The following is a 115343-nucleotide window of genomic DNA, read 5'->3' as shown; positions in this document are numbered from 1 at the left end:
TGTCATTCCAGTAATTTGCAACCCAAGCTAAATTAGCCAAAAAATTGATGTGTTTTCAATTCATTTAAACGTCAATATTATTACTTTATATAAATTTATACATTAGTATTTTTACGTAATTAAGCTTAACTGCGGGAATTGATATTATGTCCGCTAATACCAATTCTCCAAAATATCGCTACACATAGGCAGCAGAGGGGCAGGGAGCAGGGTGAGAATTATCTGTTGCCTGAATTTAGAGAAACGGTATAAATTAGTTGCAATATGTCATAGCAAGTGGAACTGTGAAAATTCTCAAATCTACTGCGAGTTACAATGGCTTAACGCTGAGTAAAGGTGACATCAATCGCTACCGCTTGCAAGCAGATGTGGGGTTTGATGCAGCCAGGGATTTTCCATGTGTGCGTCCTTCAGAGGTGTTTGGTAAGGCTAAACCCGTTTCAGCAGAGCAGTATTATTTCGGTAGTGGGTTGATTAATGCTGAGGCGACTGTGGCAGAAGTAAAGCGGTAATTCGTAATTCGTAATTCGTAATTTGGAATTTTGGCGAGGCGATCACTTTTAGTTGCTACTTTATTTAATATGGCGATCGCAATTTATAAGTGAAGTGCGATCGCTATATCCTGACAGTGTTTGTCAATAGTCACACCATAAGTGCTGCAAACACTGTAGCGATCGCTCCATGTTTGTTGAATGTTGACAGTGAACGGTCAACGACTATAAACAGAAAAATTGATTTTTTGGTAATGTATTATTACTAAAATCGGATAATTGCGCTAATTTTACCAATTAAATTGGTAAAAATCTATAAATTTAATCAGAAAAATTCTTAATCCTCGCCAATTGGAGGTTTGCAGCCATAGCGCAAAAATTTTTTCCTTTAGCCAGTAAATTGGCAAAAGTTTATGATATTTTTAAATAGAGGGAATCAAAAACGCAAAAACGCACAGGCTACTATACACAAAGATATACTCTGAATCAGAGGCCGCGCTTTTGCTTTGGCAAATACAGTTAAATCCGCGACGGCTTTTTATCACTGAAAAAAAGAAGCCAATGAAGCAGGATAACAACCTCCGCAATAACTTGAAGTCAATCAGAACTCGCCTGGGCATGAGCCAGCAGGATTTAGCTAATATTGCGGGAGTTACCCGTCAAACCATTAGTGGTGTAGAGTCGGGACAATATGCTCCTTCAGTGGCAATTACACTGCGCTTGGCTAAAGCCTTGGGATGTCAAGTTGAGGATCTATTCTGGTTAGAGCAGGATTTACCTGAAATTGAAGCAGTTTTGACAAAAGAAGTCCCTTTAGGTCAGCAATTTAGGCTGAGTTTGGCAAGGGTAGGAGGTCAATGGATAGCTTATCCTTTAGTTGGCAGAGATGCTTTTCGCCAAGATATGATTCCGGCTGATGGTGAGACAGTTGCGGTGGACGGGTTCCCCGGCATAAGCAAACTGTCGTTCCCTGAAGGGGTTCCCGCAGGGTACCCGAAGGGTGAAGGCGTGAGTCAAAAAGCGACAGATAAAGTGAGAGTTCGGTTGTTAGATGATAATATCGCCGCACTTCATAACACTGTCGTGATTGCTGGCTGTTCTCCGGTGATTTCATTATGGGCCAGAGCAACCGAACGTTGGCATCCGCAACTGCGAGTCCAATATAACTTCGCAAATAGTATGGCAGCATTGCACAGCTTATGCCGAGGTGAAGCTCACATTGCGGGAATGCATCTATATGATCCGGAAACTGGGGAGTATAACATTCCCTTTGTGCGTGAAGTATTAGCCGGAAGGGAAGCAGTGATGATTACTCTAGGAGTTTGGGAAGAAGGACTATTAGTGCAGTCTGGGAATCCCAAAGGTATCAAATCAGTTACCAACTTAGTAGAAACCCAAGCAACTATTGTTAACCGTGAACTAGGTTCTGGAAGTCGAATGCTGTTAGAGCAAACACTGCAAAAGGAACAAGTACCATTTGATGCTATTCATGGGTTTGAGCAGATTGTGAGAAGCCACCAGGATGTTGCGGAAGCTGTAGCATCAGGAATGGCTGATGCAGGTATCAGTACGGCATCGGTAGCTACTGCATTTGGTCTAGGATTTGTACCCATGCATCAATCACGCTACGATTTAGTAATTCTCAAAGAATATTTAGAAGAAGCACCAGTACAGCAGTTACTCAATACTTTGGGACATAAGTTTGTGCATTCACAACTAGAAGTTCTCGGTGGTTATGACACCAGCAATATTGGCGCAGTTGTCGCAACTATTGGCAATTGATTGCAAAGTTTGGATTGGGTGTTTTAGGATAACCTCTGCGTAATACCAATTTAATAATTTTAGATTTTGGATTGGGAAATTATCCAAATTGCGATCGCATCACAGGTAGTATTTGCATTCGCAACTATATCAAAAATCAGCCATTAGTCAGGTTGCACCATTAATGACTAGTGGTGAAAGCAAACTTGTCACAACTTGAATATGTTGAGGATTTTAACTGCTTTTGCTGTAGAGCGATCGCCTCCAACGACGTTCTATATCAAATCACTGTTGGCCTTCCACAGTGAACACTCATAAACAAATCGACCCAGTAAGTAAACCATTGCAGGTAATCAATCATGTCAGGTGAAAAAATTAGACAAATAGCTTTCTACGGTAAAGGTGGTATTGGTAAATCTACTACCTCTCAAAATACCCTAGCTGCAATGGCAGAAGTGGGTCAACGGATTCTGATTGTGGGTTGTGATCCTAAAGCTGACTCCACCCGTTTGATTCTACATACCAAAGCTCAAACCACCGTACTACATTTGGCTGCTGAAAGAGGCGCAGTAGAAGACCTAGAACTTGATGAAGTCGTACTTCAAGGCTTCCGAGGCATTAAATGCGTAGAATCTGGTGGCCCAGAACCAGGTGTAGGTTGCGCCGGTCGGGGTATTATTACCGCTATTAACTTCTTGGAAGAAAACGGTGCTTACTCCAACGTAGACTTCGTATCCTATGACGTATTAGGTGACGTTGTGTGCGGTGGTTTTGCAATGCCAATTCGGGAAGGTAAAGCACAAGAAATCTACATTGTGACTTCCGGTGAAATGATGGCGATGTACGCTGCTAACAACATCGCTCGTGGTATTTTAAAATATGCTCACTCTGGTGGTGTACGCTTGGGTGGTTTGATTTGTAACAGCCGCAAAACAGACCGGGAAGATGAATTAATTACCACCCTCGCCAACAGACTCAGCACCCAAATGATTCACTTCGTCCCTCGTGACAACATCGTACAACACGCTGAGTTGCGCCGGATGACAGTCAACGAGTACGCACCTGATAGTAATCAAGCGAATGAATACCGGATATTAGCCGACAAGGTTATCAACAATCAAAATATGGCTATTCCTACACCCATCGAAATGGATGAGCTAGAAGCATTGTTGATTGAATTCGGTATTCTCGAAAGCGACGATGAAAAAGAAAAATTAGTTGGTATCAGCAAAGCTCAAGAAGAAACTACCAAAAAGCAAGAGGATGCTCAAGGTGAAGCACTCGAAGCAGTCAAAAAAGGCAACGTAGAAATCGTTTCCGGTAGAGATAAAAAGTAAGCTTTGTATTGACTCTCAAGAAGTAGATTTTATGTAGCCATGAGGTGGGCTAAAATAGCCCATCTTTTCTTCAAATATTGTTCAGGATGTGGAGGTTAAAAGATTATTGATATTTTACTGTATTAGCACCAAGCTGTTAATGTTTGCACAGCTAAAAATTTACGTTATTTGAGGTTTTGTTTTCTCCTTCTCTGTTGGTTGATTATTTACTCCATAAGGGATGGAATATTATTACCATCCCTTATTTTTTAGAATTGTTATTCATATTCAGCTTTGTCGCTGATGCGTTACGATAGCGTAACGCATCCTACCACATGAAATTTAAAAATAAAATATGAGTCCTATATATTTGAAAAAATATTTTTAATTATGCATACTTTGCCATTGAAAATCTACCCTTCAAAAGAGCAATGAAAACTAGTCAAGAAGAAATCAACGACCAGCCTTATAAATCAGAAGCCGAGCAAAATAATCAGTCTTGTTCACAATTATCTCAGCTTGGAGATAATTGCGATTGTGCCTTTGATGGTGCCATGATTACTCTAGTTCCTATTACTGATGCAGCTCATTTAGTCCACGGGCCAAACGGCTGCATAGGTAACTATTGGGGTGGTCGTGATAATCTCTCCTCTGGTTCTCTGATGTACAAAAATTGCTTTACTTCTGATATGGATGAGAGCGATATCATTTTTGGTGGTGCAAAAAAGCTGTACAGAGCAATTTTAGAATTGCAAAGACGTTACAAACCAGCAGCGATATTTGTCTACTCCACTTGCGTTTCTGCTCTCATTGGTGACGATATTAATGGAGCTTGCAGAGAGGCTGCTGAAATAACGGGAACACCAGTTATTCCTATAGATGCGCCTGGATTTGTGGGTCATCGGAATCAAGGTATTCGGTTAGCGAGTGAAGCTTTGTTAGAATATGTAATTGGTACTGCCGAACCTGATAAAACCACGCTTTATGATATCAATTTGATTGGTGAGTATAACATTGGTGGTGATATTTGGAATATATTACCAATGTTAGAAGAATTAGGTATTAGAGTACTATCAAAAATTACAGGTGATGCGCGTTATCAAGAAATATGTTACGCCCATCGTGCCAAGCTGAATGTTGTTAATAGTTCTGCTAAGGCTATGTTAAAAATGGCAAAGCAGATGGAAGAGCGTTTTCATATTCCTTACATCACAGAATCATTTTATGGTATAGACAATCTCAATCGTTGTCTCAGGAATATTGCAGCTAAGTTAGGTGACACAGAATTACAGGTACGCACAGAGAATTTAATTAATTCAGAAACTACGGCTTTAAATAATCAACTTGATTTTTATCTTCCTAGTCTCCAAGGAAAACGGATTTTAATTGATATTACCAATCTCAATAATTGGGCAATTATTTCAGCTATTCAATATCTGGGAATGGAAGTGCTGCTTTCTAGCACAAACAAGATAACTCAAGATAATCAACGCAAAATTCAAGGTTTATTCGGTGAGAATACTAAAATTTTAGGGATAGAGATTAGTCAGTTAATTACTGAATTTAAACCTGATTTATTAATTGCTAGCAATCACTATCAAGCCACAGCTATGAAAACCAAGATTCCTTTTTTAGACATAAATCAGGAACGCAAAAATGCATATACAGGTTATGCAGGAATTATCAGTGTGGCACAAGAATTGTATACAACTCTCTACAGTCCTGTATGGGAGCAGGTGCGTCGTCCTGCGCCTTGGGAGTAATAAAATTTTAGATTTTAGATTTTAGATTTTAGATTTTGGATTCTGGATTGTGAAAGATTGATTGCCTAAAAGCTTGGTCAATCAATCTTTCACAATCATTTTTCATTACTTCCTCTGTTCTCTCAAAGGTTAAATTATGGCGATTATTAGCATCACAAGTACATCAGTTGCAGTTAATCCTCTGAAGCAAAGCCAACCAGTAGGCGCAACCTTAGCTTTTTTAGGCTTGCAAGGTATGATGCCAATGTTACATGGTTCTCCTGGCTGTAGTGCTTTTACCAAGGTCGTTTTAACCAAGCATCTGGGTAAGGTATTTCCTCTATCTAGTACTGCCATGACAGAGGTTTCTACTATTTTAGGTGGTGAGGAAAATATTGAAAAGGCGATCGCAAAATTAGTGCAGATATCTCAACCCAAAATGATTGGTATATGTACCACTGGATTGACGGAAACCAGAGGGGATGACATGGGACGACTGCTCAAAGATATGCGTCAACGTTATTCGGAACTGTCTCAAGTACCGATTTACTTAGTCTCAACACCAGATTTTAAGGGTACATTACAAGATGGCTTTGCTGCAGCTGTAGAAAGTATCGTCAAGGAAATTCCGCAAACGACTGACAGACAAAATTGTTGTCCCAAGCAAATCACTATTTTGGCTAGTTCTGCTTTTACTCCTGGTGACTTGCAAGAAATTAAAGAAATTGTCTCTGCTTTTGGTTTGCAGCCTATCATTGTCCCTGACATATCTGGGTTACTAAATATTCACGCATTAGATGATCGGCATAGTTTGGTAACATCTGGTGGTACTAGCTTGCCACAATTAAGAGCTATTCCTCATTCTGTATTCACAATCGCATTAGGTGAGAGTATGCGCGGTGCAGCGCGAATCTTATCTCAAAAGTTCTGTACACCTTACGAAGTGTTTGACACAGTTTCAGGTTTAGAAGCTGCTGATAAATTCCTCCAAGCATTAGCAGATATCAGCAGTATCCCTGTACCAGCAAAATATCGTTACCAACGCTTACAGCTACAAGATGCAATGCTAGATGCTCACTTTTACTTTGGTGGTAAACGAGTCTCCTTAGCATTGGAACCAGATTTACTTTGGTCAACAGTTTCTTTTTTACAGTCGATGGGAGCGCAAATTCACGCGGCTGTGACTACAGCACGTTCCCCTCTGCTAGAAAAACTTCCAATCACCAGCGTGACTATCGGCGATTTAGAAGACTTTGAGCAACTAGCAGTTGGCTCAGATTTACTCATTAGTAATTCTCATGCAGTTACCATTTCTCAACGCCTAACAATCCCAATCTATCGTCAGGGAATCCCCATTTACGACCGTTTAGGGCATAATCAGTCCACCAAAGTAGGCTACCGAGGCACTATGCAGTATTTATTTGATATTGGTAATCTACTTTATGAGCAAAACAAGGCGAAAGTTTAGCATTTATATATTTTCTAAAGCAAGAATTCTGTCTATTCGCAAGTTATTTGGCAATATCTATGCTATGATTTATATATAGGGAATCAAAAGAGCAAAAGCAAAAAGATTTTCCATAGGGATTAGGTAGAAACCCAAGTAAAAAACTCTGCTTTTGTGTCAGCAAATCCAATTAATTCCGATGTAGCGTTTTGTAACTAAATATTTGGGATGCGCCTGTATAAACCCAAAACAAGATATTATCATCTTCCCTTGGTATGCAAATAGGGAATATTGATAACTCTTCGGATTTGGGAATGGATTCTGAGGCTAGGTTTGCACCCCAAACAGTCATAGAAAAGTTATCAAATCAGTTACAGTTGGAACAACCTTTGTGAATCACGAACAATTTGTTGGCTAACATTCGTCTGGCTCTGGTAAATAAACAAAATCCCCTTTGTGGGTAAACCAATGATTTGATGAACTGATGATCTAAATCTACAATGTTCTGGAGGTATTGTAGCTTTAATAGATTGGTAGCAGTTCTAGCGTTCTGGGGAGACATAGGTCTGCTTGCAGTTCATCAATCATCTTGGTTTTTTTAGATTATTATTTACTCACAATGCTAACGATTGTCTATTCATCAATTGCATTATTTCTAGCTTTAATCTGTTTAAGCATCACAGCTAAAATAACTAATCATTTTTTGCAAATAATAGCTATATTATTTGCAATGTTTTGGTTTTGTTCCAGCCTATTCTTTTCTTTAGTACCGATGGAGATTATACTGGCGATCGCTCTTTTTTACCTCACACCCAAGTTGCATTTTTGGTATTGCATCAAGTAGCTCTTTTAGTCATAAATCATCCGTTGCAATTTAGACCCCCGACTTCTTGAAGAAGTCGGGGTTCTGAACCATATAAATAACAAAATATCAATAATTTAAATTATTTATTTTTGAAATATATGCATATATTTATGATTATGTATGATGCATTAGCGCCAGCGTAACGCATCTCTTCTCTTCTGAAATTACAACATCTTTCCCAAAAATGTTGATGTGTTACGGCTTACGCCTAACACATCCTACATCATCTTTTCAGTTTTGACAGTCAACAGTTAACAGTCAACAGTCAACAAACTATTCTTCATCATGAGAATATGCGAAGTCATTTTCTTCCTGTAGCAAAGCTTTACGCAAAAGAGGCGGTGCATCCCCATTACAACTTTTAACTAACATATGCAAAATATCAGGAACTCTATCATATTCTTGCGCTCTTACAAGAGTTACACCTTGCTTAGTTAATTTGTTGCCGACTGGCGTACCAATAGCTTTCACATATACAATTTTGCAATCAATAATTGCTTCCATTTTGGGTGTAATCTTATCCTCATGCTCGGCTGCTTCTAGGTCACCCTCAAAAGTTAAAGTCTCAACAAAATTAAACCCATCTTTAGATACTTCATACACATCAATTTCTTTCGCCACTCCAAAATGAGTGTCAATATGTGTTCCGTCACTTGTCGTAAAAGCTACTTTCATTTATGGCTCTCCTTCAGGAAAAGTAATTGTTGTTTTTACACGAAAACGATGTAGATCCCCACAAGTTGGCTTGACCAGGCAAGGATTAAGATAGGAATTAGTACAAGCCGATAGGTGTAAAGCACGGGTTGTTTCTGATTCATACAAAATCCTCTGATATTCTGGTTAATTTCATAATTGATAGTTTTTAGTTCATCAGCTATCTCGCATACAACTGCTACATTTTTCTTGTTAACAGTTAACAGTTAACAGTTCACAGTTAACTATTAACTATTAACAAACCTCATATATCTTTGTGCAATCAATTAAGAGTAATATCCTCAGCTAAATCGCCAATTTTCTGTTCCCAAGGAGCAGGATTTCTTATTTGTTGCCACACAGGACTATACAAAGCTTTATATAATTCTCTTGCCATTTCTACCATGCCATCGTAACCAGCATAGGCATGATGACGTTCATGGTTAATATCTAAGAAAGGAATACGTGCTTTTAGCGCTGTATATTGATTGCTAGCGCCAGCCACTAACATATCAGCTTTTGTATCTTGTAGAACTTGTAATAATGCTTTAGGACTACCTTTAGACAGAACAAGACCATCTTGTCCAAGTAGCTGCTTAATTTTTATTTTTTCATCTTCTGTACTTTTGCGATCGCTCGTAGCAACAACTTCCATTCCTAAATCTTTTGCTGCTAAAATAATCGACCAACTTTTGACACCACCACTATAAAGAACAATACGCTTTCCTTCTAACCGCGAACGGTAAGGAGCTAAAGCAATATCTAAGGCTGCGGTTTTTTTAGTAATCAAGCGTTCTGTGCGCTCTAGAAGATAGCGTGTAGCTGAACTATCGCCAAGCAATTTACCTAATGCTTCGGCAATATTCCGCAAGCAACGGCTCATATTTTCTACACCGTAGAAAGATTCTTCTATATAAGGAATGCCGTACAATTCCTGCATTTTTTGTGCTATTTTGAGCGAAACATTAGAGCAAATCACTACATTTAACTTGGCACGATGAGCATGGCAAATTTCTTCATAGCGAGCATCACCTGTAATTTTAGATAAAACACGAATACCCAAACTCTTGAATAGTGGTAAAACATTCCATATTTCACCAGCAACATTGTAATCACCAATAATATTGATATCAAATGGAGTAGTGAATTCTGGTGATGCAGTACCAACTACGTACTTTAATAAAGCGTCACCACCAATACGATTACCCAAATTCTTACTACCAATAAATCCAGGCGCATTTATATGAATAACAGGAATATCAGTTTCATCTTCAGCAGCTTTACAAATACTATCTATATCATCACCAATTAAAGCAGTCACACAAGTAGCATAAACAAATATAGCTGCCGGATGATAACGTTTAGCAATTTCTAGAATACTTTGATAAAGCTTCTTTTCTCCACCAAAAACAATATCTTGTTCACTCAAATCTGTACTAAAGCCGATTTGATAAAGTTTAGAGCCAGAAGAGAGACTACCACGACTTCCCCAAGGGTTACGAGTACAAGAAACAGGGCCATGTACTAAATGAGCAACATCAGTAATTGGGCCTAGAGCAACCATTGCGCCTTCAAAAGGACAATTACCTTGAGCCGCTCCTGGTTGTGGTGGTTTTTTACAAGTAGGTTTTTTGTTGTTATTAGATGTAACTTGTTTATGTTCGCAAGTTGTATTGTTGAGTAAGTTATTGATTTCTTCTTGAGAGTTTTTCATGTCTTTCCTTATATCAGTTCGGATAGAGTGAAAAAATTAATCAGTAAAATACTTGAGTTAGCTGTCGCGCCATCTTTTTAAGATTTCTGATTGCAGCCTGGTTAAGAAAGATAGAGGAGTGAGCAACTAACAGGATTAACCATAATCAACCTACGATGACGGTGTTATAGATAATATTGACTGCACATCCTCTATCTGTAATCCAACTCGCGGGAAAAGAAACTTTTCCCTGGTCGATGCACCATGTATGAAAACTTTATATTTGGTGAAAAAGCGTCAAGCTAATTCGCTTCATTGTGGTAACCAAAAATTTTCTGACTTACAGATAGCAACTATTAGTAATGTCAGTTGCATTCAAATGTCATGAATTTGCCAGATTACATAATAATTGAAATCTATATCAAGGCTTAACTCTTGATCGGGACATACAATCAATCCATGAAACTTCAAGCCTCAAGTCTATTTTTTACCTTTGACTTTTGACTTCTGGGTACGCGATTAATCATGCCTCTGTGATTTTTGTTTCTAAGCAAGTATGCACAACAGGAAGTTTTTCATGTAGAAGCACTGTTAATACATTTGCTATTCTTATTCCCTCTACTGCAAGAATAGCATACATCTTGCCAAAGTACTTGCCGATTTTTATTTTTATTCCCAAATTATCAGGGTTTCTCGACAAACAGCAATAGCAATTGAATTATGAGGCAAGTTTATATAACATTATGCTAAAATAATTGCGTACAATATATGTTTTGTGTAGATGATCCCTCGTACAGACGCGCTGTGGCGCGTCTATACCTTATCTGGTCTGATGTTAGCACCACAAACTGTCACCTTGTGTCCAACGCTCAACAATGTGACTACAGTTACCACAGGATTTACAACTGGGAAACTAGCGGTCAATTTTCATCAGTGTTCCACCAGACTATGCTTGCTCAGATTCCAGTTGCACTATCTCACCCCATCTGAGTAGGGGCTGGTTGATGCATATCATTATTGTGCAATGAGGATCATTTGTGAAACTTTCTCTATCTGTGCAAATGGTCTGTGTCAATTTTTACTAGGTTACCAACATCAACAAGTAGTTTGCTAACAGTAATATGCCAAGAAAAGAGCAGGGCTGGATTACATTTCAAGCATCAGATGAAGAGCGAAAACTGCTCGATAAATTATCTAAAAAGTTGCGCCGTACTAAAACAGAAATCCTGCGAGAAATGTTACGTGGGCTTGAGCAAAGTTATACGCGATCGCCAAAATCAACAGCAACTCCAAAGCCACAACAAAAAGAGCCGAATAGTCAGTTTATAGAAATTACTAATTCTCAAAAGCATCTCAAAATTAACTCACATAATATACTTCAAGGCATCATCACAGAAGTGTTGCGTACAGAAATAACTAGTCAAATCACTATCAAAGTGATTCAAGAAGTAGAGTTAACTTCAATTATTACCACTGCCTCAGTAGATGAATTAGATTTATCCGAAGGTACAGAAGCTTACGTAGTGATCAACTCTAATAATATAGTGATAGCAAGGGAAGAATCTTCTGTACTGAATGCAGACCGTTGCAACAAGGTATAAGATGTAATTATTTTTTTTAGTTTATCTAAGTAATTTAATTGTAGCTTATTCAATGATTTACTTGATTTTTAGGTTACACAAAATTAAAATTTTTAATTGATTTATTGCGGTAATCAAACATTATATTGTCAGCTAATATTTCTAACAATCAAGTTGATTTCGCCTTGTTTATTTAATTATTACTATCACAAAACATTTAATTGATTTTGAAATATACAGAACTGTCTATCTATTTTCATTCATAGAATAACTTTAAGAATACTTCAAATTTCGTGATTAAAATTACTATTATTAACTAACAAGATTACTATTATTTAAAAAGAGCAGCGATAGACAAAGATTTCTGGTAAGAGAACGGCAGTAAATAAGCTAATGCGCGTCTAAATTACATAACTACTAATCAGGGCTGTTAACTGTTAACGGTCAACTGTCAACAGCCCTCACGATTGATTGTGTAACTTCAAAGCAGAATACCTTAAATCTCTCTTCTTCTGTGGGTATTGCGTCAGGAGCAATTAGATATGCCATTGAAACTATTGAAATGCGACGAAACAATTCCCGAACGGGAAAAGCACGTTTATATCAAAGAAAAAGGCGAAGACACCACCCAATTCTTACCACTATCAAACATTGAAACCATCCCCGGCTCACTCTCAGAAAGAGGCTGTAGCTATTGCGGTGCGAAACTCGTAATTGGTGGTGTACTCAAAGACACCATTCAAATGATTCACGGCCCCATCGGCTGCGCCTACGACACCTGGCACACCAAACGCTATCCCAGCGACAACGGACACTTTCAACTCAAATATGTCTGGTCATCAGACATGAAAGAGCAACACGTCGTCTTTGGTGGAGAAAAACAACTAGCCAAATCCATCAGAGAAGCCTTCAAAGAATTTCCCGACATCAAACGGATGATTGTCTACACCACCTGCGCCACCGCCTTGATTGGTGATGATATTCGCGCCGTCGTTAAAAGCGCACAGCAAGAACTAGGTGATGTAGACATCTTCTGTGTAGAATGTCCTGGATTTGCTGGTGTGAGCCAATCCAAAGGACACCACGTCCTTAACATCGCTTGGATTAACGAAAAAGTTGGGACATTTGAACCAGAAATCACCTCACCCTACACCATCAACGTCATCGGCGACTACAACATCCAAGGTGACACCTTTGTACTGGAGAAGTACATGGAAAAAATGGGCGTACAAATCATCGCCCACTTTACAGGGAACGGTACTTACGACGCGCTCAGAGGAATGCACAGAGCGCAACTCAACGTTACCAACTGTGCCCGGAGTGCCGGTTATATCGCCAACGAACTCAAGAAAAGATACGGCATCCCCCGGATGGACGTAGACACTTGGGGCTTTGACTATTGCCAAGAAGCATTGCGGAAAATCGGTGCTTTCTTTGGTATTGAAGACAGAGCCGAAGCTGTGATTGCTGAAGAAGTTGCTAAATACCAAGACAGGATGAATTGGTATAAAGAACGGCTCAAAGGCAAAAAAGTCTGTATTTGGACAGGTGGCCCCAGATTGTGGCACTGGACAAAAGCATTGGAAGATGACTTAGGAATGCAAGTCGTATCCATGTCTTCCAAGTTTGGACACCAAGAAGACTTTGAAAAAGTCATTGCCAGAGGTCAAGAAGGCACAATCTATATTGATGATGGTAATGAACTAGAATTCTTTGAAGTTCTAGAGATGATCCGTCCTGATGTAGTGTTGACTGGGCCCCGTGTCGGTGCGTTAGTCAAGAAATTGCACTTACCATACATCAATGGTCATGGTTACCACAATGGGCCATACATGGGATTTGAAGGTGCAGTGAATATGGCGCGTGACTTATACAATGCCATTTACTCTCCTTTGATGAACTTGGCTGGTATTGATATCCGCGATGATGAAACCAAGAAGTTTTTATTCTCTGAGGATGTCAAAGCCGAGGAAAGGCCTGTAGTTGAGAAAACAAGCAATATCTCGACTATAGATCAAGTGGTTGTGGAAACACCTGCTCATCAAAGCCTTTGTGTAGATAGAAATAATCTTGTGGCTAACTCTTCATTTCTCCCTACACATGAAGTCAAAGGCTGGAATTTAGAACTCAGAACTCTTGTTAGTGAAGAAAATAGGAGATTTATGGACAGCGAAGTACAATCAGCAAAATCTGTGGATATGACATTTGACGATGCGGGAGCAAGCGATGAAACTTTAATACTGGAAACTCAGACATCGCCAACTAAACTACAATTATCTCAATGGCAGCTAGTTAGCAGAAAAGTTTGGGGAATTTTAAAACAATTACCTCAATACATAGCTAAATTTTCTTCTCAAAACCAGCCATTAATTCTCGGTATCATCTTGATGATTGCTGTACTAATTACGGTGAAGCTAGTTATAGCTTTATTAAATGCAATCAATGAGATTCCATTACTGCCATTCGTTTTTGAGTTGGTTGGTATTAGTTATGTAGGATGGTTTATCTCTCGATATCTACTCAAAGCTTCTGCTCGTCAAGAATTAGTTAACAGAATTCACTCTCTCCAAAAAGAAATTGTTTAGAGAGCAAATTCATTACCAGGACACCAAGAAAGATGGTGCGTTAGCGATAGCGTAACGCACCCTACTAGCGTGGCAAGGCTAAAATGTTGCAATAATTTTTCTTGTGGGGTGGACATCTTGTCCGCCCTGGACGGGTGAGACACCCATCCCACAAGAGTTTTTTTATGCACTATTTTAGGCGTGTCAGTCCACTACAATTTAAGGTGTACTTGCAGAATTGGTATAAGAGCTAAAAGGCTTGAGATTTATAACTATGATAATTTTGGGATGGAAAAGTTAATATTTAATTTGCGTGAAAATTTACGCAAATTAAATATTAGTTTTTATATGTTTCTCAATATGTACATCAAACCATCTCAAGTTTTAGAGAATATATAATTTAAAGACGGAAAAGCGATAAGCAGAAAATATCCAAAATACATAATTAAATCTACTCAATCTTGTTAAGTACATGGACAAATAGACATAATTATGTAATTTAAACCTTAAATACTTATCGCTTTGATCAGCCAAAATGATTACTATTATTAATATCTAATCATCTGATAGATGTCAAAAGACAAGCTGTCACAGACCTTAAATCTCTGAATATGCTATGATTTGCGATATCAAAATAGCCAGATAAATTAAATATCTTCAGTTTTCTGGTTTTTATATTTTCGATTGAACAAGTGGTAAGTGATACAGAAAATCGAACTGAATATTTCTAGGCTAATATTCAGACCCGATTTTCCAAATAGGAATTTATTTCCCAGATATTGAAGTAACGAGAATAATCATTTCTTATTTAGCTTACTTCTTGCTCGTAAATTCTGGAAATAAAGACACATCAAAAATGCCTTGGATGGCAAAATATTTGAGGACAAACTATGAGTTTTTTTGCAGATACAGTGATGCTTTCACGCATCCAATTTGCTGTTACCAGCATCTTCCATATGTTTTGGCCCATCTTAACAATTGGGATGTCTTGGTATTTGGTGGTGATGGAAGTACTATGGCTAAAAACCAAAGATACTAATTTTTATCACCATGCACGTTTTTGGTCAAAACTATACATTCTTAATTTTGGGCTTGGTGTTGCTTCTGGTGTCGCCATTGAATTTGAATTTGGCGCAAATTGGGCACCATTTTCTTTAGCTGTTGGTGACTTTTTAGGTAGTATTCTAGGCTTTGAAGGCACGATGGCATTTATGCTAGAAGCTGCTTTCCTGGGAATTATGATTTATGGTTGGAATCGTGTTCCACCTCTGATGCACTTGCTAGCAACTATATTGGTCGCCATTGGTGCTACACTCTCATCTTTCTGGATTATTGTTGCTAACTCATGGATGCAAACACCATCTGGTGGGGAAATGGTGGATGGGAAATTTTTGGTTCATAGTTACCTAGAAGCAATTTTCAACCCAGCAGCTTTAAGTAGCTGGGTTCACATGGTATTAGCAATTCTCGAAACCGCCTTGTTTGTCATTGGTGGTATCAGTGCTTGGTATATCCTCAACAAGCGCTATGAAGAGTTTTTTAGCAAATCTTTCAAACTTGCGATCGCATTAGCTATTCTTGTCACTCCTCTACAAATTATTGTTGGTCACTTCAGTGGTGAGGAAGTATACCACAACCAACCTGCAAAATTAGCTGCGATCGAAGCTTTATGGGACACCGTACCTGCTGGTGAATCTGCACCTTGGAATGTTTTGGTTGCACCCAATGTTCAAGACAGTAAGAATAACTGGTCACTTAGTGTACCAGGTGGTTTAGGTATGGTTTTATCCATGAAACCTCAACTTGACGAACCTGTATTGGGTTTAAATGAGTGGAAACCAGAAGATCGTCCCCATGCAGTATCTCTGATATTTTATTCTTTCCGCATGATGGTAGGTATTGGCTTCTTTTTTGTGGGCTTAATGGGAGTCAGCCTCGTGCAATGGTTGCGCGGTAAGCTGACTGTAGAAAATATTACTGCCCAAACTTGGTTAATGCGAGCTTGGATATTTGCTGCACCCTTGGGATATCTCGCTGTGGAATCAGGCTGGATGGTGCGAGAAGTTGGGAGACAACCTTGGATTGTTTACGGCAAAATTCGTACTGCTGAGGCTGTATCTCACGTTCCCGCTAGCAATGTCTTAGTCTCACTGATTGCTTATACCAGTATCTATTTAATGTTACTTGGCTGCGCTTTGTATTTTGGTAGTCGGATTGTTCGCCAAGGGCCAAATTTAGGACTTCCAATCCCCAATCCAGATTTACTCAAGAGCAGTAAAGCAGAAAGTTTGACCTAAAGCTTAAAAAGTAAAAAGTAAAAATTATCTTTTTACTTTTGCCTTGTTCGGTCACCATCAATCAAACATTACTGGAGATTTCATGGAAGCCATAAATACGACCTTACCACTACTTTGGTTTGCACTTGTTGCTTTATTCCTCACTTTGTACTTAATTACAGATGGCTTTGATTTAGGTGTGGGAATTTTAACGCTAACTGCTGCTAACGAAGAACGCCGAGGGATTATTATCAATACCTTAAGTACAGTTTGGGATGCTAACGAAACTTGGTTGGTATGTACAGGCGGATTATTGTATGGTGCATTTCCCCTCGCTTACGCTACTATCGTCAATGCTCTTTATATTCCAATCACTTTGATGGTGATCGGGTTTATCTTCCGCGCTGTCTCCTTTGAATTTCGCGAACATTCTCTCAACAAAACTTTTTGGAATATTGGTTTTGGAGGAGGTAGTTTATTAGTAGCTTTGTCTCAAGGATTAATCTTAGGTGGCGTAATTGCGGGAATTAAAGTTGATGAAGCTGGTAACTTTATTGGTGGTACTTGGGATTGGTGGAATTTACCATCAATATTAGTAGCATTAACTGTAGTGCAAGGCTACGTTTTAATCGGTTCTACCTACTTAATTGCCAAGACAGAAGGTGAATTAAAAAGATATCACTACATTACCGCCAAATTTAGCGCTCTCACTACATTTTCTGGTGCATTAGCCTTAACAATTGCCACACCCATGTTCTACGAACAAGTGCGCGATCGCTTATTCCATCAACCAGAAGTTTGGATATTCGCAGCAATTCCCATTTTGGCAACTGGTGCAGTAGGGCTACTAATGAATAGTATTAACCTACGTCAGGAAAGAATGCCTTTTATCTGGTCAATAGTGGTTTTCTTAATCACTATTCTTGCCTTGGCTTTCGTGGTGTTTCCTTACATTATTCCTTTCCAAGTTACTATTTATCAAGCATCCTCTTCCCTTAGCTCCCAAGCCTTCATGATTGCTTTTATTGGCTTTTTTGTCCCACTTTTACTACTTTATAATGTCTATCTTTACCGAGTATTTCAAGGTAAAGTTATCAGCCCCCATTATGGAGAGTAAAAAGCTCAATTTTTGAGGAGTTCAGTTGAGAAAATTGAAAATACTGGGTTAGGTTTTGCTCCAATACTCGTCGGGTAAGGGGAAAAAGGGGAATGGGAAAAGGGAAAGAAAAAACCTTTAACCCTTAACCTTTAACCTTTTCCCCAAAACCAATTTTGTGTTCAAAACGCTTAACTGAACCAGATTTAATCTTCTGTCTTCGTATCACCAGACATCAATACACAAGATAGTAGAGATTTTATGCGGAAGATTGCTATTTATGGCAAAGGGGGAATTGGTAAGTCTACAACCACTCAAAATTTGGTGGCTGGACTCACCGAAATAGGTTGTAAAGTAATGGTTGTGGGATGTGACTCAAAAGCAGATTCTACCAGGTTGCTTTTGGGAGGATTGCATCAAAATATTGTACTCGACACACTGCGTAAGGAAGAAGAAGATTTAAATCTAGCAGACTTCCGCAAGGAGGGATGGGGGAAAACGCTGTGTGTAGAATCTGGTGGGCCGGAACCTGGTGTAGGATGTACAGGGCGAGGTGTTTTGACATCAATTGGTTTACTCGAACAACTTGGTGCTTATGATCAAAAGCTAAATCTTGACTACACTTTCTATGATGGTTTGGGTAATGTAGTATGTGGTGGCTTTGTCATGCCGATACGTGAAGGCAAAGCTCAAGAAATTTACATTGTCACTTCTGGCGAAATTATGGCAATGTATGCAGCTAACAACATTTGCCGAGGAATTCAAAAATATTCTCTGATAGGCGATGTCCGTTTGGGTGGATTAATTTGCAACTCTCGCAATGTTGATCGCGAAGAAGAGTTAATTCAGGCTTTAGCAGAGCAACTGGGTACTCAAATGCTCTACTCTATACCTAGAGATAATATGGTGCAACGAGCAGAGTTTTACAGTAAAACCGTGATTGAGTATGCTCCGGACTGTAAACAGGCGCAACACTATCGTAATTTGGCAAGGGCGATAGATCAGAATCAAAATTTTGTGATGCCAAAACCTTTGTCTAATCAGCAGTTGGAAAAACTGCTCATGACGTTTGGATTATTTGACTAGGACAAGAAGGGTAAAGGGTAAAGGGTAAAGGGTGAAGGGTGAAAATGAGAGATAGATATGTTGTAGGTGGTGTTGCAGATTGAGAATGGTATGTTGATTTCTGCTGTGATGTACTAATGACCGCCTATCATCCTCTCAAAAATTGGCGTGCAATACTTAAGTTTGTTTTCACTAGAAGGAAGAACAATGATGTTAACCGAAGAAATTTTAGTGCAAAAATTTACTACCGTAGCTAAGGAACGCTGTCCAGAAATCAGTAATTTACTTCAGTTCTGTCATATTGAACTTGTCAGTTTCTACTGGGGGGTGAATCCTAAACTTTGTCAATATTTTGTTGTCTACTTCCCCCATCAGCTATTTACCTCAATTATTGACTACAGAGATATTTTTAGAGATATTGCCCAAGATTTGGGGACATCAGAAGCTATCTGCATGAACGCTACACGCATTATCCGCGATCCTGGATCTAACCTGAAACAAACCAACCCTGTTTTGTGGTTGGAACTTCAATGGGTGGCAGCACAACATCTTGAAGGGTAAAATTTACACAACAGGCGTATAATTTCACATAGTTATAGTTAGTGCCACTACCTAGCGATCGCGGTAACGGCTAAAGTGAGCAGAGGTAGATAACCTCTAACTCAGCGCTAGTAGCTCTCAACCGTCCTCTGCATTTGAATTGTTGTGCTGCCTTTTTCTCTAAAATCCTCATAAAAGCTTAAAATTCGTTATTTTAACTTACTGAAAACTTGCTCATTCAAAAATTCCAGAATTTTAGTAGAAGGAACAGCTGCAAAATAAGGCAGTTGACCTTTCTCCTCAAATGAACCTGGTTCAAATAGTTGTTGAGTAACAATTCCTACAACCATGCCCATGCTATTTATAACTGGCCCACCACTGTTACCAGGTGATGTTCTTGCAGAAAATAGAAAGTAGTTGTGATTCCAATAGTTAGTCAAAAAGCAATTAATTTCCCCTTTGTGAACAAGTTGATATCGATCGTTAGCAGTAGGAATAGGGGGATAGCCAACAGTTACGATGTCATCGAGTATTTTAGGATCGGAGAAAAGATGAAATGAAGGTAAATTCACAAATGAATTTAGTATTATTGCTGCCAGATCACTGTTTTCTGAAAGAATAATCTCTTTCCATGTTTCAATTTGACCCTCTTTGTGATGTACTGCCAATTCATTATGATACTTAGCGACATGCTCGTTAGTAATGATAATACTCCATTTTTTTCCCTCAACTGTTTGACAATTAAAAAGAAATCCTGTTCCCAGGCTAGGGTCACCACTATCTGTTGTAACAACTATCTTAAAAACAGAATTTTGGTAATTTTGCACTATATAACTAAAACCGAATATCACATTCTTGAGTAAACCTCTTGAGTATAAGAATTGCGTCAGTTCTTCATTGAGGCTATAAGGCATATTATGTCCAAAGCCTAACAACTGTTGCTCAAATAAAATAAGTTCCTGGCAGAGTTTCTTGAGAATAATTTCTACTATAGAAACTGGAATGCCTTTTTGATTTGTGAAACTACTTTCATAAAAAAGAAAATCATTCACCGATAGATATCCTAGAGTAAGAGATGCCTCGTGATTTGAATTACCAGGTGATGAAAGCGGGTTGTTCTTGCATTTAGCAACAATATCTTGGAATAGTTCAGAATTTGTTGATTTAGAGGTGAAAAAAGCAAGAACTTTATCAACTAATTCCTCTTGATCGGAGATTAAATAATGCCATTCCATAGTATCCTGAGCTACCAAGTATATTGCTGCATAACTATAATTATTAGACGGAAACAAGCGGTTCATCAAGCTGATATTCAAAAAAAGGTAGGTTGTCATACGTTTCGTCATAGTTTTGCTACCCATTTATTACAAAACGGCTATGATATCCGCACGGTGCAGGCATTACTGGGAGACCAAGATGTAAAAACAACGATGAGTTATACCCATGTTCTGAATCGAGGTGGTAAAGCTATTCCTATTACCCTTGATTAATTAGGATTTTCTGTTTAACGGGATTTACGAGTCAGTTAAAATCTTTGAACCACTTTATAAAATATAAAAACTTTCTGTATTTATCTATACATAATTACTATAAAAAAATGAAGATTAAAAGTTTTTTTGGCAATTATTTTGGCGAAATGTATGTTATAGTTGCCTTAAGGGGAAATCAAACAGCAGTAAATCAACTAGCAACAAGTTTAGTTTGTCTACTGCAACAATGAAACCCAGTAAGTATCTTAGCCATATAAGCCATATATTATGATGTATGCAATCATCCGAGAGTATTAACAGGTCTTCCAATAGGAAAGGCATAAACTAGAAGACTTTCTTGCTATTGCCTAGATAAATTAATACCAATTTATGGGAAGAATGATTGCGATAGATGCATTGCCCAAAAGCTTGGTCAATCAATCTTTTACAATCCTCAATCCAAAATTGTATAAGTTTGTCTGCGGTAGCCGTTCTTGCAGGAGGAAGACAGCCTTATGAAGCTGGATGCTAATGTTTGCAACAACCTGAAGTCAATTAGAACTCGCTTAGGCATGAGTCAGCAAGATTTAGCTAATATAGCTGGCGTAACTCGTCAGGCTATTAGTAGTGTGGAATCAGGACAATATGCTCCTTCGGTTGCCATTAGCTTGCGTCTAGCTAAAGCGTTGGGTTGCCAAGTGGAGGAGTTATTTTGGTTAGAGGACGATTTACCAGAAGTTGAGGCAGTTCTTACTAAACCAGTTCCAAGTGAACAGCAATTGCGAGTCAGCCTAGCAAAAATTGGGGGACAATGGATAGCTTATCCCTTAATTGGGAAAGATGCTTTTCGTATGGAAATGATCCCCGCTGACGGTAAAGCACATATCCCAACAACTACAAATAAAGTTCAAGTTCAGCTGCTTGATGATATAGATAAATTGCACAATACAGTTGTTATAGCTGGCTGTACACCTGTAATTTCCTTCTTAGCAAAAGCAACTGAACGTTGGTATCCTCAACTGCGAGTTCATTATCATTTTGCTAATAGCATGGCTGCCTTGCGTAGTCTGGATAGAGGTGAAGTTCACATTGCAGGGATGCATTTATATGATCCTGAAACTGAAGAACATAATATTCCCTTTGTTCGTGAAGCTTTAGCTGATAGGAGTGCAGTTTTAATCACCCTTGGTATTTGGGAAGAAGGATTGATGGTGCAACCAGGTAATCCAATGGAAATCAAAAATTTGGCTGATTTAGTGGAATTAGGAGGAACCATCATCAACCGCGAACCTGGTTCTGGGAGTCGGATGCTTTTAGAACGCCAACTCAACAAAGAAAATATACCATTGGACATAGTCAAAGGATCTGAGCGGATTGTCCATAGCCATCAAGATGTTGCTTTAGCTATAGCATCAGGAATAGCTGATGCAGGTGTGAGTACTTCATCTATAGCTGCGGCCTTTGGTTTGGGATTTGTTCCCTTGCATCAAGCGCGGTATGACTTGGTAATTCTCAAAGAATACCTGGAAGAATCACCTGTACAGCAGTTCCTTGGCATCTTGGGACATCGGCTGGTGCAATCACAACTAAAAGTTCTTGGCGGTTATGACATCAGCAAGATAGGGGAAGTTGTAGCAACTATTTAATGAAAGGGCATGAAAGGGCATTGGGCATTGGGCATCGGGCATTGGGCATTGTGAATAGGAACAACTAGTACAGCACAGTGGAACAAAGTCTGGCTTTAAACCTTTACCTCTGACTGCATTCCGAGAATGTCTGCAAGGATGAGTCTCAAATCCTTGTATAGATTTGGTGACGCTTTTTGCATGAGTTTTGTTTACTCTCACTTAATTGATTGCAACTTTTATGATGAACAACCATGCTATTCAGATTAACGATACAACCCTGCGAGATGGAGAACAAGCCGCAGGTATAGCCTTTACTGTGGAAGAGAAAATTGCGATCGCCACTCTTCTTGATGCCATAGGTGTGCAGGAGCTAGAAGTTGGGATTCCCGCAATGGGGCTTGAAGAGGCAGAATCGATTAAAACCATTGCCAATCTGGGATTAAATACTAAATTGCTTGGCTGGAATCGGGCTAACTTGTCTGATATTCAAGCATCTATAGATTGTGGTCTAGAGCGAGTGCATATTTCTGTACCCGTTTCTGATATTCAAATTAATGCCAAGTTTCAAGGACGGAAACGACTAGTATTAGATCGCCTCAAAGATGCAATCAGTTTTGCACGCGATCGCGGTTTATCTGTATCTGTGGGTGGCGAAGATTCTTCTAGAGCTGATGAATCATTTCTCTTGTCTGTAGCTTATTCTGCTCAAGAATGGGGCGCTTTTCGATTTCGCTTCTGTGACACAGTGGGAATTCTTGATCCCGTCAGCACTTACAACAAAGTGAGTCGTTTAGTCTCTCATCTATCAATTGCGATAGAAATGCACATGCATGATGACTTTGGACTAGCATTAGCAAACACCTTAGCTGGTGTGAGAGCCGGAGCAGTATCAGTCAATACCACCGTCAATGGTATTGGCGAACGTGCAGGAAATGCACCCCTAGAAGAAGTCGTGATGGGACTCAAACATCTCCACGGAATTCAAACGGGTATAGATACCAAACGACTAGTAGAAATGTCGCAGTTAGTAGCCAAAGCCACCAACTATCCCGTACCACCTTGGAAAGCGATCGTCGGTGAAAATACCTTTGCACATGAATCGGGTATTCATGCTCATGGTGTGTTGCAAAATCCTGTCACCTACGAACCTTTTGCACCAGAAGATGTAGGCTGGGAACGCCGTTTAGTTGTAGGTAAACATTCTGGCAGACATTTGTTGCTGAGTGTACTGCAACAACATGGCATCAACCTCGGTCAAACGGAAATTCAATCGGTATTAGATGCTGTGCGACATCAATCTGTGCAAACAAAACGCAGTCTCACAGTTGAAGAATTACTCAGCCTAGTTCCCCAGAAGTAAGGGAGTAGAAGGAGAATTATCAGCATCTCAATATATGGGAAATGCGATAAAGCCGCTAAATTTGTAGCATTTAACGGCAAAATTAATCTTGTTATTAATACCTCCTGAGTTAGTAAAAATACTCAGATTTTTATCATTTTTATCATTTTTAATTATAAAAAATAAATTTTAAAATAATCTTAGATTATAAATCATCTAGTCTTTGTAAAAAATATTTGCCCTATGTATGATAAACTTGCGAAATAGTGAAATATTCCTAGTTTCTATAACCACATCAAATCCTCAATCCTTTGCTATTGCTTTGGTAAGTCAAGTTTTTCCCTGTGGCTTTTTCTAACGGAGAGATACAGCCTGATGAAAATGGATGTGAGTCTGTGTAACAATCTCAGATCAATGAGAACTCGCTTAGATTTAAGCCAGCAAGACTTGGCTAACATAGTTGGTGTCACTCGTCAGACCATTGGGAGTCTAGAAGCGGGACAATATGCTCCTTCTATAGCTATGTGCTTGCGTTTAGCCAAAGCACTTGATTGCAAAGTTGAAGACTTGTTCTGGCTAGATGGCGATCGCCTGGAAATTGAGGCAATAATTGCTGAGACGGACTCTGACGAACAGCCATCACAAGTTACTCTGGCGAAGGTTGGAGAGCAATGGATAGCTTATCCTCTAGTTGGCAACGATGCTTTTCGCATGGAAATGATTCCATCTGATGGTGAGACATTGGCAGAAAAAAAGTTCCCCAACATCACTCAACTAGCATTATCTCAGGATATTGTAAAAAGTAACAAAAGTTACTTGCAGAATGAGAAAAATAAAGTTGTAGTTCGATTGGTGGACGATGTTGATAAATTGCAAAATACGGTTGTGATTGCTGGTTGCACACCTGTGCTTTCTCTATTAGCAAAGGCAACGGAACGTTGGTATCCAAAACTGCGAGTTAATTATCGTTTTGCCCACAGCATGAAAGCGTTGCGTAGTCTGTGCCAGGGTGAAGTTCACATTGCGGGAATGCATTTATATGATCCCCAAACAGGGGAACATAACGTTCCTTTTGTGCGAGCAGCGTTAGCTGGTAGGAAGGCAATGATCATCTCCCTTGGAGTTTGGCAAGAAGGATTGTTAGTGCCAGCAGGAAACCCAATGGGCGTTAAGACAGTTGCCGACTTAGTAGAATTTGACGCGACTATTATTACTCAGGAACCGGGTTCTGCGGGGCGGATGCTTTTAGAACGAAAACTCCAAGAACAAAGAGTACCACTCCAAAGCGTGAAAAAGTTTGACTGCATCGCCCACAACCATCAAGATGTTGCCTTGTCTGTAGCTTCCGGTATGGTTGATGCAGGTATCAGTACAGCATCGATAGCTGCTACCTTTGGGTTGGGATTTATCCCTTTACATCAAGCGCGCTACGACTTGGTGATTCTGAAAGAATATTTGGAACAATCACCAGTACAGCAATTTATCAATATCTTGGGACATCAGGTAGTGCGATCGCATTTACAGGTTCTCGGTGGCTATGACATCAGCAATATTGGGGAAGTAATCGCAAATGTGTAAACTCTTCCAAGGCTGGGGTTAGACTGTCGGCAAATTGATATTCAAGATATGGGCGGTGCTTTTGCACGGTCTAATTTGTCTTCCATCATAAAATTTATCACTCAATCGATTTCATAAGTAAGTCGGTAGAAATGAATCAATTCAAAATTCAAAATATGATGTGTTTAGCAAACAGTTGGCAAAATTTTCTAGACAAAAAAATCCTACAATCGCTAACTTTATCACTCTACTCTATCAAACTTGGAATAATAGAATGAAAGACAGAAAAATCTGTATATGCTTATACATTAATTGAAAATATATCAGGTGTAAAAAGTCGATTTTTGCAAGGTATTTTTGCATGATGTATGCTATACTTGCGTTAAGTTAGAAGAAAAAAGATGTATTTATATTCTCCCGATATTAGGGAAGATAATATTCCTCTTTCGCGAGCCGACTTTGTGACGATCAAAGAACACTTGAAAATAGCACCAATACAGCAATTATGTAAGTATTTTGTGACTTGCATTAGTGCGATCGCAATTAGATTTTCTTGACGGTAAAATTAACCGTGCGATCAATACTTGCTGAATTAATAAAAACCAGATTCTCAGAATAAATATCCCGCTCATCTCCTTTCTCAAAAATCCGAAAATTAAACCAAATTATCGTTTGGCTAAATAATTGGGCATCATCCGTGTAAATCCTCAGAGGTTCTATGATTAAAAGAAGGTTTATCATTATAGGCTTGGCCTGTTGCTTGTCGGTTATGAGTGCTGGTGCTGGTAATTTACTAGTCCGACAACAACCAGCAAATGCACAATCAGCAACTAAGAAAAATGTCATAGTTGCTATGACAACCAGCATAGAAGATAGTGGACTTTTAGATGATTTAGTTCCAGCTTTTGAAAAGAGAACGGGATATATACTCAAAAAGGTTGCAGTTGGAACTGGACAGGCTTTAGCTTTAGCTGAAAAAGGCGAAGTTGACGCGCTATTTGTTAATTCACCGAAAGCTGAACGCAAAGTTTTGCAAGGTGGTGCTGTAACCAATCGCCGCTTAGTTATGCACAATGACTTTGTGATTGTGGGGCCATCTGCTGATAAAGCCAAGATTAAAGGAAACAAAAATGCTGTGCAAGCCTTTAACTTGATTGCCAAAAACCAAGCGTTATTCATCTCCAGGGGTGATGACTCAGGTACTAATAAACTTGAGAAAGATTTATGGCAACAGGCGAAAGTCACGCCTGCTGGTGATTGGTATCAGCAAACAGGTTCAGGGATGGGGAAAACTTTGCAAGTAGCTAACCAAAAATTAGGATATACCTTAGTAGACCGAGCAACATATATATTTCAACAGAAAAATATTTCAGCTTTGCAGGTATTAGTAGAAGGAGACAGAAAATTATTAAATCTCTACCATGTAATGCAAGTAAATCCGCAAAAGTTCCCCAAAGTTAATAGTGCGGGATCTAAAGCGTTTATTGATTTTGTTTTATCTTCTGAAGGACAGAAAATAATTGCAGATCACGCGAGAAAAGAGTTTGGACAGCCACTGTTTATTGTTGATGGAGGTAAGACGGAGAAAGATTACGGTTTTTAGATAACCTTAAATATCAAAGAATAGCCCGCTTTTGTCACTCTCCGGAAGGCTAATCGCTAGAAGCCTCATCAGGCAATCAATACAAGCTATCCTATTAGGAAAAAATGGGTGTTGTATTTGTTATTAGAAAAAAATCGTGTTAACGGGTGAGCGAAAAAAGGTGTGGGAGGTGTGGGGAGTGTGGGGAGTGTGGAGAGTCATTTTTTGGATACTTAGCCAGAAATCCCACACAAAATTTCGTTCACCCCGTGTTAACCCTTGGTAGATAAAAGCTCGCATAATTCAGAAATGGCAAATGTTTTCGGAGAGTGACAGAACAGGGATAGTATCAATCATTCATTCTTTTCTATACTAGGAGTAAATTCATGACAATCGAACAAAAGCCCAAAAGTGATCCACACAATCACACAGCAAAAATCAAAGGGAAGTTGAACGATCTAATCGCACACTTGCGTGAAGATATTACCAAAATCGAAGATCCAAAGGCTCAGGCCCTTTTTGAGACTACAGCTGAAGTTCTCAAGGGTCTAGTGAATGCTTACAATGATTACGAGCAGCACTCAGAAGAAGCCTGGAAATAAATTACTCTAGTGGGTTACCAAAATTGAGCTGTGGATACAATCATTGAAGGAGCAATCAGAGCTATTGAGTTATTAACAAGGGGCGATCGCGACGTTCTCCAGGTCATGATGATGACTTTGCTAGTATCTGGAACAGCGACGGCTATTAGTGTTGTGCTGGGTGTACCCTTGGGATTGTGGTTAGCTTTAACAGAGTTTTTCGGGAAACAGATATTAAATAGCTTGGTTAACTTTGGCATGGGATTACCACCAGTCGTAGTTGGCTTAGTCGTTAGCTTGTTTTTGTGGCGGTCTGGCCCTTTGGGCGATTTAGAACTGATGTATACACCCGCAGCAATGATCGTTGCCCAAGCATTGATTGCTTTCCCCATTGTCGCTGGCTTTAGTTTTGCAGCCATTCTCAGTATTAATCCTAAACTTCGCTGGCAACTGCTATCAATGGGGGCAACACCTTGGCAAGCTAATTTATTGCTGATCAAGGAAGCAAAGTTAGGATTAATAGCCGCAGTAATTGCAGGTTTTGGTCGTGTCATCTCCGAAGTTGGGGCCTCGATGATGGTAGGCGGGAATATCAAAGGACAGACAAGAGTTTTAACTACAGCGATTGTCACCGAAGTCGAAAAAGGTAATTTCGATGTGGCAATGGCGATCGCATATATTCTCCTGATCGTTACCTACAGCATTGTTGTATTGCTGACTATCTTGCAGCACGAAAAGAAAGTTTTATGATCAAAATTACTGGTTTCAAGTCCTTTGTCGCCTCTGCTGTAGGACGACAGAAAAATTTGGGGGGTGTAAACGAGTATGTCCTGAATATGCATCAGGTAAAAGTCGATAGCAAAACCCGCAAAAATATCCTGACAATTGATGATTTCGCTGTCCGTCCTGGGGAACTAGTCGCTGTGCTTGGCCCTAATGGTGCTGGCAAAAGCACCATGTTAAGAACAATCAATATGTTGCAGCCTTATCGCGGTCAAATACAATTGTTTGGTCAAGATGCCAGTTATGCCAATCAAACAAACTTGCGTCGTCGTTCGGCTCTGGTTTTTCAAGAGACATTACTATTAGATGACACAGTTTTTAATAATGTTGCCAGAGTCTTACAGTTTCGCGGAGTTCCAAAACACCAAATTAAACAAAGGGTATACACTGCACTAGAGACTTTTGGTTGCGAACACTTAGCAAATCGGTCGGCTCGTTCTTTATCTGGTGGCGAAGGTAAACGAGTTTGTATAGCCTCTGGTTTAGTAGCTGATTCCGAATTACTGCTATTAGATGAGCCTTCAGCCTCCTTAGATGTGGCAATCCGTCCGCAAATTATCGAAAAAATTAGACAATGGGCGCAAGACAGAGGATCGGCTGTGATATTAGTTAGCCACAACTTTACTGATATCTTGAATTTTGCCGATCGCGCGATCGCACTATTTGATGGTTGTATTATTCAGGATGATAAATTAGAAAACCTGATCCGCCGACCAGCTAATCAGCAAATTGCCAGACTCGTGGGCATGGATAATATCATTCCCTGTAAGATTAAGCCAGGCGATCGCGGTTATTTAATTAAGCTGGCAAACAGTCTAGAGTTTTTCTACCCTGGTGAACTTAAAACACCCATCACAGCCTGTTGTTTATCGAGTGATGCTTTCTATCTTGATCATACAAATTCTTCAATTCCCTACCAGCCAGGAGTCGTGAGACTAGAAGGACGAGTAGAGAGAATTTTACGTGGGATAGGCACTGATACTATTCGCTTTCAACTGGGAGAACAAATTTTGACTGCCAAATTACGCCGGGGTTATACATCCGAAAATATCTATCGTCATGGAAAAATTAAGCTGGCATTCAGCCCTACAGATGTACATTTTGTTTAGCGGCTAAACACTTAAATTAACTTCTGAATATTGACTATCTAGGGTGACAAATGAAATTTAGCAAATTACCAATTTTATCAAACTTTTCTATTTATTTTGACATCGGCACATGGCTATTACTAACAGCAGGTCTGTTATGTTTAATAATTTTATTATGGATTGGCATCATCATCATCGGCAATATTCTGTTAATCGGAAATGTCTTTAATCCCCACCAATCAACAATGCAAGTAAAGCTATTTTATAGCCTTGCATCTGTATTTTTAGGATTATTCCTAGCTATTTTTATGATTAATATTGCCGAACTTTCGGATAAAAGGTTATCAAAATCAGCAACCAAAATTACAGACAAATGGAAATCTCATTTATCATAACAGCCAGTAGGGTGCGTTAGCCTTTGGCGTAACACACCGTCCTCTACATATTAGTTAGTAGAGATAGCAAAATAATCTAAAATTTGACACATAAAAGTGTTTATTTTGCTAAAATCATCATCCCTTGCCAGCATTTCCTCAGCTTTTTGAATATATTTACCTGACACCAATTCAGCAGCACAATTTTCAATAATTTGGCTAACACTTTCCTTTGTTGATTCCAGGTGAAATTGTAACCCTAATACTTGATCACCATAGATAAAAGCTTGATTTGCACAGACTTCACTATAAGCTATTCGCACTGCACCTGGAGGTAAATCAAAAGTATCCCCATGCCAATGAAACACATTAAAAGACTGGGGAAATGATGCAAAGACAGAATAGTTATGGGCTTCTGGAGTCAGAGTAATGGGATACCAACCTATTTCCTTCTCTCGACCTTGATATACTTTAGAACCTAAAACATCAGCGATTAACTGCGAACCTAGACAAATACCAATGACTACTTTATTTTTCTGAATTGCTGCTTCAATAAAATCTTTTTCTGTCTTCAACCAAGGGTATTGATCATACTCATAAATATTCATCGGCCCACCCATGACTATTAACCAATCTAGGTCATCAACAGATGGTAAATTATCACCGTTATAAAACTGAGTTGCAGAAATAATGTGACCCTGCTGTGTCGCCCACTGTGCAATACTAGCAAGTCCTTCAAATGGCACATGTTGTAAGCAATGAATTCGCATAGATTTACCCCAATTTCACAGCCTTTTTGTATGATAAACCTGATGCGATTACCATTTTTCAAGATTTTGATGTTGTCTGAATTAGCATTACCGCCGCCTTTTTCGCCTGAGATGCAGTTGACCAACTTCCTTCCATTAAAGCAACTACGATCGCACCTTGTACGAGCAACAGCAGTTGTCTAGCTAATTGTTCTGGTAATGTAACTTCTGCTGCTTGAGCAAGTTGGAGAATATATTGGTATATCGATTGTTGATGTTCTAAAGCAACTCGATAGCCAGGATGGTCAGGATTAGCTAATTCTATTGAGGCATTCATAAAAGCACAACCCCGAAAATCTGGCCCTTCAAACCATTCTCGTAAAGCATCAAATATAGCTAGCAAGCGTTTAGTGGGATCGGTAGTTTGTTGTTCAACGGTGGTTTTCAGCCATTGACACCATTGTTCATGCTCTTGGCGTAACCATGCTTCAATCAAAGCATCTTTAGACTTGAAATGATTGTACAGCGACATCTTCGCCACGCCAGATTCCGCAATGATTCTGTCAATTCCAACATTGCGAATCCCCTCCCGATAAAACAAATCTGACGCTGTGTGCAAAATGCGATCGTAAACAGATTTACGCTTTGTTTTCAGTTTATTCATTGAGTCACATCCTTGGGAATCATGCTAAATCTTCAATTCATCCGTACTGCTGTCATGCAAACAGTTCCATATAACTGGGCTTTGGTGAAAAATTTGCTTTCACCAGAAGCTAGCTTAGAACTAACTGCAAGTTTTCCCCACCGAGAGTTTCAATTGTCAACAGGAGAAGGATATGGCTATTACTGGGGAAAGATACTCGCCTCTAGCCAAGATATTCCTTTGATGCTCAAATTTAACCCTCTTTTGTCACTCTAGGCAGAGGAAAAGTAGAAATCAGGGTGAATCAGGGATATAAAAATTGAACTGGTGAGGCTATAAATAATAGATTGAAGTTTAAAAAAACCCAAAGCTAATTGAGGAATAGGAAAAACCGTTAACCAGGGATATATCAGATTAAATAAAGTAAAAGGTTGAATAATCAAACGAAGATTGTTAAGAATGTTCTTCCAGCCATTTCCATTATCCCACCAAGGATGTGAAACAAATTTTGACTCTCGTTGTGATGGAGACTGAAACAGTTGCTCCGAATGCAGACTAACCATTAAATAAGCACTGCAAATAATTTCCCACCATCGCTCAATATCTGGGTAGTGAGTCAGGCGAAAATCTGACCAACCTAATTCATTCTTACTTTGTTTTAACCCGTACTCGACCCAAGTTCTTAAACCGTAAAAATTTCCAACTTCTCTTGGCGTAATGTCTGGATATTTACTCATCACATACCAAGTAGTGTTATCAGGCAAATTTTCTGGATCTGTAGTAATTTGCCAATATCTAAGTTCTCCACGTTTTCCCGGAATAATTTCTCTAATAAATCGATTTTCCCGACTCAAGTCAGAGAATACCCTTTGAAACTTCTGCCACTTTAAATATTGAATATGTTGTCGTGGAAGTATTTCTACATAATGATTTGACCGAATCGCTACTATATAGTTCAAGTTTAGTTCATCTAATACAGATATGAAATTCTTACCACTCTCTCCATATAAGCTATCTGCAAGTACTAAGTTGAATTTAAAACCCATTGATTGTAGCTTTTTTATCAGTATTGCTGCTATTTCTGGTTTAGTGCGGTACTTATCTCCTGCCTGTAATCTTTCCCTGGGTTTATACACTTCAAACAGTAATGGAAATGTCATCCCACAGAAAACACCATATACTGTCACTGCCACAATTCCATTATCTGTTTTTCCCAAATTTCCTATATACTGCCGTTTCACATAATCTGTCTTGCTCCCTTTCTTTTTATCCCCTGTCTCATCAATAATTAAAATGATTGGTCTACCTTTTAGCACTTGTAAAATTAACTCTAACCTTAAGGTTCTTAACTTTTCTATATCCCAAGGTGATGTAGTTAGAAAATGATGCAACCCTTGCTGGTTATCTAATCCTACGATTTTTGCTATTTCTGGCAATGTTTTACGTTTTAGATCAGAAATGCAGCCTACATGGAGATATTTAAAAGCCTCGAAACTCCTAACATCTGGAAACAGACTTTTATACCACTGGCAATATTCGTCCACAAATTTGACTGTTGGTGCGGCTGGACGGGGCTGTACCATGCTCTGTGTCTTGGTTCTAGCATTTTTACCTTATTATACTACTGCCAGAGTGACAAAACAGGGTTAAGGACGATCGCTGGCGACAGCGTCTAGCACAAGGACGACTTACCAGTGATTTGAGACATCTGAATCATGTCTGGCGACAGTTAATACAAGGACTCTGGACTGATACTTACCGCACCGCCTTAGCAGAAATGTCAGGGTTAGACCTCAAAGACTGTGTGATGGATATTGGATTTCGGCAATATAAGTCAGGACACCAACATTTTCCCCACACAGACGAACCGAATAAAGTCTTAACTCATCTGCTATTTTTCAATCAACAATGGTCTAGAGATTGGGGCGGCTGTTTGCGAATTCTCAAAAATTCCAGACCAGAATCAGCCTTTAAAGATATTTTACCTCTAAGTCATTCGTCTGTGGTCATTGTGCGCTCAGAAAATTCTTGGCACATGGTAACGCCACTAAATACTCCTGCATCTGAGAGTCGATTAGCTTTACGAGTTGCTTTCTTTCGGAATGTTGAGTGATTTTTTTGTTTAACGCAAAGGAACGCGAAGGTACAAGCAGCGAAAAGTTCCTCGTTCGCGCAAGCGTTCCGAAGGAAAGCCGGGTTTCCCGGCGTAGGAAACTTTTCAAGACAGAGGTACGCTGAGAATTTTTGATTGAGTGCTGCTTTGATGGAGTTTTTTGCAATCTCGAAATATTTGGAGTTTTAACTATGACTAATCCGATAGAAATACTGCGATCGCGCTACGGTGAAATTCCCTTCGATGACAATATTCCCTGGAATGACTCTGTAGGGACAATCTTATCTCATCGTTCAGTCCGGTCTTATTTACCCGATTCCATACCACCGGGAATCCTAGAGTTGCTAGTAGCTGCGGCTCAATCTGCGCCGACTTCCGCCAATCTGCAAAGCTGGAGTGTGGTAGCGGTGGAAGATGAACAGCGCAAAGATGAATTATACAGACTGTCTAATAATCAAGCCCAAGTCAAACAAGCGCCTGTATTCTTAGTTTGGTTAGCAGATTTAGGTCGTTTGGCTCATATTGCTGACAGTCGCGGATTAGATAATGTGGCGCTGGAATATGTAGAACTATTGGTAAAAGCCATCGTTGATGCTTCCGTAGCAGCGCAAAATGTAACTGTAGTTGCAGAATCCTTGGGTTTGGGAACAGTATATATTGGCGCAATTCGCAATAATACCCAAGAAGTCGCCACATTATTGAATTTACCACCTTTTGTGTTTCCTGTATTTGGGCAGTGTCTAGGTTATCCTAATCCGGAAGTCCAACCAGCAGTGAAGCCGCGTTTACCACAGTCGGCGGTTTTCCATCGAGAAACCTATAAATTAGCAGAACAAGAAGATGCGATCGCTCATTACAACGATATTATGAAACAGTTCTACACCGAACAAAACATGAATGTTGTTGGTGATTGGTCAGAACATTCTGCCCTGAGAATCGCCACTTTAGACTATCTCAAGGGATGCAAAAACTTACGAGAGACTCTCAATAACTTCGGCTTCAAGCTATTTTAAAAAATCTGGTCAGAACAGTCCGCCCTGAGAATTCCCACCTCAGACTATCTCAAAGGATGCAAGAACTGGCGTGGGGGATATGCAGATGCGATCGCAATTTATGAGTGAAGTGCGATCGCCTCACAAAAATTCCAAACTATCGCTTTACTTGAGCCACAGCCGCCTCAGCATTAATCAACCCACTACCGAAATAATACTGCTCTGCCGACACAGGTTTAGCCTTACCAAACACCCCAGAAGGACGCACATATGGAAAATCTCCGGCTGCACCAAACCCCACATCTGCTTGCAAGCGGTAGCGATTGATGTCACCTTTACTCAGTGTTACAGCAATTTTCAAGTAAATAGACCACAGTGATTGAACCAACCGAAGGCATCATCCTCAGTAATATAATTTACAGCCTCAGCCATTGCTTGGTCGAGTGATTCAAGGGTACGGGCCTCAGAGGAACGGAGAAATTGCTTTAGTTTAGACCAACAAAGCTCTATCGGAGATAAGTCAGGAGAATAGGGTGGTAAAAATTTGACCTTTGCACCGACTGACTCGATAGCATCTCTGACACGCTGGGCGTGATGAACCTTAAGATTATCCATGACAACAATTGCCCCTTTCCACAACTGAGGTACTAATATCTGAGTCACATAGGTCAGAAATACCTCAGTATTTGTACTTCCAGGCACAGTCATTGAAGCGACTAGCCCATCAAGGTTCAAAGCACCAATCAGAGAAACGTTTCCACCTTTACTTCCAGGAACACTGCCAACTGCTCGTGCTCCGTCTACTGCTCTGGCAAACAAGCGCGACATTGACAAATTCAGTCCAGCTTCATCGACAAATACCAGATTTCGCACGTCAATTTTATCTAACCACCGACGATAGTCATGTCGTAATTCCTGTACTCGTGGAGTATCCTGCTCACTTGCGTAAAGACTTTTTTTTACAACGTAAGCCCAATTTTTCTACAGCGCGGTGCATTGTGGGAATGCTGACCCTGACTCCTGTACTTTCTGCAAAGCGATGCCTGCGGCGGGCTACGCCTACGCATAATTCTCTTAGTAGCAAGTCATTTTTTTCTTCCACCCAAGACTGAATCAGGATGAGATGTTCGTTTTGAATCGTTGGCTTTTGGTGTCCCCCACGTTGTTTCGCTTCAATTTCTCCATTTTGACGATAATGACGCAGTAGGTTTCGTACAAATGACAAGCTTACCTTGAATCGTTGAGCTAAGTGGCGTTGAGAGCCTTCCTTTGCTTCCCACCCTGCAATCACACGACGGCGCAAATCCCCTGAGTAAGATACTGGCATCGAATCAAACAATCACTTCATATCTACTTTACCGATTTTGTGGTTCAATTACCTGAAAATTGCTGTAATTCGCCGCAAAGCGTTGCTCACAAGCAAACCTTTGCCAGCCCCAGGAATACCAATAATTAAATGGTTAGAAATCCGTTGTGACATCTTCTCAATCACATCAAGTGTTTGCGGTATTTGGGGACTGTATTCATCAATGTGCGTGTTAGTGTCTGAAGTTGGTGAGTAAGAAATACCAAGCCGTAAATCAGTTGTTGGTGCAGCTAAAGGTAAGTGAGCAATAGGTGGAGGTGGTAAGTTGATTTGGGGAGCCTCTAATTGTGGTGGGCGTATTTGTTGAATAGCTTGAACGTGGTGGTAGTTAACTCTAGGGTCAACTGAAACTTTGGCAAGATGCTGATTGAGTTGGTCAAATGTGGGGAAAACACCACGAAAATTAACAAAGCAATCAAGCAAATATCGGTAAGCGTAAAAGCGTTTCCCAGGTTCCACAATATTAATAAACTCAGTTAAGGTATGGGTGTGCTGTCTGAGCATGGCAAATTCATAACGCTCGCAGGGTTCTAAATGATGCATCAAGTCAACAAATTCGTTTTGATTTGAGAACCATTCTTCTCTGGCTTGACTATCACCCATCGCTGATAAAAACTCAAAGAAGTTACCTCTAATGAAGGGTATGGGGGCAAACTGATGGGAAGCATTCATGTCAGTTGCAACCGCCCAAACATACCCAGCACTGGCAATCAACGCACCGATGGGTGCCAAAGGACTGGTAGCATAACATACCGCTCCAATTGCCCCACCTGCAAGAGTGATGAGTTTCGAGAGATTCATCCCGGCTCGCTCATCTTTGGCTCTAATTAATAGCTGATCAGTGCGTTCAACTAACCAAGCAGCAACATTTCCCGCTTCCAGGTGTTCAATTGAAGGATAATCTTCTCTGAGCCGGGCAGTTTCTAGCGTAGTTAAAGATGGTACTCGGTTTTCCTGATTAGCCTGGTTGTGATTAGATGCAGGGTCTGGTTGATAATTGAGAAAATCCATAGATTTCACCAATACTGATTATCAAAATAGAATTCAGGAGTCAGGAGTCAGAATTCAGTATGAATTCTGTACGACTGGCGGATAGCGTAGCGTAAAGCCTTCTCTTCTCCCAAGGGGAGACGCTACGCGAACGAGAGGCTTGTCTGCGACACGCTACGCGAACGCCAACGGCATAGCTTCTCCTGTCGGAGAGGCTGCGCCCTAAGCGAAGCTATGCCGTAGGCTTTACGCTTAGAGCGAGTCCTCGTTCGCGCAGCGTCTCGTAGAGAGCGTCTGAATAAGTGGGTTTAAGACCCCCGCTAAATTTTTAATTTAGCGGTCTACAACTTAGTGGCGGGTCTGAATTCCCCACTATCTGAATCCCCCACTAATTGCATTCTGACTCCTGACTTCTGACTCCTGACTTCTGACTCCTGACTTCTGACTCCTGACTTGTGACTTCTGGATTCTTCTTCATTTGGTTAATTTCCAGATGGTGTAGCCAATTTCGCCAGCCATCATTGAGCCTAAGTTGTAGACAAGGCAGGCAAGAATAGTACTGGGGTTGGTGAAGGCGAAAGGGTTGCGTCCAACGAAGGTGGTTGTCAGGTCAAAAATCCAAAAGAACAAAGCAACTGCACCGCCTGTGTGTCGTTCTTTCATCCCTGCGACCTTATAATCCCGCCACAATGCCTGTGTTAGGTCAATGCTGCCACTGGGTTTGCCACCTAATGTAAACTGCTTGGAATATTCAAACTCAGTTTTCGCTTCTTCTGGGCGTTTACCACGCAATGTTCGAGCTTGATCAACTTTACTGTGATGAAGTTGACTGGGACTACTAACATCTTGGAAATGTAACCATTCTTTGATTAAATCAAGCGGGTAGTTTAATAATTTACGAATTTGTTTTACCCGTAAATCTTGAGGATGTATTGCAGATGTTACAGTAGTTTGCTTTGGATTTGATTGTGGTGGTACAGGTTGAACATAATCGACTGAATCTGAAGTTGGAGTTAACTGAGATTGAACATCACGAATAATTGTTGCCCAATCAGCGTTAGGATTCCATTCTCGGCGAATGCGAGTTTTAGTTATAGCGTCATAAAGATTGCAGAACACTGAATTTTCATCACCAGGAGTAGCAACAATGATTAAAGGCTGAGTAAAATCTTTAACAACAGATGCAGCTAATAAGAATGATTTTGCAAAGTTGGTTTCAATGCCACTGCGGACGATATAGATTTCATCGGCTTGCACAACAATATCTAATTTTAAATTGTCCTTGCCTTTGAAATCCTTATCTGTTAGTCTTAGCTCCAAAACATAACCTGTTAATGCTCTTTGGCTCACAGGAATCTTTTTATCTTGTTCAATTTCACAGTTATACCAAGCATAAATCCTACCATCAACCTCCAATTTCTTCACGTACATGTAAATTGGCTGTGGTGGATTACCTAATCCGAGTTTTATTTCAGCCATAATTAGAAATCATCCAGTTCAGTTTGGCTAGAATTCAGAAGTCAGGAGCCAGGAGTCAGAATGGAATTAGCATAACTTGTCAATTTTCATCTTATTGAAATTGATTCAGCGCTGTTCGTTGATTTAAACCCAAACTTTTTTAATAAGAATAATTCAGAAATCAGGAGCCAGAATTGAGAATCGAATTCTGTGCGACTGGCGGATGAATATTGGTTTAAAAGCGAGTGGAATTGTGGGCGAAAAGAATTAAAATATTCTGACTAATTAAAACTCCATCCCTACCCTACGGGAACACTTCGTGAACATGGGTGGAGTATTCTGACTCCTGTATTCTGACTTCTGACTCCTATTTATGATTAACTCTTTTGAATGAATCTAATAGGACTTCTCACGTCCGACTTATTGTGATGATATGGAGGTGGTGGGCGGATTGTGCCCACCATATTCTCTCTTAAACTACGCGATTAACACCATACTCTCTGGAAGTGGCCTGTACTCCATCAGCCGCTTCCATTCCTCAGTTGTCAGTTGATCAAACGGCTGATCCAACAATTCCTCGCAAGACCTAGTTTCAAGACTAGGCAATACTTCGACCATCGACAACGACCACACGGCATCGAATGCAGAATCACAGGGTACTTGCTGCTGATGGTCTGATGATGCTCTTCTCACCCACCAGCGACCGTCAGTACATCCTGCCGAGCCTAGCTTTTTGTCGTTGTTGTAAATGCCATCGTCGAGAAGTTCAAAGCCAAACTTTTCGCACTCAACAGCAATTTGTGCCATGACTTCGTTACCAGTGGCCCAATAAGCAAGGGAGCAGGGGAGCAGAGGCGCAGGGGAGAAAGATTCTTGCCCCTCCGCTCCTCTGCACCTCTGCCCCTGTGCTTCTTTTTGTTGCACAGGCAGTGTGCCTTGCTTGTAGTGCCAGGCGATGTGGCTATGGCACTTGGCCCAGCTGTTTGCACGGTGTACTTCGGTTGAGTTCACCAAGACTACCCAGCGTTGGGTTATAAATTCGTCGTGGTCGTAGGTGATGCTAGCTATTAGTTTGTCGCTAACGTAGATTTCGTAGTCGTAGCAGGTGATTTCGACAACTCTAAATTCTTCAGGTGCTAAAACTTCACCCTGTTGTGTGATGTGCTGCTCTAGTTGGGCTTGAGCTAGAGCTTGTTCGTCAACAGCAAAAGAAGCAAAAATTGCTTGCTGTGCAGGTGTTGTATGGGTCATAATGAAAATCTCCGTAATAGGAAAAAGGCGATCGCAAAGTTTCTCAGGCTAGAGCGATCGCCTTTGTTTTTGATGTTGTACAAAAGAGCGCTGTACAAATGAAACGCTCTCACAACAGAATCAGCGAAGCTGTACAAATCTTTGAATTACGGGTGTATATTCGATAAATAACCAATTTTTCAGACTTAGTTAGGTCATCGGAATCATCTCCGGTGGCTTGAGCATTACAAGTTTGGCTTCCGGCTGCTAATCCCGGTGGCATTGGGTTTTGTGGGTACCTAAACAGAATTCAGGAGTCAGGAGTCAGGAGCCAGAATTCTCTTGCTTGTATTCTGTGCGACTGGTTCGGCAGTCTGGTTCTCCCACTTAAAGGAACCGCCGTTAGCACAGCGTAAAGCCTTCTGGTGCGTCGGCTGCGCCCTAAGCGAAGCTATGCCGTAGGCTTTACGCTTAGAGCGACGCAAGAGCGTCACCCTTAGAGCGAAACAGCGTTTTTGCACCCCCATCAAATTGAAAATTTGGTGCTCTTCTCCCTCATAGAGACGCACTTGCGTTCAATCAGTCGCAGGTTTGAATCCCCAACTGATTGATTCTGACTCCTGACTCCTTCTTGCTCTCCCTAACAATATAGTGCAACCTTTAGTTGCATTTGTCAACCCCTAATTGCACAATTTTGGTTTCTTTCAAACACAGTAATTCAGCCAAGGTACAGCCAAATACTTTACATAAGCCAGTAACGAGTTCTGGGGAAGCACTTTTGACCTCTGTGAAGGTTTCCATCCGGTTCAAATATTGCCGAGACATATCTACGTCATATTCAGCAAGCTTTTTAGATAAAGTTACTAATGGCATATCACCACGCAATGAGCGCATTTTCTGCCCGCGCTCCTTTGTCCATCTAATAGATACCACTTCAGTTAGTGGTAACATTACAACCTCTTTTATCTGTTCTTGGCTGGACATATTATGCAATCTTTAGTTGACAAAAACAAGAGTTAAGTGCAACTATTAGTATCGAAGAAAAAGCGGAAATTACCACTAATTGCAAGCTCGTTAAGTGTAACCCCTGAGCATTAGGCTCAAGAGGTGTGGGAAAGGAAAAAGAAAAGAATTTTTTAACGCTAACTTATTCCTAGTTCAGCCAATGCATAAACCTGCAAATAACTATGCGTTAACTAGCCAGACTTCGTAATCAAGAATTCAGCATAATACATACAACTGAAGGAAAACAGTCTTAATCGCAATTTTCTACTGAAAAATCAACTTACATTAATAGCAAAGGAAAGTTAATTATGGCCTGGACCAATTGGTACAATTTAGGCGGGGTCTGCTCATCTGCACCTGCCGCTGTTTCCTGGGGAGAGAACCGCATTGATGCATTTGTAATTGATACTGGCAATACAATCTCTCACATTGCCTGGGATGGTTACAACTGGAGTGCCTGGGACAGTCTCAGTGGCGACTGTCGGTACGGGGTGGCTGCTGCCTCCTGGGCATCTAATCGCTTAGATATTTTCACGATCGCAACAGATGGATCTCTATACCATAAGGCATGGAATGGTGCGTGGAGCGACTGGGAGACGTTAGGGGGTCGCTTCATTTCTGCACCCTCTGCTGTTTCCTGGGGAGAGAACCGCATTGATGTGTTTGCGATCGGGACTGATAATGCAACCTATCACATCGCCTGGGATGGCTCCGCTTGGAGTGGCTGGGAAAATCTTGGTGGCGACAGTCGGTATGGGGTGGCTGCTGCCTCTTGGGCATCTAATCGCTTAGATATTTTCACGATCGGAACGGACGGATCTCTATACCATAAGGCATGGGATGGCGCGTGGAGCGACTGGGAAACGTTAGGGGGTAACTTTATTTCTGCACCTGCTGCTGTTTCCTGGGCAGGCAATCGCATCGATGCATTTGGGATTGGGACTGATAATGCAACCTATCACATCGCCTGGGATTCAGGCTGGAGTGGCTGGGAAAATCTCGGTGGCGACTGTCGATACGGGGTTGGTGCTGCTTCTTGGGCACCAGGTCGCTTAGATGTGTTTACGAGCGATACAGCCGGATCGCTGAACCATAAGGCGTGGGATGGTACTGCCATTTCAGTTGAACCAGGAGCAGCGAACGCTTTCGCCCAAGAAATTTTGGCTGCTCACAATCGCTACCGCGCCGAAGTGGGAGTTCCATCTCTGCAATGGTCAGACTCCTTAGCGGCGGATGCTCAACCTTGGGCTGATTACCTTGCTTCTCTGGGAGGACTCAACCTAATCCACAGCGAGGGTACCGGTCAAGGAGAATCTTTGTTTGGAGGTAGCCCCCCAGGTGCATTTAGCTTAACCCGCATGGTTGACGATTGGGGCAGTGAGAAGAAATCCTTTGTGCCTGGAGCATTTACGGGCGTGGGTTTTGATGGAGGTGTAATTGGACACTATACGCAAATGATTTGGCGCTCTACCACCCATGTGGGATGCGCGATCGCTAATAACGGTCAGGACGAGTTTCTAGTCTGCCGCTACAGCCCTCAAGGGAACGTTATTGGGCAATATGTCCCCTAGCGACTGCTGTCAAGAAACACCCAGTTTAACAGGCCGTTTGGTGTAAGGTCTGACCCCAAACTGGGCATCTAATCCTGTGCCATCAACTGGCGCTATCCCATCCCTTAGAAATTGATTAATTTAAGTTATTGAAAGGAAAAATTATGGCTAGAAAACAGGGAAATCCTCCAACAACCCATACCGTAGAAGCTGGAGACACATTATTTGACATCGCTCAAGCATACTATGGTGATGGGAATCAGTGGCCAAAAATCTCTGCTGCTAACGGTAATATTCAGCCTCAAAGTTTACAAATTGGTCAACAACTGCAAATTCTGGCAGTTGATTCTCCTTCGCCAAATACTGGCAACGTAGTCGTCTACGATGACTCTCAATATCGCGGAGCTAGCCAAGCTCTAGGTATAGGAAAATATGACTGGGGGCAGATTAAAAACGATAGTATCAGTTCGTTGAAGATTCCTGTAGGAATGAAGGTAACACTTTACAGTGATACTCACTTTAGTGGCACAAACAAGACGTTTACGGCTGATACGCCTTATGTGGGTGACGACTTCAACGATCGGACTTCCTCAATCATCATCGAATCTGGGACTCTCCCTCCTCCTACTGGCAGTGCTTTTGCGGGTATTGTGTCGCGCCAAACCTTCGAGGCTCTGTTCCCAAATCGGGACGGTTTTTACTCCTACGGCGGACTGGTGGCAGCCACACAGAAATATCCCAGCTTCTGCAATGAAGGATCAGACGAACAACGTAAACGGGAGGCAGCCGCTTTCCTGGCTAATATTGCCCACGAAACTGGGGATTTACGATACATAGAAGAACAGAACACAGCCAATTGGCCGCATTACTGTCAGGTAGGTACTTATCCCTGTGCGCCAGGTAAAACCTATCACGGTCGCGGCCCAATCCAGTTGTCGTGGAACTACAACTATGGTGCGTGCGGGGCAGCCCTCGGCATCGATCTGCTCAACAACCCCGATTTGGTTGCCAGGGATAGCTCCATTTCCTTTGCAACCGCCTTGTGGTTCTGGATGACTCCCCAACCACCAAAATCATCGTGCCACGACGCTATACGCAATTCCGGCTTCGGTATGACTATCAACATCATCAATGGCGGTCTTGAATGTGGCAAAGGGCAGGTGACTCCACAGGCTCAGAGTAGAATCCAACGCTATGAGCAATATACCCGGCAGCTTGGTGTAACCCCAGGCGGGAACCTATCTTGCTAAAGCATCGCTTTCCTCTTATGACAACTTGCTTTTCACGGTAGATTGCTCAGGTATCGAAATTCCAACAACATCCAGAGGCATCTAAAGCTAATGGATGTTGGGTTTCCCTGAGGTAAGCAGACTACAAGCTGCAAACAAACTTACTATATTTGCGATCGCCTAATCAGCTGCACACGTTGAGAATTCCAGATGATGGTAACGTCTATCCTCTTCCCTCCAGGACTTCAGTCCGGCATTTGAAAGCACTTAAGTGCTGACTACGAATTCATCAAAACTTTTGCGGCGACAAAGCATTAGGCGAGATCGCCTCCTATAGTCTTTACTTCAGTGTCAAGCATAAACATGCAAATAATTATGCATTAACTAGCAAGACTTAGTAATAAAAAAGTCAGCATAATACAACACTAGGAAATCAATCAATATCTTTAACAATTTGCGAAGCTTCCAAGAATCGCTCAAAAATAAGACTTTATTAAAAAGGGTGACATTATGGTTAGTAACTCCCCAGAAATTGGTATTCGTAATTTATACGCTTTGCTTGTAGGTATCGATAATTATCCCCAGCCAATTAAGTCCCTCAAAGGTTGTGTAAACGACATTACAGCAATAGAAACCTATCTCAAAAATCAGATTGCTGGTGAATGGAAACTGAGAAAACCCAGAATCCTTACAAATGAACAGGCTACTCGTCAGGCAATTATTGATGGTTTTCAAAATTATCTTTGTCAAGCTGGTAGCGACGATATCGCTCTATTTTACTATTCAGGACATGGGGGACAAGAAAAAGCTCCCGAAGAGTTCTGGCATTTAGAACCAGATCGGTTAGATGAAACTTTAGTTTGCTACGACAGCCGTACCCCAGGAAATCACGATTTAGCTGATAAAGAACTCAAATATTTACTGTTTCAAGTAGCAAAGAAAAATCCCCGTGTCATTGTGATTCTCGATTCCTGTCACTCAGGTTCGGGAACTCGAAATATTGATGAAGGAGTACGTCTAGCTCCAGAAGATACAAGAGATCGCCCTTTGTCTAGTTTTATTTTTGCTGAGGACAAAACCTTTAAATTAACTTCTGAGCAAGTAAATAAGAAAAGCGCAGGGTTAGATTTGCCCCAAGGAAGGCATATTCTCTTAGCAGCTTGTCGGGACTACCAATATGCGAAGGAACAAAAAGGAGATAATAGTGAAACCAGAGGTGTTTTTTCTTATTTTTTTCTCAAGACCTTACAACAGAGCAACGGAAGATTATCTTATCAAGATATAGTCAGAAATATTGAGGCTTTAGTGAATGGAAAAGTTAAAGATCAAGCACCTCAACTTGAAGCAACTCACCCTGAAGACTTACAAGAATCGTTTTTAGGAGGCGCGATTCCCGAACGTCCTTTCTCCTTTATTTTAAGATATAGTAGTATCGATGATGACGGTTGGGAGATTAATGCTGGGGTGATACATGGCATTCCCAAACCATCTTCTTCGGATTCAGATGAAACTACATATTTAGCCATATTTCCGTTAGATAGCACTTCTGAGCAATTAAAACAATTCCCACTGGCTGAGGCTAAAGTAACTGAAGTTTTCACCGGAAAAAGTAGAGTTGAAATCAGCAACTATACAGAAGAATTAGACAAAAATCAAAGTTATTGGGCATTCGTAACCAGTTTACCCATGAATCGGTTAAAGGTTTACATTAAGGGAAATCTGGAAACGGATGTAGAATTAGCTAAGAACCTCTTAGAAAAAGCAAATATTCAAAAGTCGCTGTACGTTGCTACAGTCGAAAACTTTGAAGAGGCTGATTACAATCTGCTCATCGGCGATGGACAATACTGGATTACTCAAAAAGATAACGATCTGCCTGTAGTTGCTCCCATTCCAGAACAGCCTAATCCCAGCATATACACAGAATATGATGCTCGAAAAACAATCAAAGCATTAGAAGCGATCGCACGCTGGAAAGATATTCTCAACTTAAAGAGTCAAGGGAGTAAGATTGATCCCAATAAAGTTGAGATGGAGATTATTCTGGTCGGTCATGGAAACAATGAAGATGATTTTAAGGCTTATGAACCTAACTCTTCAGATAAACCATTAACTAAAGATTCTGGACTTTACCTAGAGTACATTTATGACCAAGGTAAGTGGAAACCACCAGTCATAGAAGTCAAACTGACTAATAAAACTGATGAGGATTTATATTGTAATATCCTGTTTTTATCAGAAGATTATTCTGTGACAAGGTACGGCGGAAAGACCTATGTGCTTCAAGTTAAAGATGGGGAAATAAATAGAACCAGGAAAACAGATTGGGATAGTTTAATCATTCCACCTGAATTTCTGAAAAATGGCATCACCGAGTACAAAGATATATTTAAGCTGATTATCAGTACAACAGACTTTAATGTCGATTCACTAGAACAAAAAGGATTACAGCCTCCTCCACCTACAAGAAATGTGCCCAGGGGAAGTCTCGAGCGTTTAATGCAGCAAATTGATACCCGTAATTCTGGGGGGTTTGGGAAAAAATATGACGATTGGATTACTAAAGAAGTAGCTGTTACCATTGTCAAACCACGGACTGCTGAACAGATTAAACCAGATAAAGCTGCAAAACTTCTCAATGGTTTGGTTGAAGTGCAACCTCATCCCAGTTTGCAGGCGCAAGTAACCCTGACTACTGTTTCCCAAACGACACGAGATATCGGTAATCTAATTGTGCCACCCATTTTGTGGGATGAACCTGGAGTGATTGAATCGTTTCAATTTACTAACAGTCGTGGTACTGATCCAGGATTGAGTGCTGTAGAATTATTTGCTGTCAATAATGTTAACTTGGTGACAAAAGATTCACCTCTAACTTTACTAGTTAATCAAACTTTAGAAGCAGATGAATATATCTTACCTGTAAGCTATGATGGGGAGTTTTTCCTACCTCTTGGTCGAGGTGTAAAGCAGGGAGAGCAAATAAAAATTACCTTAGAACGTTTGCCTCAAGCAACTACAAGTAGCCGGAGTTTGGGCGGTTCAATCAAAATTTTCTTCAAAAAAGTTCGCAGTCAACAACTAGGACATTCTTATGATTATCCGATTTTAACAACCGCAGAGGTGAGAGAAGAAGATAATCAGATTAAAGTCATTTACCAACCAGAATTATCCCAACCAAATTTAGCAGCAGTAAAAAAACGGGTTGATTCTGCTCAGAAAATTGTTCTTTACATTCATGGTATTATCGGCGATACCGCAAGTATAGTTGGTAGCGTTCAACAGGCAAAAGTAGAGGTAAATGAACAACTGCGTCCGCTACAGGAACTTTATGACCTAGTTTTAACTTTCGATTACGAAAATCTTCACACCACCATTGAAGAAAATGCGCGATCGCTCAAACAACGTTTGGAAGCTGTGGGTTTAGGAGCGAATCATGGCAAAGAATTGCATATAGTCGCCCACTCAATGGGAGGATTAGTTTCTCGCTGGTTTATTGAACAAGAAGGCGGAAATCAAGTTGTTCAACATTTAGTCATGCTGGGAACTCCTAATGCTGGTTCTCCTTGGCCAGCAGTTCAGGATATGATTTTTGCCCTTTTAGGGTGGGGTCTGAATCAAATGCCTGAGATAGTTTGGCCTGCTAAAGTCGTGGCTGATTTAGTCGCTAAGTCAATAGAGTTTGTGGAAGCGAACGATCATGCTCTCGACCAAATGCAACCTGACTCAGAATTTTTCGGTGCGATCGCTAATAACCGAGACCCCCAGATTCCTTACACCATTATTGCTGGAGATAGATCGATTCCCATATTAAAGCAGCAATCGAATCGCTTAAGGCTATTAAATGAAAAACTTTTCGCTCCAGTCATTAATAAGGTGGTTGATGGTTTGGTGTTTGGGGGAGAACCTAATGATATTGCCGTTCACCTAGCCAGTATTAAAAGCGTGAGTAGCGATCGCTCTCCTCAGCCAAAAGTTCTATCAAATGTTGCTTGCGATCATCTGACCTATTTTACCACCGAAGCGGGTTTAAAAGCATTGGCGGTTGCGCTCCACCCATAGTTGCAACTGCCCTTCTGATTCGTCAAACCGGATAAGAAGGGTATCAACAATCAAGAAAATTGAAAATTTCCCTACTTCTCTACTAAAAAAGAAAATCTATGACGACAGATAATCATATTGAGCGTAGTTTAGCGATCGTCATTGGCATTAATCAATACAAACATATTCGTAAACTCAAGAGTGCTGTCCACGATGCTGAGGAACTCGCTAAGGTTCTCAAGGAGAGATATCAATACGAGGTCTTACTTTTAACAGATGACAAAGCAAGCAAGGAAGAACTTCTTAACCTTTTAAAAAATCTTCAGGAGAATAGGATTAAATTACCTGACAATGATGAGCAAATCTCTGTCAAAGAGAGCGATCGCGTTTTGTTTTACTTTGCTGGTCATGGTATTGCTGAAAAGGCAGAGGAAAGGAAAGATAAAGATGTCAAACCAGCAGGTTATCTGATGCTACAAGATAGTCAGGACGATGAAAAAAGTACCTGGCTGTCTATGCAGGAATTGCACGATGCTCTCACTGACTTAAATTGCCGTCATCTGTTAATGATTCTGGACTGTTGCTTTGCAGGGGGAATTCGCTGGGCAGCACTAAAGCGGAATTCAGGAGGCTATGGTCGTAAAATGTATCAACAAAGCTATGACCGCTTCATCAAATTTCCGGCTCAACAGGTCATTACTTCAGCCGCCCATGACGAGCAAGCGCAGGATACATCTCGTCTGGCACGAAGGGAGGGTGACGAAAATCGACATTCTCCCTTTGCCGACTTACTGCTGAAAGTGCTAAAAGCTGAACCAGATAAAGTCAAGCAGGATAACCACCTCAAGGCGATTGTCGAAGATGGCGTAATTACTGCCCAAGAACTCTTTACTTATCTGCAAAATAGACTAGGGAATGATGCAGAAGAACAGACTCCAGAGCTTTTTCGCCTCAAAAAGCATGACAAGGGCGAGTATATCTTTCTGCCAGATGGTATTGAGCCAAACCTAGAAAAACTTAAACTGGATGAAAATACTAATCCCTATAAAGGTTTAGCATCATTTGAAAAAGAAGATAGTCAGTTGTTTTTTGGCAGAAAGAGACTGATTGAAGAACCAAAAGAAGGTCTCTTGAAAAAAGTGAGCGACAATCAACTTACGGTGGTGTTAGGGCTTTCGGGGTCGGGTAAATCTAGCTTAGTAAAAGCTGGTTTAATTCCTGCATTAATATCAGAAAAAAAAACTAGTCAGGAATGGTGGTACGTTCTCGATCCAATGCGACCTGGAGATGATCCTCTCACTGCTCTTGCAACAACGATACACCCCCTTACAAATATCCCTTTTGATTCTTTAATTCAAGAATTACAGCAAAATAAAAAATTTTTAACGGCAATTGCCAGAGAATGGAGTAAAAATAAGCCAAATCTTAAGTTATTATTAACAATCGATCAGTGTGAAGAATTAATCACCTTGTGCAAAAATGAAGAACGAGCAACGTTTTTGCAGTTGTTAGCAGAAGCTTTAGCTTCACCAGATTTATCCAAAAAATTGCGAATTGTAATAACATTGCGTTCTGATTTTGAGCCTCAAATCAGGGATGCAATCAAGGAAACTCGTTGGCAAGATGATTGGCAAAATGGGAGGTTTATTGTAACTCCGATGAACAGGGAAGAGTTACAACAAGCGATTGAAGAACCTGCTGCACAACGGGCATTATTTTTTGAGTCTCCTAAGTTAGTTAACCAGTTGATTGATGAAGTTGTTCAAATGCCAGGGGCTTTACCTCTCCTCTCGTTTACTTTGAGTGAGCTTTATTTGAAATATCTTAAAAAAGCAGAGGAAGATCCAGAAAAGGATGACAGAACGATTACTGAGGAAGATTATGAAAATATAGGTGGGGTTACACGCTCTCTGACTAACACTGCTGACAAAACACATAATGACTTAGTAGAAAAAGAAAAAGTTGATTCGTCTACTATTCGTGATATAATGCTGCGAATGGTTGCTATTAGTGGTGGTGAATCAGCTCGCAGAAGAGTACCAACATCTGAATTAGTTTATCCAGAGCCAAAAAACAAACAGGTACAGAAAGTAATCCATTACTTTTTAGAAACACGTTTGCTTATCAGGGGCTTAGATGCAGAAAATCAAGAATATATAGAGCCTGCCCACGATGCTTTGGTGAAAGGATGGGTGAGGTTAAAGGAATGGATCGATAAAGAATTAGACGGATTTGTACTACGGCAGCGTTTGACTGCTGCTGCCAATGATTGGGCAAAAAATCCTCAAGATAGTGGACTTTTATTGCCTAATGGCGATCGCCTAAATCAGCTTGAAAAAGTTCTTAAATCGGAAAATAGCTGGTTTAATCAGCAAGAGGCAGAGTTTGTTGAACGGAGTATTAAGAAAAGAAGGGAGCAAGAAAGACAAAGCTTAGAAAATCAGGTAGAACTTAACACGACAGAATCTCAGAGGCTCTTTACTGCAAATGATCGGCTTGATGCAATAGCTAAGATGATTAAAGCAGGAGAGCTTTTGCAGGAAAATCTTGAAGAAGGGCTGAAAATTACTCAGCATAAACAACTTCATTTTCTGATTAAATTTAATCACTTATTGAGTGAATTAGGAGAGCTTAATAGCATTGATACCAGAGAGCCAATAATTAACTTTAGCAGTAATCAAAAAACTCAAGTCATTGCTACAGTATCTGGTCAAAATAGTAACAGGGTTTGTTTTTTGGATTGGAAGGGAAAGTTAATAAATGTTGAAGAAAATGAAGAGAAAATTTATGATTTAGCGTTTAGTCCAGATGGAGATATTCTGGTTACAGGTGGAGAACAAGGTATAATTAAATTCTATAAAAATGATCGCAATGGCTGGCATTCTTTCTATGAAATTCAAGGTGAGACTAGAAAACATAGAGGTTATGTTAATTCTTTAAGCTTTAGCCCTGATGGAAATATCTTAGTTTCGGCTAGCAATGACGGAAAAATAAATTTTTGGTCTCGTGAAGGTGCTTTTATAAGGACATTAATCACCCATCCTCATCCTGTTCTACAGGTAGCTTTTAGCCCAACAGATAATCTGATTGCTTTTACTGATGTTCCTTTGGATAAAGATGTCAAAAAGAGTATCATAAATATTTTGAAATATCCAGTTTGCCAGGATGGAGAATATCAAGTTTGTCCAGGTGTTAATCACTTTAAATTTGATGCAGAGCATGAAGGTAATATTTCAGCAATTGACTTTAGCCCTGATGGCAAAACTCTAGTTTCTGGCGGTAGGGATGGAAAACTTCAAATCTGGACTATCAGTGAAGATTTGAGTGAGCCTGGATTACACGCATTTAGGGAGTATGAGGAAAGTATAAGTCATATTGCTTTCAGCCCTGATGGTAAAATAGTTGCATCATCTCATAGCGATGGAATCATCAATTTTTGGAACCTTTCTTTAGTCACCGAGATTTATGTTAATTTGCAAAAATCACATAGGTTAGCAGGGCATAAAGCAGAGATCACTAAGATTAGCTTTACATCAGATAGCTCCCAACTGCTTTCTAGTAGCTATGACGGAACAGTTAAGCTTTGGTATTTTAGCAGCAACTTTGAAGGACACTCGGGGGCTAGAGTTCAGAAAGTGAGTTTTAGTACAGATAATCAAATCGTCACTACGGTAGATAAAAAAGGAAATTTCAAGCTTTGGAATTTTAACGGAGAACTACAAAATAAATTTGGTGATGAAATCAAAATTAGCGATGCTCAATTGAGCCGAGAAAATAAAATTGTTGTAGCAGTAGGAAGTGATGGTGGGATCAATCTGTATAGCTTAGATGGGACAATGGTCTACACTTCCATCCAAGAGCATCAACAGGCAATTAACCTCCTTCGTCTTAGCCCTATTGAAGATATCTTTGTAACAACGAGTGAAGATAATCGTATAGATTTTTGGAAGATAAATAGAAATCCTTGGAATGTAGAGTTATTAAAAACATTTAATCCTGCAAAGACCTCTATTACAGCAATTACTTTTAGTGGCGATGGTAAGTTTTTCGCTTCAGGTAGTGATGACGGTAAAGTAGAACTTTGGAGCCTGGCTCTTGATGCTAATCAAGTACCTGAAACTATCTTTGATGTAGGAGGTAGTGTTGTTGATCTGAGTTTAAGCAATGACGGTCAAATGATTGGCGTGGTTATTAATTCAACAACTGATGAATATGAAATCAAACTTTGTAGTCGCAGTGATGGCTCGATCAAGCCTTTGCGTAGAGAGACGAAAGGGATGGTTTATGCTTTGAAAGTTTGCTGTGAAGATGAAGTAATTGTTTCGATAAGTGAAACCAATAAAATCGGTTACATAGAGATATGGAATATCGATGGAAGTTGGCTAGAGAAGATTCTAGCCTTGGATAAACAAGGATTTGATATAGAGGTTGAGGCTGCTGCTTTTAGTCCCAATAAAGAAGAAATTGCTCTAGCTACTTATGTAGATAATGATTATGATGGCTATAGACACGTACAAACTTTGAACTTAAGTCTAGATAGCCTGATGAGAACTACTTGTGAGCGTATTCAGGATTACTTAGAGCTTAAAAACATAAATTAATGACATCTTTCCAATGATACAAATACGTGGGTAAGGGTTTAGCAATGCTAAACCCTTACGAAAAATCTATCTGGATCACGATTTTTGTGACTTAGCATTAGACATCAATTCATACCTTGAATCAGCAATGTCTAAGTTTAATTAGATTAAGCTACTTCTTGTGCTTGGAGTCTCAAAGCGTGTAGGACAAAGTATCTGCACTTTAGATAAGGGATGAGAACTCTTCTCATTTGATCCATGAGCGTAACTCTGCTTATCTGATATAGAAGTACCAGCTATAGGAGTAGCAGACTCAGTTCCACTTTTCACCTTTAGAGGAATAAAGATTAGGCTGTTAGCAATATCATTTTTCCATTTCAAAGCGTTCACTATATTTTCTATTTCAGCTTTTGTGAATTTGAAACAATTTTGTACTTTTCCATCTCCAAAGTACTCTCTTAGTTCTTCAAACTTTCCTTCTTTGGCTTTTACTTTTATCACCTCAACTGTTTGAACGATATCGTCTTGATCTGTAATTCTAGCCTTGGAGATAAGTATACTTTCTAGAAACTCAGACTCTTGTGTATCCAATGCCATTTTAACTGATCCTATAACTGCGTTTTCTGGAAGATTTCCCTTCTTTGCAAGATCAATATCTATAGCAGTTAATTTTTGAAATTCCTCAGGGTCTACACGCTTCAAAAATTCGTTGAGATTACCATCTGATAATGCGTTCGCCAATTTGGATAAGAGGGAGAGGTTTGCAAGAAGGCTTGGTATTTTGGCGGCTTTTTTTAAACCCGGGAAATTTACTACTAAATCTACTGTAGGCTTTCTTCCAGCTACTTGAAGTTGCCCCGGGCAGACAGAATATCTATCTTCACTAAAACTAGACGTTTTGAATTCAAAATGATCTCCCTGCAAATTCCCAATTGAACCCTTCTTTTGAAGGTTGAGGCTAACCTGCGAGAGGTTGCTATAGTTTGATTGCAATGTTCTCTGACTGCAAGGAGGAAGGTATGCATATCTGGAATACTTCTCTTCCCCTGGCTGATATATAAAGATCATTACTTCATGAGAGAGATTATTGACCAATTTTAACTTGCCATACTGTTGGGAACCTGGAGCAAGATTATGCAACCCTAAACGTGTAAGAGTCTCAGGTGTGGCAGTTGCATTAACTTCCAGCCCGTGTGGAGTCTGGTAAGATTTGAGTTTACTTAAGGTCTGAGAACTAAAGATCCCATGAACCGCAATATCATCAAATGTTGATTGCAATGTGGCTATAACTGAACCTCTATCTCCATAGCTCAAGGTTTTATTTACAGTCTCAGCTTGAGCTGGTTTCCCTGCGACTGCTCCGGCTGCAATAGAACCCACCGCGATCGCTAACTTCACTGCTTTGAGGGCTTTGAGATTTGTGCTTTGCTGAGAAACCGCAACTTCTGCGCGATCGCGGTTGTGAGTATCTATAATTTCTAGTGACATAGTTTTATACCTAATCTTTCTGTTGATTGATTTGCTTCTGGTTGCATTATGCTGAATTCTTTATTCCTAAGTCCGGCTTGTTAACGCATAATTATTTGCATGTTTATGCATTGACTGAACGATTTACTACTCCTGCTTGGGAAATTAGGCGATCGCCTGCTCAAAATTTCTCAGTATAGAAGTGCAATTTTTTGTCGCATTATTTACTACATTTGGATGCGAAATGCGATCGCCTGCTCAAAACCTCTTGGTACAGAAGTGCGATCGCTCTTTTTGTGAAAATGTACAAAATCCTGTATTAGATTTGCACTTTTGTGCATAGATTAAAACTTGATCTCCAATTAGAATCAGCACATACTTCAATATTTTTATTCCTACAAAACTTCACCTTACTGAATATGGGTAGAATGTGATGGCAGTAGTAAGCTTAGAAAAACATCAAATTTATGGGCATTTACCAGTGGAAAAAAAGCTATGTATTCTGGTTGTCGATGACCATCAATTAATTTTGACTGGCACTTTTGATGTATTAAGTAGACAGTATCCAGAAGCGAAGATACTGAAGGCGCAGACAGCCAAAGAGACACTGACTTTACTTCAATCTCAAGCGTTTAACCTGATTATGATGGATTTGTCGATTCCCTATCAGCTAGGGGAGACGGCAGAAATTGATACTGGAATTAAGCTGTTGCAAACGTTGCTCAAAGAATATCCCGATCGCAATTTCATGGTGCAAACTAGTTACGTAAAGGCGCTAATCCGCATTAAACACGAGATTGATAATCATCAAGCTGGGTTTGCGATCGCAGATAAAGGATTACCCGAAGCCCAAATGCTGATGCGGGTTAATTTAGCACTTCAGGGTGCAACTCACACCAAAGACATCAAAACGGGTATTGAACTCAAACCGGAATGGTTGGAGGTGTTGCGGTTGGCTTTTGAAGAGAGTTTGACAGATAAAGCGATCGCCGAGCGGATGTATAAATCAGAACGAGCAGTACGCACTTACTGGACGAAAATACAGGATGTGCTGGGAGTGTACCCAGAAGACTGCAAGCAAGGCGGTAAGAATATGCGAATCCAAACCGAAATTCGTTCCCGTGAAGAAGGTTTAATTGATTAATATGCAGGATGGTTAAGCCGGAAACGAGATGGAAAGGAGAATCTGGAATCGCATTCGCCAAGAATTGGGGTTGTGGACACAGGCTGCACCTCCTGGGATCATGGTGCTGGTTGTGGTGATATTGATCCGGATTGCTGGAGGAATGCAACCTTTAGAATGGATGCTCCTTGATACTATGTTACGTCTGCGTCCGGTAGAAAAACTCGATGAACGTGTCGTAATTGTGGGTATCGATGAACAGGATATTCAATCGGTGGGACAATACCCGGTTACAGATGAAAAAATTGCACAGTTACTTACCAAGCTAGAAACCTATCAACCGTTAGCAATTGGATTAGATATCTTTAAAAACGTTCCTGTGGAACCTGGTGGTGAACAACTCAAACAGGTATTGCAGAAAAATAATAATATTATTGGGATTGAAAAAATATTACCACCCGATACAATTTCCCCACCCCCAAGTTTGCCACCCCAACAAGTTGGATTTGTTGATTTACGTAATGATGAGGATAGCAAAAATCGACGTTATTTGTTGTACACATCGAATCCTCAGAATATCAAGGAAGGGAAATCTTCTCTAGCGCTACTATTAATTACTAAGTACTTTCAAAATAACAGAATTAAAATAGACACGGGTATAAATGACCCAAATACTATCAGATTTAATGGGATTGAATTACCCCGTATTACCAATAATTTTGGTGGGTACGTCAATGTCGATGATGCTCCCTTGTCAATTTTGATGAACTTCCGCAACAATTCTCAGCCTTTTCATGTTGTATCGCTACTCGATATTTTAAACGAGAAAGTTGATGGGAAATTGTTGCGCGATCGCATTGTCTTAGTTGGCAATCGCAACATGAGCGCAGGTGATTTTTTTTATACATCTGCTGTGAGACAATTAGGATTAAAAGGTGTAATTTACGGCATTGACTATCACGCTCATGTCATCAGTCAAATTCTTAGTAGTGTAATCGATAGTCGCCCAATGTTGCACAGTTGGGGAGATATAGGAGAGTACGCATGGATATTTATTTGGGGTTTTTTGCCGATTGTTATTGGACGACTTACCCAATCTGTTTGGAGAAATATACTGAGTGTTGGTGTAGCCGGATTTTGTCTGTTTAGCTGCGGGTATGTAATGTTGTGGGTGTGGGGTCTATGGATTCCTGTAGCACCTAATTTGCTGATATTAGCTTTGAATGGGCTTGGCTTGAGTGCTTTTGCATTTTACCAGCACGATCAATTCTTGCGATCGCAAATTAACGAACGTCAAAACACCATTCAACACACTTTTACTATAATCCATAATGGCCCCTTGCAAACTCTCGCCTATGGATTACAACATCTACGTGCTCAAGATATTCCCTATGAACAACTAGTTGAGCAATTTGAAAAGCTAAATCTAGAAATTCGAGAAATTGGTGAATTTCTTAAACTTGAAGCGTTAACCAAAGAAGAGAGTTTACGTTTAGGTAGCGGATTAATACTTGAATTAAATCGACCGCTTCACGATTTATTGTATGAAGTTTATTCAAGTACTTTAGAACGTCAAGATTTTGAAAATTTTAAAACGTTAAAAGTTAAAATTCGCAATTTTGACCCGATTGACGAGAAATATTTAAATCAGGAAGATAAACGGGGAATATGTCTATTTTTGGAAGAAGCGTTATGTAATGTGGGGAAACACGCCAAAGGAGTCAAGCGCGTTCAAGCATCGGGTGTTTATAGTGAGAATAAATACAATTTGTCGGTCAAAGATAACGGTTCAGGATTTAAATCAAAGCTAGAAAATAAAGGCACAAAACATTCTAAAATTCTTGCTAAACAATTAGGAGGAGAATTTCGACGTGAATCGCTTTCTCCTCGCGGAACTATTTGCGAACTTAGTTGGACACCTATAAAAAAATTTAAAATTTGAGATTTTTGAAGCAGCTTGAAGTTGTTAGCTGTTAGATAAAATACAATTGCATAGAATACAGATTATTTGTAGGGGTACAGCAATGCTTGTGCCCTTACTCTGTATTGCATCTAAATGAGAATCGCTATATTTCAATCAAATATTAGATTTAATTAGAATTTTTTCCGAAAAATGTAAAACCCTATATGTAGTCAATGAATAGCCATTGTTTTGGGTTTTTCGCGTATTCTGGTGTGTTTGCCCTGTTAAATAACTATATAATCAACAACAGTACTATGAGACATAAACATATTACATTTTGGCGAAATAGCCGCAGACTTACAAGCTTAGTTGTAGGAGTGCTTTTTTTGATGACTGCATTCCCCGCATCTGCTGAGTTTAAACCAAAAGATCGCAAACCAGCCAGTGGAACTAGTCGCGCGGGTGGTTCTCGTGGATGTTCAAGTAGCGGTATTCCCCTGACACAACTTGCACCTCAGACATTTATCGGGAAAACGGCTTCTACACGTCCAACTTTAGTCTGGTATATGTCCAGTTCCCAAAATGTGCGATTCCGACTGTTTGAATTTGAATCTGTAAAAAGCGTTAAACAAATCGGTAAAGTTCAAGAAATACCCACAATAGTCGGGATTAATCAGCTAAAACTTCCCCTCAATTACCCCGAACTCACAGTAGGTAAAACATATTTATGGCAAATTGCTATTGATTGCAAAAACGACACGATTCTTAGCCATACTGAATTTACCGTTATCAACCCTCAATCACTTCCTAAGAATCAATTTACTAGCATTCTAGAAAAGGTAAATTATTATGCTGAAAATGAATTGTGGTATGAAGCGCTGTCAGAAGCATTGAAAGCAACCGATAATGGTAAACTAGGGCAAGTTGCGTCAACTTTAGTTAAAGAACTCGCACAGTCAGAAATGCCAACGGATAGCGACATAGACAGAAAAAATATTCAGAAACGAATCGAATACCTCCAGAAAATTGCCAGTGAAAACTGATAGAAAATAGTAGGCAGAATAAAAACGGCGAAAATTTAGTGGTTTAGAAAACTTCAAAACATAAATTATCCCATTTATGCATTGAAATTTTTCTTCTCTAGCTTCAAAAGCAATGGGATATTTTTTTACTTGGAAGTTTTGGCTGTCGCGGGAAGCCTTTCAAAGCCAATTACCGATCGCAATTATTGGTGCCCAATAAGCAGGATGATCGTATAGAGGATTGATATTTTCAGATGATGGTAATTTTTTAGCATTAATCATTCTCATTTGGGCTGTTTGCAACGCCTGGGCAATACTCATACCAGTGTGGCGATAGTTTATGTAAAACGTTTTGACTATTTCGGATGTCGATTCATCGCTAACACTCCACAAAGATGCGATCGCACTTTTAACTCCAACTTGCAATGCAACTCCGGCTAATCCTAGTGTGGCACGATCATCGCCAACTGCGGTTTCACAAGCAGTCAGTGTGAGTAGTTCGACGCTATCTGATTTGTTGTTGAGGTTTCGCAGAGATGTTTCTAATTGGCTGATGGTAAGTTTTTGGTTTTTCCCTGTAACAATGAAGGTGTCTTCGGGAATGATGCCAAATTGAGCGTGACTAGCTATGTGAACAATGGAATATCTGGTTTGATCGAGTTTTTGCTGAAAATTTTCGGGGATAAAGTTATCGTCGATCAAAGGAGTATGATCGGGGAATATCCTTTCAATTGCACTGATTTCATTAGGAACAGCAAAAAGTGCATCAAAAGTCTTGCCGTCAATTGTGGCTTCTTTTGTTAAACCCAAAATTAACGCCTTTTGCATAGTGCGATCGCGTAATTTAGGCTTAGTAAGTCGTAAACTGGGGGTTGTAGCAACGGCGTAGGTTTCGACTAAATATTTCTGTTGTTGGCTATCATAAAGTGCTGCCATTGGCACGCTACGCAAAAACCCATCCTGAATAAATACCAGGGTTTTGATTTTCTGGGATTTGATGTCATCAGCAAAAGGGCGAATTATCCAATCATAAAGATGTGCCGCAATTGTTTTATCGTAGTTAATTTCTTCTTTGCTAACTAATCCTTTGCGAAACTCGGCAATTTTTTTCTCTAGGGTGTCGCTGCTAACTATTTTGGTTGTACCTTGTTGATTGGGGTCTTCAATCCACTTAAATTTGGTTGCCTGATTAGGTAACTGCAATAATATCCCGGTTTTGCCATCTAAAATTATGGAACTCAAAAACCCAGTATTCTGAAACGCTACACTATTATCTTCCAGAAGTTCGCCCACCGATTTGGGATTCAACCCACTCAAAATGCAATCATTGCCAAAATAATTCTGTAATTCTGCCAGTTTCAGAGCATCGATGGTGTTAACTACTTTTGATAGTTCCTTCACACGTTGTTCGTCTGCAATTGCCCCAACTCCCAGCAAATCAAGCCGCGACTGTGCCAATGTCCGGTACAATGGTCTAACGACATCGCGGAAATCAAACTGTACATCCCGTTCAGCAGTCAAAATATCCTGACGGATATCTTCTAAAGTATCAAATGCTCGCTGATAAGATGCGATCGCATCTTGTTTTTGGTTCTGTGCATCTAAAATCCTTCCTGCTTGCCATTCCCACAAATACAAGCTATCTTTTGCACTCAACTTGTTGTCTGCGGCAATGATTGCCGATTGGGTATATTTTAATGCTTTCTCATTATTTTTCTGACATTCCCAAAAATGTCCCAAAGCCCCGTTAGCATAAGAAATTAGGCGCTTATCTTGTAATTGTTTACTTGTTAATACTGAATTTTCTAGCAAATTCAATCTTCTGTTGTTACTAGATAAAATCATCTCAGTTGGACAGTAGGTAAAGGGTGAAGTTCCTTTTGTATTGCGCTGCAAGTATGCTAAATCAATTTCTCCATAGACTTTTGTTGCTGAATTGGGTAAACTTTCGAGAACATTTAAAGCATCCTCAAAGGTTTTGTTAAACTCCCCATCATTAATAAATTTGCTGTGATTTGTTTCGGAAGCCAACTGAATTAAATTTAATAATCCCCGCATCTCGGCTATAGCTTGCTTTTCTTTGCGGGCGAATTTTATACTATCCTGAAAATATTGGTAAGCTCTGTTATAGTCATCTAGAGACTTTTGCGTCAATTCTTGTTCTTTACTAGAAACACCAGCCATCATTGCCGAATCTGCTTGTAACTCTCGCAATTGACCACGACTTTTGTAAGCAATACCCAAACTATTGAACACCAAAAATTGATATTCTGGAGTAACTTGTTGTGCTGCGTCTAAATATTTAATTGCTTGGTCGTAACTGCCGATTAAGCGATATGCTTCAGCGAGAATCCCCAAAGCCGCAACCTGTCCGCGTTTATCATTAAATTTGCTGGCGATTTGTTCAGCACTTTCGGGAGTGCATTTTAGTTCCTGACTTACTTGATTTTTTGACTTATCTACCAGTTGACCACACAAAAGTGCGATCGCTTTGCGAGGTTGTCCCAAATTGCTGTAAACTTGGGCTAATTCTGACTTCATCCGTCCAACTTGCTGGATATTCTCTACCGCACCATAGTCACGAATTGCGGCTTCCAGAGATGCGATCGCTTCTTTGTTTTCTCCTATTTGTTGGTAAGCACGCGCCAAATTTTCATTCACAACCCCTGTAGCTGACGGATTATTTTTATACTGATTGAGTGCCTCTTGCCAATTTTTTATAGCATTGAAAAAATTTCCTGCATTATAGTCTTTGATTCCTAGCTCAACTAGTACATCCGTATGTGGAGTTTGTGCAGTTCCGACTTGTCCAAATAATAAACAAATTAAAAGGGTTAGTAAAAAAAATAATTTAGTAAATCGCTGAAAATTTAGTTTTTTGGCTTGCTGAGTAGAGACATAAATTATCCGTTGGCAAAGGTTACTCACTTTCAGCAATATATGGGTCTGTCGCAGTGCAGAAAGTAATATTTTGCAATATTTATTTTTAATGTTGAAAATGTGATAACAACAGTTATTCTTATTCATATTAGGCAAAAGAAAGCTAGCTGCTGATATTTCTTGAATGATAGTCTGATTCGTACATATCTCTAGCAAAAAAACATTCACATAAGCAATATCGTGGATTTTTAATTTATCCTAGGTAATTTATTTATGTATAGATTACATCAGCCAGAAAAACTCAGTATTAAAAGTATTTTTTATTTATACATATCCACTGTATTCAGCTTCACTTCACCAGCTCAGGCACAAATAACACCCGATAACACCCTAGGTACAGAAGCCTCTCGACTCAATCAAAATCAGATAATTAAAGGCGTACTGAGTGATAAAATTGAGGGTGGTGCAACACGCGGTAGTAATCTCTTCCACAGCTTTCAAGAATTCAATATAGATACTGGACGGGGAGTTTATTTCACCAATCCGGCTGGTATTGCCAATATACTGACTCGCGTTACAGGAAGCGAGCGCTCGCAGATTTTCGGCACATTGGGCGTATTGGGGAACGCTAATTTATATTTGCTCAATCCCAATGGTATTGTGTTTGGCCCCAATGCTCAGTTAGATATTAGCGGTTCGTTTAAAGCAAGTACTGCCAATAGTTTCAAATTTACTGACGGTAGTGAGTACAGCGCCACCACTGCCCAAGCACCACCACTGTTAAGCGTCAGCGTCCCTCTCGGCTTGCAGTATAGCCCGATTCGACCGGAGGCAACAATTACCAATCGCGGTAACCTGAGAGTTGGGCAAGACTTGCAGTTCATAGCAAACAAACTTGACCTGCAAGGACAACTGATTGCTGGACGGGATCTGGTTCTCCAGGGACAGGATACGGTGAAGGTGCGAGATACTGCGCTGAATCCATTTGTGGCGCGATCGGGTGGTAATCTAACTATCCAAGGCAATCAAGGAATTGATATTCTCGCCTTAAGCCATCCACAGCATATAGCCTTTATCAGTAGCAAAAACCTGAGTTTGCTCAGTGATGGACTCATTTCTGGGGATGCTCACTTTAGCAGTGGCGGTGACTTCCGCATTCAAAGTCTTTCTGGGCATCTGGTCAATTTCACCAGCCTGTATGACCCAATTATTAGTAGCACTGGCAATGTGGATATTGCGGCAAACTATCGCGGAGCATCGTTGTTGATCGAGTCTCAAGGAAATGTTAGGTTTCAGGGTACCGCTACCATTGATGCACCCGATACGGTTTCTACCTTTGTGGGCGAGGATGCCGCATTACGAACACAACCAGGTCTGATCATTCGTTCTGGACAAAATAGCTTGGTTTATGGCGGCACCAGTCAAAATAGTCCGCCAGGATTTACAAGTGGAACTGTTCCGACTGGAATTACCCTGCTCAGTCCCGTGCGTATGCAGCCCAACACTCAGGGGGGAGTGGTTAAGCTGACCGCTGCTGAAGGAGGTATTACCTTTCATAGCATTGATGCCTCCAGTACAACGGGGGGCAATGGCGGAACTATTGAATTAAGAGCAAAGGGCGATATTATCAACACTAACTCATTCCTCGATCCATTTGGATTATTCGCTGCACTGGGTTCGTTTTCCTATACAATCGCTGGGGATAGTGGTAATGGGGGCAACATATCCTTAATTTCGACCTTGGGTAACATCACTCTCAACAACGTACACTCGCCCTCGTACTCGTACTCGGCATATGGTGATGTGGGGTCGGGAGGAAACATTTCCTTGTCTTCTGGCTCAGGTAACATCACTCTCAACGACTCGGTCTTGAACTCGAACGCGCAATCGGACTCTGGTAATGCAGGATCGGGGGGAAACATTGCCCTCTACGCTGGCTCAGGGGATATCACTCTCAATAACTCTGGCTTGCGATCGGACTCGTACTCAGGCTCTGGTAATGCAGGGTCGGGGGGAAACATATACCTTTACACTGGGTCAGGGAATATCACCCTCACTAATTCGGGATCATACTTGAATTCTCAAATAACGGGAAGTGTTAAAGGTAAGGGGGGTGATATTACTGTAAGCAGCACAAATGGCTCGATTTACTTAAGAAATGGTGTTCAGATATCTGCTAGCACTGGTGGACAAGGAAATGCAGGCAATATTACTCTCAATGCCTATGGTACGGTTTTAGTAAGTGATAGAAGTATTGTGGGATCAATTGCGGCCAGGGGGGCGACGGGTAATGCGGGCAACATTGAACTCACGGCAGGCTCTCTAATACTTGCCGATGGTGGATATTTGACTACTAGTAATCGGGGAACGGAAAATTCGGGGAGTATAACGTTGACGGTGAGTGGTGCTGCCATCTTTGACGGCGTATTTTTAGATCCTAGCCGTTGGAATTCTAGTGGTGTATTCACTGAATCTACTGTAGGACAGAGTGGAGACATTACCATTCGAGCGGATTCACTATCCATTACTAACGGTGCTAAAGTCATTAGCTCGAATATTGGACAGGCCGATGCAGGAGATATCATCATTGATGCTACAAATGCAGTCTCCGTCAGTGGATTGTACACAAACGGCATCCCCACCAGACCGGAAGACGACGGTAGTATATCCAGTGGCATTTTTAGCGTTAAGAAAAACAGTGGTGGTAATGCAGGCACCATTAACATAACAGCAGGGTCACTTGCTGTAACAGATGGGGCGGTGTTGGGCGTTAGCCTGTTTGATGCAGGTAATGCAGGCAACATCACGATTAAGACCCAAGGTGAAGTTTTGTTTGATGGGATAGGAAAGCCTATCAACGGCAGTGAAGTACCTCTTACAAGTGGTGCCTATAGCTCTGTAACACCAGGAGCAGTTGGTAATGGTGGCGATATCGTGATTACAGCAAACTCACTGAAAGTGAGTAATGGAGCTGTATTGAATTCTAATACTTCTGGTGCTGGAAATGCTGGAAATATCATCCTCTCTATGCCAACCTTGACGATCGCCAGTGGTGGCAAAGTCTTGGCGGCCACTGAAAGCATCGGCAAGGGTGGAACAATTACGATCACTGCACCGAACGCTGTTAATCTCGGTACTAAATCTCAAGATTTTTCACCAGTGATCTCGGTTGAAACGAGTGATGCAGGCAAAGCGGGGGATATTGTCATCAATACGCCGATCCTCACCCTTTCAGATACCGCTCGGATCACGGCGACAGCAAGAGAAAATTCTACAAATCCAGAAGGTGGTGGCAGCATTACCTTGAATGCTTCCCAGATGGATTTGGCCGGCATCGTCGGTGTGTTTGCCGAAACAGAGGGACAGGCTCCAGCTGGCACCTTGCGACTCAATCCCTACAACAATCAACCCAATCTGAATATTGTGTTAATACCTAACTCCCAGATTTCGGCATCCACATCCGGTAGCGGCAAGGGAGGTGACTTAATCGTGGCGGCACCCCAGTCAATTACCATTGCAGGTTTCGGACGATTAGCCGTCGAAACCAAGGGTACAGGCGATGCCGGGAATATAAATTTTGCCACCCAGCAACTGAATCTCAAAGACGGAGTGGAAATTTCCGCCTCCACCTCAGGTGTAGGGAAAGCTGGAGAGATTGGCATTAATGCCGAGACGTTTACCCTAAGTGGCGGGGCAAAAGTCTCGACGAATACCTTTAACACTGGTGCAGCCGGCAACCTCAACGTCCAGGTGAACGATCAACTTTTCCTGACTGGGCAAGGTACAGGACTATTTGCCAGCACAAATGAAGGTTCTATTGGTAAAGGTGGCAGTATTATCATCGACCCTAGAACGTTAATAATTAGAGATGGGGCAACTATCTCTACCAATAGCCAGGGAGAAGGAATTGGCGGCAATATTAAGCTTTCCGCAGGTACTCTCACCCTGGATAATGGTAAAATTTCTGCCGAAACCCGCAGTAGTAATGGCGGGGATATTACCCTAAATCTGCAAGACTTACTATTACTACGCAACAGCAGTCAAATCTCCACCACGGCTGGAACGGCTCAGGCTGGTGGTAATGGCGGCAACATCACCTTTGATGGCAAGTTCATCGTGGCAATTCCCAACGAGAATAGCGACATTAGCGCCAATGCCTTCACTGGCACTGGTGGAAACATCCAAATCAACTCTCAAGGCATCTTCGGTATCGAGTCCCGTGCAAAACCAACTGATAAAAGTGATATTACTGCCAGTTCCGAACAAGGTATTTCGGGTGTCATCAATCTCAATACACCCGATAACAGTTCGATTCAAAACAGCTTCACCCAATTATCCCCGAACGCGATCGACACCAACGCACTGATTGCCAACAGTTGCATTGCACGCGGCAGTAAGCGACAAGAAAACTCATTTACCATCACAGGTTCTGGTGCTTTACGCAATAGTCCGGGGGATGTATTAATTTCCGCCTATTCAACTGGTGATGTACGTAATGTTGAACCAACATCGCGTCCTTGGAAAAAAGGCGACCCAATAATTGAGCCACAAGGATTATATCGATTACCTGATGGGCAATTACTGTTAAGTCGGGCTTGTAGTTAAAGGAAATATTGCACGCATAAGCAAGATCGTGGGTTGTATTTTATCCAAGGTAAGTTATTTATGAGTCGAGTACATCAACAGGAAAAACTCAGCCTTAAAAGTATTTTTTATTTATGCCTAATATCCAATGTATTTAGCTTGGCTTCACCAGCCCAGGCACAAATCACACCCGATAACACCTTGGGTGCAGAAGCTTCTCGACTCAATCAAAATCAGATAATTAATGGTGCCTTAGGTGACAAAATTGAGGGTGGTGCAACACGCGGCAGCAATCTTTTCCATAGTTTCAGCGAGTTTAATATCCAAGATGGGCAAAGTGTGTATTTTGCCAACCCCACTGGGGTAGAAAATATCTTAACGCGGGTCACAGGTGGAAATGCATCGAATATTTTCGGGACGTTGGGAGTTGCTGGTGCAGGAAATTTGTTCTTGATTAATCCCAATGGAATTTTATTTGGGCAGAATGCTTCTTTAGATGTGCAAGGAAGTTTTGTCGGGACAACAGCCAATGGAGTCCAGTTTGGGAATCAACAATTGTTTAGTGCCACAAATCCCCAAGCACCTTCATTACTTATGGTGAGTGTGCCTACTGGGTTGCAGTATGGCAGCAATCCGGGAGCGATTCAATCACAGGGTGCAATTTTACAAGTGCCCGATGGTCAAACCTTAACCCTGGCAGGCGGCACTGTAAATATTGATGGCGGGCAGTTGCTAGCGCCAGGAGGACTGGTGGAATTGGCAGGCATGGCAGCAACCGGCGAAGTTGGGTTAACACAGCAGGGACGGGAGTGGCGGTTGAGTGTGCCGGATGGATTGGCGAGAGCAGATTTCTCTTTAACCCTGTTTTGTCACTCTGGCAGTAGTATAATAAGGTAAAAATGCTAGAACCAAGACACAGAGCATGGTACAGCCCCGTCCAGCCGCACCAACAGTCAAATTTGTGGACGAATATTGCCAGTGGTATAAAAGTCTGTTTCCAGATGTTAGGAGTTTCGAGGCTTTTAAATATCTCCATGTAGGCTGCATTTCTGATCTAAAACGTAAAACATTGCCAGAAATAGCAAAAATCGTAGGATTAGATAACCAGCAAGGGTTGCATCATTTTCTAACTACATCACCTTGGGATATAGAAAAGTTAAGAACCTTAAGGTTAGAGTTAATTTTACAAGTGCTAAAAGGTAGACCAATCATTTTAATTATTGATGAGACAGGGGATAAAAAGAAAGGGAGCAAGACAGATTATGTGAAACGGCAGTATATAGGAAATTTGGGAAAAACAGATAATGGAATTGTGGCAGTGACAGTATATGGTGTTTTCTGTGGGATGACATTTCCATTACTGTTTGAAGTGTATAAACCCAGGGAAAGATTACAGGCAGGAGATAAGTACCGCACTAAACCAGAAATAGCAGCAATACTGATAAAAAAGCTACAATCAATGGGTTTTAAATTCAACTTAGTACTTGCAGATAGCTTATATGGAGAGAGTGGTAAGAATTTCATATCTGTATTAGATGAACTAAACTTGAACTATATAGTAGCGATTCGGTCAAATCATTATGTAGAAATACTTCCACGACAACATATTCAATATTTAAAGTGGCAGAAGTTTCAAAGGGTATTCTCTGACTTGAGTCGGGAAAATCGATTTATTAGAGAAATTATTCCGGGAAAACGTGGAGAACTTAGATATTGGCAAATTACTACAGATCCAGAAAATTTGCCTGATAACACTACTTGGTATGTGATGAGTAAATATCCAGACATTACGCCAAGAGAAGTTGGAAATTTTTACGGTTTAAGAACTTGGGTCGAGTACGGGTTAAAACAAAGTAAGAATGAATTAGGTTGGTCAGATTTTCGCCTGACTCACTACCCAGATATTGAGCGATGGTGGGAAATTATTTGCAGTGCTTATTTAATGGTTAGTCTGCATTCGGAGCAACTGTTTCAGTCTCCATCACAACGAGAGTCAAAATTTGTTTCACATCCTTGGTGGGATAATGGAAATGGCTGGAAGAACATTCTTAACAATCTTCGTTTGATTATTCAACCTTTTACTTTATTTAATCTGATATATCCCTGGTTAACGGTTTTTCCTATTCCTCAATTAGCTTTGGGTTTTTTTAAACTTCAATCTATTATTTATAGCCTCACCAGTTCAATTTTTATATCCCTGATTCACCCTGATTTCTACTTTTCCTCTGCCTAGAGTGACAAAAGAGGGTTAACCAATGGTGCGATCGTGGGTGTTAATTCTGGTGCAGGTGGGAGTATTGCCATAATCGCTCGCAACTTGACGATGACTGGAGCCGAAACACAGTTGCAAGCTGGTATATCAGCAGACTTAGGGACTGTAGGTGCTCAAGCAGGAGATATTGATATCGATGCAACAGAAATCGTAAGCCTTGATACAAGCCGCATCCTTAATGCAATTTTTTCAAACGGAATAGGTAATACTGGCGATATCCGTATTACCACAGGTTCTCTTTTCCTCGCCAATGGGGGACTAATACTTGCTGCCACATTTGGTCAAGGAAATACGGGGGATATCACCATTACAGCGAGAGATACGGTTTCCTTTGATGGCTTCGATAGCAATGGATTTTCCAGTGCCGCTGCTACCCAGGTGTCTCCCGAAGCGATTGGGCAGGGTGGTAATGTCATTATCACCACAGGCAAATTCTCTCTTACCAACGGGGCGGGCCTATTTGCCAGCACCTATGGTCAAGGCAATGCGGGAAATATCACCATTACCACAGATACACTCGCTCTCACCGATGGGGCGATCGTGTCTGCCAGCACATCTGGTCAAGGCAATGCGGGAAATATCACCATTACGGCGAGAGATACAGTATTCATGGATGGTATCGGCAGCGATGGATTGAGCAGTGGGGCTTTTAGCGATGTGTATTCTGGAGCGATCGGTCAGGGAGGCGACATTAGCATCAGCACAGGTACGCTCTATCTCACCAACGGGGCACTGGTAAGCGATAGCACCTATGGTCAAGGTAATGCGGGAAATATCACCATTACGGCGAGAGATACGGTTTCCTTTGATGGTGTAAACATCAATGGAGACAACGGTGGTGTTTATAGCCGAGTGCACTATGGAGCGATTGGTCAGGGAGGCAATATCCACATCATCACAGGCAATTTATCCCTCACCAATGGGGGGTATATAGATACCAGTATAAATGGTCAAGGCAACGCGGGGAATATCACGATTACGGCGAGAGATGCGGTATCTATTGATGGTGAGGGTAGCAATGGATTTGGAAGTTCCGTTAGTAGCCTAGTATATACTGAGGCTACTGGTCGGGGAGGTGATATCACCATCACCGCTGATTCTCTGTCTTTCACCAATGGGGGAACAGTAACTAATTCTACTTTAGGGCGGGGGAATGCAGGAGATCTAACCCTTACAGCGAGAAATGCAGTGTCCTTTGATGGTACTACCAAAAGCACATCGCAAACAAGTGGTGCTGGTAGCACTGTGGATATTGGAGCTATTGGTCGAGGCGGTAATATTCGCATCACCGCAGGTACACTCTCTATCATTAACGGAGCGGCAGTCAGTGCCACTACTTTTGGACAGGGAGATGCGGGAACTGTAACTGTTACGGCAAGAGAAGCAGTGTTCATTGATGGTACAAACATTAATGGAATTCCCAGTGGTATTTTTAGCCAAGTGGGAGATCAAGCCAATGGTCAGGGTGGGAAAATTACGGTGAATACCGAATTATTCTCAATTACGAATAGGGGTGAATTAACGGCATCTTCTGAAGGTCAAGGAAATGCAGGCAACCTGGACATCATGACTCACCAACTTCGCCTGGATAATCAGGGATCGATTCAGGCACAAACGGCATCGGGGCTGGGTGGCGACATGACGCTGCAAGTTCAGGATCTCTTGCTGTTGCGGCGAGGTAGCTTTATTTCCACCACTGCTGGAACTGCTTTTGCTGGGGGTGATGGCGGCAACATCACCTTTGATGGCAAGTTCATCGTGGCAATTCCCAACGAGAATAGCGACATTAGCGCCAATGCCTTCACTGGCACTGGTGGAAACATCCAAATCAACTCGCGAGGCATCTTCGGTATCGAGTCCCGTGCAAAACTAACCGATCAAAGTGATATTACTGCCAGTTCCGAACAAGGCATTTCCGGTGTCATCAATCTCAATACACCCGATAACAGTTCGATTCAAAACAGCTTCAGCCAATTATCGCCAAACGTCATTGACACCAACGCACTGATTGCTAATAGTTGCATTGCACGCGGCAGTAAGCGACAAGAAAACTCTTTTACCATCACAGGTTCCGGCGCTTTACGCAATAGTCCAGGTGATGTCTTAATTTCCGCCTATTCAACTGGTGATGTACGTAATGTTGAACCAACATCGCGTCCTTGGAAAAAAGGCGACCCAATAATTGAAGCACAAAGATTATATAGATTACCTGATGGGCGATCGCTCTTAAGTCGGGCTTGTAATCAATACCTTAGCCAAAATAAGAGGATGAAGAGAGGGGGCCGATGTAATAGAGTTATTGTCTTGGCAGAAATTTCCTCTTCTTGAGTGCGATCGCAAACTTTGAAGATATAGGGCTGCCGTAGTAGAGTTATTGTCTCTCACAACGACAACTCAAAACCCACGAACAGCCCATGCCCGACATTTTAGCACTCCTGCAATGCCTCCTGCCGCAGATAAATGCGACAACAATGAGGCAATTGAACCAGATAATCCAGGCCATGTTAGCCATGAGCGGCCGAGTCACGATGTTAGGAATATCGCGTTGGGCAGGCACTGGTGGTAGTTATCGGACTATGTTGAGATTTTTTCATACAGTAATACCTTGGGCGACGTTGTTTTGGCTGTTTTTTCGCAAGCATTTGTTTTGTGCGAATGAGGTGTATTTGCTTGCAGGAGATGAAGTTGTAATAAGTAAATCAGGTAAACAAACTTATGGGCTGGATAGATTTTTTTCTAGCCTAGCCAGCAAACCCATATCAGGGCTATCTTTTTTTACATTATCGTTAGTAAGTTTGGAGAAAAGGCACTCATTTCCGATTCAGATAGAACAGGTGATAAAGAGCGATGAAGAAAAAAGTATCTCGTCACCAACCCGAGAAGTTAAACCTAAAGATAAACGGAAGCGTGGACGACCAAAAGGGAGTAAGAACAAGAATAAAGCCGAGGTAATTTTAACATCTGAATTACTGCGAATTCAGAAAATGATTAATTCACTATTCAAGTTATTAGACGGGTTTATTCCCCTTACCTACTTAGTACTAGATGGTCACTTTGGGAACAATAATACCTTGCAGATGGCTCGCCAAGTTAACTTGCACATAATTTCCAAGCTCCGCTATGATTCGGCATTATATATACCTTATCAGAACCCTGACTCCAATAGTCGCTCCCGTCGTAAATACGGAGATAAGTTAGACTATTGTAATATACCTAATAAGTATTTATGTAAAAGTACCATTGAGGATGAGATCCAAACTGATATTTATAAAGCCACTCTACTTCACAAAGAATTTGCCCAGGCACTAAATATAGTTATTTTGGTTAAAACCAATCTTAAAACTAATGCTCGTAGCTATGTAATTCTATTTTCTAGTGACCTAGATTTGTCCTACGAAAAAATAATCGACTACTACAAATTGCGCTTCCAAATCGAATTCAACTTTCGAGATGCCAAGCAGTTTTGGGGATTGGAAGTTTTCATGAACTTAAGTCAAACTGCGGTGACTAATGCTGCTAATTTAGCATTTTTCATGGTCAATTTATCCCATTATCTTCTCGCTGATTTTCGTCTCCTTAATCACGACTCCGGCATTATTGACCTTAAGGCTCACTATCGTGGTTTTCGATATGTTCGTGAAATTTTAAAAATGCTTCCGGAAATGCCTGAGCCTATTTTATTAACCCAGATTTTTGCCAAGCTTACTTCTTTAGGACGTATTCATACAGTTTCTACGGGCGTTGAACCCTCGTAAATTGGCAACGGTATTGTTTACACCATTTATTTTTGACTGCTTCTGAAGTTGAATTTGAAGCTGTGTTCCCTGATTGGAAAGGCTTTTGTCTGAATCACATACAACGTTCTCATCTCACACAAATTTCCTCTAAGAATATAGAGTAAATATAAGCACTACTTCTATTTTTGTACTGTCAGTACTGGTGCAATTTTATTGCGTTAGTATACGCGCAGTGTTACCGCAGACTAGCTTAGCGGCTCCGTTCACGAAGTGTACCCAAAGGGCTTAGGGTAGGAGCCAGTCTTGGATGGCCGGAGGGCTTTTGTCAGTTCGCTTACAGGTAAACATCGTCCGATAGCGTTCGATACTTCTACCTTGCGGGAAGCATTTCGGAGAAAAAGCGATTTTCTATCTTCCAAGCTTATTGCGTTGTCAAGCACAATAAGCCAATAACAAGATGTAAAATTAAACTAGTAAATCTATCTCAAAATAATACCCATTTCTAATCGTAAAACAACCAAAATAATCAAGGGAGAGTCTGAATGGATAACGAACAAGCTGTCTTGGAAATAAGTGCAGTTGAAATTACTAAGTCTTTATTATCAGATTTAAAACAACTCTCCAGGTGTGCAGGAGAACCAGTAGCTGCGGTTTTTGCTGATAGTTTATTACGAAAAATGCGCTCTTTACATGATATGTATATGGACGATCCATATACAGAAATAGTAATGGCACTACATGATGCACTTGCTTATCAAAATAATTGGATTGAATATGGTGGCGAACAGTACCAGGATGTATATAACCTATTTTTATCCCTAGTTGAGCGAGAAAAAATTACTAATATTGAAGTAGAAAATGCAATTCTAACTCTAGAACAAATAGGCTTTGACACTTTACCTTTTGGAGTCAAACTTGAGAGCGATTTTCCAGAATAAAAGATAACGTTATAAATATGTCAGGTTCATCAGTCCAAGAGCATTTTTTAGATACCTCGGTAATGAGGTCATTACTACTTGCAACACAAGCTTATCGGCAGTATTTAGAATCTCAATTGAATTCGGAACCGCTTTATATATCCAACTACGTCAAAATGGAAATAAAACGTAGTTATTTAATCAATATTATCTCTTTTTATTTTGTTCTGCGTTTGGATGCAATTAATACTATAGGTGATGCAATTGCATTATGGAGCAATAAGTTTAAAGGAAGTGAACTCAAAGCAATATTGCAAGTTATCCCTCAGCTTTTTAGTATCCGTCAGCTTAATTTCTCTAGTCCCAAAGATAAAGAAAAAGCTCTATCTGTATTAGTAATTTACATCAAACGTTTTGAACTGATAATCAGAAGAAAATTTCCTAACTGCAATGATTCTACAGCCTGTGCCCGTTCTCTTGTCCCACTGACTATCGATTTAAAAAATCCAGTTCCCGACTTGAAAAAGTTTGTTCTGGAATTTGGAGATACAAAAGACTGTCGAAGCAAGTGCCAAATTGAAGACTTTCTTTTGGTAAAATATCGTTCCGAAGTTGAGCAATTAGTAGAAGTTGCTTCCCAACTGCCCAGGAATACGAATACAAGGGGATTTCTAAATATTGCTAATAATCTCAAAGAGATATTAGTTACAGGTGCAACAGCTTGTGACTGCAAGCGCTGCGAGAAAATTGGAGATGCAGTTATCGCTTTAAATGCACCTCGTAATTTGCGATTGGAACACACTGATAATTCCTTTGATTACTTATGCTCACCAATTGAGCAACCTCACTACAAACATCCCTCAGAAAACCAAGTAGTGATGAACCCATTAATAATCAACTTGGAACAGGATTAATGCGAACCGAAAGATCAGCACTAAGTCCCAAGAGGACAGGCTATACCAACGCGAACGACTTACGTCACGCAAGCTTCGCATATTCCCTGAATTCGCATAACATCCTAAACTGACAACCAGCAAACGAGATTTCTATTCAGGAGTACCTCCGACAAATTGAAAAAATAAACGCCTCAATTTTGAAGAGTAAATAATTGCTCAAACTCACAAAATTATGGTTTATTGAGTTCTTTGAATAAATCCATTAATTTATATTTGCGTCCATGAGTATATTCTAATTTTGCACGGTAAGCAGACCATTCAGCTTGTTTTCCTAGTTGCAAATAACCAGCTTTAACTTTTTTCAAGCACTTAACAGCATCACTATAACGCTTGGCTTTAGAACTATTCATAATTTCTTCTGCCAGCTTTTTAGCCTTTTCAATTACCCAATCTGGACGATGGGGAATAGCTGCTTCCATAACTCGATGTAATGATTCTGAGGCATAGTAACTATCTGTTTTTACTGTTTTTATCGCATCATCAATTAGCCCTTCATGGAGAAAAATATCAACTTTTGCACCATTAGCATACCAACTTTCAGATTCCCGAAGTATTTCGAGTAGATCTTGTTTCAGCAGAGACCAATTATCAAGAGCCAAGTTTTCTACTTTCATGTAATCTCGGAATGATGGTCTGGTCTCAAATGCAACGATACTGGCATTTAATGCGATCGAACTATCGCCTAATCCTTCTGCTAAATCGCTCGTCCAAGAAGCAAATTCATACGTACAGTTTCCTGGTAAGCTTAATCCCGCTCGCGAAATTACTAATGCTTCCGACAAATATCCATCTTCCCGTAATATTTTGGCGAGAGCAAAGGCTGCTTCTGCTGTATCCATGTGGGTTTTCGCGGCAGTCATAGCTTCATCTACTCTTCCTAAAGCTGCTAATTGCGTTAGGTATTGCAGCGTCATTCCTTCTGAGAAAGCTAAGTTTAAATACTCTGTATAACGATTTTGTCGCTCGAGATAATCCAAGCGAATTAATGCTAAGTTATCGGCAAAAGCCGGACGGATAACTTCCCAAAGTTGTGCATCAGTTTCACCCTTCATTACCCGTTGCAGTGGATCGTAATTCCAGCCTTGATGCAATGCTGACAAACTCATGGAAAAATCTGCACTAATTTCATCCTGCCAGGATTCCAGCATTATTCGCAAATCGATCGCATCTTCTGCCGATATCTCCCCACATAAAATTGCTTCCGTCCATGCGCTATCGAGAGGTTCTGCGATCGAATAGGAATCACCACCGTAACTTAATAGCTCGTCCCATTCCTCTACATAGGTTGTCGTAATGACTTCAAGGATAGCGATCGCATTATTCCCATCCCCATTTTGTGCAAATTCCTGCGCTTTGTCGATAATAGCAGTCAATTCTTCGGTAAATGGGTCATCTTCGGTGCCATACTCCAATTGTTCTAATCCATCCTGCAAAATCCGTTTTACCTGACTACGAATAGGTGCAACATCAATTTTGGTACGACGGTTAGAAGATGAAGATTTTGTTGCGGGAGTCGGTGAATTTATTAAGCTCAAAAAGCAGTCAACATCATCAATTAATTCTGGGTTTTTCTGTACTAATTCTTGAACCAAACGTTGAGTTTTTAGGTGGTCGAGGCGATTTAATAACTGTTCCAGCGTTGGACGTTCTTCAATTATTGCGGATGAACGCGAACAAGTTAACAAGGTGGCGACGATATGCTTACACCAGCCATCGTAATTGTAAGCACAGTTACAGTCAACAGAATTAATTCCACCTGCATCAAAATCAATACTGACTTGATATGGTTTAATTTCGCTACCTTCTACTGCTGCTTGAATCGTATTACCACGTTTTTTCAGGTTGATTACTGCTCCCCGATTATAATATTCTTGACCGCGACTGTAGGATGAAACATTGGAGTTATGGCGGATTATTGCTTCTGAGATTGGTGGAATCGACATAGCACCCAGGAGTTTTATTTTTAGCCTATGCTGAAATTGGATTCATTTTTCCTAGACATCAAAAATCTTCACTTGCAATAACTACCAGCTAGGTGGATGCCAATTACTGTCAATCCACAATGCTCTCGCCTCAGTTATATACTCATTATTTAGTCGCAAAGCAATTACGGTTGCTCGACCTGTAGGTGTTATACCAGCCACATGAGTTCCACCATTGACCCAATTAAAATGCTCTAGCCAAGATTGTTGTCTTGGGTTAAATAACGGAACTAACTGACTTGTTTGTGGGTCAGTTGCATGAGTTTTTGCACCTTTGAATTCATTACAACGATAACAAGAAGCTGCTAAATTTTCAGATTCGTCTTTACCCCCAACTGCTTTAGGAAGGATATGCTCCATTACCAATGGCATACCAATCAGGCGGGAGTTGGTTCGGCAATACTCACACCGATAGCCAGCTCTTTCTATAATTTCGGCGCGATTTTTTTCAGAAATAGCCATGATTATGCCGGCAATTCTTGTATTGCTGGGATTCTGTGTCCTCGCCAACGGAGAACTGACCAAGCATAAGCTTTTTGTAACATTAATCGGTCAGCAGCTATTCTTAAGGAGCTAAGTTCTTGACGTTCAACAGGTGTTAATTCACTATCTTTGTTTTTCTCTAGTAATTCTACATGGCGTTGTTGTTGTTCTAAAGTTATTTGACTTTGAGCGATCGCAAGCAATTGTTGATCATCCCAGGTTTGCATTTGTAAAAGTTCTGCCTGAATTTCTACCGGAGCATTGTCAGGTGTGGGGGGTAAGTTGCTGGCTATGCTTTGAGCTGCCAGAACTTCTAAGGGTTGCTGGGTTGCTGAGGCAATACGAGCCAATTGTTGAAAGATGGCTTGTGGAAGTTCAACCGTGACTTTTTGCGTTGCCATTGGTTGCTGGATATCGCTTGTTGTTTATACCTTTAATTTTAGCAGTCACGCTTAATCTGAACTTTCCGCCATCAAGCGATCATTTTTTTGTTTGCGATTCGTGAAGATACTGTTTTTTTGATACTCCCACACATTGAAGCCGTGGGAGCGTCAAATAAGACACAGTTAACGGTATTTACCAGGGCTTCGATATTTTCCGATAATAAGTTGCCTTGCTTGAATTAAAAATATTTATCTAATACTTTGGTGGATTGGGTAGGCATTAAGTTATTGCAGTGATGCGGTTTAATCGCTTAGTATTTTCTTTCATATTGCATCCGTATAGCTATTCAAAATTGGTTTACTTCTCCAACAACCCCACTTTCTGCAAGCGTGAAATTAATCCAGGACGGTTACTATAATCTTTTTGGATTTGCTTAATACTTACTTGAAACTCCGCTAATTTTCCCTGATACTCAGCCAAATCACGTAAATCAACCAAATGTGCAACAGCTTGGTCGTAGGGTTTTGATTGCTTGAGTGCGATCGCAGCAAAAACCAGATCCCAAATTTTATCTTTGCGCTTTGCCATTGATTCTAATTTTTGCACTTTTGCAAGCCGTGTAACTTCTTGTTCTTTTTTCTGTCGTTGAGTAGTTTCTCCTTGTGCAAGTTTTAGTAATTCAGAAAGTGTGCGTCTTTTAGTGTCGTTATTAACATGAACTTCTTTTCTACCAGATAATTCCCGCAACCTATGATTTAGCTGTACCCCAAGATGGGACTCGCCTTTGAGTAGCCTCACTAAAAAATCATTTTTTTCGCGTTCGCTCAAATTGGGAATTAAATCTTCTAGAGATTCTTCCTTTTGTTCTTGGGACTCACTTGCGCTCGCTGCTGCTGCAATCAAATCCTGGTCAATTTCCAAAAAATCAATCAAAACTAAGAGTGAATTTGGTAAATCATCCAAATTGGCAGGTACGTCCGGTTCTATATAATCTTCTGACTCTGGATCGAAATATATTGGTGCCGCTTTGAGCCATGCAAGATACAAACTTCGCAAGTCTCCTTGCAATAAATCATTGCGTAACGATACCATGTCAGATAAATAACCCTCACCGCTATCTATCCAGTGGCTCATCTCTTCATCGTGAATGTTTATATCTAGGATTACAGAATTTTTTGTGGTTGAGACAGTAATTCTATCTTCCAGACAGTAGGGTCCAAACACATCTGCATTAATCAGAGATTTGGGAAAGCGAAATATTAATTGTCGAGAACCCCAACTTGCCATATAAAGCATGACATCGAAGCATTTTTCTAACAATTCCTGTGGATTGCCACGAAAATCGCCGTAGTTGTAAACAAACTTTGCTTGGGTTGATGTCAATTCAACACGACTGGAAAGACTTTCAACATAAGCCTTTTCTGTAGCATTTAAAGGTCGGTCTAATGCCAGAAACTCGTAGTATTGATATTCGCTCACAGCACCCTCCCTACACTTGTCTCTATATAGTTAAATATAAAGTGCAATGGGTACGAGTTTTTCAGATAAAAGCCACCAAATAGCTATTTATATCGACGGGAGCGATTAGCTCGTGGCTTATTCTGTCCAGATGGAAGAGATGCTAAATAGCTTTCTATTGCTCTTAAATGTCCTTGAGGATTACTATCTTTATTTTGCATCCAATCAAGTACAAGAGAAATATTATATCTAATCACTCTTGAATTTATTACAACCCAATGGATATCTTTTTGAAGTATTCCTTCGAGTCGATATTTTTTCAAAGTTTCAGAAGATAAGCCAGTCATTTCTGCTGCTACTTGCTTATTTACCAACTGGTAATGCTGCAATGTCATGTTTTTTGAAGTACTTTTCATAGCGAAAAACTCTTTTATTTTCATGTATCCCTTCTAATTTATTTGCCAGGTTTTAGCATTTACTTAATTAAAAGTTCTAATTAGAAATTGATAGACATGATGATTGGTGAGACCAGGCTTGGAAAACATTGGAGATTTTGAAGTCAAAATATTGGAATTTAGAGATCAAAGGAAGTGCTTTTAACTAGTTATACATAATTATCTTTTTCGCGGCAATTCTTCTAATGAAAAATTAAATTATCTAGACTTGATTTTTCTTCACATAATTTTCTAGCAAATCATTGATAGACAATAGTTTCAGCCGCTTGATTATCAAATTAATATCACCATAGTCATAGATTCTTTTATCACTCTAGTGATAAATATATTTACGTCATAAGGGAGGGATTTACTGACAAGAATTAACCGAAAATAACTTTAATAGCTCGTAAATACCATCCTCATATGAGACGTAAATAATCCATCATAAGCGTCAGGAGTATTAATATATATGAATGGATGCAGCTTAATTCTGGAGTTTAGACTAAATGGAAGAGATGAAAGAGAAAAAGGGGATGTCTGATTGAAGACAGTCCCCCTTTCGGCAGAAGCTAAGAGAGAATCACCTACTCTTATCTGCCAATATGAAACGTGCCAGACTCGAAGAATTTCGTCAAGCCGCCTATACGCATCTAAGCAAAGCACATGATGCAACATTTGAACTAACAGATGCGATACTGTTGACCCGTAATGTCTACAGTCTGGCAGATTTATCGTTATCGCCAGTGTTTAGACGCAAATGGCCGAGTATCTATGAAGCGATACAAGATACCAAACCAGACCGCGAGAAATTAATGGAGTTATATATCAAGCAAATACCAACAGAAAAACGCATATTGTTGGCAGGAGATCATACAGCTTGGTCACGCCCAGATGCGGTGACACTCAAAGAACGGACAATAGAACACAGTAGCACAGCGATCGCGGGAAATAAACCGATTACGATTGGGCAGGGATATAGTACTATAGCTTGGATACCAGAGGATTCAGGAAGTTGGGCACTACCGCTGAGGCATGAACGGATTACCAGTTGGGACAATCCGATTGAGAAAGCAGTTGAACAACTCAAAAAGGTATGTGAATCAATGTCTGTTCGACCAATTTCGCTTTGGGACAGTGAATATGGTTGTGCGCCTTTCGTATTAAAGACAGCTAGTATAAAAGCCGATATCTTAGTTAGACTACGTTCAAATCTGTGTCTATGGGGCGCACCACCCGCTTACTCTGGCAAGGGTCGTCCTCGCAAGCATGGTGCTCAATTTAAACTCAATGAACCCTCAACCTGGGGCGAAGTGGCATCTGTGCTGGAAGTAAATGACCCAAAATTGGGACGAGTTAAAGTCAGTCTGTGGGAAGATTTGCATTTTCGCAAAGCTGCTGCACGCCCAATGACGCTACTGAGGGTGGAACGTCTTGATCTTGATGGCAATTTGAGAGTATTAAGACCTTTGTGGTTGGCTTGGGCTGGGGAACAAATGCCACCATTGGATGAAGTTTGGCGATTGTACTTGCGCCGATTCACAATTGACCATTGGTATCGTTTTCTTAAGCAACGCTTACATTGGACAGTACCAAAATTCAGTACTCCAGAACAATGTGAACATTGGAGTGACTTAATGCCGTTAATCACTTGGGAGTTATGGTTAGCTCGTGATATCGTTGCTGATCATCCTCTTCCCTGGCAGAAGTCAATAGATAAATTGACCCCGGGACGAGTTGCTCAAGCTATGGGTGGAGTTTTCGCCGCGATTGGTACTCCTACCTCTCCACCCAAACCTCGTGGAAAGTCCCTTGGGTGGACACCAGGTAAAGCCCGTAACCGGAAAATACGATATCCAATTGTTAAAAAGACTGCTTCTAAACCACGCAAAGAGGAACAAAAATCTGCTTAATCTCAAATATCTTCATTCTTGAAGGTTGTGTTTTATGAACTCAGCACTGCTGGGTCATTTGTTGCTGTCTAGTCTAAACTCAAATTTAATAGGATTAAATATCAGTGCAACTAATTTACAGCAATTGAGACAGTTGGTATTTAGTTCTTCTCCAGAAGAGTTGCTTTTATTACAGGAAACAGGAGAAGCGAGTTTCCAAAATAGCAAAAATCTATCTATTGAAGAAGAGGAGCCTGTCGTTATTGCAATACTTTCAGAGCAGGCTGAATTAGAAATAAAGCTTCAAAAAAGTGAATTATTAGCAATTCAAAATTTTTTAATCGATACAATTTTGGAAAACTGTGCAGAAAAAGATACCAATGAGTTTGTTCTATTACTCTTTGGGATAGTTACAGTTAATTTTGCAGAATATTATTTTATATTGCGTTCATCAGAAGATAAACATACGATTCTCAGTGCTACTTTAGAAGCTGATATAATAGATGAACTCAAAGAAGCGGATGCAGTAAATTTTTCCCAAATCTTACAAATACAGAATATAAAAGCATCTACATATATTGAAAATACTCGACCAAAACAATTTGATATAATGGCTTTACAAAACGAAGATGCCATAATTCACGAATCAAAAGGGATTGATTATGGTGCGTAGTTTGCGACAAGCTAAAACAGAAAGTTTTTTGACTCGTTTACTTGAAGGTAAAGATGCAGAGTTTCAACGACGGGTGTTAGCAATAGCTGTAGAACATGGACTTTCTACAAGCGACCCCCTATTTCTTGTCATGCTAGCAACTGGTCAACTCCAAGTATTGCTGGAAGATAAACCAAACGAGTTAGAACGCTTATTTCAACGGTGGTCTGAAGCAATTTACGACCACTTGGAAAAGGCGAAACGCACGGCTATTAGTGGTCAAGAAGTGGAAATCCGTAGGATGGTAGATAAACTAATTGACCATTGCGAATCAAAAGAGCGTAGTCGTTTAAGGACAATGTTACCAGCTATAGGGTTATTAATAGCTGCCATCGGGTTTGGTGTTTTGACAGGATTATCTGTTCCTGTGTGGTTGGCTGGTGGATATGCACCTTTGAAGCCCAGGTTATTAACTGTTGCAGAGGTAGAGACTTTGCGCTGGTCGAAAAGTTATGAAGGCAAACTCGCACGCGAAATTGTAAATTGGAATTCAGAAAGTTTGACTAATCTCAGTTGTAGTAAAGCATCTGCTCAAAGGTTATTAACTAATAAAGAAAAAGGACATAATCAAGTATCTAATTATTGTTTGTTACGAGTTAAAAAACCTTAATTTTCAAGAAGGTAAACAAAATGAACCAAGATTTAATGACAGATATCAAATTGAATACCCAACAGCATGATTATTTACCTCCAAGTAATCCAGAGACAGAATTAGAACTTAGTTCACTAATAAACGAGCCAGAAATTAGTTTAGAACCCATTACTAAAATTCGCACAGTTGTAATTGAAGACCACGAATTAACTCGTATTGGGATTCGGACTGCACTCATGCAACATGAAAATATTGAAGTTATAGGGGAAGCAGCTAATGCTACTCTTGGGCTACAACTATTACAGAATTTGCAACCTGATATTGTAATTGTAGATATTTTTTTACCAGACAAAGATGGTATTGAACTAACAAGAGAGATAAAATTAATTGCTCGCAAAAAAAGCATAAAAGTTAGAGTATTAATTTTAACTTTATGTGATCAAAAAGAAGCTGTGTTAGCTGCGTTTGCGGCTGGGGCTGACTCGTACTGCATGAAAGATATCAAATTTGATAGCCTATTGGAAGCTATTCGTGTGACTTATGATGGCAATACATGGATAGACCCCACAATTGCACGTATTGTATTAGAACAGGCGCAAAAAACTCCATTCGTTTTAGATAAAGCATCATTCAAGACTCAAAAACTGGCTACCAAAAACTCCAGTAATATTGAAGATGATGAAATGATTGATCTGTTCACTCTTACAGAAAGAGAATCAGAGGTTTTACAGCTAATTGTAGAAGGTTACAATAACGCAGCGATCGCCACCAGGCTTTACATCACGGTTGGAACTGTGAAAAGCCATGTCCGTAATGTTCTCAATAAATTATGTGCTGATGACCGTACCCAAGCAGCAGTCAGTGCTTTACGTCGTGGTTTGGTGGAATTGTAATCAGCGAAATTTATTCCTGCTGCAAGTCTCTACACTGATATTGTTGAGATTCTTGTTGAAAACTTTTCTTTTCATCTTCACTAAACTGACAAACTTGGGCAGATTGACCCTTTTGTGCCTTGTACAATGTCCCTCGATGACCCACCTCATCTACAATTCGCAAGGTTTCTAAAGGAGAGTAGTAAACTACCCGGTATTTGTTCTGTGCAAATGTTGCAGTTTGAATTTCTTCTCCAGTATTGGCTGGATTAGCTTTCAAGCTCAAAAGCGCATCTTTGAGCATGAGTTTTTCCCAATCTTCGCGTTGTACAGCTTGTGGTGTAGAGATATCTTCTGCATGAGCCTTCTTTAAATCTTGTTGGTCAGTATTAGGTAGTTTTAGGTTTATTTCTTGGTTGTTTAACTTTTGAGAGAGGTTTGAGGAGGTGGCAGTTACCTTATCGGTTTGTGAGATTATCTCTTGTAATTCATCTACAGGGATGGCAATAAATTTTGTCCTTTGTCCATTTTCCATCTGGTCGTATTCCAGGGGAAACTTGAAAGTATCAGTGATTTTGGCTGCTGTTTGCTCTTGCGATCGCTCAGTTGGGATAGTGATACAAAAGTAAATTTCTTCAATATTACCTTTTTGGGCAACTCCAATAAAACTTTCTCCCTCTAACTGCCGCTCAATTTCATCTGCGATCGCTTTAATTGATTCTGAATTTTGACCTCTCTGTTGCATAAAAACTTTAAAGTATTCATCATTGAGTCGTACTGCTCCCAAATATGCTTCATCATCGTGCAGTAGACCTTGATTATTTTTCTTTTGATACTTTTGTTTGAGGAGCGTATTTAGTTCTTCTAAGTAGCCAAGTTTCGTTTCTTTGACTAATGGCTGTTCTGTTACCCACACTTTAGGATATTGAATTGATTCAGGGTCTAATTTAATATTAGCAATTGTTGCTGGTGCTGATTCTAGGGTTGCATGAAATTGAAATCCTTGAATTTTTCTCCCATGAGCTATTAACTTTTCACTTAAAACGCTAAAGGATTCTTTATCAATTACCCCCAAAGGCTGATCGCTAACCAAAGCAATAGGAGTCAAAGCTTTACCGCTTCCAGACAAACTAATTGTGACTACGCCTTCTTCCCCATGCCATTCTTGATTTGGGAAGGCATACTTTTTTAACTGTCCTACCTTGAGCTGATTGCCTTTGGTACTTGTAATGATGATAGATGCACTCGGTGGCGAGATAATTTCTGCTTTAAACAATACTTCTGCCATTGATAGCACCTTACATTCTGTTCTACATTCTCTTGCCGTAAGGCTGTAAGGATTCAGCATCCAGGAGTCAGGAGTCAGAATTAAGAAGGAATCCAGTATATTTTGGAACTTGTCTTTTCCTAATTATTTAACTTTTCTAACTTCTGAATTCTGACTCCTGTATTCTGACTTCTGGGTCTGATGATTTTGAGAAGACAGATAAGAGTTCCTGCAATTAAATTGATACTGATTCGGTGTATTTAAGAAAATTTGAGATTTTCCAATTTAAACCGTGAACGGGATCAACGACATTCGGTTTTGAGGATGCACCGTCGCACAATAAGCAGGTTTCGCATTGAATTCTGTCATCCTCGGTATGACGGCACAGAACTTCGCCTTGGCTCAAAGGAGCATCAGGAGCGATGATTCTGAAAGTCCTCCAACCCTGCATTTGGGCTAACTCTGCTTCAGCTTGGCTTTGTACCGAAGCATCGCACAATTGCCATTGGTGCGTGTAACCAGTGTATTTTTTCGATGCTAAAATGATTGGCTCCCACACCTCAAAGGGTACTGCTGTTGGGTCTCCATAAGAGCCAATTCTCACTGGATAGCGATATCGTTTCAATACTTCTATTTCATTTGTACCCAGTTTTGGGTAAGTTCCAGTTTTATACTTGCGGTAAATATTGTTGATAGGCAACAGATTAACGTAGCAGCTACCGCTTTGACTTAATTTCAAGGGACAGTTCCCACAAATACCTTGATGAACGGCGACTATTGTCTCTTAAATCACAATTTTCAACACTGACTATGCCATTTTGATATGCGTATATGGCATAGCCTTGGTTGCGATGAATTTGACAATGTTGGAGGCTAAGATTACCAAGATTCAATATTTCTACACCTGAATAAGCATTATTAAATATTTGGCAATCTTCTGCGGTTAAACGACCGCTATCATAGACAAAAATACCACTTTGTTTGCAATCGGATATTTGGGATTTGCGAATAGTAAGATTGCCACCTTCTCTAATTTGTACTCCGGATAAAGTATTACGAAAAATTTGGGAATCTTCCACTAAAGCCTGAGCGCGATCGCGGACTAAAATACCACATTGTTTCCCATGATGAATTTGGCATTGGCGAATGGTAGTATTAGCCCCAGAACCATGAATATATATGCAAGAAAGTGAATCAGAGGTAATATCACAATTTTCCAAGAGTAATTGCCCTTGGGGAATATCTACTCCAAAGTGTTTATTCCCAGACTGTGTAGCTATAGAACGCAGAGTTAAATTCTTTACTTGAGCTTGGGCAGTCTGCATCCAAATGCAGGGCAAATCTTTACTCTCAACAATGATTTCTGCAACTTGCCCGTAGCCTTCAATTTTTATAGGTTTATCAATAACAATCGCTTCTTGATAAATACCGGGATGGACTGTAATAGTTGCATTAGGAGGAGCATCCATCAGTGCCTCACTGATGCTTTTGTAGTGATTCTCGCCGTAGGGTGAGACGGTTAGCGTATTGGGAGTTCCATAAATTGCTGCCCCTTGACAAACTGCTAATTCTGGCTCATCTACCAATAAAGGGGAATGCCCTAACTTATTCTCTACAGCAGTTTTCACATAGGGGATGCGACAACTACCTCCCACCAGCAGTACTTGGCTGACCTCCTTCCATTCAATCCCAGCAGCTTGAAGCAATTGATCGCAAACAGCGATTGTATGGTCAATATATGGAGCGATCATCTGGTTAAAATCCATACGAGTCAAATGATAAGACTCGACTTGTCCCAATACCGGAATATGGATACTTGCCTCTCTTGCCTCGCTTAATTGGTGTTTGATGTCAATACACCGCCCAAATACCTGTACTTTTGCCAGTAATGACTGTTTTTGCTCTAGTTGCTCACGCAACGCTTGACTACAGCGTCCTTTGAGATGTTGGTAAATCTTCTTATCAAAATCGGTGCCACCGCAGTCTTCTAGACCCGTTGGTGTAGCTAGAATTTTGAATGTAGAGCCTTGTTTTTTGATTAAGGTAGCGTCAAAAGTCCCACCACCAAGGTCATAGACAAGAATAATCTCTCCTGGCTTTAATAAGTTTTGATGGGCGTAGTAAGTTGCAGCAGCTACAGGTTCTTCAATAAGCCTGACAGAAATAAATCCAGCAGCTTGTGCGGCTTTTTGCATCAGGCTGCGTTTATGTTGCTGATAAGTTGCAGGTACTGTAATCACAGCATTTTTGATTGCTCCTCGTCCAGGCGGCAACATTTTCTCAGCTTCACTTTTGAGTTTTCGGAGTACCTCGGCCACCAATTCCTCAGGTAGGACAAAGCGATCGCCTAACTCGTAAGGCTCATTAGTTCCTAGTTCCCGCTTAAACTCCTGTCGATGCCTACCGATATCGCGCAGTCGATTGTTATCCGCTGCAACACCTACCAGCATTTCTCCCTGTTCAGTTAAATAAACACAAGAAGGAAATGAGTAGCCTCCTTTGATTGGTTCTTTTACCAGCTTTAGAGAGCCATTTAGCATCAAGGCAGCACTAGAATTACAAGTGCCAAAATCAATACCTAGTAACATAAGTATTTGCCAATACTTTTAACTTTTCAAAAAGCATTCTGAATAGTGGGAATACCAAAAAATAAATTATCTGAAATTCTAGGGGACGGGTTAACCTCAGACCTACGATTTATACGATTGCTAAATTTATGATATGGTTGGATTTTTTTATTTGGAAGTCCCTTAAATTTACGTTTTGCAGCACCCCTTAATTGAACTACTGTCTGTTTCAATAGCTTAGAGAAAGAAGAAGTTATTACCATAGACACCGCTGCTGCACCCAAAAAATGAACATTATTATTGAATTTACTATTTACTTACTACAAACACGCCTCCACTCATGGTTTGAACAGTTTTTCGCATATTCCAGGCTCTGTGGTTAACTAAATTCTTTCCACAATGGATACACTTATCTAACTCACATTCCACAATTATACGTTGAGCATCAGGAAAACTCCGTTGTGGGCGATGACATGGCTTCTTTACTATCACGCTTCTTTTTGCTGCGGCTAGATTCCTTTTTCAGTTTATCTGCTTTCCATACTAATTAGACAATTAGGGGTTGGAACCTTTTCCCTGTAAATTTTGCCACCTTAAGTTGATACCCAGTTTTAGGCAACTTGTCTGTATCAAAAGTATGATAATTTTCATCATAAACATACTTCTGCACAAACTCGAAATCTTGAGGTAAGTAATCGCACAGAATTATTTACACATTAGATTCTAGTCTGGATAAGGGTTTCATGGCTTAAATTTGTGTAATTAATTTTGTTTAGCTACTTATCTCACAATCAAGAACTAGCATTAATTATTACTAATTACTCTTATGTCACTTACTATCTGAGCCTAGGAGAAGATAACTTAGGGTTGTTGCATAACTTTTCCACTCTTACTTGCAAGCAGTTTCAAGAACAGATTGAAGTAGACTTGCACAACCTCACTCCAGCGCCAGGGCTATTTCAGCAAGTGATTGACACGATCTGAGGTTTATTCGAAATTTATGCTGAAGAACGGCAGCAGCGTGATCAGGAAGAAAAGGAACGCGATCGCAATTTGCATAACTACTATCGCAATGGTCGGTGTTGGTTTATGTGCGGCGGGAATTGGTGCTAGTACCGCTCCTTACATAATTCCCCAACAACCCACAAAGCCAATATTACCTCCTTTTATGACTAACCCACTGCATCCTTACCTAATCAGCCCTGGAACATTACCACATATCCCTACCTGTTCTTCACAGCCTGCACCGCAGCATCAGCATTAACTAAACCACGACCGAAGAAATACTCTTGGGCGGAAACAGGTTTCGCCTTAGGGAAAATACCAGAAGGTCGCGAAACCGGAGCATCTACAACAGTTCCAAAACCGACTTCCTTCTGCAACCTATAGCGATTAGCATCCGCTTTAGAAAGGTTGAGTCCATCATAGGTAGCAGTCTGATTGAGAATTGAGACAATTTCATCGCGGCTCAAACGCCGTTTTGGATCTTCTCCCTTCATCAGGGCCACTACTCCTGAAACAATGGGAGCCGAAAAAGAAGTCCCTTGTACCTGGACATACTTACCTAAAGGGTCTAAAGCCAAACCCCAGGCGTAATCTGGTACAGACATTCCCTGCCAAAAACCATCCAACCAAGTACCACCTGTCGTTAAAATTCCACCACTGAGACTATTTTGGATTTCGCCGCCAGGTGCGACTAAATCTAATCCGCCGCCATAACTGCTGTAGAAGGTGCGATTACCCGTCATATTTGTAGCACCTACTGATACAACCCCAGGAATACCCCTGGTACTTGAGTCAGTTGATTAGCCACATGTAAAATTTCAGTTCCAGATACTGACTTAGAACGCACTAAGTAGCGGTTTTTACTAAATCTCAAGGGACGAAGTACTTCTAAATTGTGGCGCAGCAGGATAATTTGCCTTTGACTCTCGGACATCTCACCTGCAAAACTAATGACAATCTCGTTGGGTAGTACAATAACTGACTCAGATTTTGTTTCTGGAGATGCTGACTGTGATTTACGGGATAATATAGGTAATATTTCTTGCACGTAAGGCTGTTTTTGAATCTGCTGTTGAACTGTATTCAAGGAAGCACGAGTGCCATTCGGTAGGTTAACTAGAGCGATGTTTTCTCCCAAAGGTTTAACATCTACATCAGAGCGATGATTACTACCAATGCTACGAGTATTACCGCCACCACGTCGTAAATCTTGTTGCAACTGTAAGTATAAAGGTTGGATAGAGCGAGAGCGTGTATTCTTGGGTTTAAAGCTCACAGCCACCGTATCACGGCGCAAATCCAAAGGAATTTTTTGCCCGTAAAATGTATAAAACAATTCATCTGCTGTTTGTGCCTGCGCGAACTCACGGTCTTGCTGAGGAAGCAGAGAAAAGCTGGTAGCACTGAAAAAACAACCTGCCAAAATCAGACTGGAAATCAAACGTCTCATAAGTGCGAACTGGGAATTAATTTTGCTGGATATGTGTATTTCTGAGGATTTGGAGGATATGCAATTTTTCAGCAGAGACTGGCGCAAAATTGCATAAGGTCGATTTCCTCAGAAGTACTAAAAAATGAAAGCTAAAGATAATTGTTAAATTAGGTACTCAGTATGGAATCTCAAAAAATCGTTGGAATTGCGTTGAAAAGCATCAGCAATGTGACAATTAACAATGACCAATAAATACAAATACTTATGAGCGAGGCTTCAAGATATTGGCAATTGGTGAGAATTGATGCGGGAGGGAACAGGAAAACTCAAGAGATACCTGCTGCGAAGTCGTTTTACGCACAAGTATTTGAGCAGTTGACACCAGATGATGTACAAGATGCAGACATCCAGCATCAATTGCTAGATTTATACCGCCATAGTTCTGGGGAGACTGCTTTGCTCGCAGAACGTTGTTTGCTGTGTTTTCTATCTTGGATTCTCGAGCAAGGATGTCTGCAATTAGAAAGGAAATTTGGTCAAAACCATAATTTTACTGCTAGAAATTTGTTCCCTTATGTCCTAGATGATGATGGTAAATTATCATCAGTAAGTTCCTATAAATGCTTCTCGCAAAAAATTCTCCAGAGTTTTGATTCGCAACAAAGTAGTCTGACTACTTGGGCGATTATGAAATTAAAGCAACAGCCTGAATTGAATCAATTTTTGTTAGAATGCGGTGTTTATTTAATTAGTAATTGGGCGATTTTAAATGATACTCAACCTAAACAATTAGAGCGCATTTTCAAAGAATTTCATATTTTTAGTCAGGGTGGTTTTAGCGACGCAGCAATTAAAGAAGCGCAATCTATTTTAGAAAGCTATCATAATGTCTACCGCTTGCAAAGGCTGCAACAACGGAGAAAAGGTCTCAGGAGTAAATGTATTGCGCCTGATACTCAACAATTACAAGATATCGCCCAAGATATTCAAAAGCATACAGGTCAAATTTTTGAGATTGAAGTTTTGAGTCAGAAACTACAAAAGCTAGCTGCTCAATTGCGCGAGTACCGAATTTATGTTCGGGGTGGTTCTGTACAGACAAGTTCTCTAGACGCTGTGTATGGAAGCAAGTATAATTCTTTGATAGAAGAAATCCCGGCTCCTGAAACTAATAATATTGTAGAAGAAAACGACGAACAAACCGAATTTTTACAGTTTTATCGCCAGCAATTTCAACTTGGCTTACAACAAGCTTTAGCTCAAGTTACAGAATCACGAGTTAGATATTTAGAACGCAAAAAAGGTGATAAATCCACGATGTTTTTAACTGCTTTGGAACTATCTCAATGTCAAAAATTAGCCATGAAGGAAATTGCTGAATTCTTGGGATTGAGAGCGCAAGATTCGGTAACAAAGTTATTAAAGTTAAAAGATTTACGGACTGATGTCCAACAGGAAATGTTGGTAATTTTAAAGGATTCTCTCAAAGAAAAAGCTAAAGTATATGTTGATACCCAAGCTTTAAAAAACCTAGACGAGCGATTGACAAGCTTTCTGTTTGAGGAAATTAGCCAAATGCTAGAAAATTCCGAGATTCAATCAAGAACGATGAAAGCTCACCTAAAAGCTGATATTTTCGCCGAACATTTATGTGAATATCTCCAAACTAGAAAAACAAATTAAACCAAAATTATGACAAATTTATTAAGTAATCTTCCTCCCATGTCTTACCTTGATTTTGATGCTTTACCAACTTCAGCCTTTATTCTCTCACCTGATGAGATTGACCAAGCCGCAGTACTCAGTAATCAAGTCATTAATGAATCTAAGCAATGGCAAGCTTATCTTCATTATTTAGCTTTATCAGCTTTTGAGCAATGGCTACAAGAAAGAGCAGAATCTTTAACTATTAATCGCGAGCAATGTACAATTTTACAACCAGTTTTAGCAAATTTTATTAGTTGTGTTGCTAATTTACAAGTAGGAGCATTCAAAGTCTGTTTAATTGCTACTGGTAGCTTAAGCGATGAAATGGTGAATATTCCCAGAGTAGTTGTCGATTTACCAGAGTTTATTCCCCACTTTTATGTTTTAGTGGATGTGTTGGAAGAGCAAGAAGCAGCGAATGTTTATGCTTTTTTAAGCTATGAAGAATTACAAGAGAATTTACAAATAAATTCTTTACAGTCAGATTGGAATTATCAACTCCCAATATCTTGTTTTGATAGTAATCCAGACCGTCTGTTATTATATCTGCGATGTTTGGAATCATCAGCAATATCTTTACCTGCTATTCCCTCAACTCGGAGTGCGATTTTAGCAGATATACAACATCAATTGATTGAATTATTACCTCAGTTACAATCACCGAAACGGGAATTATATGAAGTTTTAACTTGGGAACAAGCTGCTGCTGTTTTAACTAGTCCAGAATTGATCAATTGGGTTTACACATTACAAACACAAGCAGCTACAGAGAATCTAGAGATGGGTAGCGCCAACCCAGAATCAACAAATGCTTTTGCGTCCCTACAAGATGTAATTAAATTAATTACCCAACCTGCTTTAAATGCTGGACGTTGGTTGTGGGATGAGTTGGATGATTTAGCTGCTTCACTTTCTTGGGTGCTGTTACCCAGTTTTGCAGATGCTGACCAAATGCGCCCAATACGTAGTCCAGAGGAAGAATTTGAGGTAATAGCTACTCAATTACGACAGAGGGGTTTAGAAATTCCCGTACAAGCGCGGGGTGCGTATCAAGATTTACTTTTAGCTGGGATACCTTTGCGGTTGTATGCTGTGACTTGGCATTTACTATCGGAATCACAGAAGCCAGAATGGAGTTTGTTACTAATTTTAGGCGCACCTGCTTTAAGTAGTTTACCGTCTGGGATTAAACTTAGGGTCAGCGACCAAACAGGTATTTTGGATGAACCGGGATTAAATGCAGAAAGTGAAGATTCTTACATATTTACCCGTGTGGTTGGTAATTGGGATGAGAAGTTTTTGGTAAGTGTGAGTTTGATGGATGGCGTTGAGGTGACTTTACCGCCTTTTGCGTTTAATTTGGGGAGGTAAGGAAAGTTGGTGTGTCTAAGCTAATACTCAGCCTCAACAGATTAACTACAATATCATTTGGGGATTAAAACTTCAGAACCCTAGTAAATAGAAAAGCGATCGCTCTCGCAATAATATCTAAATTTTTACCACAGCAGCACTACAGGGTAATTTGTAAATGCACCATCTTTTGTAACTAATGGAATATTTTCGACTACACTTTGGGCAATAATCAAGCGGTCGAATGGGTCTTTGTGGTAAAAAGGTAACTTAGCTAATATATCCAGGTGTTCTGCTTGTATTTCAAGTAATGTGATCGCATTTCCGTAAACTTGTTGTTGGAAAAACTCGGTAAAAGAGATTCCAAGCTCTAGTTTCCCTATGCTAGATTCAATCCTGAAGAAAAAACTGTAGATTTAAACAACAAATATTCTACGATCAACTATATGACCAGAGTAGAAGGTAAAAATACACGGTTCCGCCATTATCTAGCACGCTTACAGACGCTCCTAACGTCGCTACCGCTTCGCTATCGCAAAACGTTATGCTATTTCAAATCAATGATGTGAGTGCAAAGACGTTGGAGTAAAGCTGCTTCATGACTGATAACTAAAATTCCCACTTCATGCTCTTTGGCATATTTAATCACTACCTGCCAAATCAGAGCTTGAGTGTTAGCATCTAGCATTGCCGTCATTTCATCTGCAATTAAGTAGCGTGTGGAAGAATTGAGCGATCGCGCCACTGCAATTCGTTGCAACTCACCCCCACTGAGTTCATGAGGATAGCGATTGAGCCAACTTTGGTGAATGCCCAAAGCAGCAAGTAAATCATTTGAAGGCGGCTGTCCTTCTGCTAAAATTTTGCTGATTCGCCAACGCGGATTGACAGCAAGTTCAGGATTTTGAAAAATCAGCTGTACAGGACAATAACTACTGCTGGGTAAAAGTTGACCATCACAAGTCACCTTTCCTTGAGTTGGTTGGAGATATCCAGCCAGAAGTTTAGCAATTGTGGTTTTACCCAAACCACTCGCCCCAGTCAAACCCACAACTTTGCCTCTGGCTAATTCCAAACTAAAATCTTGCAAAATCCACTGTTGCTGGGAATGATAACGAAAAGATAAATGTTCAGCCTTCAACATGAATACACCTCACGGGTGCGCCCCGTACTATCTGAACTTGGGGTCTAGCTTCCCAGCAAGCCTCTGTTGCTAGTGGACAGCGATCGCCAAATAAACAACCAACAGGTAAAGCCTCTGGGCTGGGTTGACTACCGGGAACTGGGATAAACTCATTTTGGGGAAGCGATCGCCACAAAGCTTGGGTGTAAGGATGACGCAGATTTCCAGAGGTGAAATCACCAGCCTTCGCCACTTCTAGGGTTGTCCCCGCATAAAACACAGCTACTTTATCGGCTACTTGCAACGCCGCTTCTAGGTCGTGGGTGATTAAAATTACACCTTTACCCTCATTAGCAAGTTCCCTCAGATGATTCAACGTCTCTACTACAATGTCTGCGTGCAGCCCAGGAGTAGGTTCATCTGCAATTAATAACTCAGCACACCCTATTGCTGCTGTAGCAACTAGCACTCGCCGCGCCATACCTCCAGAAATTTGAAAAGGATACTGCTGTTTCACCGCCGTAGCTAACCCATAGCGGTCAAATATTTGCTTAACTGTATTCTCAGCTTTTGTTTTCGCTAATCCACTCAAAATACCTGCTCGCTGCACCTGAGAACCAACACGCATCAAAGGGTCAAGATAGCTGATGGATTGGGGAATCAGGGCGATTTGCTTTCCTCGCAACTGCGCCTGACGTTCTACAGTTAACGGTTCTCCCTGAAATATTATCTGTCCTGTTACTTGGGCATTGTGCGGTAATATACCCAAGATGGCGTGAGCGAGTAAACTTTTCCCTGAGCCACTAGAACCAACAACTGCAACGACTTCACTAGCATTAACCTCTAAATCTAAGTCAGTAATTACTGTTAATTGCTTCTGGGTTAAGCCCACATCATACATTGTAAAAGTGACACTGAGATTTTTTACTGATAGCATATTTTAGTCATTACCCCTGGCTAGTCTTTGGGTCTAATAAAGCGCGTAAACTTTGCCCCAAAATATCAAAAGTTTGCACAGCTATGAGTAAAGCTGCTCCTGGTAAAACCGCTAACCACCAATATCCAGCCGATAAGTAGCGCATTGACTCTGAGAGAATAATGCCAATAGCAGGGGTTTGTGCAGAGATTCCCAATCCCAAAAAAGTTAAACCTGCCTCATGTAAAATTGCATGGGGGAAGAGTAATATCAGCCCTACCAGAAATTGAGGGATGAGATGGGGTAGGATGTGGTGACGAGCAATCCACAAGGGAGAATGACCCAGTTTGGCAGATAGTTGCACATAAGCAGCACTTTTGAGTTGCAAAACTTCTGCTCGTAAGAGCCTAGCTAAACTAGTCCAATGAGTTAAGGCGATCGCAATAATTAAGCCCTGCGTACCACCGCCCATAGCAAAAGCCACTAAAATAATTAATACTAAGTGGGGCAAACTAAAAAATACATCAATTACCCAAACAATTACTGCATCTACTTTGCCGCCTAAAGTTGCAGAAAGTGTTCCTAAGATTAAACCTATAACTGCGCTGACTGTAGCTGTGAGTAGCCCCACCCATAAGCTCAAACTCAAACCGTGGAGAGTGCGAGTTAGCATATCCCTACCTAACCAATCTGTACCAAAGGGATGGGCGAATGAAGGTGCTGAGTTGCGTTCTGGTAAGGTAATTTCCAAACCATCTGTACTAATAATTTGGGTACTTAATAGTAAAGTAATCAATATAATGCTGCATAGTGCTGCGATCGCCAATGTCTGACGGCGACGATTGCCTAAAAAGCTAGACAATTTATACCAAAACTTTTGCGGGGGAGAAACAACCACTGGGATTTTCATGATGCAGATTTCCCAATACGGATGCGCGGATCGATTAGCTGATAAGCCAAATCAGCTAAAAAATTACCTGTGAACACAAATAAAGCACTAAACAACACAATTCCCACTAGTAATGGCACATCACTCCGCATAGCTGCTTGTGTAGTAGCATCACCTAATCCTGGGTATCCAAATACTCTTTCCGCTAGGACAGAACCGCCAAATAATTCGCTCAAACTAGCAAATTGTAATGTAATGGCTGGTAGTGCAATATTCCGCAATCCATGATGGATAATAAAGCCCATTTTCGTTTCACCTTGAGCAAAAGCAAATAAAGCATAGTTGCTATGTAGAATTTCAATGAGCTTTTCACGGGTGTGCAGAGCAATACTTGCAATCCCAATTAAGCTTAAAGTTAAAGCTGGTAAAAATAGATGATGTAAGCGTTGCCAAAATGTCACATCTTTTAGTAAAACACCAATAGGCGCAGCACAACAAATCGGAGCTATTTGCCATTGCACAGCTAATAAATTAAGCAGCAGCAACCCAATCCAAAAAGTCGGACTAGATGCCAAAGTATAGGCATAAAAGCGAATTATTCTATCTACTATTGAACCTGCATTTGCCCCTGCCAAAATACCTAAACTAATTCCCAAAACACCCGATATTAACCACGCTAACGCCATCAATGCTAAAGATGTTTGGAAGCGAGTTGCAATGACATCTGAGACTGATTGATTAAAAATTATTGAAGTGCCTAAATTTCCTTGGAGAAATTGCTGGAACCACAGAAAAAAGCGGGTAGTCATCGGTTGATCTAATCCCCATTGTCTAGCAATTAATTCTCGTTGTTCTGTGCCAATGCGAGAAATATCTGCCCCCACGTAAGCATTTATGGGATCGATTGGAGAAAAACTCATCAATACAAAGCTACACACCGAGACAGCCAGCAAAAGTAAACATAAATGTAAGAGTTTTTTGAGTATAAATAAAAAAATACGATTCACATTTTTATCTCCTCATCAAGATAATTAGCTAATTGCATACCCACTTCCATTTAGTAATATTGATCATAATTGAGCCAGTGTAATTACTACTCTGAGTTGGTCTACCAATGTCTAAACAAGAACTCACAAGATAAGTTTGATCGAGGTTAACTAGCCAAGCTGATGCTGCATCGCTTATTGTTATCGTTCCAGTTTCACCATTCCATTGCGCCTGTTGCCAAAATGGTAAAGCTGCTGTTTCTGATGCTGCTGCCATTGCTTGGTCGAGTGCTTGGTCAACCTGGGGATTAGAATAGTAACCGGAGTTACGCCAGTTTCCTTGGGCTGCTGAACTGTGGTAGAGAATGTATAACTCCATTGGGTCGTATATTCCCCAGGGAAACAGCCCCACATCTTGGTGCATTCTCCGCGAAATATCCTCCCAACTTTTACCATCAACGTTAACTTTGATACCTATAGGTTTGAGCATTTGGGCGATCGCTAATCCCAGTCCTTGGGAGGTAGGATTACTTACAGGGTAGAGAATCGTAAATTCTGCTTTCATTCCCGCTTTTTCTAATATCCCATCCCCGTTAGTATCTCTCCACCCACCCTTAGCTAAAATTTGTTTTGCTTTGTCGGGGTTTCCATCTGCGATCGCAGCTTGTGGTTGATCCCAAGGTAATTTACTGGCTGCACCATAAGCAGGTGAACCATAACCTTCTAAAATACCTGTCACCAAAGCTTGACGATTAATTGCATAATTTACCGCTTGCCGAATGGCTATGTCTGCGGTGACATTATTACCAATGGGATTTCCCTCAGCAGTTTTGCGCCCTGTATTGGGAAGATATGGAAACATCAAGCCTACACGACTATTGCTGTTCATTGCATACAGATTCATTCCTGTAACTGACTGCTTGGCTAAAAAAGGTGGAATTTGCGCTAAGTCCAGTTCTCTCGCTTTAGCAGCCGCAAATACCGCATCTCCTTTAGTAAATAAAAATACAATCCTTTTAATTTCTGGTTGTTCACCGTAGTAATCGGGATTAGCTTCAACAATCATTTGTTGACCTTCATCCCATTGCACCAAACGATAAGGGCCTGAACCAATGGGATTTCGTCCATAGTTTTGATTATGCCGATGTTTGGGGACAATTCCCAATTGGGCGATGCGATTAATAAAGGTAATTTGCGGCTGCTTCAGATGTAGTTCTACCTCATCAGCACTCTTCGCTACGGCTTTATCCAAAATTGTCACATCGGTTAGCCCTGGACTAGCTTTGGCTTGGTTAAATGTATAGGCGACATCTGCGGCTGTTAGCGGTTTACCATCAGAAAATCGCACATCTGGACGAATTTTAAATCTCCAGACTTTTTTATCAGGACTCAAAGTATAACTTTTAGCCAAATCATTGACTAATTGCAGATTTTCGTCCCGACGCACCAAAGTACTTTGAAACAAAGGAGGGTCATGATAACCCCAACCCAATGTTGGATCAAACCCTGTTGGTGAATCTCCCCACCCTAAAGCAATGACAATTTGCTTTTTTGAATGAGAAGAATTGTTAGCTACTCGATTAGGTGTAGCTGTATTACAACCCACCAAAATTTGTATGAGGATGATGCCAAATAGTACCTTGATGTGTTTCATATTAAAACTGCACTGATACTGTTCCCAATACCGTCAAAGGTGCTTGGGGATAAATGTAGAAGGTATCGGTGTTGTAATACTTGGTATCAAACAAATTGCGGAAATTGAGTCCAACTTTGAAATTATCCCGACGGTAGGATAAAGCTGCATCGACTCGCACGTATGAAGGAAGAGTAAAAGTATTTGGTAATTGGGCTTCTCGTTCAGACGCATATACAAGTCCTAAACCAAATCCTAATCCTTGTAAATTGCCTTTTTGTAACTCATAGGTAGTCCACAAACTTGCGCTATGGGAAGGGATACCAGCAATGCGATCGCCTTCAGGAATGCTATTATCTCTACTGACAAAACCATTTGCATAAGCATAGTTAGCAATAATTTTCCAGCCAGGTAGTAATTCTCCCGCAATATCTAATTCCACACCACGACTTGTTTGTTCACCTGTGGCGATACTAAATCTAGGGTCTGCTAAATCGGTTGTTAGTACATTCTGTTGCTTGATTTGATACAGTGCTAAGGTTGCGGAGAGGCGATTGTTTAAGAAATCTTGTTTTACCCCTACTTCAAACTGTTCGCCGGTTGTGGGGTCAAATTGCTCACCTGTACGACTCACTCTAAAAAATTGTGGATTAAAGGAATTAGCCCAATTGAAATACAGTGATGTTGTGGAACTTGGTTGATAAACTATCCCCACTCGTGGCGAAAAGCGACTTGTTGTTTGCTGGTTAATTGTTGTATTAGTTATTTGGTTAACAACAGACGCATCATTAACATCGAACCTAACACCAGCTAATAGTTTAAGATTTGATGCAAGTTCAATAAAATCTTGGATATAAATTCCCAAGTTGTCTGAACTTTGCTTGCGATGTAATTCTTGTTCAAAGTTTGTGGCTTGTGCGCCATATTGGGGGTTAAAAATATCGATTGGATCTAGTGTTCCTCGGAAGTAGTTAAAATCATATCCCCAACGCGATAATTCCAGCCCTACAAGAATTTTGTGTTGGATCGAACCTGTTTTAAATTCGCCAAATATTTCATTTTGGAGGACGTAATCTTCTTGTGATTCTTCAGTTCTCAATGGTGAACGGGGTAATGTTCTGCGGTCATCGCCTAGAGGGTCAAATAGTTCTACCTGGCGCGTATCAGCATTGACCATAATGGCACTAAAGCCTTGGCGAAACTTCCAAGTATCAGTAAATTTATGCTCAAAATTATAACTAACTGATGTGGAATTAAAGGTAGCATCGTTAAAATTTGGTTCGCCCAAAAATCTGCTAATTGGTAGTTGAAAAACTTCCCGTTCTGGCGGAAAGTTATAATCAAAGGTGTAGTTATAGTTTTGTTGTTCTAGCTCTACTGTTAGACTGGTTTTTGGGCTGATTTTCCAGGTAATTGCCGGAGCAACAAAGAAACTTTCATTCTCATTAAAATCGCGGAAACTACCAGAATTTTGATAGGCTAAATTCAGACGATACAATAAAGAGCGATCGCTGGTTAAGGGGCCGCTAATATCAAGCGTCGGGCGGTAAAAATCATAACTACCAATGGTTGCACCAATATTGTAATAAGGTTCTTCTAGCGGCTTTTTGGTGACTGTGTTGGTTAATCCACCTAAAGAAAAACGTCCTCCATACAACACAGAAGCGGGGCCTTTGAAAAACTCCACTCGCTCAATATTAGCAATATCACGACTACCAATCACTCCAATATCTCGGAAGCCATTGCGAAGACTTTGATAAGCCAACGAAAGACCCCGAAAGTAATAACCTGTCAAGGATGTTGAACCACCATATCCTGGTAATTCTTGAACTCCACTCACATTTTCAATAGTTTCACCAATCCGAACTATTTGTCTATCTTCAATTACCTGACGGGGAACTACTTGAATTGATTGGGGAATGTCCCTGAGTGGGGCTTCTATCTTGGTTGCAGTTGTCGCACTAGGAACACTATACCCATCCTGTTCTCCTGTCACTACTAATTCAATCGGTTCATTCTCTTGCGCTGATGGTTGAGTTGGTGGTGTTTCAGTGCTTGGTTGTTGCGTATCAGGTGTTTGTGTAGAAGTTGCAGTTGGTGTCACACCAAAAACTAAACCTTGATCGTCGTCAAATAGCTCCACTTTGGGAGGACTTGTTTCACCCACCACTACGACGCGAATACTATTAGCATCTTGACTAGTGACTGTAATTTCTGCAACTCCTGAAACTGGCTTTTCTTGGCGAAATGAGTCACCAGTTGTCAGACGCAGTTGCGCGTTGGATATATCTGCAATAAAGCTATTTCCCTCGTTCTGAGTTGCTGTTTGTAGCTTGTCTGATGTGGGTGTTTCTAAAATGACTTCCAAGCCGTTAGCTGTTGAGTTCAGGCGGACTCCTGTAACAATTGTGACTGCTGGATTTTGTTGTTGCTCCTGCGCTAACAGTTCTTTGATGTTCGTTTGAGGAATCTGTGTGTTTGGTACTGATGTATTATTTACCAAATTTGGGCTTGCTTGGGCGTTTGCAGGCTGAGTCCCCAATAAAACAATAGTTCCTAAAATTCCCAAATAAGCACGTTGTCTGCGTTTCAAAGCTTTACTCCACACCAAATTTTTATGAAATCAACACCAACTCAGTTGCACGCGATCGCAATTCGCTTGACTCTGAACTGGTTGTATATGATAATCATTCTCGCATAGTCTAAACCATAAGTAAAAATGGAAAAAATCCATCTAAAACACAACAAATTTAGATTTGTTAAATCTTTCTGTCCTAAATAGCTGAGAAATCAACTTATTTTTCTGATAAGTGATTGATTAAGTAAGTATTGGTCAATCAAGACTATTTTGGCTGAATTCAAAATATTTTGCTAGGTGGCACTAGAAAATAAAGATAATCATTCTTACAATACCAATTTGATAATAAAAGTCAAGGATTTCCTCAACGATTCAGTTACTTACTTCTGGACAAAATAATTAGATAACTTTTTAAAAATTAGACATTTTGTCAAATTAATTTAAAATTATCTTCCATGATTTTCTAGCCAAAATAAACATGAATTTAGAGCAGCAGAATATTTCGTTTTTGAATGAAATTGCAATATTTGTTTATATTTGACAGAAACAAACATTAGATGATAAATATTATCATTATCAAGTGAATAACAGCTAAAAGACTTACAAAAAACATAGATATCTTATCTGTTTAGAAGCTGGGAAGGCTGGGAGAGAAAAAATATGATCGATTGTCTTCGCGTTTCAAAGTTGGGATAATTTAATTTCTGCAAGTCATATAATACTAAATTATCAACCTTTCCCAAGAATCTAATTATTAACAAGCATCAACAATTTTACTCCACAAAAGTAATTAAGTCATGGAGTGGTATCAATGGATAAAAACCTTTCGCAAAAATCAGTAGAATTTGTGAATTTGCTGGAAATTATCCGTTGGCGATCGCAAAAGCAACCTCAGCAGCAAGCCTATTGTTTTCTACTGGATGGAGAGGTTGAAGTCCAATCATTAACTTATGGGGAATTAGACAATCAAGCTCAGAGAATTGCTGGCTTATTACAAGCTTGTGGAGTCAAAAAAGGCGAACGAGTTTTACTCCTATATCCACCGGGTTTAGAATTTATCACGGCATTTTTTGGCTGTTTATATGCAGGAGCGATCGCAGTTCCGGCTTATCCGCCGCGTGCGAATCAATCCTTGTCTCGACTGAGTGCGATCGCTACTGATGCAGATTCAACAGTCGCACTGACTACAACAACAGTCTTGTCCCACTTCCAGCAGCATCCAACATTCAAAACTCTGCGGTTGCTAACCACAGATAACATGATGGCTGATGACTGGGCAAATTTATGGCGACAGCCAGTTATAGATAGGGACACCCTGGCCTTTTTACAATACACTTCCGGCTCTACAGGTACACCAAAAGGCGTAATGGTGAGTCACGGAAATTTACTGCATAACCAGTTGTTGATTAAACAGGCGATGCAGCACACCACAGCAACCATCTTTGTGGGTTGGCTACCACTGTTTCATGACATGGGTTTAGTGGGGAATATACTCCAGCCTCTATATTTAGGGATACCTTGTATTCTCATGTCTCCAGTGGCATTTTTGCAAAAACCTGTGCGCTGGCTACAAGCAATTTCTCAGTATCGCGCTACAACTAGCGGCGGTCCTAATTTTGCCTACGACTTATGTGTGCGGAAAATTACAGCCGAACAACGAGCTAACTTAGATTTGAGTAGCTGGGAAGTCGCTTTTAATGGTGCAGAACCAGTTCGCCAAGCAACATTAGAAAAATTTGCTGTCACCTTTGGAGAATGTGGCTTTCGGCGCGAAGCATTTTATCCCTGTTACGGAATGGCAGAAACCACATTGATTGTTTCTGGAGGGTGTAAAACAACTCTACCAGTATTACAGCCAGTCCAATCAGAGGCTCTGACGCAAAATCTGATAGTTCCAGCTAAAGCGGGAGAAATAGGTACACAAATATTAGTTGGTTGTGGTCAAGCCTTAGAAGATTTGAAAATAGCCATTGTCGATCCCCAGACCTTGACGGTTTGTAGCGATCGCCAAGTTGGTGAAATTTGGGTGGCGGGAGCGAGTGTAGCTCAAGGTTATTGGGATCAACCAGAGCAAACAGAGTCCACCTTTAAAGCCTATACAAAAGACACCAAAGAAGGGCCGTTTTTGCGTACAGGAGACTTGGGATTTTTACAGGATGGCGAACTATTTATCACAGGTCGTTTGAAGGATCTGATCGTCATTCGTGGCAGAAACTATTATCCCCAAGACATTGAAAATACAGTTCAGCAGAGCCATCCAGCCCTAGAACCTCACGGTGGGGCAGCATTTAGTATTGATGTGGATGGGGAAGAAAGACTGGCGATCGCTCAAGAAGTCCAACGCAGTCACATACGAAAGTTGGATATAGACGAGGTAATTGCCACAATCCGTGCGGCTGTCGTGGTCAATCATGAACTACAACTGTATGGGGTACTGCTGCTCAAACCAGGGAGCATTTTGAGGACTTCTAGTGGGAAAATTCAGCGTTATGCTTGTCGGGCGAAATTTTTAGCAGGAAGTTGGGAGACTATTGCCAGTAGCATTTTAGAAGGTATTGAAACTGGGGTAAATGTAGCAGACGAAATTATCTCGGAACAGCCACAGCTAATATCGTACCTGCAACAGCAAGTTGCTCAAATTCTGAAAGTGGGAATATCGCAAATTCAACCACAACAGCCTTTAAGCACTTGCGGTATAGATTCTCTCATGGCCATTGAACTTCAGCACACCATTGAGACGAAATTTGGTGTAGTTTTGGCAGTTACAGACTTTTTGGCAGATGTAAGTATTAATCAATTAGCAACGGTAATACTTGATAAATCGGCGTTGCATAAATGCGAGATGGAAATATCTCACGCAGAGGCAAGGCAGCGCGTTGGGCGGGTTTCCCGACTTGAAGCGACTGCCGCGCAAAGGCGCAAAGAGTATACTCTTGGTTTTCCTCAAAAATCTCACATCATCCCCTTAATCAACAACGTCCAAAACTCTCATTCGTCTGAGTATCCCCTTACTTACGGTCAGCAAGCTCTTTACTTTTTACAAAAACTAGCACCAGAAAATTATGCTTACAACATTGCTAGGGCGGCGCGGATTTATGGTGAGTTAAATATTGCCGCATTCCACCGAGCATGGCAAATTTTAGTTGACCGTCATCCGGCTTTGCGTACCAGTTTCACAACTATTGATGGACAAACCAAGCAAAGAGTGTGTCAACAAGTAGAAGTTTGTTGGCTACAAGAAGATGCGACAACATGGGATGAGACATACTTGAGCGATCGCTTATTAGAAATAGCATACCGTCCCTTCAATTTAGAGCAAGACCCCTTGATGCGGGTGAGTTTATTTACTCGCTCACCTCAAGAACATATCTTGCTGCTAGTTGTTCACCACATCATTGCTGACTTTTGGAGTCTGACGATATTAGTAGATGAGTTGGGAAAACTTTACCAAGCCGAAATCAACAATACATCCGTAAATCTTCCCCTCGTAACCTGCCAATATGCTGACTATGTAACCACTACAGCCAAAATGCTGACTAGTTCTCAAGGCGAAAAACTCCAAGCTTATTGGGAACAGCAATTAGCAGGAGAATTACCAGTGCTGAATTTGCCTGCTGACCGGATGCGATCGCCCATGCAAACCTATAGAGGTAATAGTATAAGTTGGCAACTTAGTCAAGAACTCACAAATAAACTGCAAAACTTCAGCCAACAACATCAAGTCACCCTGTATATGACCATGTTGGCAGTTTTTCAAGTCTTGCTGTATCGCTATACAGGCCAAGAGGATTTATTAGTCGGTTCGCCAACCACAGGGAGAAGTCGGGCTGATTTTGCCTCTTTAGTAGGTTATTTTGTCAATCCGGTAGTATTGCGGGCAAATTTCGCTGAAAATCCAACATTTGAGCAGTTTTTACAGCAAGTGCGATCGCTGGTTTTGGATGCGTTAACTCACCAAGATTATCCCTTTGCACGGTTAGTTGAGCAACTACAGCCTACACGCGATCCCAGTCGCTCACCTATATTTCAAGTGATGTTTGTCTTCCAGAAAACACACTTGCCCAATAACGAAGGATTAGGGGGCTTTGCTTTAGGAGAAGAAGGTGCAAGATTAAAACTAGGAGAACTAGAGTTAGAGTCTTTCCCACTGTCCAAGAAAATAGCTCAGTTTGACCTCACTTTAGCGATCGCCCAAGTCAATGGTGTGCTATCCACTTCTTGGGAATACAATGCAGATTTATTTGATGCAGCTACTATTACCCGCATGGCTGGGCATTTCCAGACATTACTAGAAAGTATCATTGTTGACTCTAGCCAGCCTGTGGGTATGCTGCCAATGCTGACTCAGCAAGAACAGCAGCAAATACTACTAGAGTGGAATGCTACTCAGAAAGATTACGACAGTATTTGTTTACATCAGCAATTTGTTACCCAAGTCGAGCAGACACCAGACGCGGTAGCAGTAGTTTTTGAGCAGGAAGAAATTACTTACAAACAATTGAATCAAGAGGCTAACCAATTAGCACATTACCTGCAAGGTTTGGGAGTCAAAAAAGAGGTTTTAGTTGGTGTTTACTTAGAGCGATCGCCCCAGATGGTGGTGAGTATTTTAGCGATTCTCAAAGTGGGAGGGGCATATGTACCTCTAGATCCCAGCTATCCGCGAGAACGTCTGGCTTTTATGCTCCAAGATGCTCAAGTTGCAGTTTTATTGACTCAAGAGAGATTTTTAGCCAGTTTACCCGAACATCAAGCAACGGTGATTTGTCTGGATAAGGACAATGAAGTTTGGGCTAGTGAAAGTGTTGTCAACCCAGTGAGTGAGGTAACAACTCATAACCTAGCTTATGTAATTTATACATCCGGCTCAACTGGGAAACCCAAGGGGGTAATGAACACCCATCGGGGAATTTCTAATCGCCTAGCTTGGATGCAGGAAACTTACCAATTAACAATAGTAGATAGGGTGTTACAAAAAACACCTTTTAGCTTTGATGTGTCGATTTGGGAATTTTTCTGGCCTTTGACTACCGGAGCTTGTTTAGTGATGGCTCAACCAGGAGGGCATCAAGATAGTGCTTACTTAGTTAAATTAATCCAAGAGCAGCAAATTACCACGACTCATTTTGTACCTTCAATGCTGCAAGTATTTTTAGCAGAACCCAGCGTTGAGGCGTGTAAATGCTTGCGGCGGGTAATTTGTAGCGGGGAAGCATTACCTGTGCAGCTGCAAGAGCAATTTTTTACGCGATTGGATGCAGAATTGCATAACTTGTATGGCCCTACAGAAGCCGCAATTGATGTTACATTTTGGGCTTGTAATCGCCATTCTGATAAAAACATTGTCCCTATAGGACGAGCGATCGCCAACACGCAAATCTATATCCTAGATAAGCATTTACAACCAGTTCCTATTGGTGTTCCAGGAGAACTACACATTGGCGGAGTAGGTGTAGCTAGGGGTTATCTCAACCAACCAGAACTCACAGCCGATAAATTCATTGTCAATCCTTTCAGTAGCGACTCAAGCGATCGTTTGTACAAAACTAGTGACTTAGCACGCTACCATACAGACGGTATTATTGAGTATCTAGGAAGACTGGATGACCAAGTTAAGTTACGTGGTTTCCGCATTGAATTGACAGAAATTGAAACTGTATTGACTCAACATCCAGCTGTGCGGGAAGCCGTTGTTGTGATGCGGGAAACATCGGCTGTAAAACGCCAAGTTGTGCTGAATCATCCAGAAAATAACTTAGAAATTACTGATTTACGAAACTTCCTCAAAGGGGAATTAACCGAAGAACTGCTAGTTGAATCTACAATAAAGCAACTCATCGCCTATTGTGTTTGTTGTCATCAACCTGCGCCTAATACTACTGAATTACGCCGCTTCTTAGGTGAAAAACTACCCGATTACATGATTCCGGCGGCGTTCATCATGCTTGATGCACTTCCTGTCACCGCAAATGGGAAATTAGATAAAAAGTCTTTACCACATCCTAGTCAAGATAGACCTAATTTAGAAAAAGCTTTCGTCCCTCCTCACACTCTACATGAAAAGATATTGGCGCAAATCTGGAGCGAAGTTTTGGGGATTGAACAAGTGGGGATTCATGACAACTTCTTTGAGTTGGGAGGAGATTCTATCCGCAGTATTCAAGTTGTGGCGAAAGCGCAGGAAAGAGGTTTAAGGTTCTCTGTAGCGCAGGTTTTTCAATATCAAACTATCTATAATTTATTAACAGCAGTTTCTCTGAATCAACCTGATGCTTTATTAACAGAGAAAACCGCAGCTTTTAGCTTAATATCAGCCATTGAAAGAGATAAACTACCTAACGATATAGAAGATGCTTATCCTTTAACCAGAGTTCAGACTGGCATCATTTTTCATAGCCAGTACAACTTGGAATCCTTGATGTATCATGATATTTTTCAATATCATCTGCGGGTTAGTTTCGACTTGGATTTATTACAGATAGCGATACAACAGCTTGTGAATCGCCATCCAATTTTGCGTACCTCTTTTGATTTGATTAACTTTGATGAGCCTTTACAACTCGTGCATCGAAGTGCTTGTATACCAGTAGTTGTAGAGGATTTGCGCTCATTATTACCAGCAGCACAAACACAGGTAATTACATCTTGGATTGAAATTGAAAAACATCAGCGTTTTGACTTGTCTTGTACACCACTGATGCGCCTGTTTATTCATCGTTTGACAGATGAAACCTTCTGTCTCACTTTAAGTTGGCACAATTCGATTTTAGATGGCTGGAGTAATGCTTCTCTCTTAACAGAATTACTACAGCGTTATCATGCCCTGTTGAATGGAGAAGAAAATCAGATAGAATTACCACCAACAATTTCCTATCGGGATTTTGTCGCTGTCGAAAGTCGGATTTTACAATCTCCAGAATATCAAAACTATTGGCAGCAAAAATTACAAGGATTGGTGATTAAGCAAATCCCTCGTTGGGATAAGACTAACTCAACAAAAAACGTCCAAGTTGGTGTGTTGGATGTACCGATTTCTCCTCAAGTTTCTGATGGACTCAAGCAACTAGCGCGACTCGCCGAAGTTCCTCTAAAAAATGTCTTGTTAGCTGCACATTTAAAAGTGATGAGTTTATTAATTGGCGATGAAAATGTATTAACAGGATTAGAATCTAACAGTCGGTTAGAGGAAGCTGATGGTGAAAAAACTCTCGGAACTTTTATCAATACCATACCTCTACGGCTACAACTAAAAGCAGGAACTTGGATTGACTTAGTAAAACAAGCTTTTGCAGCCGAACAAGAGTTATTACCCTACAGACACTATCCCTATTCAGAGTTGCAAAAATTTGGCAATCGCCAGCCACTCCAACCTTTATTAGAGACGGTGTTTAATTATACACACTTTCATGTTTATCAACTTCTGCAAGATTTATCAGGGTTAGAAATTATTGGGGGTCAAGGTTTTGGTGAAAGTAACTTTACCTTAAGAGTAGAGTTTAATCGCAACCATATTACTGACCACATTCAACTTGACTTAGAGTGCAAAATGGCAGAAATCAGCAGCACTCAATTAGCCGCCATTGGTAGCTATTACAGCGAAACCTTGATAGCGATGGCCACACAGCCATTTAACCGTCATGAAGAACAATGTTTGCTAAGTACCGCACAACAGCAACAAATACTAGTAGAGTGGAATGAAACTGCGATCGCCTATCCTGAAAACTTGTGTATTCATCAACAATTTGAGGCGCAAATTGTACGTAACCCCGATGCGATCGCCCTAGTATATGAAAATGAACAACTCACCTACCAAGAACTCAACCGACGAGCTAATTTACTAGCAAATCACTTACAGCGTCTCGGAGTTTGTGCGGATACGCTAGTAGCTATTTGTGTTGAGCGTTCTTTAGATGCGATCGTGGGAATATTGGGAATCCTCAAAGCCGGAGGAGCTTATTTACCACTTGACCCCACTTATCCTTCAGAGCATCTCGCCTTTATATTAAAAGATACTCAGGTATCATTGCTATTAACTCAATCCCAATTATTGCCAAAAATACCGAATCATCAAGCACAAACTCTCTGCTTAGATTCTGAATGGGATATTATCGCCAACAATAGTGATGACAACCCCAGTTGTAGAACAACAAGAGAAAATCTCGCCTATGTAATCTACACCTCCGGTTCCACAGGTAATCCCAAGGGAGTGTTAATTACTCACCAAAACTTAGTCCACTCCACCAACGCCCGGATAGCCTACTATCAAACACCAATTAGCAGCTTTTTATTGATTCCATCCTTTGCTTTTGATAGTTCTGTTGCCGTTATTTTTTGGACATTATGCCAAGGTGGTAAATTAATTTTAATTAAAGATGGTTGGCAACGAGATATTTGGCAGTTAGCACAACTAATTGAGCAACATCAAATTACACATTGGTTGAGCGTACCTTCACTGTATAACTCCCTGTTAGCGCATATAGAAAACCAGCAATTAATATCGCTACAAACTGTAATTGTAGCCGGAGAAACTTGTAGTATTGAGTTAGTCAAAAATCATCAAAAATTACTACCAAATACATCCCTATTCAACGAATACGGCCCAACAGAAACCACCGTTTGGAGTAGTGTTTATAACTGTTCCCACCACGATTTAAACAACAATCCTATTCCTATTGGTCGTCCCATTGGCAATACCGAAATTTATATACTCAATTCTCACCTCCAACCAGTACCAATCGGAACACCTGGGGAAATCTACATCGGTGGTTTTGGTGTAAGTAAAGGATATCTCAACCGACCAGAATTAACCATTGAAAAATTCATTCCTGACCCTTTTAGTAAACAACCAAACGCACGCCTATATAAAACCGGAGATCAAGCACGTTATCTCAGTAATGGCAACATTGAGTTTCTCGGACGTATCGATCATCAAATTAAACTCAGAGGATATCGTATTGAACTAGGGGAAATTGAAGCAGTATTACAACAGCACCCCCAAGTTAAACAAGCAATAGTTATAGCAAGAAATATTGACTCAGAAAATCAGCAGTTAGTAGCTTATGTTGTCCCATCTCAACCACAACATTCTTTAACTAATGAACTACGTTCTTTCTTACAAACCAAACTACCAAATTACATGATTCCCTCAGTCATTCTGCAAATAGATACACTCCCACTAACCCCCAACGGTAAAATTGACCGCCAAAAACTACCCGCACCAGAACCCAACAACGAACTTTTAACTGAACTTCTCAAAAAACTCAATTCCCTTTCAGAAGCCGAAGTAAAAACCCTCCTTTCTCAAAAAAATCATCAACCTAATTAAATCCTCTCCGCGCCTCCGCGTCTCTGCGTGAAATACCTTAACTCTATATTCTTGACATGAACGAAGATATTTTAAATCAGATTAATCAACTTTCCCCAGAAAAACGCCAACTTCTGGAAATGTTAATGCAAGAAGAAGCGACAAAATTACAAACCAATTATGTCGCACCCCGCACAGCAGTTGAGGAAACATTAGCTAATATCTGGGCTGATGTCTTAAAACTCCAGCAAGTTGGTATTCATGACAATTTCATTGAAGTGGGTGGTGACTCCATTCAAAGTATTAAAATCGCTGCTAGAGCAATGAAATTAGGTATTAAATTCACCATCAATCAAATTTTTGACCATCCCACAATTGCCGAACTATCAACAGTAGCAGATACAAGTTTATTCAATACAAAACAACAGCCTTTGACTACTACAAAAACCAGACAATTTCCCGAAGCAGAATTGAGCCAAGGCGAACTTAATCAGATTCTCAAAAAGCATCAAAATTAAATATGGAAGCTGAAAATATTGTAGATATTTACACCCTTTCACCTACTCAGCAAGGGATACTATTTCACGTACTGTCTGCGCCTGATTCTGGTGTATATCTTAGCCAAACTACTTGTATTTTACATGGTAATCTAAATTTATTAGCCTTTGAACAGGCTTGGCAAGAAGTTGTCAATCGACATTCTGCTTTGCGGACAGGTTTTGTATGGGAAGGACTAGAAAAGCCAGTTCAAATTGTTTACCGTGAGGTAAAATTAGAGATTGCCAAATATGATTGGTGTCAACTGGATATTGCAAATCAACAAGCACGTCTACAAGATTATTGTCTAGCTGATAAAATGCGCGGCTTTGAATTAGCCAAACCGCCACTTATTCGGTTAAGTATTATTAAAATTGCAGCCCAAAGTTATCAATTAGTTTGGACTAGCCATCACTTAGTATTAGATGGCTGGTCTGGTGTAATTTTGCAAAAAGAAGTGTTTGCTTTTTATGAAGCTTTTTGTCATGGTAAACAACTTGACGTAGAAGTAAGTCCGCCTTTTCGAGACTATATTACATGGTTGAAGCAACAAGATATTTCTCAAACTGAAACTTTTTGGCGACAAACTTTACAAGGTTTTACTACCCCAACACCTTTGTATAAAAATATTAAGAATCAGATAAATCAGCCAGCATCTTATCAGCATCAAGCAATTTATTTATCTGCAAATGATACAGCATCAATAAATACTTTTGCTCGAAAATACCATTTGACTGCGAGCAATTTAGTATTAGGAGCATGGGCATTACTGCTTAGTTATTATAGCGGTAATCAAGATGTAATGATAGGAAAAGTCATGTCAGGTCGCCCAGTTAGCATGACTGGAGTTGAATCTACAGTGGGAATTTTTGTGAATACTTTACCCGCAAGAGTGCAAGTATCTCCAGAAGATTCATTATTAACTTGGCTGCACAACATTCAAAGTCAACAAATTCAATTACATGAATATGAACACACGCCACTCGTACAAATTCAAAGTTGGAGTGAGGTACCGCCAGGTGTAGCTTTATTTGACAGTCTTTTGATTTTTCAAAATACTTTTTTAGATGTTTTACAGGCAGAAATTGGTAGTCTTACAATTAGCAAAATCCATACAGAAGACTCAACTAATTATCCCCTGACTATCAATGTAATTCCAGGTGTAGAGTTATGTTTAAAAGCTGGTTATGATGTTCGTTGCTTTCATAAAAACAAAATTAATAGGATATTAGAAAATTTACGCTACTTGTTAGTAAATCTGGTGAATACACCAACTTTAAAATTAAATGATTTAATAGATAAAATTCAGGCTAATGAACAAAATCAGAAGAATCAAGAACTGCAAGAACTTCAAACAAATAATTTCCCAAAATTAGCTACTATCAAACCACAGACTTTCAGATTATCTTTTGGAAGTTTGGTAAAAATAAATTATTTGTTTCCAGATAAGCCAATACCTATAGTTATTCAACCACTGGAAGACAATCTAGATTTAGTTACATGGAGTCAGAATAATTTAGATTTTATTGAACAAAAGCTTTTAAAGCATGGAGCAATTTTATTTAGGGATTTTAAGATTAGCTCAACATCGATATTTGAAAAGTTCATGAGAGTGATTTCTCCAGAATTACTAGAATACCGTGAACGTTCAACGCCGCGAACAGATTTAGGTGGAAATATTTACACATCAACTGAATATCCTGCCCACGAACATATTGCTTTGCATAATGAGTTTTCCTACGCTTATACTTGGCCGCTAAAAATTTGTTTTTACTGTGCAGAAACAGCCGTATATGGCGGTGAAACTCCTATTGCAGATTGTCGGCAGTTTTTAGCAAAAATTAATCCGATAATTAAAGATAAATTTATCGAAAAACAAGTGATGTATGTCCGTAATTATGGCAATGGTATAGACCTTTCTTGGCAAGAAGCATTTCAGACTAATGATAAATCTGTGGTTGAAGATTATTGTCGTCAAGCCCCGATGGAATTTGAATGGCTAGATGAAAACCGCCTCAGAACTCGTCAGATACGTCCGAGTGTGGCAATACATCCAAAAACTCAAGAAATGGTGTGGTTTAATCAGGCACATTTATTCCATATTTCAAATTTAGATTTAGAGGTACGTGAAGCACTGTTAGAACTATTTAAGGAGTCAGATATTCCTCGTAATACTTATTATGGTGATGGTTCTCCTATCGAGACTTCAGTATTAGATGAAATTCGGGAAGTTTATCAGCAAGTATCTGTAAAGTTTCCTTGGCAGCAAGGAGATGTATTATTACTGGACAATATGTTAGTAGCGCATGGTCGTAATCCGTTTGTGGGTAAACGCAAAATTATGGTGGCGATGGGAGAGGCGTTTACGCAAGAACATTAATTTAGGAAATAGGGAACTGTGAATAGGAAAACTATATGAAAAAGCAAAATATAACTGGTTTTAGTAAAGTTGATGATACTGCAAATCCGCAAGATTTTGTATCTTATTTAGATGCTATCAGTAGCTTAAATTCTATTCAGGCTTACAAACAACAAACATTTACGCGCTTAGAAATACAAGCAGGCGATCGCATTCTTGATGTAGGCTGTGGAATAGGTGATGATGTGCGATCGCTTGCTTTGCAAGTGGGTAATGCTGGCGAAGTAGTCGGAATTGATCGCAGTGAGACAATGGTGAAAGAAGCCCAAAGCCGATCCGCAGACTTGGGTTTACCTGTTGCGTATTATGTAGGCGATGCGGAAAAGCTGGAGTTTCCAGATAATACATTTGATGCTTGTCGTAGCGATCGCACTTTCCAACATTTGCTAAATCCCCGCCAAGCTTTAACGGAAATAGTGCGCGTCACTCGTTGTGGTGGACGAGTTGTTGTTTCTGATCCTGATTGGGAAACTTTGGTCATTGATACAGGCGATCGCGCTTTAACTCGCAAGATATTAAACTTTCATTGTGATAGTTGCGTTAACGGCTGGATAGGACGACAATTACCTACGCTTTTTCAAGAAGTTGGGTTACATAAAATCAATGTTGATACCTATACTTTAATTTTGACTGACTGCGCCTTAGCAGATAAACATTTGGGAGTAATCAATGCGGCGATGAAAGCCCAACAAGCAGGTTTAATCTCAATCGCAGAAGCCGCTAATTGGATTACTAATTTGGAAGCAGCAAGTCAAGCTGGGCGTTTTTTTTGCGCCATTACAGGTTTTTTAGCTTTTGGATGTAAGCCTTAATAGTAATTATTAATTCGTAATTCGTAACTTTGGCGAATACTATATTTTAACTATACAAAATTAATATAGAACTCATATTTGATTTTTGAAAAAAATTAGTACGTCGTTACCTGCCTTCTTTGTTCTTGCCTATTCCCTATTGCCTGACTACACAACTATGTTCAGTAATCAAAACGGATTCCTATATGCTAAATACTATTGAAGGATTTGAACTTTCACCACAACAGAAACACCTTTGGCTATTGCAGCAAAATAATTCAGCTTACCAAGTCCAACTGGCTATTTCCATAACAGGAAACCTTGATGTTGCAATTCTCAAATCTGCTTTCGATAAATTGATTAATAAATATGAAATTCTTCGTACAAGATTTCACAAAATACCCAACTTTAAATTTCCTATTCAATGTATATGTGATAGACCCCATATATACTGGCAAGAAATTGATTTGACGAGTTTAGCCTGGGAACAGCAGCAGGATAGAATTACAGAATTATTTGAGGCAAAAAAAAACTATTATTTTAACTTGCAGTCTGAGATTGTAATGCGTTGCCATCTGCTATCTATCTCACCACAGCAGCATACATTAATTTTAACACTTCCTGCCCTTTGTGCTGATAGCAAAACTCTGAATAACTTAGTACAAGAAATTAGCAATTTTTACTCTCAAACTGCACATTATGATGTAAATGAATCACCTATACAATATGCCCAATTTTCGGCTTGGCAGAATGAAATTATAGCAGAAACAGATATAGGCAGAGAATATTGGCAAGAACATCATATTGATAAGTTTCTCAGTTTCAAACTGCCTTTAGAAAATCAAACTGCTGTTAAATCAGAGTTTCAACCACAATCTCTAGCTATCCAACTTTGTCCTGATATAGTAGCGCAAATTAAAGCTTTTGCACAAGAATGCAAAACTTCAACCTCTGAATTTTTATTAACTTGTTTTGCGATTTTACTGTCTCGTCTTACCCAACAACCAGATATTGTTATTGCAGTCCTTTTTGATGGTCGCTCCCATGAAAGTTTGCAATCTGCATTTGGTTTATTTGCGAAATATTTACCAATTCATTTTCATTTAGAAAATGATTATAACTTTTACCAAGCTTTGCAAGCGATCGCCCAATCAAGTACTGAGGTTCATGCTAGACAAGATTACTTTAGCTGGGAGCAAATATTTCCAGAATTAGAGAATATTGAGGAGTGTCCGTCATTATTTTGCTTTGAATTTGAACAGCTACAACCAGATTATCCTAATAACGGAATTTTATTGGCAATAGCTCAAAAATATGTTTGCTTTGAACCATTTAAAATTAAACTTTCTTGTCTTGAACAAGCAGATACGATTACTACAGAATTTCACTATAACTCCACCTTATTTTCAGCCGATAGCATTGCAATATTAGCAGATCAGTTTCAAACATTATTAACTAACATTATTCATCAATCAAATATAGTAATTAGTCAATTACCGCTTTTAAGCCCCATTGAAAAACAACTACTCATAAACTGGAATAATACTCAAACTGAATATTCCCAAGATAAGTGTATTCATCAGTTATTTGCAGCCCAGGTAGAACAAACACCAGACAAAATTGCAGTAGTCTTTCAAGACCAACAACTTACCTACCGAGAATTAAATTCTCAAGCGAATCAACTAGCCCATTATCTCCAAGCTTTGGGAGTAACAGCAGATGTACCTGTAGGTATTTACTTAGAACGTTCTTTAGACATGGTAGTAGGTTTATTAGCCATTCTCAAAGCTGGAGGTGCTTACGTACCATTAGATCCCACCTATCCACAAGAACGACTAGCGTTTATGTTAGCAGATACCCAAATATCAGTCCTGTTGACATATAAAAAGTTAGTTGAGGGTATTACTCAAGATGCACTGCATATCATTTGCTTAGATAAAGATAGAGAACTTATCAAATCTCAAAATTCAGAAAATCTAGCTAATCAAGTAACAGCAGATAACTTAGCATATATAATTTACACTTCTGGCTCAACTGGTAAACCTAAAGGTATCAGTTTAGCTCACCGTCCTTTAATTAATCTTCTACAATGGCATAATTCAACTTTATTAACTGGAGTTCGTACCCTTCAATTTGCTTCCCTGAGTTTTGATGCTAGTTTTCATGAAATATTTGCCACTTGGCTCAGTGGGGGAACACTATTTATTGTATCTGAAGAATTAAGAGTTGATGTTATTAAGTTAGGCAAATATATTTCTGCACATTCCATTGAAAAGGTAATTATCCCAGTTGTTGTATTACAACAATTAGCTGAGTTTGTTGGTGACTTTGGTGTTGCTCCCTTGCATATTGAAATGTTCCCACACTTGCAAGAAATTACAACCACAGGTGAGCAATTACAAATTACTAAACATATCATCAACTTCTTTAAAGCCTTAAAACATTGTTCCCTGCATAATCATTATGGCCCTTCAGAAACTCATGTAGTAACTGCCTTAAAATTAAGTTCAAATCCTGATGAATGGTCATATCATCCACCTATTGGTACTCCGATTGCAAACACGCAAATTCATATCCTAGATTCACGCCTAAATCCAGTTCCCATTGGTGTTATTGGTGAACTTTATATTGGGGGAGTTTCTTTAGCAAGAGGTTATTTGAACCGACCAGATTTGACAAATGAGAGATTTATTCCTGACCCATTTAGTAAAGAAACTGGTAGCCGTCTCTATAAAACTGGAGATTTAGCACGCTATCTATTAGATGGGAATATTGACTATCTAGGACGCATCGACCACCAAGTTAAAGTTAGAGGTTTTCGGATTGAATTGGGTGAGATTGAAGCTGTATTAAATCAGCATCCTGATGTAAATAAAGCAGTTGTTTTGGCTCAACCAGATACTACAAATCAGCAGCGTTTGATTGCTTATATTGTATCTAATCAAGCACTCCAGGAAGCAACGAATGATTTTTATAGCTTCTTACAACAAAAGCTACCGGAGTACATGATTCCATCGGCTTTTATTTTCCTAAAATCGCTACCTTTAACATCAAATGGAAAAATAGACCGCCAAGCATTACTGAATATCAATTTAGATGATTATCTCTTCAAGGCTAACTTTATAGCACCACGCACTGCGGCTGAAAAGGTGATTGCAAATATCTGGAAACAAACGCTTGGTGTTAATCAAATCGGTATCTATGATAATTTCTTTGCATTGGGTGGTCACTCGCTGTTAGCTACTCAAGTTTTCTTTAAGCTGAATAAGATTTTTCAAGTAGAATTATCGCTGTCTCAACTATTTGAAACACCGACGGTTGCAGGGTTATTAGAGGTGATTACACAGCAATTAGGTGGAGGTGATGTTGTGGAAAATATTGCTCAAATATTGCTGGAAATTCAACAGTTTTCACCGGAGGAGGTGAGGGAGATGCTTGATAAGTAATTTTATTTAAACGCAGAGGGGCGCGAAGTACACGCAGATTCACGCGGAGTTTTTGACTGAGGATTAATTTATTGAGGACATGACTATGATTTTGACACAAGCGCAGTTAAAGGAATATCAAGAGAAGGGTTTTATCTTATTACCCGATTATTTTTCTGCTTTGGAAGTGGAAAGAATGAAAACTGAACAGGCTCATCTATTGGCGGGAAATTCTGATTACACAGTTTTAGAGAATGATAAAACAACT

At 40.3% G+C, this 115343-nt stretch carries 82 protein-coding genes and 2 pseudogenes (1 of these 84 cut by a window edge); 52 read left to right on the top strand and 32 right to left on the bottom strand.

Annotated elements, in window-relative coordinates; translation table 11 throughout:
- Positions 1-284 precede the first annotated feature (284 nt).
- The 5 genes from HG267_RS25910 to nifN all read left to right on the top strand — a co-directional run bounded on the left by HG267_RS25910 (position 285) and on the right by nifN (position 6778).
- On the top strand, positions 285-512 hold the full coding sequence (locus HG267_RS25910) for a hypothetical protein (RefSeq protein WP_045868618.1): 228 nt from the start codon (positions 285-287) through the stop codon (positions 510-512).
- A 540-nt stretch (positions 513-1052) separates the two neighbouring features.
- Positions 1053-2273 (top strand): substrate-binding domain-containing protein, encoded by a 1221-nt coding sequence (locus tag HG267_RS25905; protein ID WP_071989352.1) that lies wholly within the window; start codon positions 1053-1055, stop codon positions 2271-2273.
- 338 nt (positions 2274-2611) lie between these two features.
- Positions 2612-3589 (top strand): nitrogenase iron protein, encoded by a 978-nt coding sequence (gene nifH / locus HG267_RS25900; RefSeq protein WP_045868616.1) that lies wholly within the window; start codon positions 2612-2614, stop codon positions 3587-3589.
- Between the two features lie 410 nt (positions 3590-3999).
- On the top strand, positions 4000-5331 hold the full coding sequence (nifE, locus tag HG267_RS25895; protein WP_045868615.1) for a nitrogenase iron-molybdenum cofactor biosynthesis protein NifE: 1332 nt from the start codon (positions 4000-4002) through the stop codon (positions 5329-5331).
- 136 nt (positions 5332-5467) lie between these two features.
- Entirely contained in the window at positions 5468-6778 is a 1311-nt protein-coding gene (gene nifN, locus HG267_RS25890; RefSeq protein WP_045868614.1) for a nitrogenase iron-molybdenum cofactor biosynthesis protein NifN, read from the top strand.
- A 1117-nt stretch (positions 6779-7895) separates the two neighbouring features.
- On the opposite strand, the gene nifX is transcribed toward nifN, so the two are convergent.
- Together nifX and nifE (HG267_RS25880) are read right to left on the bottom strand one after the other, a co-directional pair.
- Complete coding sequence (gene nifX / locus HG267_RS25885; RefSeq protein ID WP_045868613.1) at positions 7896-8297, bottom strand: nitrogen fixation protein NifX; 402 nt, start codon at positions 8295-8297, stop codon at positions 7896-7898.
- A 301-nt stretch (positions 8298-8598) separates the two neighbouring features.
- The gene (gene nifE / locus HG267_RS25880; RefSeq protein WP_045868612.1) at positions 8599-10029 is read right to left on the bottom strand and encodes a nitrogenase iron-molybdenum cofactor biosynthesis protein NifE; all 1431 of its coding nucleotides are present in this window, start codon (positions 10027-10029) and stop codon (positions 8599-8601) included.
- 1100 nt (positions 10030-11129) lie between these two features.
- Here nifE (HG267_RS25880) and HG267_RS25875 point away from each other — a divergent pair.
- The 6 genes from HG267_RS25875 to HG267_RS25850 all read left to right on the top strand — a co-directional run bounded on the left by HG267_RS25875 (position 11130) and on the right by HG267_RS25850 (position 19150).
- Positions 11130-11609: a molybdopterin-binding protein gene (locus HG267_RS25875; protein ID WP_045868611.1), complete on the top strand. Its 480-nt coding sequence runs from the start codon at positions 11130-11132 to the stop codon at positions 11607-11609.
- 521 nt (positions 11610-12130) lie between these two features.
- Positions 12131-14173 (top strand): nitrogenase vanadium-iron protein, alpha chain, encoded by a 2043-nt coding sequence (gene vnfD, locus HG267_RS25870; protein ID WP_045868610.1) that lies wholly within the window; start codon positions 12131-12133, stop codon positions 14171-14173.
- A gap of 869 nt (positions 14174-15042) precedes the next feature.
- Entirely contained in the window at positions 15043-16449 is a 1407-nt protein-coding gene (locus HG267_RS25865) for a cytochrome ubiquinol oxidase subunit I (RefSeq protein WP_045868609.1), read from the top strand.
- 82 nt (positions 16450-16531) lie between these two features.
- Positions 16532-17545 (top strand): cytochrome d ubiquinol oxidase subunit II, encoded by a 1014-nt coding sequence (cydB, locus tag HG267_RS25860; RefSeq protein WP_045868608.1) that lies wholly within the window; start codon positions 16532-16534, stop codon positions 17543-17545.
- 240 nt (positions 17546-17785) lie between these two features.
- Positions 17786-18610 carry a nitrogenase iron protein gene (gene nifH, locus HG267_RS25855; RefSeq protein ID WP_045868607.1) on the top strand — a complete coding sequence of 275 codons (825 nt, stop codon included), beginning with the start codon at positions 17786-17788 and terminating at the stop codon, positions 18608-18610.
- A 186-nt stretch (positions 18611-18796) separates the two neighbouring features.
- Complete coding sequence (locus HG267_RS25850) at positions 18797-19150, top strand: hypothetical protein (RefSeq protein ID WP_045868606.1); 354 nt, start codon at positions 18797-18799, stop codon at positions 19148-19150.
- A gap of 188 nt (positions 19151-19338) precedes the next feature.
- Here the strand turns inward: HG267_RS25850 and HG267_RS25845 are convergent, their stop codons facing one another.
- The gene (locus HG267_RS25845) at positions 19339-20364 is read right to left on the bottom strand and encodes a serine protease (RefSeq protein WP_045868605.1); all 1026 of its coding nucleotides are present in this window, start codon (positions 20362-20364) and stop codon (positions 19339-19341) included.
- Here HG267_RS25845 and HG267_RS25840 point away from each other — a divergent pair.
- The 10 genes from HG267_RS25840 (at position 20353) to HG267_RS25795 (ending at position 29551) form a co-directional block, all read left to right on the top strand.
- Positions 20353-20619 (top strand): tyrosine-type recombinase/integrase, encoded by a 267-nt coding sequence (locus HG267_RS25840; RefSeq protein WP_045868604.1) that lies wholly within the window; start codon positions 20353-20355, stop codon positions 20617-20619. The two genes, HG267_RS25845 and HG267_RS25840, sit on opposite strands and share 12 nt — an antisense overlap.
- Before the next feature lie 494 nt (positions 20620-21113).
- Positions 21114-22244: a substrate-binding domain-containing protein gene (locus tag HG267_RS25835; protein WP_071989351.1), complete on the top strand. Its 1131-nt coding sequence runs from the start codon at positions 21114-21116 to the stop codon at positions 22242-22244.
- A gap of 223 nt (positions 22245-22467) precedes the next feature.
- A complete protein-coding gene (nifV, locus tag HG267_RS25830) occupies positions 22468-23586 on the top strand; it encodes a homocitrate synthase (RefSeq protein ID WP_045868603.1) in 1119 nt (372 codons plus the stop codon).
- 354 nt (positions 23587-23940) lie between these two features.
- Positions 23941-25143: a substrate-binding domain-containing protein gene (locus HG267_RS25825; protein WP_045868602.1), complete on the top strand. Its 1203-nt coding sequence runs from the start codon at positions 23941-23943 to the stop codon at positions 25141-25143.
- A 380-nt stretch (positions 25144-25523) separates the two neighbouring features.
- Positions 25524-25679 carry a hypothetical protein gene (locus HG267_RS25820; RefSeq protein WP_155539032.1) on the top strand — a complete coding sequence of 52 codons (156 nt, stop codon included), beginning with the start codon at positions 25524-25526 and terminating at the stop codon, positions 25677-25679.
- A gap of 212 nt (positions 25680-25891) precedes the next feature.
- Complete coding sequence (locus tag HG267_RS25815; RefSeq protein WP_228045143.1) at positions 25892-26725, top strand: substrate-binding domain-containing protein; 834 nt, start codon at positions 25892-25894, stop codon at positions 26723-26725.
- A 365-nt stretch (positions 26726-27090) separates the two neighbouring features.
- Positions 27091-27306, top strand: coding sequence for a hypothetical protein (locus HG267_RS25810; RefSeq protein ID WP_045868599.1), 216 nt, complete (start codon positions 27091-27093; stop codon positions 27304-27306).
- Positions 27307-27336: 30 nt separating this feature from the next.
- Entirely contained in the window at positions 27337-28035 is a 699-nt protein-coding gene (locus tag HG267_RS25805; RefSeq protein ID WP_045868598.1) for an ABC transporter permease, read from the top strand.
- The gene (locus tag HG267_RS25800) at positions 28032-29177 is read left to right on the top strand and encodes an energy-coupling factor ABC transporter ATP-binding protein (RefSeq protein WP_045868597.1); all 1146 of its coding nucleotides are present in this window, start codon (positions 28032-28034) and stop codon (positions 29175-29177) included. The genes HG267_RS25805 and HG267_RS25800 overlap by 4 nt, the downstream gene beginning before the upstream one ends.
- A 50-nt stretch (positions 29178-29227) precedes the next feature.
- On the top strand, positions 29228-29551 hold the full coding sequence (locus HG267_RS25795) for a hypothetical protein (protein ID WP_045868596.1): 324 nt from the start codon (positions 29228-29230) through the stop codon (positions 29549-29551).
- A 50-nt stretch (positions 29552-29601) separates the two neighbouring features.
- On the opposite strand, the gene HG267_RS25790 is transcribed toward HG267_RS25795, so the two are convergent.
- Entirely contained in the window at positions 29602-30300 is a 699-nt protein-coding gene (locus tag HG267_RS25790; protein WP_045868595.1) for a type 1 glutamine amidotransferase, read from the bottom strand.
- Between the two features lie 58 nt (positions 30301-30358).
- A complete protein-coding gene (locus tag HG267_RS25785; RefSeq protein WP_045868594.1) occupies positions 30359-30943 on the bottom strand; it encodes a TetR/AcrR family transcriptional regulator in 585 nt (194 codons plus the stop codon).
- 21 nt (positions 30944-30964) lie between these two features.
- Here HG267_RS25785 and HG267_RS25780 point away from each other — a divergent pair, with 21 nt between their 5' ends.
- Positions 30965-31198 carry a hypothetical protein gene (locus tag HG267_RS25780; RefSeq protein ID WP_045868593.1) on the top strand — a complete coding sequence of 78 codons (234 nt, stop codon included), beginning with the start codon at positions 30965-30967 and terminating at the stop codon, positions 31196-31198.
- Here the strand turns inward: HG267_RS25780 and HG267_RS25775 are convergent.
- Positions 31195-32505, bottom strand: a complete 1311-nt coding sequence (locus HG267_RS25775; RefSeq protein WP_096621593.1) for an IS701 family transposase — start codon at positions 32503-32505, stop codon at positions 31195-31197. The two genes, HG267_RS25780 and HG267_RS25775, sit on opposite strands and share 4 nt — an antisense overlap.
- A 116-nt stretch (positions 32506-32621) precedes the next feature.
- Between HG267_RS25775 and HG267_RS25770 the strand changes: the two genes are divergently transcribed.
- Both HG267_RS25770 and HG267_RS25765 read left to right on the top strand, forming a co-directional pair.
- Positions 32622-33035: a 2OG-Fe(II) oxygenase family protein gene (locus HG267_RS25770; RefSeq protein ID WP_228045522.1), complete on the top strand. Its 414-nt coding sequence runs from the start codon at positions 32622-32624 to the stop codon at positions 33033-33035.
- 191 nt (positions 33036-33226) lie between these two features.
- The gene (locus tag HG267_RS25765) at positions 33227-34048 is read left to right on the top strand and encodes an NADPH-dependent oxidoreductase (protein ID WP_045868591.1); all 822 of its coding nucleotides are present in this window, start codon (positions 33227-33229) and stop codon (positions 34046-34048) included.
- Between the two features lie 136 nt (positions 34049-34184).
- On the opposite strand, the gene HG267_RS25760 is transcribed toward HG267_RS25765, so the two are convergent.
- The 7 genes and pseudogenes from HG267_RS25760 to HG267_RS25730 form a co-directional block, all read right to left on the bottom strand.
- Entirely contained in the window at positions 34185-34388 is a 204-nt protein-coding gene (locus HG267_RS25760; protein ID WP_045868590.1) for a hypothetical protein, read from the bottom strand.
- Positions 34385-34924 (bottom strand): annotated as a pseudogene (locus HG267_RS25755) (IS630 family transposase); the annotation flags it as partial. The pseudogene HG267_RS25755 and the gene HG267_RS25760, both read right to left, overlap by 4 nt.
- 40 nt (positions 34925-34964) lie before the next feature.
- Positions 34965-35354: a transposase gene (locus tag HG267_RS25750; RefSeq protein WP_045868588.1), complete on the bottom strand. Its 390-nt coding sequence runs from the start codon at positions 35352-35354 to the stop codon at positions 34965-34967.
- Positions 35355-35402: 48 nt separating this feature from the next.
- On the bottom strand, positions 35403-36404 hold the full coding sequence (locus tag HG267_RS25745) for a hypothetical protein (protein ID WP_052335093.1): 1002 nt from the start codon (positions 36402-36404) through the stop codon (positions 35403-35405).
- 453 nt (positions 36405-36857) lie between these two features.
- Positions 36858-37862 carry a hypothetical protein gene (locus tag HG267_RS25740; protein ID WP_045868587.1) on the bottom strand — a complete coding sequence of 335 codons (1005 nt, stop codon included), beginning with the start codon at positions 37860-37862 and terminating at the stop codon, positions 36858-36860.
- 456 nt (positions 37863-38318) lie between these two features.
- Positions 38319-39092 carry a hypothetical protein gene (locus tag HG267_RS25735; RefSeq protein ID WP_045868586.1) on the bottom strand — a complete coding sequence of 258 codons (774 nt, stop codon included), beginning with the start codon at positions 39090-39092 and terminating at the stop codon, positions 38319-38321.
- A 639-nt stretch (positions 39093-39731) separates the two neighbouring features.
- Entirely contained in the window at positions 39732-40055 is a 324-nt protein-coding gene (locus HG267_RS25730; RefSeq protein WP_045868584.1) for a transcriptional regulator, read from the bottom strand.
- A 329-nt stretch (positions 40056-40384) separates the two neighbouring features.
- Between HG267_RS25730 and HG267_RS25725 the strand changes: the two genes are divergently transcribed.
- From HG267_RS25725 to HG267_RS25710, 4 genes are all read left to right on the top strand, one after another.
- Positions 40385-41647, top strand: coding sequence for a CAP domain-containing protein (locus HG267_RS25725; RefSeq protein WP_052335092.1), 1263 nt, complete (start codon positions 40385-40387; stop codon positions 41645-41647).
- 143 nt (positions 41648-41790) lie between these two features.
- Complete coding sequence (locus HG267_RS25720; protein ID WP_081583912.1) at positions 41791-42876, top strand: glycoside hydrolase family 19 protein; 1086 nt, start codon at positions 41791-41793, stop codon at positions 42874-42876.
- A gap of 489 nt (positions 42877-43365) precedes the next feature.
- A complete protein-coding gene (locus HG267_RS25715) occupies positions 43366-46917 on the top strand; it encodes an alpha/beta fold hydrolase (RefSeq protein WP_045868583.1) in 3552 nt (1183 codons plus the stop codon).
- Between the two features lie 98 nt (positions 46918-47015).
- Entirely contained in the window at positions 47016-51497 is a 4482-nt protein-coding gene (locus tag HG267_RS25710) for a caspase family protein (protein ID WP_052335091.1), read from the top strand.
- 141 nt (positions 51498-51638) lie between these two features.
- Here the strand turns inward: HG267_RS25710 and HG267_RS25705 are convergent, their stop codons facing one another.
- Positions 51639-52964 (bottom strand): peptidoglycan-binding domain-containing protein, encoded by a 1326-nt coding sequence (locus HG267_RS25705; protein WP_045868582.1) that lies wholly within the window; start codon positions 52962-52964, stop codon positions 51639-51641.
- Positions 52965-53376: 412 nt separating this feature from the next.
- Here HG267_RS25705 and HG267_RS25700 point away from each other — a divergent pair, with 412 nt between their 5' ends.
- From HG267_RS25700 to HG267_RS25690, 3 genes are all read left to right on the top strand, one after another.
- Positions 53377-54087: a response regulator transcription factor gene (locus HG267_RS25700; RefSeq protein ID WP_045868581.1), complete on the top strand. Its 711-nt coding sequence runs from the start codon at positions 53377-53379 to the stop codon at positions 54085-54087.
- Between the two features lie 28 nt (positions 54088-54115).
- Positions 54116-56008, top strand: a complete 1893-nt coding sequence (locus HG267_RS25695) for a CHASE2 domain-containing protein (RefSeq protein WP_045868580.1) — start codon at positions 54116-54118, stop codon at positions 56006-56008.
- A gap of 350 nt (positions 56009-56358) precedes the next feature.
- Positions 56359-57012, top strand: a complete 654-nt coding sequence (locus tag HG267_RS25690; RefSeq protein WP_263419975.1) for a DUF928 domain-containing protein — start codon at positions 56359-56361, stop codon at positions 57010-57012.
- A 159-nt stretch (positions 57013-57171) separates the two neighbouring features.
- On the opposite strand, the gene HG267_RS25685 is transcribed toward HG267_RS25690, so the two are convergent.
- A complete protein-coding gene (locus HG267_RS25685) occupies positions 57172-59919 on the bottom strand; it encodes a CHAT domain-containing protein (protein ID WP_235623013.1) in 2748 nt (915 codons plus the stop codon).
- Positions 59920-60144: 225 nt separating this feature from the next.
- Between HG267_RS25685 and HG267_RS25680 the strand changes: the two genes are divergently transcribed.
- From HG267_RS25680 to HG267_RS25650, 7 genes are all read left to right on the top strand, one after another.
- The gene (locus HG267_RS25680; protein WP_045868578.1) at positions 60145-64476 is read left to right on the top strand and encodes a filamentous hemagglutinin N-terminal domain-containing protein; all 4332 of its coding nucleotides are present in this window, start codon (positions 60145-60147) and stop codon (positions 64474-64476) included.
- A gap of 60 nt (positions 64477-64536) precedes the next feature.
- On the top strand, positions 64537-65352 hold the full coding sequence (locus HG267_RS25675; protein WP_063749813.1) for a filamentous hemagglutinin N-terminal domain-containing protein: 816 nt from the start codon (positions 64537-64539) through the stop codon (positions 65350-65352).
- A 25-nt stretch (positions 65353-65377) separates the two neighbouring features.
- Positions 65378-66688 carry an IS701 family transposase gene (locus HG267_RS25670; RefSeq protein ID WP_096621593.1) on the top strand — a complete coding sequence of 437 codons (1311 nt, stop codon included), beginning with the start codon at positions 65378-65380 and terminating at the stop codon, positions 66686-66688.
- A gap of 33 nt (positions 66689-66721) precedes the next feature.
- The gene (locus tag HG267_RS25665) at positions 66722-69055 is read left to right on the top strand and encodes a beta strand repeat-containing protein (RefSeq protein ID WP_052335089.1); all 2334 of its coding nucleotides are present in this window, start codon (positions 66722-66724) and stop codon (positions 69053-69055) included.
- A gap of 86 nt (positions 69056-69141) precedes the next feature.
- Positions 69142-70482, top strand: coding sequence for a transposase (locus HG267_RS25660; RefSeq protein WP_045868577.1), 1341 nt, complete (start codon positions 69142-69144; stop codon positions 70480-70482).
- 524 nt (positions 70483-71006) lie between these two features.
- Entirely contained in the window at positions 71007-71402 is a 396-nt protein-coding gene (locus HG267_RS25655; protein WP_045868576.1) for a hypothetical protein, read from the top strand.
- 17 nt (positions 71403-71419) lie between these two features.
- On the top strand, positions 71420-72295 hold the full coding sequence (locus HG267_RS25650; RefSeq protein WP_045868575.1) for a hypothetical protein: 876 nt from the start codon (positions 71420-71422) through the stop codon (positions 72293-72295).
- Positions 72296-72507: 212 nt separating this feature from the next.
- Here the strand turns inward: HG267_RS25650 and HG267_RS25645 are convergent, their stop codons facing one another.
- From HG267_RS25645 to HG267_RS25625, 5 genes are all read right to left on the bottom strand, one after another.
- A complete protein-coding gene (locus tag HG267_RS25645) occupies positions 72508-74280 on the bottom strand; it encodes an SWIM zinc finger domain-containing protein (RefSeq protein WP_052335088.1) in 1773 nt (590 codons plus the stop codon).
- Between the two features lie 81 nt (positions 74281-74361).
- Positions 74362-74781 (bottom strand): HNH endonuclease, encoded by a 420-nt coding sequence (locus HG267_RS25640; RefSeq protein ID WP_071989350.1) that lies wholly within the window; start codon positions 74779-74781, stop codon positions 74362-74364.
- 2 nt (positions 74782-74783) lie between these two features.
- Positions 74784-75203, bottom strand: coding sequence for a hypothetical protein (locus tag HG267_RS25635; RefSeq protein ID WP_045868573.1), 420 nt, complete (start codon positions 75201-75203; stop codon positions 74784-74786).
- A 340-nt stretch (positions 75204-75543) separates the two neighbouring features.
- Positions 75544-76665 (bottom strand): hypothetical protein, encoded by a 1122-nt coding sequence (locus HG267_RS25630; protein ID WP_045868572.1) that lies wholly within the window; start codon positions 76663-76665, stop codon positions 75544-75546.
- 83 nt (positions 76666-76748) lie between these two features.
- The gene (locus HG267_RS25625; RefSeq protein ID WP_309227766.1) at positions 76749-77084 is read right to left on the bottom strand and encodes a helix-turn-helix transcriptional regulator; all 336 of its coding nucleotides are present in this window, start codon (positions 77082-77084) and stop codon (positions 76749-76751) included.
- 599 nt (positions 77085-77683) lie between these two features.
- On the opposite strand from HG267_RS25625, the gene HG267_RS25620 reads away from it, so the two are divergent.
- The 4 genes from HG267_RS25620 (at position 77684) to HG267_RS25605 (ending at position 81167) form a co-directional block, all read left to right on the top strand.
- On the top strand, positions 77684-78991 hold the full coding sequence (locus tag HG267_RS25620) for an NF041680 family putative transposase (RefSeq protein WP_045868498.1): 1308 nt from the start codon (positions 77684-77686) through the stop codon (positions 78989-78991).
- Positions 78992-79025: 34 nt separating this feature from the next.
- Complete coding sequence (locus tag HG267_RS25615) at positions 79026-79643, top strand: hypothetical protein (protein WP_045868571.1); 618 nt, start codon at positions 79026-79028, stop codon at positions 79641-79643.
- Entirely contained in the window at positions 79633-80292 is a 660-nt protein-coding gene (locus HG267_RS25610) for a DUF6753 family protein (protein WP_045868570.1), read from the top strand. Before HG267_RS25615 ends, HG267_RS25610 begins: the two co-directional genes overlap by 11 nt.
- A 149-nt stretch (positions 80293-80441) precedes the next feature.
- On the top strand, positions 80442-81167 hold the full coding sequence (locus HG267_RS25605) for a response regulator (protein WP_045868954.1): 726 nt from the start codon (positions 80442-80444) through the stop codon (positions 81165-81167).
- A 10-nt stretch (positions 81168-81177) separates the two neighbouring features.
- Here HG267_RS25605 and HG267_RS25600 read toward each other — a convergent pair whose 3' ends face one another.
- The 3 genes and pseudogenes from HG267_RS25600 to HG267_RS25590 form a co-directional block, all read right to left on the bottom strand.
- Positions 81178-82434 (bottom strand): hypothetical protein, encoded by a 1257-nt coding sequence (locus tag HG267_RS25600; RefSeq protein ID WP_045868569.1) that lies wholly within the window; start codon positions 82432-82434, stop codon positions 81178-81180.
- 214 nt (positions 82435-82648) lie between these two features.
- Positions 82649-83173 (bottom strand): annotated as a pseudogene (locus tag HG267_RS25595) (hypothetical protein); the annotation flags it as partial.
- Positions 83130-85001, bottom strand: coding sequence for an Hsp70 family protein (locus HG267_RS25590; RefSeq protein WP_052335087.1), 1872 nt, complete (start codon positions 84999-85001; stop codon positions 83130-83132). The pseudogene HG267_RS25595 and the gene HG267_RS25590, both read right to left, overlap by 44 nt.
- 747 nt (positions 85002-85748) lie before the next feature.
- On the opposite strand from HG267_RS25590, the gene HG267_RS25585 reads away from it, so the two are divergent.
- Complete coding sequence (locus tag HG267_RS25585) at positions 85749-85964, top strand: hypothetical protein (protein WP_045868567.1); 216 nt, start codon at positions 85749-85751, stop codon at positions 85962-85964.
- A 16-nt stretch (positions 85965-85980) separates the two neighbouring features.
- Positions 85981-86244, top strand: a complete 264-nt coding sequence (locus tag HG267_RS25580; protein ID WP_155539026.1) for a hypothetical protein — start codon at positions 85981-85983, stop codon at positions 86242-86244.
- Here the strand turns inward: HG267_RS25580 and HG267_RS25575 are convergent.
- Together HG267_RS25575 and HG267_RS25570 are read right to left on the bottom strand one after the other, a co-directional pair.
- A complete protein-coding gene (locus HG267_RS25575; RefSeq protein WP_052335086.1) occupies positions 86204-86728 on the bottom strand; it encodes a S8 family serine peptidase in 525 nt (174 codons plus the stop codon). The genes HG267_RS25580 and HG267_RS25575 overlap by 41 nt on opposite strands.
- A gap of 11 nt (positions 86729-86739) precedes the next feature.
- Positions 86740-87435, bottom strand: coding sequence for a hypothetical protein (locus tag HG267_RS25570; protein WP_052335085.1), 696 nt, complete (start codon positions 87433-87435; stop codon positions 86740-86742).
- Positions 87436-87681: 246 nt separating this feature from the next.
- Here HG267_RS25570 and HG267_RS25565 point away from each other — a divergent pair, with 246 nt between their 5' ends.
- Positions 87682-89100, top strand: a complete 1419-nt coding sequence (locus HG267_RS25565; protein ID WP_045868566.1) for a hypothetical protein — start codon at positions 87682-87684, stop codon at positions 89098-89100.
- A gap of 9 nt (positions 89101-89109) precedes the next feature.
- Positions 89110-90495 (top strand): DUF1822 family protein, encoded by a 1386-nt coding sequence (locus tag HG267_RS25560; RefSeq protein ID WP_045868565.1) that lies wholly within the window; start codon positions 89110-89112, stop codon positions 90493-90495.
- Between the two features lie 125 nt (positions 90496-90620).
- Here HG267_RS25560 and HG267_RS25555 read toward each other — a convergent pair whose 3' ends face one another.
- From HG267_RS25555 to HG267_RS25525, 7 genes are all read right to left on the bottom strand, one after another.
- Complete coding sequence (locus HG267_RS25555; protein ID WP_255325167.1) at positions 90621-90836, bottom strand: type II toxin-antitoxin system VapC family toxin; 216 nt, start codon at positions 90834-90836, stop codon at positions 90621-90623.
- 185 nt (positions 90837-91021) lie between these two features.
- Entirely contained in the window at positions 91022-91618 is a 597-nt protein-coding gene (locus HG267_RS25550) for an ABC transporter ATP-binding protein (protein ID WP_045868564.1), read from the bottom strand.
- Positions 91605-92534, bottom strand: a complete 930-nt coding sequence (locus tag HG267_RS25545; RefSeq protein WP_045868563.1) for an ABC transporter ATP-binding protein — start codon at positions 92532-92534, stop codon at positions 91605-91607. The genes HG267_RS25550 and HG267_RS25545 overlap by 14 nt, the downstream gene beginning before the upstream one ends.
- 10 nt (positions 92535-92544) lie before the next feature.
- A complete protein-coding gene (locus tag HG267_RS25540; RefSeq protein ID WP_045868562.1) occupies positions 92545-93423 on the bottom strand; it encodes an ABC transporter permease in 879 nt (292 codons plus the stop codon).
- Entirely contained in the window at positions 93420-94409 is a 990-nt protein-coding gene (locus HG267_RS25535; RefSeq protein ID WP_045868561.1) for an ABC transporter permease, read from the bottom strand. Before HG267_RS25535 ends, HG267_RS25540 begins: the two co-directional genes overlap by 4 nt.
- Positions 94410-94437: 28 nt before the next feature.
- Positions 94438-96042, bottom strand: a complete 1605-nt coding sequence (locus tag HG267_RS25530; protein WP_045868560.1) for an ABC transporter substrate-binding protein — start codon at positions 96040-96042, stop codon at positions 94438-94440.
- A 1-nt stretch (position 96043) separates the two neighbouring features.
- Positions 96044-98614, bottom strand: a complete 2571-nt coding sequence (locus tag HG267_RS25525) for a TonB-dependent siderophore receptor (RefSeq protein WP_228045162.1) — start codon at positions 98612-98614, stop codon at positions 96044-96046.
- A 796-nt stretch (positions 98615-99410) separates the two neighbouring features.
- Between HG267_RS25525 and HG267_RS25520 the strand changes: the two genes are divergently transcribed.
- The 6 genes from HG267_RS25520 to HG267_RS25495 form a co-directional block, all read left to right on the top strand.
- Positions 99411-107924 carry a non-ribosomal peptide synthetase gene (locus HG267_RS25520; protein ID WP_045868558.1) on the top strand — a complete coding sequence of 2838 codons (8514 nt, stop codon included), beginning with the start codon at positions 99411-99413 and terminating at the stop codon, positions 107922-107924.
- A 56-nt stretch (positions 107925-107980) separates the two neighbouring features.
- Positions 107981-108421: a phosphopantetheine-binding protein gene (locus tag HG267_RS25515; protein ID WP_045868557.1), complete on the top strand. Its 441-nt coding sequence runs from the start codon at positions 107981-107983 to the stop codon at positions 108419-108421.
- Positions 108422-108423: 2 nt separating this feature from the next.
- Positions 108424-110820, top strand: coding sequence for a condensation domain-containing protein (locus tag HG267_RS25510; protein ID WP_045868556.1), 2397 nt, complete (start codon positions 108424-108426; stop codon positions 110818-110820).
- 35 nt (positions 110821-110855) lie between these two features.
- Positions 110856-111671: a class I SAM-dependent methyltransferase gene (locus HG267_RS25505; RefSeq protein WP_045868555.1), complete on the top strand. Its 816-nt coding sequence runs from the start codon at positions 110856-110858 to the stop codon at positions 111669-111671.
- Between the two features lie 185 nt (positions 111672-111856).
- On the top strand, positions 111857-115096 hold the full coding sequence (locus tag HG267_RS25500; protein ID WP_045868554.1) for a non-ribosomal peptide synthetase: 3240 nt from the start codon (positions 111857-111859) through the stop codon (positions 115094-115096).
- A gap of 85 nt (positions 115097-115181) precedes the next feature.
- Positions 115182-115343 carry the beginning of a phytanoyl-CoA dioxygenase family protein gene (locus HG267_RS25495; RefSeq protein WP_045868951.1) on the top strand. It continues 663 nt past the right edge of the window, so 162 of the gene's 825 nt are visible here — the first part of the coding sequence; the start codon lies at positions 115182-115184; its stop codon lies beyond the right edge, outside the window.

Source organism: Tolypothrix sp. PCC 7601, assembly GCF_025677855.1.
GTDB lineage: Bacteria > Cyanobacteriota > Cyanobacteriia > Cyanobacteriales > Nostocaceae > Aulosira > Aulosira diplosiphon.
This window is presented reverse-complemented; position numbering and strand designations above follow the sequence as displayed.

Excerpts from the sequence above, each read along its gene's own strand:
- HG267_RS25720 (WP_081583912.1), top strand. The coding sequence starts at position 41,791 with ATGGCTAGAAAACAGGGAAATCCTCCAACAACCCATACCGTAGAAGCT.
- HG267_RS25675 (WP_063749813.1), top strand. The coding sequence starts at position 64,537 with ATGAGTCGAGTACATCAACAGGAAAAACTCAGCCTTAAAAGTATTTTT.
- HG267_RS25645 (WP_052335088.1), bottom strand. The coding sequence starts at position 74,280 with ATGTCGATTCCACCAATCTCAGAAGCAATAATCCGCCATAACTCCAAT.
- HG267_RS25840 (WP_045868604.1), top strand. The coding sequence starts at position 20,353 with ATGCCATTCCATAGTATCCTGAGCTACCAAGTATATTGCTGCATAACT.
- HG267_RS25650 (WP_045868575.1), top strand. The coding sequence starts at position 71,420 with ATGTCAGGTTCATCAGTCCAAGAGCATTTTTTAGATACCTCGGTAATG.
- HG267_RS25515 (WP_045868557.1), top strand. The coding sequence starts at position 107,981 with ATGAACGAAGATATTTTAAATCAGATTAATCAACTTTCCCCAGAAAAA.
- HG267_RS25700 (WP_045868581.1), top strand. The coding sequence starts at position 53,377 with ATGGCAGTAGTAAGCTTAGAAAAACATCAAATTTATGGGCATTTACCA.
- nifX (WP_045868613.1), bottom strand. The coding sequence starts at position 8,297 with ATGAAAGTAGCTTTTACGACAAGTGACGGAACACATATTGACACTCAT.
- HG267_RS25875 (WP_045868611.1), top strand. The coding sequence starts at position 11,130 with ATGCCAAGAAAAGAGCAGGGCTGGATTACATTTCAAGCATCAGATGAA.
- HG267_RS25845 (WP_045868605.1), bottom strand. The coding sequence starts at position 20,364 with ATGGAATGGCATTATTTAATCTCCGATCAAGAGGAATTAGTTGATAAA.
- HG267_RS25810 (WP_045868599.1), top strand. The coding sequence starts at position 27,091 with ATGACAATCGAACAAAAGCCCAAAAGTGATCCACACAATCACACAGCA.
- HG267_RS25695 (WP_045868580.1), top strand. The coding sequence starts at position 54,116 with ATGGAAAGGAGAATCTGGAATCGCATTCGCCAAGAATTGGGGTTGTGG.
- nifE (WP_045868615.1), top strand. The coding sequence starts at position 4,000 with ATGAAAACTAGTCAAGAAGAAATCAACGACCAGCCTTATAAATCAGAA.
- nifE (WP_045868612.1), bottom strand. The coding sequence starts at position 10,029 with ATGAAAAACTCTCAAGAAGAAATCAATAACTTACTCAACAATACAACT.
- HG267_RS25775 (WP_096621593.1), bottom strand. The coding sequence starts at position 32,505 with ATGGTACAGCCCCGTCCAGCCGCACCAACAGTCAAATTTGTGGACGAA.
- cydB (WP_045868608.1), top strand. The coding sequence starts at position 16,532 with ATGGAAGCCATAAATACGACCTTACCACTACTTTGGTTTGCACTTGTT.
- HG267_RS25620 (WP_045868498.1), top strand. The coding sequence starts at position 77,684 with ATGAAACGTGCCAGACTCGAAGAATTTCGTCAAGCCGCCTATACGCAT.
- HG267_RS25635 (WP_045868573.1), bottom strand. The coding sequence starts at position 75,203 with ATGGCAACGCAAAAAGTCACGGTTGAACTTCCACAAGCCATCTTTCAA.
- HG267_RS25710 (WP_052335091.1), top strand. The coding sequence starts at position 47,016 with ATGACGACAGATAATCATATTGAGCGTAGTTTAGCGATCGTCATTGGC.
- HG267_RS25590 (WP_052335087.1), bottom strand. The coding sequence starts at position 85,001 with ATGTTACTAGGTATTGATTTTGGCACTTGTAATTCTAGTGCTGCCTTG.
- nifV (WP_045868603.1), top strand. The coding sequence starts at position 22,468 with ATGAACAACCATGCTATTCAGATTAACGATACAACCCTGCGAGATGGA.
- HG267_RS25550 (WP_045868564.1), bottom strand. The coding sequence starts at position 91,618 with ATGTTGAAGGCTGAACATTTATCTTTTCGTTATCATTCCCAGCAACAG.
- HG267_RS25670 (WP_096621593.1), top strand. The coding sequence starts at position 65,378 with ATGGTACAGCCCCGTCCAGCCGCACCAACAGTCAAATTTGTGGACGAA.
- HG267_RS25545 (WP_045868563.1), bottom strand. The coding sequence starts at position 92,534 with ATGCTATCAGTAAAAAATCTCAGTGTCACTTTTACAATGTATGATGTG.
- HG267_RS25640 (WP_071989350.1), bottom strand. The coding sequence starts at position 74,781 with ATGGCTATTTCTGAAAAAAATCGCGCCGAAATTATAGAAAGAGCTGGC.
- HG267_RS25615 (WP_045868571.1), top strand. The coding sequence starts at position 79,026 with ATGAACTCAGCACTGCTGGGTCATTTGTTGCTGTCTAGTCTAAACTCA.
- HG267_RS25735 (WP_045868586.1), bottom strand. The coding sequence starts at position 39,092 with ATGACCCATACAACACCTGCACAGCAAGCAATTTTTGCTTCTTTTGCT.
- HG267_RS25575 (WP_052335086.1), bottom strand. The coding sequence starts at position 86,728 with ATGACGGGTAATCGCACCTTCTACAGCAGTTATGGCGGCGGATTAGAT.
- HG267_RS25610 (WP_045868570.1), top strand. The coding sequence starts at position 79,633 with ATGGTGCGTAGTTTGCGACAAGCTAAAACAGAAAGTTTTTTGACTCGT.
- nifH (WP_045868607.1), top strand. The coding sequence starts at position 17,786 with ATGCGGAAGATTGCTATTTATGGCAAAGGGGGAATTGGTAAGTCTACA.
- HG267_RS25795 (WP_045868596.1), top strand. The coding sequence starts at position 29,228 with ATGAAATTTAGCAAATTACCAATTTTATCAAACTTTTCTATTTATTTT.
- HG267_RS25800 (WP_045868597.1), top strand. The coding sequence starts at position 28,032 with ATGATCAAAATTACTGGTTTCAAGTCCTTTGTCGCCTCTGCTGTAGGA.
- HG267_RS25790 (WP_045868595.1), bottom strand. The coding sequence starts at position 30,300 with ATGCGAATTCATTGCTTACAACATGTGCCATTTGAAGGACTTGCTAGT.
- HG267_RS25785 (WP_045868594.1), bottom strand. The coding sequence starts at position 30,943 with ATGAATAAACTGAAAACAAAGCGTAAATCTGTTTACGATCGCATTTTG.
- HG267_RS25625 (WP_309227766.1), bottom strand. The coding sequence starts at position 77,084 with ATGAAAATAAAAGAGTTTTTCGCTATGAAAAGTACTTCAAAAAACATG.
- HG267_RS25520 (WP_045868558.1), top strand. The coding sequence starts at position 99,411 with ATGGATAAAAACCTTTCGCAAAAATCAGTAGAATTTGTGAATTTGCTG.
- nifH (WP_045868616.1), top strand. The coding sequence starts at position 2,612 with ATGTCAGGTGAAAAAATTAGACAAATAGCTTTCTACGGTAAAGGTGGT.
- HG267_RS25745 (WP_052335093.1), bottom strand. The coding sequence starts at position 36,404 with ATGGATTTTCTCAATTATCAACCAGACCCTGCATCTAATCACAACCAG.
- HG267_RS25500 (WP_045868554.1), top strand. The coding sequence starts at position 111,857 with ATGCTAAATACTATTGAAGGATTTGAACTTTCACCACAACAGAAACAC.
- HG267_RS25730 (WP_045868584.1), bottom strand. The coding sequence starts at position 40,055 with ATGTCCAGCCAAGAACAGATAAAAGAGGTTGTAATGTTACCACTAACT.
- HG267_RS25690 (WP_263419975.1), top strand. The coding sequence starts at position 56,359 with ATGACTGCATTCCCCGCATCTGCTGAGTTTAAACCAAAAGATCGCAAA.
- HG267_RS25765 (WP_045868591.1), top strand. The coding sequence starts at position 33,227 with ATGACTAATCCGATAGAAATACTGCGATCGCGCTACGGTGAAATTCCC.
- HG267_RS25820 (WP_155539032.1), top strand. The coding sequence starts at position 25,524 with ATGTATTTATATTCTCCCGATATTAGGGAAGATAATATTCCTCTTTCG.
- HG267_RS25905 (WP_071989352.1), top strand. The coding sequence starts at position 1,053 with ATGAAGCAGGATAACAACCTCCGCAATAACTTGAAGTCAATCAGAACT.
- HG267_RS25660 (WP_045868577.1), top strand. The coding sequence starts at position 69,142 with ATGCCCGACATTTTAGCACTCCTGCAATGCCTCCTGCCGCAGATAAAT.
- HG267_RS25740 (WP_045868587.1), bottom strand. The coding sequence starts at position 37,862 with ATGGCTGAAATAAAACTCGGATTAGGTAATCCACCACAGCCAATTTAC.
- HG267_RS25725 (WP_052335092.1), top strand. The coding sequence starts at position 40,385 with ATGGCCTGGACCAATTGGTACAATTTAGGCGGGGTCTGCTCATCTGCA.
- HG267_RS25565 (WP_045868566.1), top strand. The coding sequence starts at position 87,682 with ATGAGCGAGGCTTCAAGATATTGGCAATTGGTGAGAATTGATGCGGGA.
- HG267_RS25510 (WP_045868556.1), top strand. The coding sequence starts at position 108,424 with ATGGAAGCTGAAAATATTGTAGATATTTACACCCTTTCACCTACTCAG.
- HG267_RS25825 (WP_045868602.1), top strand. The coding sequence starts at position 23,941 with ATGAAAATGGATGTGAGTCTGTGTAACAATCTCAGATCAATGAGAACT.
- HG267_RS25750 (WP_045868588.1), bottom strand. The coding sequence starts at position 35,354 with ATGCCAGTATCTTACTCAGGGGATTTGCGCCGTCGTGTGATTGCAGGG.
- HG267_RS25570 (WP_052335085.1), bottom strand. The coding sequence starts at position 87,435 with ATGAGACGTTTGATTTCCAGTCTGATTTTGGCAGGTTGTTTTTTCAGT.
- HG267_RS25600 (WP_045868569.1), bottom strand. The coding sequence starts at position 82,434 with ATGGCAGAAGTATTGTTTAAAGCAGAAATTATCTCGCCACCGAGTGCA.
- HG267_RS25540 (WP_045868562.1), bottom strand. The coding sequence starts at position 93,423 with ATGAAAATCCCAGTGGTTGTTTCTCCCCCGCAAAAGTTTTGGTATAAA.
- HG267_RS25835 (WP_071989351.1), top strand. The coding sequence starts at position 21,114 with ATGAAGCTGGATGCTAATGTTTGCAACAACCTGAAGTCAATTAGAACT.
- HG267_RS25560 (WP_045868565.1), top strand. The coding sequence starts at position 89,110 with ATGACAAATTTATTAAGTAATCTTCCTCCCATGTCTTACCTTGATTTT.
- vnfD (WP_045868610.1), top strand. The coding sequence starts at position 12,131 with ATGCCATTGAAACTATTGAAATGCGACGAAACAATTCCCGAACGGGAA.
- HG267_RS25715 (WP_045868583.1), top strand. The coding sequence starts at position 43,366 with ATGGTTAGTAACTCCCCAGAAATTGGTATTCGTAATTTATACGCTTTG.
- HG267_RS25850 (WP_045868606.1), top strand. The coding sequence starts at position 18,797 with ATGATGTTAACCGAAGAAATTTTAGTGCAAAAATTTACTACCGTAGCT.
- HG267_RS25505 (WP_045868555.1), top strand. The coding sequence starts at position 110,856 with ATGAAAAAGCAAAATATAACTGGTTTTAGTAAAGTTGATGATACTGCA.
- HG267_RS25705 (WP_045868582.1), bottom strand. The coding sequence starts at position 52,964 with ATGTCACTAGAAATTATAGATACTCACAACCGCGATCGCGCAGAAGTT.
- HG267_RS25780 (WP_045868593.1), top strand. The coding sequence starts at position 30,965 with ATGCTAAATCTTCAATTCATCCGTACTGCTGTCATGCAAACAGTTCCA.
- HG267_RS25530 (WP_045868560.1), bottom strand. The coding sequence starts at position 96,042 with ATGAAACACATCAAGGTACTATTTGGCATCATCCTCATACAAATTTTG.
- nifN (WP_045868614.1), top strand. The coding sequence starts at position 5,468 with ATGGCGATTATTAGCATCACAAGTACATCAGTTGCAGTTAATCCTCTG.
- HG267_RS25655 (WP_045868576.1), top strand. The coding sequence starts at position 71,007 with ATGGATAACGAACAAGCTGTCTTGGAAATAAGTGCAGTTGAAATTACT.
- HG267_RS25680 (WP_045868578.1), top strand. The coding sequence starts at position 60,145 with ATGTATAGATTACATCAGCCAGAAAAACTCAGTATTAAAAGTATTTTT.
- HG267_RS25815 (WP_228045143.1), top strand. The coding sequence starts at position 25,892 with ATGAGTGCTGGTGCTGGTAATTTACTAGTCCGACAACAACCAGCAAAT.
- HG267_RS25580 (WP_155539026.1), top strand. The coding sequence starts at position 85,981 with ATGCTGAAGAACGGCAGCAGCGTGATCAGGAAGAAAAGGAACGCGATC.
- HG267_RS25865 (WP_045868609.1), top strand. The coding sequence starts at position 15,043 with ATGAGTTTTTTTGCAGATACAGTGATGCTTTCACGCATCCAATTTGCT.